Raw genomic sequence first — 115,343 nt, 5'->3', positions numbered from 1 at the left:
AATGTGATCGGCATTCAGGTGAATTTGTTCACTGCGTGATGCGCGAGACCCATCTGGGATCCCATGAAGATATTTATTAGTCAAAAAGCCTTGGGCTAATGGCGAAAACACCACTGAACCAACACCATGGTTTGTGAGTACATCGGTAAGGCCGTCTTCTATCCAGCGGTCGAACATATTGTAACGCGGCTGGTGGACCAATAATGGTGTGCCTAAATCTTGTAATATTGCGATAGCTTGCTCAGTTTGCTGTGCGCTGTAATTAGAAATCCCTACATACAAAGCACGCCCTGAGCGCACAATGTAGTCTAATGCTTGCATGGTTTCTTCAAGCGGCGTATCAGGGTCAAATCGATGGGAGTAAAACACATCAAAATAATCTAGTCCTGTGCGCTTTAGGCTTTGATCACAGCTTGCAATTAAGTACTTACGTGAACCACCTATACCAAACGGACCAGGCCACATGTCATAACCGGCCTTGCTTGAAATCAATAATTCATCGCGATAGGGCGCTAAGCTCTTTTGCATGATTTTGCCAAACGTCGACTCAGCGGAACCATAGGGAGGACCATAATTGTTGGCCAAATCAAAATGATTAATTCCTAAATCGAACGCTTTGTGCACCATAGCTTGTGCATTACTAAATGCGTCTACTTCACCGAAGTTTTGCCATAGCCCTAATGACAAACGAGGTAACTGAACGCCGCTTTTACCGCAGCGTTTATAAGGCATATTTTGGTAACGAGATCCACTTGGTGTGTAGCTAGGGTTTGGTTGGTGGGTGATCATAATCGCTCAGCTGACAAAATTTTCGTTAGCCTAAACGAAAGCCTTTGAATTCTCAATTTATGAATGAAAATTAAAGGCTTACAAGCACGCTGCTTTAAACCGAGTAGCACAGCGTAAAATAAGCCCTAGTGTCTATCCATAAATGAAAATTCTAGGGTTAAAAACCGTCCGCGTACCGGCTTATACTTTTACCACTTTATTGGCCCACACTTTTGAAGTATTGAACAACTGCGCTGCTTTGGCTCTCAATCTCAGTAGCAACACATAAGCAAGGGGAACAAGGACTAAACTGGTTACGGTGGAAAAAGCCAAACCACCAATTATGGCAATGGCCATAGGCGAATATGCTGGGCCATCTCCACCAATCGAGGTATTGCCCAAAGCCAGTGGTATCAAGCCGACTATGGTGGTCGCCACTGTCATTAAAATGGGTTTGACCCGGGTTAAACAGGCCTCGATGACGGCGGTATTGATCTCATGTCCTTGGTCAATGAGTTGATTTATTCTGTCTACCAACACAATCCCATTGTTGACGACTATGCCCATTAATATGAGCATGCCTATCATGCTCATAACCGACATAGCGGTACCTGTCACAAACAAAGCCCAAAACACACCCGTGAGGGAAAATAGCAAAGAAGTAATAACCGCTGTAGGCAGAAGCAATGATTCAAACAAAGCCGCCATGACGATGTAAATCATGCAAATCGCCAGCAACATATTGGTTTGCATGACCGATTCATTTTGATTTTGTCTGTCAATACTGCCATCAAACGTCCAGCTGTATCCATCGGGCAAAGTGAGGTATTGCATGACGTCTTCGATACGCTCTTTTGCTTGTTGTAGTGTTATATCATCCCCCATGTTGGCGCCTATGGTTATCGATGTTTGTCGATAGCTGCGGCGAATTTCGGCTAAACGCGGCACGATTTTACTTTCGCTTACCATATCAAGGGTAATCGTTTGCTGGCCTATGCGGGTAATGGTGAGGTTTTTTAGCTCGGCAATAGACTCTTGTAGTGCTTGATCGAACAGCATACGCACGCCAATCTCACCGCTTTCGCTATCTCGATAGGTGCGCAGGTTAGTACCGCGCAAGCCACTTGCCACAGTACGGGCGACATCGTTGGCTGACAGGCCATAACGAAAGGCTTTATTGCGATCAACGACTATCTGTAATTCGAACTTTTGGTTATTGCCTTCAATGCCGACGTCCGTTAGCCCGTCTATTTGCTTGATGATCGGCAGAACACGCTCCGCGACTTGACTCAAGGATGCCGATGAGTCGCCTAATAGTGTGAGTTGCAAGCCTCCGCCGTTGCCTTGCTCCCACTTGAATGAGGGACGAGCACGCGCAAATTTGGGCATATCCTCAAGAATGAGTGCTTTTAATTTGCTTTTAGAAATAGGCGTGTCTTTTTTCAGCGTAATCGCCGAAGTTGCTTCCCCGGCAGTAAAATAGGTGTAGACCTGTTCGATGTGAAATTTCTCTTGGTTGGCATATAAATAGCCCTCCATTTTATCAACTGACTTCTCCACCTCAGACAAACTATAGTTGCCTTGAATATCGTAGTTCAGCCACAACCGGTTATTGCTATCATCATCGTCGTCACCACTAACAAACTGCATAGGAATAGCGGTACTTACTAGTATAAGAACAGCGATCAGACAGGTCAGCCCTCGATGACACATAGACCACGTGAGAACGGCTTTATAACGACGGGCAAATTTGCCCAAGTTGTCAGGAGCTTGGCCGCTGTTTGCTACCGACGTTTTATTATCGCTTTTCGCACTGAGCGCGTTACTCGTTGAATTTGACGCCTTGCCTGATAAGCGGCTGGTCAACAGGGGGATCAAGGTTTGGGCAATCAGTAAAGAGGCAAACAAAGAAATACAAATAGCGATGGCTACATGTTCCAAAAATATCGTTAAATTAACTTTTACTCCGACAATATTAGGCAGAAAGACGATAGCCGTGGTAGTGGTGCCAGCAATTACCGCCAAGCTTACTTTACCTACTCCTGCCTTCGTGGCCTGTGCGGGGCAGGCATAGTGCTTGCGCTCTTGTTGAATGCTTTCTGTGACGACAACGGCATTATCCACCAGCATGCCTACCGCAAGCATTAGGCCCATCATCGATAATATATTAATGGTATAGCCCATAAAATACATGCACCCGAGGGTGATACAAATCGAGAAGGGCACTGATAACACCACTATTAAGGTGGTGGTTAGATTGCGTAAAAATGCGTAAAGCACCAAAATCGACAGTAAGGCACCGAGCAAACCTGCGTTAAGCAAATCTGCTAGGGATTCAGTCACACTCGCGGCTTCATCATCCATTACAAATAGGGTGATACCGGCAAACGCAGGGCTGTCGTTGGCTTGGTTAATCACTTCCATAACGGCTTGTGATACCGCCACTAAATTACTGTTAGATTCACGAAAAATATTAAAGCCCACCGCGTAGGTTCGATCTAAGTGCCTGCCTTCAGTTCGCTCGGGGCTTTCGAAACCTATGTGTGCAATATCACTTAACCGCACTCCTTTTTGAATTATCAGGTTACTGATGTCTTCAATTTGGGTAAATGCTCCTTGTGGGTTAATGCTGATCTTTTGTTCTAAGTCATAAAATGAGCCTGCTGTCATAGCGAAGTTTGCTTGGCGCAGTGCATTTACTAATGTGTCGCTAGGGATCCCTAAACTGGCTTGTTTTTGTGTATCGATACGGATCGCAATCTGCTTTTTGAGCACACCGTACAATTCGACTTTTGATACGCCGGGCACCCGCTCAATTGGCATTTTAAGGTTTCGTTCGAGTAAGTCATAGGCATCCGATAGATCCCGTTCGCTAGACACCCTAAGTTGAAAAATCGGTAAATCACTGGTGTTAAATTGATACACCAGTATTCGTTCTACATCATCAGGTAAGTCATTGCGGATCGCGTCAATTTTCTCTCTGGCTTCAATCCCTTTTGCTTTTAGGTTTTCATCCCAGGCAAATTGAAGTTGGATTTGTGCAGCGTTCTCAGTGGACTTAGAGCGTAAACGCTTTATACCTGACATGGTTGCCAATACTTCTTCTACTGGGCGGGTGATCATTTTCTCTATTTCCGCTGGGGTGGCGTTTTCATAGGGAATTTGTACCGTTATTTCGGGTATATCAATACTGGGGAATTTTTCTAGCGGCAACAATTGTGAGGCTAAAATGCCAAACAGCAACATAGAGAAAAACACCATGCCAATGGTGACGGGGCGGCGCATAGCGAAGGCTGCTAGGCCAGCGCCCAGCGCTGAAAACTTGTCTTCAGTTTGTCCTTGTTGGCCTGACTTATTCATAGCTAGGCTCCTCTTTTAAAAGACGACCATTAGGCCCCTCAAGCTGGCTTGATGTTGAGACTTCACGAGCAAACTTTTTGCTGTCAAATAAGGCATATAAGCAAGGGATAAAAAATAACGTCAGTAGGGTGGCAAACAGCAGACCAAAAATGACCGTAATCGCCATAGGTACGCGCATTTCAGCACCTTCTCCTAAGCCTAAAGCCATAGGTAATAACCCTAAAGAGGTCGTAAGGGTAGTCATTAAAATAGGGCGAAGACGGTTTTGCGCGGCATCAAGAATCGCTTGTGCTTTAGCGACGCCTTCAGTGCGCAGTTGATTAATCCGGTCGATAAGCACAATCGCATTGTTCACGACTATTCCGGCCAACATGATTAAACCAATAAAAACCACCACACTAATGTGCGTTTGGGTGATAAATAATCCAAAGATTGATCCTGCACAGGCTAATGGCACAGTAAGTAAAATCAATAATGGGTGTAACAATGATTCAAACTGCGATGCCATGACTAAATACACCAGAAATATCGCCAGTGCCAAGGCGAATTTCAGCGAGGCAAAGCTGGTTTTCATTTCTTCGCTTTGCCCGGCAACGCGTGCTTGTATGGATAGAGGCAATTGCATGTCACGGATATGCTGGTTTGCCGCGTCAACCGCTTGGGATAAGTCGCCATAGGCTAAATTGGCAGATATCACCGCGACCCGCTGTTGGCCGATGCGGGTAATTTCGCTTGGGCCAATTGACATGCTCAAGGTAGCAACGGCATTTAGGGCAATGGCGCGCTCAGCGCCAGGGTTTACGATGATGCGTCCTATATCCTCAATGGAGTCGCGCTGGGTATGAAGGCTACGTACTAAAATATCAATTTTACGATCGTCTTGATTAAATTGACTGGCGACTTCACCGCCCACTTTAGCGTTAATAAGAGTGGATACTCGCGGTGCGCTTAAGCCCAGTTGCGCCAGTTTAGCATGGTCGAAGGTGATCTTAAGTTCAGGCGTACCGCGAACTAAAGAGCTTGTTACATCACTAAAGCGCGAGTCTTGTTGCAGTGTTTCTACCAGGGCTGCGCTATGGCGCCCTAAACTTGCCAAATTATAGCCCATTAAATCGATAGAAAGAGGGGCAGAAAAACTAAACAACTCAGGTTGACCGAACTCGGCTTGTACACCGGCTTGTTTACTTAAATACGCTCGCATCTTGTCTTGTACGTGCAATAACTGCTGCTCGTTTGAATCGCTGTGCATGACAACGTTAAGTTTACCCCAGTTTTCGCCTCCTTGGCTGGCTGATGCGTTCATCAGGCTACCAGTACCGGCTAATGAGTAGGTGCGTTTCACACCGGCTTGCCCCGAGGTGAATAGCGACAAGTCTGATAGAGTCTTGTCGGTGTGAGTAAGCGGGCTGCCACTTGGAAGCGTAAGCTCCACATAAAACTCGCCTTGAGACATGCTGGGGATCAGTTCCATGCCTAATTTAGGTACCAGAAATAAGGCGCTAGCGGAGGTTGCTAGCATTGCCACAAGTAATAATACAGGCGTTTGTAAGGCTCGTTTGAGTAAAGATGAATAGCGTGCAGTCACAATACCCATAAGCCGTTCAAACAACCATAGAACAGGTTTAAAGATAAAACTGAGCGTTTTTGCTGCCGCCCTGAACACGACTAACACACTGGTAGATATAACCAACGGCAAGTAATAAAAAACGCCTCGTGCGAACCACAAAAAGGGCAGAGTAAGTAGCTGAAAAACGCGTTTTATTGGGCCGACTTTAGAAGCTTTTGTTGGGCTATCTTTATGTGGGGCTAGATCGGCGTTTACCTGCAGGCCTGTTTGAGATAAGCCATGAGGGATCGCCGAGTTATCGTCAATGGTTACCTGAGACTCGCCGGTTTTAGCGTTTGACGAGTTACGCTCACGCGCTGCCAACATAGGAATGACCGTCAGCGCGACAATCAAAGATGCGCCTAAAGCAAATGTCACCGTTAAGGCTTGATCAGCAAATAACTGGCCAGCGATACCTTTCACAAACACCAAGGGAAAGAACACGGCCATGGTAGTCAAGGTTGATGCGATGATCGCCATAGAGACTTGTTTTGTGCCCTTAGCGGCGGCTTGGTGAATATCAGCTTCGGTCTTTTTATGGCGCTCAATATTCTCAAGTACAACGATGGCGTTATCAACCAATAAGCCAATGGCTAACGCGATGCCGCCCAAGCTCATAATATTGAGGCTAATATTGTTGCCATACATCAGATTAAAGGTCGCAATAATTGATACAGGAATAGATATAGAGATGATCAACGTTGGCCAAATGTTGCGTAAAAATAAATACAAAACGAACATGGCTAATATGCCACCTATGATGCCGGCCGACTTTACATCGTCTATGGCATTGGCAATAAAAACAGACTGGTCGTAAATAAGCTGTATTGTATAGTTTTCAGGTAACGAGCGTTCTAGTTGACGTAACGCGTCATTCACGTTTTGCGCAACTTGTACCGTGTTGGCATCACCTTCTTTATAAACGGCAATTTCAACGCCTTCTAAACCATCAAAACGGGTAACAGAATCTCGCTCTTTGTAAGCGTCTTGGATAACAGCGATGTCTCCTAGACGAATATTTTTATTGTCACGACGGTCAATAAACACATCTTGCATGTCAGCAATACTAGTAAACTGATTTAAGGTGCGCACTGTGTATGCTTGGGAGCCATCTTCAACGCGACCACCCGCAGCGTTAACGTTTTCCTCTTTTAAGCGCTTGATGATTTCGCTCATGGGGATCGCTAATTGACTGGCTTTTTGTTGATCCACCAATACCTGAATTTCACTTTCTAGGCCGCCGCCAATTTTGATAGATGCGACACCGCTAATGGATTCAAGCTTACGTTTAATTTGCTGCTCAGCGTATTCTCGTAAGCGCTTCATACCATGTACGTCAAGGGCTGGTGCCTGAGACGCATCGTGACTAGTGGCATTGACAGTGTGATGTGCAAAGCCGAAACCAAGGCGCATAACAGGGTCTAAACTGGGGTTAAAGCGCAGTAACACGGGCTTTTCAACGTCCAGAGGCAAAATCAATATATCGAGTTTTTCGCGTACTTCTAAACTCGCCATGTCCATGTCAGTACCCCATTCAAATTCAAGCAGTACATCAGATTGGCCCGAAGTCGATGAGGACGTGACTTTGCGAACGCCTTTTACCACACCGATGCTTTCTTCAATCGGTTTGGAGACAAGCTGCTCGATTTCCCCTGGTGCAGCGCCCACATAATCAGTTCGGATTGTTAGGGTAGGGTAAGACAATTCCGGCAGTAGGTTTATCGCTAAGCGTGACAGAGACACCATGCCAAACAAAACCACAGCAAAGGTAAACATCCACACAGCGACAGGGCGCTTTACGGCAATATCAACAATATTCATGCTAGGTGTCCTTACTTAGCTGGTGTGGTTAGCATCGAGTGATGCGTTATCTTCGTTTTGCTGCGGGGTATTCGAAATCGCTTGCTCATGGGATTGCGCCTGTAACAACAGCGCTTCTGGGTTAACGATTTCGACTGGTGCTTGGTCTTTTAAGTTTTGATGGCCTGTGATCACAACGTGTTCATCACCGCTCAAACCACTTAATATCTCCACATAATCGCCTTCTTGATACCCAATGCGTATTTCTTGTTTGTGGGCGATGCCATCAGTGACCACGAACACATTGATTTTGTTATCTATGCTTAACATAGCTTTGCGGGGCATAAGGGTAGCTTGTTGATGAGTGTCGTAGTTTAAATTGACATGCGCGAACATACCTGCTTTCAGTAAATGTTCGTCATTAGGTACACGCAAGGTGACTTTAAAGGTGCCAGTTGCAGGGTCAATCACAGGGCTAATACGTTCAACAAATGCATCGACTTTGCTGTCTTGCAATGCACTTAACGTGAGAGTCGCGGCTTGATCCTTATGTACTCTTGAAAGTTCTTTTTCAGGTAGATACACCACACCATAAAGTTGGTTTTGCTCTACGATGTGAAACATTTGCGCACGTTGGAACGATTCGGTTAGGTTGCCTACTTTGGCATTACGGGTGGCAATATAACCGGATATGGGGGCGACAATGGTCGCTTCTTTTAGATCTAATTCGGCTAAGGAAAGGGTGGCTTTTGTGGACGCGTATTGCGCGCTAATTTTGTCATAGGTGTCATCACTGACTAACTTTTTATTGTACACCTTATCAATTTTTGCCAGCTCCTTTTCAATACCGACTAAATCTGCTTTAGCCCGAGCAAGGTTCAAGCGATAGCGCTCTGGCTCTAACTGAGCAAGCACTTGCCCTTTTTTAACGTAATCACCTTCTTCAACGTAGATGTGTTCGATAATGCCAGATGCGCGAGCGACCACGTAAGCTTCTTCTTTTGCTTCGAGTACGGCGGTGGTGGTGTAATTTGAGGAAATATCACCAATATGCAGAGCACCGGCTTCTACCGGCACTGAAATAACCAGCTCTTCATTTGACTCTTTGCTGGTGGCATCTGCACCACCGCATGCTGCAAGTAATGTGCTGGCGCTCAACAATGTGAGTACTGTCAGTGCGTTAAAACCGATAAGTGGTATCGTTTTAATCGTCATCTTATTCCCCTGTATCTTTGTTTTTATCATCGTAATTAGAATAGGTGTGCTGTTAGCCGCATTGGGCTAAATCATAGCGTCTTCTTGATTATGAGCAGAACTTATGCCATAGCTGGTTAACTGATTTTAATTCTTTAAAATCAAATGGTTACGTATGTTTTGTTTATTGAGCGAGTTATGCGCGAGGTCAAATAAACGATTGTTTGGTGTAATTTCCCACTTATTCGTCATAGAGCTACAAACTCCAGCGTTTATGATGCTCAGTTCGCTGCACATGAGATATCAAGCTAGGTTTTAAATACACTGCGGGTGAAGTGGAACATACAAAGAGGGAATGAATGACGGGTTAAATTTTAACCAGTAAAACTTGCTTAAGAGTTTGCATATTGTACATAGATGGATACTACCTACGCTGAACGTATGTGTGACCAAAATGCACTTAATATATTGATTAGTATGAGCTTTATACGTTTTTGGGGTGAGTGGCACAACACTTGTTTATGCTTAGTTCGGCAAGGTAAGTTGCTTTGCCATCTTTCTAACACTCTCGATTAAGAACTACGGAGATAACTATGAAAAAATTTACCCTTACTACACTAGCAGCGACCTCTTTACTTATGACTTCAGGTGCATCCTTAGCTGCGACCAATGACAGTGTAGATCATCATGGTATCTATGTTGGTGCTGGCTATGGACTAGTTGATGTGGACGGCGATGAAGATTTCGATCGTGACGATAATGCCGCAAGCGTGTATGTCGGTACACAATTTAACCAGTATTTGTCGGTTGAAGGTGGCTATATCGACTTCGGTGAATATGGTAATGACACATTTAATACTGAAGTTGACGGTTACACCCTCGGTTTAAAAGCAGGCTTACCGGTGAATGAATACATCACACTGTTCGCAAAAGGCGGTCAGTTATGGTGGGACGCTGATATTAACGCGGCCGGTGTTAACGACAGTACCGACGGTGATGATTTATTTTACGGTGTAGGCGCTTCTTTCGCTGTATCTGAAGGCTGGGATGTACGCGTAGAGTACACTCGCTTTGATTTAGAATTTGAGCGTGACGAAATCGGTATTTTGTCTGAAATTGACAGCTTCGACAGTGACGTAGATTACGCTAGCGTTGCCGTGCAATACACCTTTTAGGAGCTAGAGGGTGTACGTGAATGGTATAAGTATGGGCCTGCGCTGCAGGCCTTTGCCAAAACTATTGGGCTTAGCTTATACACTTTTTCTATTCAGTCCTGAACGTGTTTAATGAGAGCCCTGAACGTGTTTATTGAACAGTCCTGAACGTGTTCAATGAGAGCCCTGAACGAGTTTAATGAGAGCCCTGAACGAGTTTATTGAACAGTCCTGAACGTGTTTAATGAGCAGCCCTGAGCGAGTTTAATGAAAAGCCCTAGACCATCCGAATCAAGGCTCATCATGTCACTCGTTATTTTGACCCTTAATTACCTTTGCCTTGTGCCGTTGCCAAAATGATCTTAAAGGCTTCTTCCTTACTAAACCCAGCCTCTATTAGCGCTTCGTAGTATCTGCGTTGTAATTGTGCTTGTGCCTTTATTAAATCAGGATCGCTCATAGCACGAACTTGGTTTTTCATTTGCTCGGCTAATTGAGAGTTAACAAAATCAAGGGGATTACCCATTTGTTGCGCGTGAATACTTGATGTAGAGAAAACTGATAGCGCAATACCCGCCACAAGTGGCACGGCACCTCTTGATACTATGTGATATACGTTTTTAAGTCCCATGAAATGTTCCTTTTGCGTTAGATTGAAAGACGTAGCAAGCCTAGTGGCTTATATTCGATAATTCCAGAATGCGCTGTTATCCATAAAGAATATACCTGTTTATCGCGATACTACTAGAGACACGTACAGACTGATTTAGTTGCATCCCCATAGGCAGTGCTTATCTATGGCACATTGCCTGTTTAGGGTATAAATTTCGTTTCAATCGTACTTTTTCGCCGAATAAGTCCGCGACAGGTGGGCCTTTATGAGCCTATACTAGCCCCTTTAACGAGTCGCAGTAATACGCTTTATTGATAAGCAAGTATCTGAATAGTAAATCTATTTACGTAGTCATTTTATGCCCAGTCGCTAGCTTAGTGTTCGCGCTATCTCCGATTGTTGCCGATGCAGATGCAGTAACATAAAAATTGACGTCGATGGTGGCAATGCATATACGGCAATATCAGTAGATAATCTATGTGCTGAATTATAAATGTTGCAATGTAAGTAAGATGCACAGCCATTACACTCGTTGCCTTAAGGATGTAACGGTCAAAGTCGTTGCTCACACCAGCGTGTTCAAACGGATAATTAACCTAGTCAATTCAAGGAGAGAATAGTGGGGCTGATTTTGGGGCCATTAGTCATATTTTGGCTAGTCATGGCAATCTATGTTGTAACCATTGGCTATACGCTTTTTGCCGCATTACCTAGCCACGCGGCGGCAGTATCCGTGAGCATAACCAGCCTATTGTGTTTAGTTTGTTACCTTTATTGGGGATTTTCCCGATATAAAGCCAAAACCGCACTTTCGTGGTACGAAATTCCGTTAACCTTTGCAAGCCATAAACCCAGTCTGGGAGTCTGTATACTCGCAGTTGCTGTGCATTGGGTAGGGCCAAATCTATGGGTGAGTGAGTATGCAAACATACTGACAAGCAGTATCATGTTCGCTGCTCTGTTCTCTACCTCGTTTGGTGTGCTAGCGGGTATATTTGGTGCAGGTACCTATATGAAGCATCGAGGTATCCAGCAACGTCATTGAGCTTGCCCCTAATGTTGAGCGAGCAAACAAATGCTGGCCATCAGTATTATGCTTGTTGTTATATTCCCTGTTGTGGGCGCCGTTGTATTCGCCGTTATGTTGCTCATTATTATCATTATGTTTGGCGTACTAGCAGGACAATTGCTCAGATTAGGTTTGTTGTTAAATTAATAAAGGCTTTACAGACAGTATGGATGACCAAATAGGGCGCTTTACCCAGGTAATAACCGCACAATTAAAGCAAAGCGGCCATGGTAGCGCGCACGATAGCACCAAAAAAATAAAGCTAATCATTCATGTCGGCACACCCAAAACGGGCACCACAAGTATACAAACCTACCTGAGTAAAAAACAACGGAAACTGCGCACAAAGGGGATTCTATACCCGCATAACCTTGAGGTTTCCAATAACCCAGGAGCACCTACTCACCACTGGTTTGAGAAAAACCTAGTGTCTACTCACGTTGACAATTTCATCGCTAATGTTAGCAATGTCATAACACAGATAAAAAGTGAAACGCACACCGTGATTTTGTCCTCCGAAGGGATTTACAATTACTGGTGGGACTTTCCAGAGGCATCAAAAGATTTGTTGGGCGAACTCGCTAAGTTGTTCGATGTAAAGCTGTGGGTATGGTTTCGTGAGCCTATCAGTTTTATGCAAAGCTATTACAAGCAATGTATTCGCAACCCAAAAGTGGCCAGTAATCCCTGTTATGGCAAAGACTTATCTTTTAACGAAATGTTAGATATTCCTTGGTTTGCTCAGCACCTTGATTATCAAGGGTTTGTAACACAAGCCCGAATGATATTTGGTGAAAACAGCGTATCTGCCTTTGAGTATAAAGGCGATATAGTGAAGCAAGTAAGTACCTTGCTGGGGCTAGCGACAGCTCACGACAACCCCACACCAAGGCAAAATACCAGTTTAAATCAGGCTTCAATTACGCTGCTGCGCGCGATTAATCACTATGATGTTAAAGCCAAGGATAAAGAGTTATTGATACCTCTGATCAAAGACATTAACAGCATTATGGATCGTTATACCAACCAATGCGTGACGGATGAAACTGCGAAACAAAGGGTGTTGAGCTTGGTGAATCCCGTGACATTTAGCCGCACTCATCCTTAACGCGTACTCACTTGAAAAGTGCCCATTAATTGCTGAAGACGACTGGCGTTAGTATTCACCTGTTCTGAACTCATACTCAATTGCTGAATAGAGGAGGCCATGGCTTCTGTTACTTCTGTGACCTGTTGGGCGGTCTCACCGTTGCGAGCACTATTTTGCTCTATGACATTTATGCTCTCAAACATTTTCTCTACAATGGCATGTAGCTCAATGTTTTCACCCGATGCGGCCTCTGTTAATTTTAAGCTTTGATCTACATCTTTAACCCCAGATTCCATAAAGTTTACCGCATGTAAGGTTTCTTGCTGCAAGCACCTCTTATCGCTGATAGGTAAATTTCATACGGGTTATATTTGAAACGTTGGTGCAGCTCAGGGATAAACTGTGAGAAAAGGATTTATTTTAGCGTGTATCGCGTCATTCATATTGCTTTATGAAGACTTCAACCATTTATTGGTGCTTTTGATAGTCGGTGGTTTTGAATTTGAACAGGCTGCGCAAAAAGCGTTTGGTCATTCAAGTTTTACTGGGGCAATACTGATTGGTTCTATACGGTTAATTCCGTTTGTAAGCCTTATTGCGTGTGCTACTTGCACTAAGCTTCTTGATTCACTCAAGGGCAGGCTCTCTTTATGTGTAAGTTTGCTCGTCGCCGTAGGGGTTATCTTCTCTGGTTATTGGTCAATAACCAGCCCGCTGTATACGGCTGAGTATGCATCTTCTACTTCTGCAATAGCTTACATTTTTGTACCCATAACGGCTTATATGTTTTCGTTTGCTGCCGGCGTTAGCGCTTATCTTTTGTGTAAAGTGTATGAGGTGGTTATTAAAGGTAAATAATAAAGCAGTGAATACGCTCACTTCGTTAACCGGCGTTTTCAATTTTCGGCCTTGTCTGTCACGAGGTGAGATAACCATTTACGCTTGTGAATTAGCTAATTAAGCCGTTTTTTCTCATGCATTATGTCTCACGCATCAGATCTTACGCATCAGGTCTCACGCATCTCATTCCATGTATTAGGGGCAAAGAGATTAGTGTTTGTCTTTAAACTTCAGGGTGAAGAAAAACAATAAAAAGTAGCAACCAAACGCAAACCAGTAGGGCAGTGTGCCATCGATAGAATACAGATAGGTGCCCAGTATCGGGCCCACAGTAAACCCTAAAGGAGGACAGGCGCCTGCCACACCTGCTACTGCACCTTGTTCATCAGCAGATACTGCAATTGAGGCCCCAGCCATAAAACCTGGGCCAGCGAACCCCATCCCAAGACCTAAAATACTCATGGCGATAATGTACATAGTTTGCGTATCGGCTATGGCCATAATAGCAAAGGCAACCATCATCATCGGCATCGACATTCGTAACAAAACGAAAGGACGAACAGACAGCCTAGGGATCACGAGTAACTGCACTATAAGCGCTGCTGCGGCAGAGAGCATAAGACTAACGCCTACTATTTTAGCGGTTTGCGTACCGTCTAATGCCAATACATCTTGAAAGCGAAAGGCGATGGTTTGCTGCACGATAGCAAACCCCATGAAGAGCAATACCCCTGCAACCACCAAAGGAAAAATTCTTGGGTCGGTGTACTTTAATTTAGGTAATACTTTTATTTCTTTAGGCTTAGGCAATACAGGTAATGCGTAAACCGCGAGAACGGCGGCGCCTAAGGTGAGTATGACTGAAAAATACAAGGGTGTTAGCAAGCTAATGCTGGCCAGTAAACCACCCACTGCGGGGCCAAGAATAGAGCCAATATTGGTTGCTGCGCCAATAGCCCCCATGCCTTTTATGCGATCTTTTACTGTGGTGATATCCGCCATATAAGCATTGGCTGACGGGGTGACTGCAGCCATCACGACAGCATTAGCGACACGGGTAGCGATCAAAAGCGCAAGCGCGATAAGCGGGATAAGATAACCCAGTAGCGCGGCTTGAAACACACCAGCAAATAAAATGGTACCCGCTGAATAACCAAACAAACCTATCAATAACACTTTTCGTCGGCCCCACATATCGCTGGCTCGCCCCCACAAGGGACTGACCAAAAATATGGTTAACGACGAACAAGAGATAATCGCGCCAATTTGCACTTCAATTAAGCCGATTTCTCGCCCTAACGGTGCAAGAATGGCAAACAACACAGTTTGGGCAAACCCCATAGCGGCCGCAGCTAATAATAAAGTGCGTTTGGCTAACGCATTGGCAGCAGTTGGCTGGCTCATAGGGCTCACTTTTCTCTATTTAATCTGATTTCTGGATAAAAAGTATCGTTCAAGCTAAAATTTAACGATATAATTCAATAGCTTAATCATATTCGTCCAACTACCCAGGCTGAATGCTCACTCGGTGACGAAATGTTTTGTGTTCACATAATTCATACGTTTTGAATCGACTAAGCAGAGCTAACTACTTAGGCGATTCACCCATAATGAGGCTAAGACAAAGTTGTCAGTGCTTCGCCCGAGTACTGCTCAAGTTCTTCTAACTTACCGTGGCGAATCTTATCTGCCCAGTTAGGATCTTGCAGTAGGGCACGTCCTACCGCGATCAAATCGAATTCACCTTTGTCCATGCGCTCAATGAGATCGTCGATTGAGCGGGTATTTGAGCCTTGCCCAGCAAATGCGCTGAAGAAGTCTTCGTTTAAGCCCACTGAGCCCACAGAAATAGTTGGCTTGCCCGTTAGTTTTTTTGTCCAACCGGCTAGGTTTAAATCGCTTCCTTCGAACTCGTTTTCCCAATAACGGCGCTGTGAACAATGAAACACGTCTACTCCGGCGTCACTGAGCGGGGCCAAGAACTCTTCAAGTAATTGCGGGGTTTCGGCTAATCTTGCTGTGTAATCTTGTTGTTTCCACTGTGAATAACGCAACACAATAGGGAAGTCGGGTGATGTGGTAGCGCGGATCGCTTTAATAATCTCCACTGCCAAACGACCACGATTCGCCATGCTGCCACCCCATGCATCGCTGCGCTGATTGGTACCGCTCCAGAAGAATTGGTCAATCAAATATCCGTGTGCGCCGTGGATCTCAACGCCGTCAAAGCCGATACGCTGGGCATCTGCGGCAGCGTTTGCAAAGCCTTCAATCACAGACTCAATTTGTGCTTGAGTCATCGGCTCTGATACTTGCTTGCCAGGTTTAAACAAACCCGATGGGCCAACACTAGGTAGGTCAGGGAAGGGGGCCTTCGACTGAGGACGAGCCATGCCCACATGCCATAGCTGAGGCATAATTTTACCCCCTGCACCGTGCACTGCTTTAACGGTTTCTTCCCATCCGGCGAGGGCGGCATCGCCATGAAACTGAGGAATACGCTCACTCATGGTCGCCACAGGATCGTTTATGGTCGTGCCTTCGGTGATGATCAAGCCGGTGCCACCTTGTGCACGGCGACGATAATAATCGGCCACGTCAGACGATGGCACACCACCGGGAGAAAATTCCCGTGTCATTGGGGCCATTACCACACGGTTATCAAGTGATAGGCCTTTGTGTTTAAATGGGGCGAATAGCGCATCTACTTTGTTACTCATATTGTTGTCCTTGATATTCATTTAATGTCGTTTACTTGTTGGATACAGATAAAGCGGGTTACTCACTAACACTGCGTATTAGGGAGTCAATCATAACGGTTGCAAGTTGTGTTACGTCTCGCTGTTCCCCCAACATGTGGGACAGGTGCAGCGATATCAAGCCATGTAGACCAGCCCAAACCACATAACATATATCGACCGGGTCACCTTTTAAAATCCCCGCGTTTACAGCGGCTCTCACTACGTGTCGCATTGGCATACTGCTGCGTGCTATTTCGCTCTCAAGAGCGGTATATTTGCTCAAATCAGGCTGGGACACGCTATACATGACACCGTATGAATCGGGAAATGCCAATGCAAATTCAAAGTATGCATGGCAAAGGGCGCTTAATTGCTTACTTAGCGTTGGTTCTTTTCCGAGCGCAGTCTCTAGGGTATCAGCAATGCGTGCGAACTCTCGCTGGCGCAGTGCGGCAAGAATATCTGCTTTGTTTTTAAAGTAGCGATACGGCGTAGTGCGACTGCAGCGTAAATCAGCGGCTAAGGCGCGAAGTGAAATCCCTTCGACGCCGCTTTTGGCAAATGACGCTAGCGCATGGTCGCACATGCGATCACGAAAACAGGCTATCTCTTCTTCTGACAGTACTTTTGGCATCTTTACCCTTTAACTTGTTAACTTTAAGGGCATTGCCTTAACGCTGCTGTGAGCAACAGAATAAACCATAATATATTTTATATTGACACTGTCAATTTTAAAAAGCGTTATTCACCTCGGGTATTTTGAAATAGGACTTCAGCTAGGCGTAGCAGCGTCATTCCGCGATGTCATTTATCCAAAGGAATTTAGTTTAAAGCGTCTGTAAACAGCGTAACGGAATGGTTGAATTTACTAAGCCGCTATGGCTTTTGGAGTACGCAACATCAAGCTAGAACCGATATGGTGATGTTTTTCAGTTTACTTTATCTAATGTATGCAGGGCAGGTAAGTATTCAATTGACAATTATCTACAGCGTAAAAAAGCCCATCTTTAACGGTTGCATTTGAAAAGCAGTGGCCGTTCTTAATAGCAAAAAAGGGCTAACAGACATTGATTCTGTTAGCCCTTTTTCGGTTTTTACCCTTTCGGCGCTAGTCGTTTTCCCTCATTCCAATTCGAATAATTGACCACTCAGCGAAAATTTACAAGGGCTTATTCGTTTGGCTTTTCTGTGCTTTCGATTTTGTCGTCCGCTTTTTTCACGCGAATTTTATTTGCTCCTAATGTGTGGCCATTTAAGTTAATTGTCGCGGCCTTTGCGTCGCCTACTTTTGGCATTTCAATAAAGCCAAACCCTTTAGAGCTCTGCGTAGCTGGGTCCATCACAATTGTGCATGATTGTACAATCCCATAACCCTCGAAAAGGGTACGCAGTTCGTCTTGTGTAGTGGTGCGGTCTAAATTGCGGATCAATAATTTCATGGTAACGCCTTTCAATAAAATAATGAGCTTATGATAACAGCGTTTGTGTTGTATCAATACGAGTTAATGGCCATAAGTGGATAGCTTGGTCTCGTTGGAAAATAATAATGCGCTTAGCTTTAGCCGATTAAGTAAAAAAATTTGCTTAATTTTTCCTCGCTGAAAATACTTTGTTCGTAAAAAAACGCACACCTTTTTAGGCTTTTAATAAAAAGATACTAAATTGAACATGCCGCTAAAAGTCGTTAACGTGCAACGCGATAAACTCATAACCAGTTGTTAGATATTGATGGGATTGCGAGCATATAGCGCATTATAGCGTCAATTTTAAGCTATTTTATGAGTTTTTAGGTTTTACCTGTTTTTTGCTTATTTCGTTAAACGTTCACCTTTATGTTTATTTTAAGATGCTGGTTAGGCGGTGATTTGGGCTAAAAAACAGCGCAAAAATTAGGGGCTAGTATTTTTAAATTTGTTGTCCTATTATCCGCATTCGCTCTCGGGGCGCCTCTTTTGGCTGAGATGTTTAATACAAACCCGTAGAACCTGATCCGACTAGTATCGGCGTAGGAATGAGCAGCACATCCTCTCACGGGATGTTTGTTTTCGTTTTCCGCGCGCCTGTATTTTTTAAGGAACACAAAAGGAAAACAAAATGAATACGATCCTTTCGTCCAGTGAGGCAACTGCTAATTTAGCTAGCGCTTCTGACACCCAAAAAATTACACGCACCCCCCTTCCTGCCAGTAAAAAAGTCTATCTGCCATCGCCCAATGACCCGAGTATTCGCGTGCCTATGCGTGAAATCAGTCTTACCGACGGTACTGCGGTTACTTTGTATGATACATCTGGCCCTTACACCGATGAAACGGTAGAGATAGACGTTAACAAAGGCATTGCCGACGTGCGAAGCCAGTGGGTGCTTGAACGTAAAGACACTGAGCAATATCAAGGGCGAGAAGTACAACCCCAAGACAATGGTCACTTTGATCAAGACCGAGGTTTTCAGTATTACAACGACGATTTACAACGCACACCAAGGCGCGCGATAGCGGGTAAAAATGTCAGTCAAATGCACTATGCTCGCAAGGGCATTATCACCAAAGAGATGGAGTACATTGCGGTACGCGAAAATCAAGCGCGAGAAGCGTTAAGCAATGAATTCACTACAGACGAGCGCAATATGCGCTTAAAAGGTAACCCGTTAGGGGCGAACTTGCAGCCGATTACGCCGGAATTTGTGCGTAAAGAAGTGGCTGAGGGTCGAGCGATTATTCCCGCAAACATCAACCATACCGAACTTGAGCCAATGATAATCGGGCGCAACTTTCTGGTTAAAATCAATGGCAACATAGGTAACTCTGCGTTGCGCTCGTCCATTGAAGAAGAAGTTGAGAAACTGGTCTGGTCAATACGCTGGGGCGGTGACACCATCATGGATTTGTCTACCGGTAAAAACATTCACTCAACCCGGGATTACATCGTGCGCAACTCCCCTGTACCAGTAGGAACTGTGCCGATTTACCAAGCGCTTGAAAAGGTCAAAGGGGTGGCTGAGGATCTTACGTGGGAGATCTTTCGTGACACCCTAATAGAGCAAGCAGAGCAGGGCGTAGACTACTTTACGATCCATGCTGGAGTGCGCTTACATCATATTCCGATGACGGTAGATAGAGTCACAGGCATTGTATCTCGTGGCGGGTCTATTATGGCTAAGTGGTGCATAGCCCATCACCAAGAAAGCTTTTTGTATACCCACTTTGAAGAGATTTGCCACATCATGAAGGCATACGATGTGAGCTTTTCTCTGGGTGATGGTTTACGCCCAGGCTCATTGGCTGATGCCAACGACGAAGCACAATTTGCTGAGCTGATTACCCTAGGTGAGTTAACCAAGATAGCGTGGAAACACGACGTGCAAACCATGATCGAAGGCCCAGGCCACGTACCCATGCACATGATCAAAGAAAACATGGATATGCAGTTGGAGCATTGCCACGAAGCGCCGTTTTATACGTTGGGGCCATTGACCACTGACATCGCTCCTGGATATGACCACATTACTAGCGGCATTGGCGCAGCGATTATCGGTTGGTACGGCTGCGCTATGTTGTGTTATGTCACGCCTAAAGAGCACTTAGGCCTGCCGAACAAAGATGATGTAAAACAAGGGATCATGGCATATAAAATTGCAGCTCATGCAGCAGATATCGCTAAAGGTCACCCTGGAGCGCGTTATCGGGATGATCTATTGTCAAAGGCGCGTTTCGAGTTTCGCTGGGTGGATCAGTTCAATCTTGGTTTAGACCCCGATACGGCAAGAGAGTACCACGATGAAACCTTGCCTAAAGACGCGGCGAAAGTGGCGCATTTTTGCTCTATGTGTGGGCCTAAATTCTGCTCGATGAAAATATCCCAAGAAGTACGCGACTATTCTGCCGATCTGAAAAGCGCAGAAATTGAAGCGGGCATGGCAAAAAAATCAGCCGAGTTTGCTGCGGCTGGGGCGCAGATCTACGTAGCACAATCGGAGTAACGCGCCCATGACGCATGCTAGTAGTAACAGACAGATTGCAATTGTTGGTGCTGGTATTATGGGGCGGTTGTTAGCTTGGCAGCTAATAAATCGCCCCGAATCTGTGACGGTTACATTGTTCGATAAAGACCCCATTGACAATGGCGGGGCTGCAGCTTACACAGCGGCAGGTATGTTAGCGCCATACAGCGAATTGGAAAGCGCAGAATTCGATGTATTTGAAATGGGAATGGCGTCACTTGCTCGCTGGCCTGCTGTGCTCAGTAGCATAAATGCTACCGTGCACCCGCCACTTACATTATTCAGTGGCGGCACATTGGTGGTAGCGCATCAGCAAGATATGGCAGATTTTCAGCGTTTTTACCAGCATTTGGTTACCAAGTTGCCGAGTGTTTTGCTTGATGACAGCGCTGCGCATATGCAAGTCCTCCAGCAAACTCAACTTCAACTATATGCCCCGCAACTAGCAACTCGATTCAACAATGCTTTGTATTTACCAAATGAAGCGTGGCTTGACACTAACCAAGTCATGCAGGGGTTAGCGACCTATTTGCAGGCCAATGGTGTTCGTTGGCAGGCGAATTGTCATGTTTCTAAGATCGAAAATATTACCAAAGGGAAACACGCAGGCCGCGCGGCAGTGCATTTACCATCGGCAAAGCAGGTTTTCGATCATGTCATAGACTGTCGTGGGTTAGGCGCAAAGAGAGATTTTACGACGCAAAAATCTCAGCAACTGCGAGGAGTGCGCGGCGAAGTAATCACCTTACATGCGCCTGATGTTACGTTGAAACACGCTGTGCGCCTGATACACCCAAGGTACAAACTTTATATTGCGCCCAGAGATGCACACCACTTCGTGATTGGTGCAAGTCAAATTGAAAGTGAAGACCAGGGGCCCATAAGTGTTCGTTCTACCCTCGAATTATTATCAGCCGCTTATTCAATCGATGCGGGCTTTGCCGAGGCAAAAATACTCAATTGCGCGAGCAATTGTCGCCCTGCATTTACGGATAATTTACCTAAAATCAGCTGCAATAAGCGGGTTATGCAGATAAATGGCTTGTTTCGACACGGGTATTTACTCGCTCCTTATTTAGCGCAACAAGCTTGTGAACGCCTGTTTTCTAGGGCGCAGGCATTACCTTTTTCTGAACTTATACAGGAGGTTTCATGATAACGATTCAATTTAATGGTGAGCCCCACCAATTGAAAGCCCATGCCTTACCTGAGGTACTGCTTGAATTAGGCGCGCCTAAGATGTGTGCTGTGGCGATTAACGGCCAATTTGTGCCTAAAAATGAACATGACAGTGTGATTTTACAAGACGCTGATGCGCTTGATGCATTCACACCTATGCAAGGTGGCTGATATGAGCTGGCAATTAGCAGGAGTGGCGCTCAATAGCCGTTTTTTAATTGGCTCCTCTTTGTACCCATCGCCCCATATTATGCAGGGGGCCATAGCCGAATCTGAAGCTGAGGTGGTCACGGTTTCTTTGCGCAGACAGTCACCAAAACAGCAAGGTGGCGACGCGTTTTGGCAGCACATACAAGGGCTTGAACGGCATATTTTGCCCAATACAGCAGGTTGTTACAGTGCGAAAGATGCAGTAATGACCGCCAATATGGCCCGTGAAGTATTTAATACCCACTGGATAAAACTAGAAGTATTAGGGGATGAGTATAATTTACAGCCAGATCCGTTTGCGCTGCTTGAGGCCACTAAAGAGCTGATCGCCCAGGGTTTTGAAGTCTTTCCTTATGCCACAGATGACCTAGTGTTAGCGGAGCGTTTAGTCAATGCCGGTTGCAATATCGTGATGCCGTGGGGTGCACCGATTGGCACAGGAAGAGGATTAATGAACCCTTATGCGCTCAAGATACTCAGAGCGCGATTACCGGATACCACTTTAATTATTGATGCGGGGTTGGGCGCGCCGTCTCATGCTGCTCAGGCTATGGAGTTTGGCTTTGATGGTGTTTTACTTAATACCGCAGTGGCTGAGGCGAACGATCCAGTGTTGATGGCGAGAGCATTTCGAGATGGCATTCGCGCGGGGCGAAATGGCTTTGAAGCAGGCGTAATGCAACAGCGAGATTTAGCCAAGCCCAGCACACCGGTATTGGGTACGCCGTTTTGGCACCAAGATAAAAACCATCGCGGTAATGCATCATGATAGATCGTGATGCCTTTGTCAGTGACCCACAGTCAACGGATCACGGCATTAAGCCCACAGTTTTGACCTTCTCTGGTAGTGATAGTGCGGGCCTAGCAGGCATGCAAATGGACATAAAAGTGCAGCACGCATTTAACATTCATTGCTTAAGTGTACTCACGGCGGTGACGGCGCAAAATAATCAACAAGTTTTGGCGGTGCATGCGGTAGAACAAACAATGTTTGACGCACAAATAAAAGCCGTTAGCGCATTTAAGCCTGGTGCCATCAAAACAGGGTTAATTGCGCATCATGCACAGGCAAAAAGTATTATTGATGCTAAACAAGCATTAGGTATTCCTCTTATTTGTGACCCAGTTGGCGCTGCAACCAGTGGTAATCCCTTAATAGCCAAGGGAAGTGAAGATAGCGATGGGCATTACACAGACGTTTTACTGCCTCATTGCACGTTAATCACCCCGAATATCCCTGAAGCCGAACGGTTAGTAGGATTTAGCATTCTTAGCAGCCAAGACATAAAAAATGCAGCAAAAATACTGCTCGATAAAGGAGCCAGTTCAGTGCTGATAAAAGGGGGCCACGGCCCTTGTGCTAAGCGGTTTAGTCAAGATTATTACTGCAACCCAACAGAGCAGTTTTGGCTGGAAAGTCAATGGATAGACACCCAGCATACCAGAGGAACTGGCTGTGCACTCGCCTCAGCGATAGCCAGTTGTATTGCAATCGGTTATTGCTTAAAAGATGCCGTGGTCATTGCAAAAATGGCCATCACTCAAGGTTTAATAGACGCCAAAGGCTTACTCTCTAACCCCCAAGGTTACTTAAAAAGTTACATGGACACCCATGATAAGGGCGTAAAGAATTGCGAGGACACCCACGCTAAGCAAAGTTACATGGACACCCACGATAAAGGCGCAGAGAATTGCAAAGACACCCATGCTAAGCAAAGTTATATGGACACCCATGATAAAGGTGCTGTTGATATTCGATCTTTTCCTTCGGCGCAGCAGAGTTTACCTAGTTTACGAGATGACGACGGCGGAGCGGGTTGTGTTGAGCCACATCCTTTTTTGACGCCAGTCGGGGCATTTCCTGATATCGGCGATTCACCGCTAGGCTTATATCCCATTGTTGATCGTGCTGATTGGCTTGAGACGCTGTTGCCCCTTGGGGTAACAACCATTCAACTTAGGATCAAGGATTCATCAGATCGATGTCTTGAAGAGGAGATAAGCCGAGCTGTACAAATTGCCCGCCGTTACAGCTGTCGATTGTTTATCAATGACCATTGGCAACTGGCCATTAAACACCGAGCTTATGGGGTGCATTTAGGTCAAGAAGATTTAATTGCAACACAAAGTGATGCATCGAATCCCATTCAACAATTACGCAGCGCTGGTTTGCGATTAGGGATCAGTACCCATTGTCATTACGAAGTGGCGCGAGCCCATTCTTTTAAGCCTTCTTATATTGCATACGGACCCGTTTTTGCCACATCGAGCAAAGACATGCCGTGGGTTCCGCAAGGTCTTACTGGCCTTGACTACTGGCAAAACTTATTAGCGTATCCTTTGGTGGCAATTGGCGGTATTAACCTTGAACGTGCGCAAGCTATTCACGCGCTTGGGGTGTCTGGTATTGCGATGATAAGTGAGATCACGCAGGCAGATTCGCCGCTTGAGAAAACTCGCGCTTTATTGGCTGCATTACGGACATGAGTTTGTTTACTGCAGGAGAATGGCTGCAATATCAGCGTCACGTGCAGCTAAACGAAATGGGCGTGACCGGCCAACTTCGTCTTAAACATGCCAAAGTCGTCATTGTTGGGGCGGGGGGATTGGGTTGTCCTGTTGCTATGTATTTAGGTGCGGCAGGAGTGGGGCATATCACTATTGTTGATGGTGACTGTATTTCTCAAACAAATTTACATCGCCAAGTATTGTTTTCGTTTGCGGATATCGGCAAGTCAAAAGCTCGGGTTGTCGCCAAGCGCCTAAATGATAATAACCCATTTATTACTGTTCTTGGTGTCAACGAGCCGCTGGTTGCTGCAAATATGCACCGTTTACTTAATAAAGCAGATATTGTGCTGGATTGTACGGATAATTTCGCTGCACGCATGCTGATCAATGACCATTGCTTAGTGCAGGCAATACCATGGATTTACGCCAGTGTGTTAGGTACCAATGGTCAGATGGCGTTGTTTACGCCAGACGGACCATGTTTTCGATGTGTCTTTCCTGAGATCCCCGTCGATGTACCCGATTGCAATGCCGCTGGTGTTTTAAGCACCTTGCCCGGGATGTTAGGTTTGCTACAAGCCAATAGCTGTTTACAGTATTTAATATCTGAGCAGTGTGAAATTACCGGTAAACTGTATTTATTTTCTGGAAGTGCAAATCAATTACGCACGATTAATCTTAGTAAGAATACACAGTGTGTTTGCACTCAGCCCAAGGCAGAGAGCCCTGTGGGCTTTAGGGTGCGCGCAACGCCAGCTAAATTGAAAGAAGGCGAGCAAGCGAGCATCGATTCAACAGCTGCATGTCATCAAAACATAAAACTACCCCCACAGACCTTCGTAAATCTTCTTCTGGGCCACAAAACCCCTTTTCTACTTGATGTTCGAAGTGAGCAAGAGCACAGAGGTTTTAATATAGGGGGAGTCTGCATCAGTTTAAGTGAAGATTTGCTGCAGCAGGTTACGGCCGAATGTGCTGACCGAACGGGCGCTATTTTTGTGTATTGCCAATCTGGTAAACGCAGCGACCAAGCTGTCGGTCTGTTACGTGAAGCAGGTTATTCAGAGTTATACAGTTTAGAAGGCGGCTTAAGTGCGTTACTCGAAGAGCGGCAACTGACCAAAATATTAAGTGAATTTTTAGCAAGCCGTGCTTGATAAAGCGGAACTTGAGGTCAAGACTAATGGCTCACACTGAGTGAATTCACTAGGTAAATTAATAAGGAGCGAGTATGAGTAATCCAGTTGGGTGGTTTGAAATATATGTCGAGGACATGGACAGAGCAACAGCGTTTTATCAAACAGTGTTAGCCGTTGAATTAACGTTACTAACTGACCCCACAGAAGAGCAAGTACATATGATGGCATTTCCTTCTGATATGGAAAAGTACGGTGCCAGTGGCGCGCTGGTAAAAATGGCGGGTATGGCACCTGGTGGCAATAGCACATTGGTGTATTTTTCTTGTGAGGACTGCGCTGTAGAAGCAGAGCGCGTATCTCAAGCTGGCGGAGCAGTAGAGCAGGCAAAAATGTCGATTGGTGAATACGGTTTTATTAGTCTAATTAAGGATACAGAAGGCAACATGGTGGGGTTACACTCACAGGCATAACAAACTTGGCTATGACGTAACTCGGGCCATTTTCAGGCACACTGCACTCTGCAATACCAACACGCTATTGATGTAACCAGAAGGCGCAACACCGTGTATGTTGCGCCTTTATTCGTATTACATTTGCTAAAACGGCGTTAGCTAAAAGCACGTTAGCCAAAAGTGCGTTAGCGAAATAAGGCGTAAGGCGCACTAGCCAAAAAGAGCGCCAGCCAAAGAGTGCGTCAGCCAAAGAGTGCGCCAGCCAAAAAGAACAAAATAGCCCATTAACGAGCTATTTTGTGCTTTAACCAGGTGTGCACTTTGTTGATCACGCTTTGATTTCTGTTTCCTAGAACCCCGCGCAGAGCCGGAGGAATGTGCTCCCACCGGGTATCATCATGGCTAATATAATGTTTGAGCATGTGTTGCCAGGCGGTTTGCTGATCTTCCGGCAAATGTTTCAAGGCCTGAATAGCATGTAGCAACATGGGAAAAGGCAACGCACTAGACACATAATTGCCGCTCCACCAATAGTTTACCAATACATTTATATTGCTTTGTGACTCCACACTGTGCCACCAAGGTGATGGGATATAAATCGCATCACCAGGGTGTAATTCTACTGACAAAGCGTGTTTAAACGCTTCGGCATACTTGGGATAACGCGTTAAATCAGGGGAATTCAAATCGACTAAGCTAACCGGTTGGCCCGCGGGCGTGTGCTCTAAGGGCCCTATATATAGATTGTCAATCTGTTCAGGGGGAAATAGCGTAAATCGGCGTACACCGGCCGCGACGATGGCAATATTATGTGCTTCATCAAAATGTGGCGCCACCGTAACAGGGTTACCCAACCATATAAAAGGGTGGTTATCAGGCAGTAAGGGATTGCATAGCTCTTTTTCCAGTTTAGGCATCACGTCTTTAATACGAGCACTTTGCACGCACACTCTGTCAACGGCTAGCGCTTGGTTAGCCTGTGCAAAATGCATCATGTGGGCCAATGCTTGTTGCAATGTTGCCTGCGCCCTTTGAAAATTCATAGAGCGCATATCTTCACTGTAAAACATCCGTCCTTTTGTCTTTTGTGGCAACAGAACAAGTGGCAATGGGGTGTTCGTCGAAACATTGACGAGATAATCACATAACGCTTGATCAGATCTATTCGCGGCGTTAACCAAAGGCCACTGTTTGGCGAATCCTTTAAACACGGCGGGTGAATACACATCGGTTACACGTTGTTTAAAGTTATCTGCCGTCACTCCTTCAACCCGTCGAGGTTCAGGAAGGTTCTGAATATTGTATGTGCGATCCTGCATGTTATTAATGACTTTAAATGTATCTATCTGTTCAATATATGCAGGTAGGCTAGCACCGAAAATCATACAAGAATAGCCAAACAGGCTAAGCTTGTTTCGTTTGAGTGTTAACAAACGATTTTCGAAATCGTCTGGTCTTTATTTTTATTATTTAATAAAAACAATCGCTTAAGCTCGAATTCTGCCAATAAAGTGAAAAGCGCCTGTTAATAAATTGTTGTGTATTTTTACTGAATACGTATGCAAGACATTGAGGCATCACTAGGTGTAACGATACTATCTCGGCAACTAGAACAAAGATGTAACATTTGACTACAAGTTGTTAACCGATATCTAGGTTTCCATTTTAGTCTCGAACCGGGATAGACACACATGAAAAATTTTAAACCTAATTTAATAAAGGCCGCGTTAATTTCTAGCGGTTTCGCCTTTGGGATTGCACCAAGTGCATTCGCCCAAGAAGCAACAGCAGATGCAGCGGGTGACGACACAGAAGTGATTCAAGTCACGGGTATTCGTGGCAGCCTTATGCGTGCACAAGCAATTAAAATGGATAACACATCAATTGTTGAAGTGCTCTCTGCTGAAGATATCGGTAAATTGCCTGATACCAGTGTCGCTGAATCATTAGCTCGTTTACCTGGCCTTGCCGGTGAGCGCAGAAATGGCCGTACAAGTGGTTTGTCCGTTCGTGGCTTCAATGAGAACTACGTGGGTACTTCACTAAATGGCCGCGAATTACTAGGAATGGGTGATAACCGCGGGGTAGAATTCGATTTATATCCTACTGAAATCGTATCAAATATTTTGGTTTACAAAACCCCAGAAGCAGGGCTAATCAACCAAGGTATCGGCGGCACCGTTGATTTACAAACGGTTAAGCCTTTAGGCATGGAGCAAAGCATTACGCTTAATGGCTCATTTGAAAAGAATGCTGAAGACTCAGCTAACCCTGATTTTGACAACGAAGGCCATCGCTTATCTTTCAACTATGTTGATTCATTTGCAGACGATACCCTTGGCGTCGCATTAACGCTTGCCACTATGGAATCGCCACGTCAGGAAGAGCAATTTGGTGGTTGGGGATACGCAACAGCAAACCCAGATAACGCTGCGCCTGGTGTTGACGTGCCAGAAGGTACGCTTATTTTGGGTGGCCATGACTCACTTGCACGTTCAGCCATGTTAGAACGTGACTCAATTGCAGCCGTTATTCAGTGGGCACCGTCAGACAAGCTTACCGTACAACTTGACGCCCTTTATATCGATTTTGTCGAAAACGATGTCAAACGCGGACTCGAAGAAGGTGGCCCTGAGTGGGGCGGTGTAGATTACACTATTACTAAAGTAGAAGACGGATTAGTAACTGAAGGTTACCACGACGGGTTTTATTCGGTCGTGCGAAACGATGCCAAAGAACAAAATGCTGAACTGACGACCTTAGGCTTAAACGTAGCCTATGAGCTAGATGAAAACTGGACGGTGTCAGCGGATTTGTCCAGCGGTAAAGTTGATAAAACGATCACTGACATAGAAAGCTACTCAGGTGTTGGCCGCGCCGGCGTTGATGGGCGTCCGATTTCACCGCGCTCGTGGACAATGACATCAACCGGTGCTGTTTATGGCGATCACCCCACATTGCCGGGTGTTGATTTAACCGATCCAAGTTTGATTAGCCTAGCAGGGCCACAAGCATGGGGCGCTCCGATCATTGGTTCAGATGCCCAAGATGGCTTCGTGAATAAGCCGGTATTTGAAGAGAAACTCGACAGTGTTCGTTTCGAAGTTGACGGATACGTAGAGTGGGGGATTTTCACTAACCTCAATGTGGGGATCAACTACTCTGATCGCTCTAAGTCTAAAATAAATAACGGTGCATACCTAACCGCACCTGAATACCCGGGCCAAGGTCCTATCCCAGACCCGGTAGGCGCAATCAATCTTGATTTCATTGGTATTAACGGCGTACTTGGCTACGACAGTTTAGGTCTGTTTAACAGTGGTTATTACACAGCTACGGATGCAGGACTTGTGCAAAATGATCGCTTAGGGGATACCTATGAAGTTGAAGAACAACTGACGACCATTTTTGCCAAACTGGATATTAATACCGAGCTAGGCGACGTGTTTATCAAGGGTAATATTGGCTTACAAGTGGTTAATGCCGATCAGTCATCCACTGGGTTTAGCACGACAAGTGATGTGGATGGAATGACGGTCGCTGTGCCTGTTACAGGCGGGGCCGACTACACAGATGTACTACCCACGTTGAATTTAAGCGCTGAAATTTACGAAGGTCAGTTCATTCGTACGGCATTATCTAAAGTCATTAGTCGTCCTCGTATGGATGATATGCGCCCGAACACGCAAGCTACTTTTGCCTTTAACGATAACCAAATTGCCAACCCTGATCCTGCGAATGGTCCTTGGGGCGGTAGTTCAGGTAACCCAGAACTCAAGCCATTAGAAGCTGATCAGTTTGATTTGTCTTACGAGAACTATTTTGCAGACGACGGATATTTTGCTGTGTCGTTCTTCTTTAAAGACATTAAAAACTGGCACCGTGACACCAGTGTACTAGCTGATTTCTCTGACGTGTATATTCCAACATTACACCAAGCGTCTGATGGTTCCGCACCGGTAACCTTCTTGGGTGGCGTGTCATCAGTACTGGATGGTTTTGAAGGATTTGTACGTGGTTACGAGTTTCAGGCAAGCTTTCCGTTTAGCATGATCCACGACAATTTAGAGGGCTTTGGTATGTATGCTAGCGCCACCTTTATGGATGGTAAGTTAGACCCGGCTCCTGGTCAGACTGAAACCCGTATTCCTGGTTTATCTGAAGAGTCATACAGCCTGACCGCTTATTATGAAATGAACGGGTTTGAAATTCGCATCTCTGGTACTAAACGTGACCCATTCTTAACGGAGCAGCGCGGTTTAAGCTTGTCGTTAGTTGATGCAACCGATCAAGGTGGCGAACTTTGGGATGCGCAGATTGGCTATGACTTTAGTGAGTCAGGTATTGAATCTTTGTACGGCTTACGCGTTACACTTCAAGCGCAAAACCTAACAGATGAGGATACCGTGCAGGCTGCGCCAAACGATGGACGTCAAATAACGCGTTATCAATCATTTGGTGCTAACTACTTGCTCGGGTTTAATTACTCTTTCTAATCTGAGTTGTAAGGGTATTACGTAGGCTAACGCTACATTAGGTTAACCTAGTAGCACAGGAGTCACTCACCTGTGCATAGACTAAAGCACGATGTGCTGTGCTTTCAATTTCAAACCCCATCTGGTTATATACAAATTAGATGGGGTTTTTCTGTTTAAAGTGATGTGATGAACACAGCAATTAAAAATGTAGTCATTGTAGGAGGAGGCACCGCCGGTTGGTTAACTGCTGCGTTACTTCAAAAGGTCGTTGGTGCATCCATCAATATAACCTTGGTGGAATCCGAGGCTATCGGCACTGTTGGGGTAGGTGAAGCAACTATTCCTCCCATTCGGCTGGTGAACCAAGTATTGGGTATTAACGAGGCAGAATTTTTAAGGGAAACAAAAGCCACAATTAAACTGGCGATTAAATTCGAAAATTGGCGCAGACCTAACGAAAGCTATTTTCATACCTTTGGGTCGCCCGGTAAAAGCATGGCATTTTGCCATTTTCACCACTTTGTTAATCGCGCTAAAGCATTTGGTGCGAAGGCGAGCATTTGGGATTACGACCTAAATTACCTGTGCGCCACGCAAGGCAAGTTCGCTCATATTAAAGCACAAGATACGGTATTAGATTTACCCTATGCCTATCATTTTGATGCGACGTTATACGCTCAGTTTCTACGCCGCTATTGTACCAAGCTCGGTGTAACTCGAATTGAAGGTATGATTGAGTCTGTTCAGCAGCATCCCTCAGGGAATATTGCTGCAGTGACGTTACAGGATGGGCAGCGCATAGACGGTGATCTGTTCATTGATTGCTCAGGGTTTCGAGGATTGCTCATTCAACAAACATTGGGGGTGGGCTACGATGATTGGACCCACTTATTACCCTGTAACAGAGCCGTCGCGGTACCCTCGGAGCGTTTTGAAACCACAGTACCTTATACTCGTGCTATTGCACACACCGCTGGCTGGCAATGGCGCATTCCCTTGCAACACCGAAATGGCAATGGCTTGGTGTATTGCAGTAGTCATATGAGTGATGATGAAGCAACGCATACGCTATTAAACAACCTTGATTCAGCGCCATTGGGCGATCCTAAGGTCATCCATTTCACCACGGGTCGCAGGCGCAAACAGTGGTACAAAAATGTGGTTGCAGTAGGCCTAGCGAGTGGATTTTTAGAGCCACTAGAGTCCACCAGTATTCATTTGATTCAATCTGCCATTGTGCGTTTAATTCATTTATTCCCCCACGCAGGTATAGACAGCGCAGCGGTGGATGAATACAACCAACAATCAGAGTTAGAGTATCTTCAAATACGCGATTTTTTAGTGTTGCACTATCACTTAACCGAGCGTGACGACAGTCAGTTTTGGCGCAATATGCAACAGATGGATATACCCGCCTCGCTACGCCATAAAATGACGTTATTTAAGCAAAACGGTAAGTTATTCAGAGAACAAAACGATTTATTTTTAGAAAGTTCTTGGCTACAGGTGATGACCGGTCAAGGTATCGAGCCTGAAGACTATCACCCCATCGCCAATACACTATCTGAACAACAATTGATGAATATGCTTGAGCAAATGCGCAGTGTTAAGCACGAACCTTTGGCTAATTTGCCTAGCCACGATGCGTTTTTATCGCATTATTGCCAGGCGAAGTGAAGCATGTCTCAACCGTTTAATATCGTTATTCTCGGTGGCGGCACAGCAGGATGGATGGCCGCTAATTTGTTTGCTCATAAATGGGCTGATAGATTAGCGAATAACCAACTGACAGTCACTTTGGTGGAATCACCCGATATCGGTATAGTGGGTGTGGGGGAAGGGTCTACTCCTACCTTGAAACGCTTTTTCAGTATGCTAGGCATTGCTGATGCAGATTGGATGCGCCAATGTAACGCCACATACAAGATGAATATTGCCTTTAAAGGCTTCAGCCCTGCCTCAGGAATCGACTGTTATAGCCATCCCTTTGTTTCACAAATTGATACCTTTACCCAAAGAGCGTTTTTGGTTAACGCCAGAACGCGGCGATTGGGGCTTGATACCCACACAGAGCCAGCGGATTTTTTACTAAACGGCGTGTTGGCAAAGCAAAATAAAGGGCCGCAAACCCCTGCTAATTTCCCTTTTCGTATGGAATACGGTTACCACTTTGACTCCCATCTGTTAGGGGTGTTTCTACAACAGCATGCGATAAGCCTGGGTACTGAGCATATTCAAGCCAATGTAGACCAGGTAAAGCAGCACGAAAATGGTGATATTGCCGCTTTGTGTTGTAAAGATGGTCGAGAACTTAAAGGCGATTTGTTTGTAGATTGCAGCGGGTTTTCTAGCGTACTTATGCAAAAAACCTTAGGGGTTAAATTTAACTGCTACCAAGAAAACCTATTTAATGATTCCGCTGTGGTTGTGCCAACACCTATAGGCAAGCATATTCCGGTAGAAACGACATCTACTGCGTTATCAGCAGGGTGGTGCTGGAAAATACCCCTGACTAACCGTTTTGGTAATGGTTATGTTTACAGCTCAGACTTTATCAGCGCTAATCACGCTGAGCGTGAATTGAAGCAACACTTACAGCTGGGCGAAGACATTGAATGTCGCCACTTATCCATGCAGGTCGGGTCGCTTGCCAAGCAATGGCAAAACAATTGTTTAGGCATTGGTTTATCAGCGGGTTTTATTGAGCCTCTAGAAGCCACAGCTTTGCACCTCGCGCAGATATCTGTTGAGCAGTTCATACTAGAGTTTGAAGAGGGCGGTTTTACCAATCGCTTGCAGGGGCAATACAATACTAAAATGCACCACAGAACTGAGCGGACACGGGACTATATCGTCGCTCACTACAAGCTCAATACACGAAATGACAGTGAGTATTGGCGCGCAAACCGCAATAATATGCATTTGTCAGAGTCACTGTTACAAATATTAGATGTTTGGTACAAGCGCGGGGATTTAGAAGCGGAAATCAACCGACAAAACCTATCAAGCCACTTCAACGCCGTATCATGGAATTGCTTGTTATCTGGTTATGGTGCGTTTCCGCCGCTGGCCGCAAAACAACCGGGCACAGGGGATCTATACAAAGAACAGAATATTGAATCTTTTCTTCAGGGTTGCGCGTTGAATTTCAGTAATCACGCTGAGAACCTACGTTAAGATAGTACGTTAAGATAGTACGTTAAGGTAATACGTTAAAATAATTCACCCACTTCCTATCATTATAAAATGCCATCTCGTTTTTATGATTCATTCGTAAAAGCGGTTTGCTTCCCGATTGCATTGTTAACAGTTTGTTTCGTTTATTAGGCTTTGTCGCTGTTATTTTGCATGAGTATGCACCTGTCAGTACGAGATGTCGCGATAATGGAACTGTGGAGGTTGATTATTAAACTCCTGTAATTGTGGTCTTAAAGTTTGCTAAATGCAGTGATGATGCTGCTAAGGTGCTTTTAAATTTCGTCAAGAGCTATATCTTAATTTGTGTTTGTTAATAATTTGTTGAATACGTATGCAGTGCGTTGTTTTGGCTGTTAACTAGGCGTTAACATCTTCAGCTGGAAACAACAAGACGCACTTCGTTTCAAAATATAACGCTTATCTTGAGTTGAAAATTAACCTAGAAAGTGTGAAGCGAACGTTCGTCATACGTAATGGGACACACGCATGAAAAGGTTCAAACCGAATTTAATTACCGCTGCGTTACTGGCAAGTTGCTCAACCCTAATAGCGGGGGGAGCATTCGCACAGCAATCAATAGAAGAAGTCACTAAAACGAGTACCGAACAAACACAAAGAGCTGATAAACCGGTTGAAAATGAGCAAGGGGAAAATGCCCAAGGACTAGAACGCATTGAAGTCAGGGGGTTTGCAACCAGTCTCATACAATCCCTGAATCAAAAACGCTTTAGTGACACCGTATCAGAGCAGATCTCTGCCGATGATTTAGGTGGTTTGCCTGATGTGTCTATGGCGGATGCGCTAACACGTCTTCCAGGTATTTCAGCCGTTAGAACCGGCGGTCAAGCTGCGGAGATAAACATCCGCGGTATGTCTGGCGATTTTGTGTTCTCAACGCTCAATGGCCGGGAGCAAGTATCTACAAGCGGGTCGCGCTCTATCGAGTTTGATCAGTACCCATCAGAATTAATTTCTTCAGCTGCAGTCTATAAATCACCCAAGGCATCGCTTATCGAAGGCGGCGTTGCAGGTAGCGTCGAGCTACAAACGGCAAGTCCTCTTAGCAACGATAAGCAACACACGTTTAATGTAAACGCACGAGGTATGTTCAACGACCGAGCAGGAGAAGTCTCTGACGCAGAAGAGTTTGGTCATCGCTTGAGTTTGTCTTATCAAGGTAAATATCTCGACGATACGCTCGGTGTTGCACTGGGTTATGCACGGCTGTTTCAGCCTAGTGTGTCTACCCAGTTTGTGGGGCTTGCGTACAACGCGACAAAAGATGTAAATAACGACGGGGATGACGAATTTTTAAGTGAGGGGTTTGAGCTACAACACAAAGGCGGCGAAGAAACACGCGACGGCTATATGGCGGCCATTGAATGGACCCCAGTTGACACATTTACCTTAACAGCAGATGCCTTCTTGTCTAAATTTGATTCCGAAGAATTCGCTCGCGGTTTTCGGGTGAAACTTGGTGGTGCTTCAGCGGCAGTGGCTAACCCCATCTTGAATGATAACGCGGTGATCGGCGGCACCTTCAACCGCACTTCACAAAGTTTTACGCGTGTGGAGTTGGTTAATGATGATAATCAAGATTACGATCAAGTATCCAGTTTCGGTATTAATGCTGATTGGCAAGCAACCGATAATCTAACCCTAGCGTTTGACGTGTCACAGTCGATTGCCAAAAGTGACTTTAGAAACGGCTTGTTATGGGCGCTCGTAGGGGAAGATGCCAACGCCGATTTGCCTGTGTTTGACAGTGATATTTCCATTAGTTACTTACTGCATAGTCTAGATTTACCTGATGTAGGTTTCAGTCAAGCTGAAGCATTCACCGATCTTGACCGTGTTATGGTCACAAAATACGGCATTTACCCCTATGAAAACGAGGATGAGTTAAACGCGTATCGTTTTGACATGACCTACGAGTTTGATGACAACGCCTTTTTATCGTCAATAGAATTTGGCGCGCGTTACTCAGATCGTGAATACAGTAATGATCGCTCGGTGTTTGAATATGGCAGTGATTCTAGCTTTTCAGCCAGTCAGCCTCCACTTCGCTTAACCGATGACATGGTAGAAGTCGTGGATTGGGAAGGTGATTTCAGCTATTTGCCTAGTTACCTTTCAATTGACTTAAATTCTGCACTCAATGCGTGGTTCCCAGCAGGTATACCTCAGCCAGTGAAGACCTGGGGCACGGGCAGCCCAGGTGTCATAAACGGGCCAGGTGAAGGGCCAAACACCAGTTGGACCATGCTTGAAAGTGGCAAGGTGTTTGAAAAGGTACAAGCAGCGTACATTATGGCCAATATAGATACAGAGCTGTTTGGTGTACCTGTTACTGGTAATGTGGGTGTGCGTATGGTTGATACTGAACAGTCATCCACCGTACTGCAAGATGTGTCAGCGGACATCATTGACCCAGAAACGGGTGAAGTCATTGATACCCGAGGCAACCCAGAAAATGGTGCCCAGTACATTACCGATGATGCCGGCTTGGTAAATGACTTTTATCGACCAGCCTTATTAACAGATAAATATCGTGATTATCTGCCGTCAATTAACCTGAATTTCAAATTAACAGACAGCGACCAACTGCGATTTGCTGCGGCTAAGGTGCTCGGCCGCGCACCAATAAATCGGCTATTTGCCAACGCCACCTTGCGAGTAGAAGACGTGCAAGCGTTTCGCGACCAAGACACTGGGGAGATTGTTCTGTCAAAACCGACAGCAATCATTTCTGGTAGCGCAACCAACAGCCCTTATCTTCGTCCGTTTTATGCTGATCAATACGATATTTCCTATGAGAAGTATTTTGAAGATACCGACGGTGCGTTCATTGCGGCACTTTTTTACAAAGACATTAAGTCCTTCATTAACACCTTCAAAGAAGATCCCTTCGACTTTACAGGCAATGGCTTCACCATTCCCACTGAAATAACGGTGCTCGTTACTGACGAAGAAGGTGAGCCATTATTTAATGACGATGGTTCGCGTTTGTCTGTGCAGGTGCCCACTGAAAACGGCGGTTATGAAACTGCGGTGAACAATGATAAAGGGGGTTACATTCGCGGAGCTGAGCTGTCGTATACGCAGATATATTCATTCCTTCCTGATTTATGGTCAGGCTTGGGCATGAGCGCCAGTTATTCCTACACCGAAAGTGAAATACAAACGCAAACTACGCTAGGCGGTGCCTCTGTCGAGCAAACCTTGCCAGGCCTATCTGAAAACGTCGTCGCGGCAACTTTATTTTGGGAATACGAAGACTTTGAAACACGGCTTAGTGTGCGTTGGCGTGATGCATTTGTATCGAAGCAAGTGGCCGTAAATGAGCAAGTGGTTAATTTCGACTCAGAAACAGTGATTGACTACCAAGCGTCATACAACATTAACGAGAACCTCGGCATGTTGTTTCAAGTGAATAATCTCACCGATGAACCCACCAAAAGTTACTTTGGCAGTGAGGCCCAAACAGGGACCATTCAATACTTTGGGCGCCAGATATTTCTTGGTGTGACGTACTCACTCTAGTCGTTAACGCATTTTTATACACTGGCATAAACCTGCACGGTGTTTGATAACATTTTTATGGAGTATAAACGTATGTTTACTCGCACAAATAGCCTGCCATTAATGGCAATTTCAATCAGTTTGTTTAGCCTCTCAGGTTGTGGCGGTTCAGGCTCTGAGCCCGGAACAACCTTACTCACGTGTAGTGTGCCCAATGTACCCGATGCCTCAGGTACAAGTTGCGTTGCACCTGAACCTATCAGCTGCGCGCCGCCTACTGTGCCTGATGCCCTAAATGAGTCTTGTGTGGTCGGTGCCGACCCTAGCGCACCTGCACCTATGGCAAGCGCCGCGATGGACGAAGCAGTACTGTACTTTAATTTAGCCGAGAAAGGGGCCGACAATAGCCCAAATGACGAGACATACACTAGGTATCGATTGCATACGTGGAACAACGACACATGCGACGCTTACGCTGATGCCGATACCGATTGGGCAAATGGCCGAGAGCACACAGGTATCGATCCTAACTATGGTGCTTACTGGGTTGTTGATTTAAAGCCCGGATATGCGGGCACACCTGGGGCTTGTGGTAACTTTATTATTCATATAGGGACCGATGATGCAGGCAAGGAACTTGGCGGTGGCGATTTTAAGATGCCTTTGTCGCAAGACGATCCTGATTTCGCCAGAATGAATTTCACCTTTACGGGTGTCGCGTCTATTTTTGAATTCCCGATTGTGTCTTTAGGGCCGCAACCGGTGAAGATTGATGGCGCTTCGGCCCACTGGATAGATAGTAATACCTTGCTGTGGGATATTGATCCCACGACTGTGAGCCAAGTGAAGCTACATTATTCACCTACGGCTGACCTTACCGTTGATGTAGACACGGGCCTAAATGGCACGGCCTTTGAGCTTGAGGAAATAGAACTGACCGATGAGCAAAAAGCACGTGTACCGCATTTGGCCGATATGCTGGCCTTTGAGGGAGATTGGAGCATTGATGAGGCGAAAGAGGTGCTTAAAACCCAAGCGGTTTTAGCCTCATATGATGCACAAGGCGAACTTAACGGTGCGACGCAGATTCAATTGGCGAACGGGATTGATGCACTTTATACCTCTGGCGAAAATGACGCTGACGAAGCCACGTTGGGGCCTGTGTACACAGATGCAGGTATTCAGGTTAACGTATGGGCGCCCACTGCACAGGCTGTGAGCTTGAAACTGTTTAACGAGGCAAAAATCGAAACAGCCAGCTATCCCATGGTGCTTGATGCCAACAGCGGTGTTTGGCGCTACGAAGGGGGCGACGAACTAGACCGTCAGTTGTATCGCTTCGAAATAACAGCGTATCACCCGGTCAGCATGGCGCTTGAAACCATGCTGACCACCGACCCATATTCATTAAGCTTGTCAACCAATAGCCGATTTTCACAGTTCGTGAATTTAAATGATGATGATTTAAAACCTGAGGGCTGGGAAACGCATGTTATTCCGACTGTTACCAACCCAGAAGACGCCGTTATCTATGAAGGACATATTCGTGATTTTAGTGTACGGGATGAAAGCACCAGCGCAGAAAATCGCGGTAAATACCTGGCGTTCACCGAACAGGGCAGTGTACCGAATCAGCATTTGGCTAAGTTAGTTGAAAATGGCTTAACGCATTTTCATGTATTGCCAGCAAATGATATGGCTACCGTCAATGAGGACGAAAGCCAAAGTGTTGATTTAACCAGTACAGTGGGGGATTTATGTCGACTAAATCGCCAAGCTCAAGTGTGCGACGAGCAAAACGCTGATGCCACGTTGCAATCCGTATTTGACAGTTACGATGCTATTGCTGAGCCGCAAAAAGCCCAAGCATTAACGGAACAAATGCGCAGTGATGACAGATTCAACTGGGGATATGATCCTTATCATTTTAACGTACCTGAAGGTAGTTATGCATCTAATGCTGACGGGGTAACGCGTATAAAAGAAATGCGCGCTATGAACCAGTCGTTACATGAAATGGGCCTGCGCGTAGCGCTTGATGTGGTGTACAACCATACCAACGCCTCAGGCCTAAACGGCAAGTCAGTGCTGGATAAAGTCGTGCCTGGTTATTATCACAGATATGACACGCTTACTGGTGGAATCGTGCGTGAAACCTGCTGTGACGATACCGAACCACGTAATCGCATGATGGAAAAGTTCATGCAAGATTCTTTGGTCATGTGGGCCACGCAGTATAAGTTTGACTCGTTCCGCTTTGACATAATGAGCCAAGCTACTAAAGACACCATGCTGCGCTTAGAAGCAGCTGTTAAAGCCGTTGATGAAGATAATTACTTGTATGGTGAAGGTTGGATAAAAGAAGACAGAGGTTACGAGCAAGCCACGCAAATTAACATGGCAGGTACGCAAATCGGCACCTACAACGACCGCATTCGCGAAGCGGTGCGTCAAGGGCAAATATTCAGCCGCGAGCCAAGTGATAGCGCATTAGCTGCCCAAGACAAAGTCAAAATGAGCCTTGCTGGCACCCTGACTGACTACATCTTAGAAGACTACAAAGGCACAGCGTCTCAAACGAGTAACATAGGGGGGTATGCGTTGGACCCGGCTGACATCATTAATTATGTATCTAAGCATGATAATGAAACCTTGTGGGATCAACTGCAGTACACATTACCTAGCGACATGACACTCGCTGAGCGTGTTCGAGCGCAGAATATCGCCGCGACGATTCCATTGATCTCGCAAGGTATTCCGTTCTTTCAATTAGGCGGTGACTTCTTGCGCTCAAAATCTATGGATCGCAACACCTATGATGCAGGTGATTGGTTCAATTACGTCGATTTCACGATGAACAGCAATAACTGGCTGGTGGGATTACCGTTAGCGCAAGATAACGAAAGCCGCTGGGCTGAAATGGCTAACTTTATCTATAGTCCTGAGCGCGCTGCTAGCATGACAGAAATAGAGTTCGCCTCAAATGTATTCAATGAACTGCTTAAAATACGCAGTTCATCACCTTTATTTCGCTTAACTAGCGCCGAAGACATTATCGACCGCATTGGCTTTCACAATATCGGATCACGACAAACCCAAGGGCTGATAGTGATGAGCATAGACGATGGCGTGGGTAGCAGTGATGCACAAGGTGAAGGTGACGAAAACCCAAGAGCCGATCTCGACCCAATGCTTGATGCTCTTGTCGTTGTAGTAAATAGCAGTAACGAGGAGCAAACCCATGGCATACCCACAGCACAAGGCTTCGAATTACATTCGGTGCTGATGAACTCAGTTGATAGCCAAGTGCGCGGGGCGCATTTCGCTCAAGGGGAAGGTGATAACGAAGGTAAAGGGTTGTTCACCGTACCTGCACTGACAACGGCCGTTTTTGTTAAGCCGCAAATGGGTGCACAAGGTACAGGTTTATCTGCTTACGCCACCTCTGGCGCGCCTGATGTGGTGCCCTTTGGCAGCACGTCGGTATTCGTGCGCGGTGCAATGAATGATTGGGGCGAAGCAGATGAAATGACCTATCAAGGTGACGGTGTATATTCTGCTGTTATCAGTGTCGAGCCGGGTGATTATGAGTTTAAAGTCGCCTCAGCTGACTGGTCTACGGTAGATTTTGGAGCAAGTAGCACCCAAGAGTCTGTCACACTGGGTAGTGATAAAACCTTAGTGGTTAGCGGTGCGAACTTGCAGTTATCGCTTAGCCAAGCGCGGGTTCTTAAGTTTACCCTAGATGCCAGTGATAAAGCTGCGCCAGTGTTAACGGTTGATAATGAAGAGCCGTTCTTTGGCACTACCGTGTTTGTTCGCGGGTCGCTTAATGGGTGGGGGGAAGATGACCCGATGGATTACACCATTGGTGGCCAGTATAGCCGTACGATTGACGTGACGGCTGGGAGTTATGAGTTCAAAGTCGCCTCGGCTGATTGGTCAACAGTGGACTTTGGTTCAGCGGATGCTGACGTCAATGTCACAGTTGGTCAGAGTAAAGCCCTTGCAGCAGGTGGTTCGAATATGACAGTCACCTTTGCTGATGATGGTCAATACACCTTCGTATTCGATGCCAGTGACAAAGCGGCCCCGACGCTGAGCATATTCGATGCCCAGATGTTTGGTGAAAACACGGTATTTATTCGCGGTGCAATGAACGGGTGGGGAGAAGTCGATGGGCTGGTTTTCAATGCAGATGGCAGTTATTCGGTGGATATTGCTATTGACGCGGGTAGCTATGAATTCAAGATTGCCACCGGGGATTGGTCAACTGTGGATCTCGGCGGCGTAGGGGAGGATACCCAAGTTACAATCGGCGATGCGAAGCAGTTAACATACGCAGGGGCAAACTTGATGATTGATATACCCACTAGCGCTACGTATCGCTTTACAGTAACAGGCCCTGATCCATCGGCCCCGAAAGTAACCGTCACGCAGTTATAGTAAAGTTGAGTTTTGCGCTTAAGGCTTAAGCGCGGCTCACTGTATTGTGAGCCGCGCCCCTTGCATCATGCTCTATGCACACATCGTATAGAGTGCACAGCGTGTGAAGTGCATAGCGTGTGGCATAGCTGATGACGGCAAGCCTCTTGCGAAACATAACTAAACAAAACGCGATATAGACTATCGCGTTTTTTGTTTTTATAGATTTGAACTATTGGTTTTCGCTATGCGTGCTATTGATATAGCGCGGTTCTCATATTTTCTTATTTCATCGATATGGCGCTGAAATTGCAGCATCTTTTGTACATGTTGTAACACCTAGTATTAACAACAATTTATACATAGAACCTTTGATCGAAGGAGTGAAAAACGATGATAGTGACTAGTTTTGAGTACGAGAAATGGCAACAGGAATACGCAAATAGAGCCAGCGGCACCACTCGACAAGCCGGGAGTGCTAATGAGCAAAATCCTTCCTCCAGTGGGCAAGCCTTTGCCGCTCAATTAGCTGTTCAACAATCGTCACAACAGGACAGTATTACCGATTCAAAAAATGCCGCTGACACCAAACAAAGCGCACAAGAAAATGATCAAGCCAAGCCTTCTTTCGGTGAAGAGGCTTTTGAATATTTATTAGCGAACAGGTTAGGTGTGGATAAGCGCACGCTAGACGAACTGAAGGCAGAGCTTGAAGCACTAGAGGCCGAGCGTGACAGCCTGATTGAAAAAGAAACATTAAACGAGGCACAACAGCAGAGACTTGAAGTCATCAATGAGCGTATTGATGCGCTTTCGCAATTGATGCAAGATTTAGTTGAGCAGGCAAGTGAGCGAGCGGCCGAGAAAGAAGCGCAACAGGCGTTGTTATCAGGTGCTGCTATCGATAGTAAAGATACTCAGCGACCATTTGGGGTTTGACAATAAACCGCTGAAGAATATAAGCACCTTGCGTTGACGTGCAGCGAGCGCGCACAACGCTTGGAAAACGGAATGATTTAAAAGGCGAGACTAAATACCGTACATAGCATCAACCAAGGGGCCGACTTTTACATCGCTGACAATACTCTGACCTGATAGAAAGCTTTCAATAGCGCTTTTATCTTCTTCAGTGGCGTTGCCATAGCGATCAGCAGAGGTCACGAAGCCTTCTAGGGTTTCGCTCTCATCGTTAAGTGTTATATAAAGGTGCTGCTCGATTACAACATCAGCAAAGGTGTTAAAAAACGACTCGTATTCTTGTTCTGACGCCTCAGCAAGATTGCAGCTAAACTCAAAGCCGAGAATGGCCCACTCGTCTAAGTGGAGCTTTTTACGAATGCGTCTGTTTCTGCTGGTTTTTTCTGACATGGTATACCTATAAAGTGGGAAAAAATGAATGACGTCAACGCTACCTCACAGGTGCTAAACGCGTGGTAAACAGCTCGATACGTCGTTAACGCGCGCATACTAACAGCTTTTAATGGCTTATATAGAAAGAAACACATAAACAAAGCACTCAACGAAGAAAAATCCATCTCGAAAGAAAAACACCAGTGCACAACGGATGGGGTATAATGTGCCAATTGAAGCGTTTAGCTTATTGATTACATACTGACTCAGGCGTTTGAGCATGATATTTGAGTGCGACGACTGAAAATCAAAAAAGTAGATAGATAAAACATGAATAGAAAGAAAAAACTCACCCAGATACATAAGAAACGAGTGAAAGCGGTTGCGGCTAAAAATAGCGGCAAGAAGAAATCGGGCTATGTATCAAAAGCGGAGCGGGCTAAGCTTGAAGCTGCTGCAGAAGCAGAGCATTCAACGCAAGCACCAGAGCAAAACCAAAATCAAAACCAAGACCAAAATTGAGAGCAAGCTCAAGAGAATAGCCAAGCCCTAGTTGGCGCGAAATAGCTTTTTTAATGAATTGGAGCTTACTCTAGGAGCTTACTCTAGGAGCTTACTCTGTGAGCGTCGCTTTGAAATACTGCTTAGTATGAGGCAATTAGTATGGGGGCAAAAAGCCCCTGAGCGACTAGAGCGAATCAACCTTGGTGCGCGGTTTATCATGAATTACTCCGTCATTAAGTAGTCCATCATGAATTGCTGATACCGCTTTATCCGCTGAATGTAACGCACCTTCTAAATAGCCTGCATCTTGCTCGGCAAATTCGCTACCGGCCAAATACAAACCAAGCGCTGTCAGCTCATCTTCTAGCCCGTGATGATTAAATTCAGGGTGTTTAGAGGGCTCATTGATATCTTGCTCAGTGGTGCAAAAAGGATCAATTGCCCAATCTTTAACATAACAATCTGTCACGTTATAGGCATCTTCACCATAGAAGAACGCAAGCTGATCTAGGCAAGCTTGTTTTAACTGGTTTGCGCTTAGTTGATTACGTTGGCCTGGGGGAATTCCAATAAAGCCAAATAGCCCATAACTGCTATTTTCCCCGGCGCTTGCATCGTGCATTTCTATCATGGGGCCGACTTGGCTAAATGCCTGACCTGAAAGACCTTTGTCACGCCAAAATGGGTAAGGATAGGTTGCCACAAATTTAGCCTGGGCGGCCATCCAGGTTTGTACCTCTGTTAAGCGCTGATTTAACAAAGGAGAACCCCAAGTCCTCGAGGCCAGATCGCGCTCGATTACCCGCGGGGGCAACGCAAGCACTAGATGCTGTGCGCTGTAGTTGAAACGGCTAAGTTCGGCTTGATATTTGTAGGGAGATGATTGGCTTTTAACCCTATTTTGCGTTTGGTGGTGCCCGCAGATAGTCCAGGTTCCAGTTGTTTTATCGCGCCTGATATTACTCACACAGTGGTCGAGTTTAATTTGGCATTGTGATTCTGGGTTATCTAATTCTTTGCTGATCGAATTGACCAACTGATACATGCCGCCTGATAGGCGAAACAATTGCATCGCACCCGCACCAGCAATTTGCCTAGGCTGTGCAGCGTTTGGGGCTTGAAAAAGTACATCACCCGCAGCGTATTGCTCGAACAATTTAAGCCCTAATTCCTTTACCAAAGCTTGAATTTTGTATTGGTGAGGGAAAATCCACGTCGGGCCCATATCATGGCTATGATCAAATTGACTAGCAAACTCACTAGGCTCTTGCTCAATATTGCTGGCAGAAACAGAATCTATTCGCCCGCCAAGATGGTCTTTAGCTTCAAGCAATATACAAGGGATGTTTAAAGCCTTAAGCCTGTTGGCTGTATGCAAACCTGCTAAACCGCCACCGATGATTATCACATTTGTGTGTTGCACGCTGATTTCCCTTTTTACTAAATCGCTATACTATAACGCTTATAAATCACTATATCTATTGATAGGTAGATTTAAATGCTGTCAGGCTGCCTATGAATGGGTTACGTTCATTTAAGTTATAAAAAGGAACTTGTTAGCGAGTTAATGACAACGTGAAGCTGCTATTACCCCAAATTAGAATGAGATGCGAATTGCCCTTAATTTCAATAAATTCAGTGGCTAAGCAAAATGTTCTCAATGTCATGCTCAACGAACCTGTGGCATCATAAAGAGCGCATGCCAATTTTAGGCAACCCTAAAAAAACGGAGCAAGAACAAACATGGAAAAAGAATACATTTCAGGGATGGGTAAGACGTCAGTGATACCTGAGGAAATAAAAGGCTGGAACTGGGGGGCATTTTTACTTAATTGGATATGGGGAATCGGTAATAGTACGTTTATTGCACTGTTGATGTTTGTTCCTATTGTTAATGTCGTGATGATGTTTGTTTTAGGCGCTAAGGGAAACCAGTGGGCATGGCAAAATCGTACTTGGCGTGATGTTGCGCATTTTAAATCGACCCAAAGGAAATGGCGTAATGCCGGTCTAATTCTTATTTTTGTGATATGCCCCGCAATGCTTATGTCTATGCTCAGCATGATGAAAGGTGATGCATACGAATTATCCGTTGAGGCCGTTAAAGCACATCCGCAAGTGATATCGATGGTAGGGGAAAACCCTGAACCTGGATTTTTTGTCTTAGGAGAAATAACCTATTCAGGGGAAGGCGGCAAGGCGAATTTGAACTACTCAATCACAGGCGATAAGTCCACAGCTGAGGTGTATGTGTACGCAACTGACTTAGCAGGGCAATGGTTGCTACAAGAGGTTGTTGTGATGAATAGGGAACAGGGCGAACTGGTTTATGTGGTATCGCCCTCGGGGTAAAAACAGCTGACAAAGGCTGTACTTTAATGAGCTTAAATTGAGGTGTATTCACAAAGTGGAACTATCTTTTTCGTCTGGTTTTCAGTAGGCTAGCGGCCGCTTTAATCGAGGTAAGGCCTCTTTACTTTTTACATCGGGTTTTTCACATTGCATACACTCAATCAGCTTAAAAGTGGCCAGCTTGCTGGCGTAACAAAACTTACCTTATCTGAAAATCTCACGGAATTTCCCTTAGCGATTTTAACCCTAGCCGATACTTTAGAGGTGCTTGATTTATCGAACAATAAATTAAGCTCCTTACCTCAAGAGCTCGCCGCGCTTAAAAAGCTACGCATCATCTTTGCCTCAAATAACGCGTTTGAAGTCTTGCCTGAAGTATTAGGTGTTTGTGAAAACCTTGAAATGGTTGGCTTTAAAGCTAACAAGATTAAACAGGTACCTGAGAGTGCATTGCCTGCAAAGTTGCGCTGGTTGATCTTAACGGACAATCAAATAGAGACGCTTCCTAAGGCCTTAGGCGAACGCCCCCTAATGCAAAAACTGGCGTTAGCAGGCAATAAATTGACAACCTTGCCTGACAATATGAGCCAGCTGCACAACTTAGAGTTATTGCGCATATCGGCGAACAATTTAACCCATTGTCCAGATCAACTGTTGGATTTACCCAAACTCGCTTGGTTTGCATTTGCAGGTAATCCATTTTCAGCAGCTGATTTGCATATTGAAAATGTACCCCATGTTTCATCTTCAAGTTACACCTTGCACGAAGTGCTTGGTCAGGGGGCCTCTGGGGTAATTTCAAAAGCAACATGGACTGAACAATCTGACTTCCCTCAAGAGGTTGCTGTTAAGGTATTCAAGGGACAGGTAACAAGCGACGGTTACCCAAAAGACGAACTTCAGGTGTGTTTGAAAGTCGGCCAGCATATTAATTTAGTAAAACCCTTGGCACAGGTCACAGAGCCTAATTGTTTGGCTTTGGTGATGGCGTTAATTCCTCCTCACTATCGTAATCTTGGCTTACCGCCTTCACTGAAAAGTTGTACCCGAGATACCTTCCCTGAAGGCTTTACCTTATCCGCTGAATTAATCGCTAAGATCATAAAACAAATGCAAGGCGTATTTGAGCATTTGCATCAAAACCAAGTGTGTCACGGGGATTTATACGCCCACAACACCTTGTTTGATGATGAAGGAAATATCATTTTCGGCGATTTCGGTGCGGCGAGCATGTATCACATGTTAAACGCGCAACAACAAGAGAAAATCAAACAAATTGAAGCCAGAGCGCTAGCGCATTTTATGGATGATATACGCGGTTTAGCGGCTGGCTACAATGAAACTGAGAAAATGAAAAACTGACAAGGTAGGATTCGGTTTAGTCTTTCTTCTCTATGGTTATACTGATGTTTTTCGACGTACCGGCGTACCACTTCTGCACATATATTGAGCCTAAAATAGGCGCTTTGCCTTCTTCAGGGACTTCTTTGTAACGTACGCTGTTTTTGGTTTCTTTTTCTAGCGTGAAGTGAAGTTCTACTGCAGACATTTTCTAACTCTTATTATATGAATGGTCGGTATGATTGCGCATCACAAGATTTAACGCAATGCTATATTTTGAGACTGTCTTTGGTAAATAACTTCGCCCTGCGAATGTTACGCTTAGGCAACAATTGATTAACATTTTAGATTGATGCAATCTGTTTTTTCGACTGCAATATATCTGCGCTAACTCCTATAGTCATTATGCAAAGTGACTAATGTAAGGGACATGAGCATGTTAACTAGAGTAAATAAACATTCAACCAGCGTTTCAACGGATCCATCAACCCGTCTTATAACTGCAGTATCTTTGGCGATAGCCTCAATCTGTATCAGCCAGAGCGCATTAGCCGATGGTATGCCAAAGACCAACTCATTTTGGTGGCCAGAGCAGCTGAACTTGCAGCCGCTTAGGCAGAATGATGCGAAATCGAATCCATTGGGCGAGGACTTTAATTACGCAGAGGCATTTAAATCGTTAAATTTGGCGAACGTGAAAAGCGATATTGAATCACTATTAACCTCTTCTCAAGATTGGTGGCCAGCAGATTATGGCCACTACGGACCTTTCTTTGTGCGAATGGCGTGGCACAGTACTGGTACCTATCGCATGTCAGATGGACGTGGGGGCGGGGCAGGTGGTCAGCAGCGATTCGAACCTCTCAATAGTTGGCCTGACAATGTTAGTCTTGATAAGGCTAGGCGTTTGCTGTGGCCAATTAAACAAAAATACGGTCGCAGTTTATCGTGGGCTGATTTGATGGTACTTACTGGAAATGTGGCGATGGAGTCAATGGGCTTTACTATTTATGGCTTTGCCGGTGGGCGAGAAGATGACTTTGAACCAGATTTGGTCTATTGGGGGCCAGAAAAAGAATGGCTGGGGGGGAATGAACGTTATTCCGCAGAGCGAAAATTGGAAGAGCCTCTAGCAGCGGTGCAAATGGGCTTAATTTACGTAAACCCTGAAGGGCCCAATGGTAATCACGACCCTCTTTCAGCTGCTGCCGATATTCGTGACGTATTTGCGCGTATGGCCATGAATGACGAAGAAACGGTGGCTCTCATCGCTGGGGGCCACACCTTTGGCAAAGCCCACGGTGCGCATAAACCAAATGAATGTTTAGATCCCGCGCCAGCTGGCGCAGCAATTGAAGAGCAAGGCTTAGGTTGGAAAAACAATTGCGGAAAAGGCAATGCAGAAGACACAATCTCTAGCGGCCTTGAAGGGGCATGGTCCGTTAGCCCAACTCAATGGACTATGCAGTACCTAGACAATCTATTTGGGTTTGAGTGGGTTAAAACTGAAAGTCCGGCAGGTGCGACTCAGTGGATACCTAAAGATGGCGCTGGGGCGAATTTGGTACCAGATGCACATGTTAAATCGAAACGTCATGCTCCTATTATGTTTACTACCGATTTAGCGCTGAAAGAGGATCCTGAGTACAGAAAAATCGCTGAGCGCTTTCATGCCAATCCGAAAGAATTTGAATTAGCGTTTTCAAAAGCATGGTTTAAATTAACTCATAGAGATATGGGCCCGCGAGCGCGTTACGTAGGCGGTGAAGCTCCAACGGATGACTTTCTATGGCAAGATCCTATTCCTACCGTGGACTATTCACTAATTGATAAAAGTGACATCAAACAACTTAAGAAGAAATTACTTGATGGCAACATTACGCCTGCTCAATTAGTCAAGACGGCTTGGGCGGCTGCAGCTAGTTTCAGAGCGACGGATATGCGGGGCGGTGTCAACGGCGCTCGTATTCAACTCACTCCACAAAAAGACTGGGAGGTTAATAACCCCGAGGAATTGAACAAGGTTTTAACGTACTTTAACAAGGTGAAAAAAGACTTCAACGACAGGCAAAGCGGTAACAAACAAGTATCGTTAGCGGATTTAATTGTACTTGGCGGTGCTGCGGCTATTGAACAAGCCGCTAGTAAAAATGATTTCGAGATTGAGGTGCCCTTTATACCGGGGCGCAGCGATGCAACCCAGGCTCAAACAGAAGTGGCAGCTTTCGCGGTACTAGAGCCAAAAGCGGATGGGTTTAGAAATTACTACGCTCAAGGCAATACGTTATCACCGGTTGAGATGTTGGTGGATAAGGCGAATACCTTGGATTTATCCGTTCCCGAAATGAGTGTGTTAGTGGCAGGTTTGAGGGTTATCAATACTAATGTTGATGGTAGCGACCTGGGAGTATTAACGGATAAACCAGGCGCATTGAGTAATGATTTTTTCGTAAATCTTTTAGACATGTCGACCCGCTGGCGTAAAGCCGAAGACAAAAATGACCTGTATATAGGATACGAAAGAAAGACCGACCAACAAAAGTGGCGAGCTACTTCAGTTGACTTGATATTTGGCTCTAACTCAGAGCTAAGAGCGGTTGCTGAAGTATATGCTTCTGATGATGCTCACCAGCAATTTGTGGAAGACTTCGTTAAAGCATGGACCAAAGTCATGACCTTGGATCGTTTTGATTTACAGTAAAAGGACTTAAGCCCGACATAGGCCGAAAAACAGGCCAGATACCCGATGTTAGGGGGTATCTGGCCTTTTCCGTTTAGGTACAATGGAAGTATTAGAGTTAACTTCTAGACGGAAAGGTCCCTTGCAGCGCTATACATGCAGTCAACACTTGGTAAGGCTGCATATTGTCAATGGTGGCACTTCCTGCAGGGCCAATAGAGGTGGTTGAGGTGAGTGCATCGTCAGCCATTGAGACGTTGGGTACCTCATTGTTATATACTCGATCGCTACCGTCATCTGCTAATACAGCCATATCTGGTGAGGCCAGTCGCCCACGGGCGCTAGAAGCATGCAAAGTGGAGACAGTTGATGCTACATGAGTGTGAGCTGGCAGATTTTCTGTGGTCAGCGTGATGCTTTCAGAGCCATTTTTTTGGCCAAGATTATTGTTATTCGATATCCCTATAGGTGTTCTACCTCGGTAATCAGGTAACCCAAATGACGTTCTACCATCGCCGCCGTAGGCAGTGCCAAGCAGTGAAAAGAGTGCTTGATTTTGGTTTATTGGCAAAATTTGCCCACTGGCCTGAGCCCACCCTCGAGGACAAAAGTTAAAGCCAACATATTGGATTTCGCCTAGCATAGGATCAGCGTTTGCCTGACTCTTGCTTGACCACAACGTCGTCGTAAGAGCCATCAAGGTTATTAGACTAACGGCGGCGAATCGTTCTGTACTTGCATGTATGTAGCAGTTCATTGTTTATCCTTAGCTTCTGCTTGGGTACACGCCGACTAAGGCGATGCAATAACGCATTGCGATATTGGGCTGTGCTCTGTTAATCGGGAAGGGTGAGTTACTTCCTGCGGCATCTAATTGCGTCACGGATACCACTGCTTGCTCGCTTAGCTGTACATCTGGGGTTTCAGCGTTGTAAATTCGGTCGCGGCCATCATCCGCAAAATGCACTCCATCAGGTGATGGTGAATTGCCATCAGCAGTGGAAACATTGACTAACGTTTCGGTACTGGCACTGTGACTATGGCTTGGTAGCGTATTTAAGGTGAATGTACCTGCTCCCCCAGTTTGTCCCTGTGTCGCTTGACCAATACCAGGGCCGTTGCCAGTGTGCTTTGCCACTCGACTCTGCAAGTTAGGTAGCCCCATAGTTGTTCGCCCATCTCCACCATATATGGTACCGATAAGTGAAAAAAGGGCGGTGTTTTGTGCGATTGGCAACAGCTGGCCGTTCGTCTCTGCCCAGCCGCGGGGGCAAAAGTTGTAGGGAAATTGACGAATTTCAGCAACAAAGGGTTCATTCGCCATTACGTTGCTTGCAACACTCATATTAATCGCCACCGCAGTGGTTAACCCAAGTGATACCTTGTATATATTTTGTTTAATTGTCATTTTACAGTCCTTTTTTGGCGGTCCTGCTAAAAACTTGATGGGTATATGCCCAATAGCGCGACACAATAGCGAATGGTGATATACGGTTGTTGAGCATCGACCGTGATGGATGAATTACCAAGTGATGCTTCTACTGTGGTCTGCGAGGTAATAGCTGATGTCGCCATGATCGCATCAGGTGTTTCGTTCGCTATATAGACGTCGTCTCCTCCATCGTTTGCCATAACGGTACCGACTGGGTCAGATGATGTGCCGGGTAAATTACTGCTCATCAGCGTGCTAGTCGTGGTAGCAATGTGACTGTGCCCAGCTAAGTTATTCTCGTTTAGCGTAATAGAATAACTCCCTCCTTTTTGGCCAATATTTCGTTGGCTTAAGCCCGGGCCTGTGCCAGACCCGACGGGAATGCGATTTCTTAAATCAGGCAAGGCAAATGTCGTGCGGCCATCTCCACCGTAAGTTGTGCCATAAAGTGAAAATAACGCATCATTATCGCTAATAGCCAATAGCTGTCCATCTGCATTGGCCCAGCCTCTGGGACAAAAGTTACTAGCGAACATCATTATGTCGCCAACGTACGGATTTGCACTAGCGTGTACTTTGGGTAGGTGCAGAGTGGCGGATAATACGACTCCGCCTAAAACACATGCGCCCAAGTTTCTGTTTCGTTTTTTAGACATGGGTTGTCCTTTTATATTTGCGTTTTTATGGGCAGTTACGGCTGTTCAAATTGGACATCAAATGATTTGAGCAAATCTGCTTAGGTGTGGAGCACAGCGGTCAAACAAAGGTTAGGCCGCCGTTATAAATTAAGAATTTGAGGAAGGCTTTCGTTTTTTGTTAAAAGCGAGTAGTGAGATACCAAACACCATTAACAGGAAGTTACCTGTGGTGGGCACGGGCTCTGGCTCGGGATCAGTCGGAAGCGCTTGAACGGTTAAATTGAGACTAAAATCAAATAGCGACAGACTACCTGGCTCAAAAGTGCCTGCTTGCACATTAGAGGTTAACGTTAGATCTGCAAGTCCTGTGGCAAACGTGTCACTGTCTGATTCTACGGTATCAAAATCCGGATCGATAAACTCGTCATACACCTGTAAATTAAGCCCAGTGCTTGAATCTAGATTTACTTCAACGAAGGCGTCGTCAGATTCAAGGACTCTATTGCCGAGCAATAATTCGGCGGCGGTGATCAATGCGCCATTTGATGCGGTTACATCATAGTCTACATCAAGCTCTAGTTCGGCCTCTTGAATATCGTTACTTTGTTGGGGCAACGTAAACGCTGTTTCAGAGCTAAATTGCAATCCCAAAATATATTCATCTGGGTTAGCGGTCGCTACCGCGTCGATGCCAAATACAAATATTTCAGATAGATTAATAAAGTCTTCTACTTCGTCGTCGTTTGCGTCTAACTCATACAAAAAATTCTCTATTTCTTGCCAATTGTTAAACGCAATATCGTCAATGTTTATACTGCCGCCGTCGACTAATTCCTGCAACGTGCAACTGTTGCTATTGATACATCCAGACGTCACGACTGAAGCGTAACTTACATGGGCGGGGAAGCTTATAACAAATGTGGAAGCTACTGCATACATCAAGCCTTTTACATATTTTACTAAGGTGTTCGTAGATCTACTCATCGCGTGTTCCTTTAAATTAAGCTAAAAACTTACTTCATAACGCTGTTCGATTACTGGTGTGGGTGCTGAATTTACAAGTCAGCAACAAGTGGGCCAATAATAAGAAGATATTTGAAATCAATGTATTAGGTGGATACTAAAAACATTTCACCTTTCATTGTAAAATTTATGTAAATTTTTCTGACGGCTAATGTATCAGGACACCGACACCTAGAGCTGATAGTTTCACGCTCATAAGACTAAAAAACACGATATGAATTAAGGAATGAATCAAGGAATAAACTAGGGAGTAAACCGGATAGAAAAAGAGCCATGAATATACCTTCGGTTATATATTTAGATAACGGTGAGATAAACCTGGCTCTTTTTTTAACAAATTAGCGGGCTGTCCAGCCTCCGTCGATAACGATAGTTTGTCCGGTAATATTACGGGCGCTGTTGTCCAATAAAAATGCAGCGCTACTGGCGAGTTCGTCAATGTCGATGAATGATTTCTTCGGCATGGGTTCAAGCATTATTTTATTGATTACGTCTTCTTCACTCATACCATGCTCTTTAGCTTGTGCGGCTATCTGTTTCTCAACTAAGGGGGTTTTTACATAGGCCGGGCACAGGGTATTAATTGTAACGTCGCAATCTCCTGTTTCTAGTGCGATAGTTTTAGAAAAGCCTAATAAGCCATGTTTCGCGGCCACGTAGGCCGATTTAAATGGTGAGGCAATGACCGAGTGCACCGAGCCAATGTTGATAATACGGCCATAGTTCTTTACGCGCATTGAAGGCAATAAAGCTTGGGTCAGCATAGCGGGTGCCACGAGCATGATATTGATTAGCTGTTGCCATTTATCCGCCGGAAAGTCTTCGAGTTTAGACACATGTTGTATACCCGCATTGTTAATGAGTACATCGACTGTGTCCGGTAGCAAGGTATCTGGCAGGCTTGCTACCTGTTGAGGATTCGTTACATCAAGCAATAGCGCGCGAGCACTTATGCCTTGTGCCCCTAGTTCAGCTGCGGCATGTTCAGCTGCGTCCATATTCATATCTGCAACGATAATCTTGTGGCCACTTGCCCCTAATTGTTGGGCGATCCCTAAGCCGATACCGCTGGCACCACCTGTGATAAGGATGGTTTTATTTTTAGAATGGGTTGAATTACTCATTGGTACTCTCTTGTTTGGCTAATGCGCGAATAATATTGCTAACAGCTTGAATTTGCTTACCGTCACTATTGGCGTAATCTTCCCCCGTATACCCCCACCAATCCCAGCAACCCTGAGGGTTTAATGGCATCATCATGGAGTTTTTCGTTTGCGGGTATAGCACCAGCATATGATTTGTGTCAGCCCAATTGTTTAGACCTGTTTGCTTAGCGTACACGTCTCCTACCACATCAGTATTTTGATTACAGCCATGAAAGCTGACATGCACAGTACATGTTTCACCTTGCTGACAGGCCATTGGCACGTATACATAACCCTGACTTGCTAACGTTTGCGCTGGTTCACCGCCAAGTTTATGTTGGTCAATTTGGCGCAGCGTACCTTTAGGCTCTAGGCTACGAGCATGCATATCAGGCAGGATGAAATTCAGCAATTCTCCTGCCGCATCATAGTCACAGCTACCGATAAAGGGCGATTGTGACTCGCTGCATTGATTGCCAGAGCCTAATGTTGGAAAGAGATGTGCAAAGGGTTTATCTTGCACGTATTTGATATTTTGCGGCTCAACCCACTGTTGATACTGAGTAACAAGCGCGTCACTGATTTCAGGCAGTACTTTAGTGTCCAAAGTACCACTGAGTAACCATACTTTGTGCTGTTTTAGGTTGGCTAAACTTGGCAGCTTGCCTTGCTTGTTCCATTGATTGATTTGCGCCGTGAGGGGAGCTAAATCTAACGGTGTTTTCACTTGATTAACGCACTGACTTAAGGCAGTTTGAATGCTGTTTTGCGCGCAATAATAAGGGCCCGCAGCGATGATACCGACGCCTGATACCCAATCTGAATGGGCAAGTTCAAACTGGGTCGCCATATACCCGCCGCTTGATAAGCCTGAAAGACTTATTTTCTTTAAATCTAGGGTAAATTGCCCTTCACCCAACAATTCTGTTTGCGGTTTATCCGCAGGCTGGGCGTTTAACGGGGCATTTACTGACAATGCCATAAAGCCAGCGAGTAGGGGCAAAGCCAAGGGGTGTGCATGACGACTGCGGGCTTTGGCTAATTTGGTTAATGAGAAAATCATAACATTCCTTTAAATCAACATTGTTTGATTAGTTGTCTGCTAAAAACGCACTAATTTTGTTTGCCGCTTGCTCAATACCCACTACGCCATTGAGGTGGCCTAAGTCACCTGACAGCGTTTCATAGTGTGTGTTTTTGCCTTGTTGGGCTAACGCCGAGGAAGCATTTTTAGCCAAATACGGCATGAGTAATAAATCATTGAAAGAGGGTAAAAACAGGGTTTTTGCTTTGACTTGAGATAGCGCTTCTTCCAGGTTGCCGCTGTGGCCCGCGGTATAAAGTTGCGATGCACGAACCAAGTACAACAAATGATTGGCATCCATTAACTTGGCGCGTTCTTCAGCTCGGCTTTTTAGCCACTTTACTATGCTATGTTGTTGCCGAATGTCATTTAAGGGGCCTTTTTCTAGGGCGGAATACGCTAGGTTTTTACCTGTTTTATTGAAAAAAGTGGGGGTGAGGGCATCTTGGGTAATGAACATCAAGGCTGCCGTTAAACCTTGGGTGGGCGGGGATGCGTTATAATAATCGCCATTTGCCCAGTGCTTATCGAGTTGAATAGGAATAGCCCATTTTTCAAGTAAGGCAGTTGTCCACGCGTCACTTTGCCCGGAGCCAATCACAGAGATCATTCGTTCCACCCAGTCAGGGTAGCCTGTTGCCCAGTCTAAGGCTTGCATTGAGCCCATTGACGCGCCGACTACCGCGTGTAGTTTTTTAATGCCGAGGGATTCAAGCAAGGCTTTTTGTACATTGACGAAATCACGAATGGTTACCACTGGAAATGTTAACCCGTAATGTTTACCTGTATCTGGGTTGATAGACGCAGGGCCCGTGGTGATCACATTCGGGTCATAGGCGTTTAAGTTCGCTAAGGTATCAACACTAATGACAAAGTACTTGTCGGTATCAATTGCTTTGCCAGGCCCGATGATGTTATCCCAGTACCCTGGGCTTGCATCATCTGGTTTATATTTACCTGCTGCATGGGACGTAGCGCTGAAATAGTGGGTGATTAGCACCACGTTATCTTTGGTCTCATTTAATGTGCCATAGCTTTCCCAGCCTACATGCAACTGTTTTATGGTTTTGCCAGTAAAGGTGGTAAAGCGCTCTAATTCAAAGCGCTTTTTCTCAACCAGTTGCCCAGTTTGCGAATAGCTCTGCTCCGCGTTTAGGGGAGCTGATAAGAGTAGGGCGACAGCGGCCAATAGCCCGTTTTGAAATAGCTGTGTTAAAGACATGAAATGCATTCTCTAGTGAATAATGTGTACATTAAAATAAATTAAATAAAGCGATGGCTAAAATAAGACCACTCAATGGCACCACGACTGTTAAAGCGCCAACGGACCAATATGACCTTTGATGCGTCTCATTACAAATTGCTCGGATTAATGTGACCACATAACCGTTGTGCGGTAAGGAGTCCAACGCGCCGGACGAAATAGACACCACGCGGTGTAACTCTTCAGGGTTAACACCTTGTTCAACGTAATGGGGAGCAAGTAATGGCAGGGCGATGACTTGACCCCCAGATGCTGACCCGGTTAAACCAGCGATAACACTTATTGCAATGGCTGCACCGATTAACTCATTGCCTGGGATGTGGGTCATTACCTCAACGGCAACTTGAAACGCCTCAGTGGCTTTAGCGATACTGCCAAAACCTACAACCGCGGCAGTATTGCCGATGGCAACTAAAGCCCCTGTGGTACCCGCGGTAATAGCGTTTTGCATATTAATGAAATAACGATAATTGATGATCATCAAGGTTAAAACACCGCCGCCTAATGCGATGATTAAGGCTAAGTGACCAAGACTATCATGTAGCAGAAAAGATAAAACAAGCACCACCAATAAGGGGATTAAACCTGTAATAGGGCTAGGAAGCGCACGTTCAGTTAGTTGTGGATCTTGCTCCCAGTGCTCGAAAGTCTCACCATTGGCCAGCGCCTTGTTTATCATGCGCCGTAGCCACCAAAAGCCAAACACGGCCATAAAAATTGCCACCACTAGGCTGACTTCCCAAGCGGCAAAGGGCGAGGTACCTAAATATTTAATGGGGATCCAGTTTTGGATCTCCGGCGAACCTGCGGATGTCATGGTAAATGTGACAGAGCCAAACGCTAAGGCGGCAGGAATAAATCGACGGGGCAAATTAGCGTCTTTAAATAAACTTAAGGCCATAGGGTAAACAGAGAACGCCACCACAAAGAGGCTCACGCCACCGTATGTTAAAATAGCGCATGCGAGGACCACTGCCACCACTGCTTGGCTTCGGCCTAGTTTTGAAACGATAAATTGAGCCACGGCATCCGCAGCGCCTGTGTCTTCCATAAACTTGCCGAAAAGTGAACCAAGCAAGAACATAAAAAACCAAGATGCAATAAACCCAGAAAAGCCTTGCATATAGTTGTTAACAAAATTTACTTCACCGATAAATATCGGTATACCACTGGTGAGTGCCACTATCAGTGCGCACAAAGGGGCGGCTATAAACAAGTTCATGCCACGAATAGTTAATACTATTAGCAACAATAACCCGCCTATTAAGCCAATTAAACTGAGCATATTATCTTCCTTTAAATGAATACTTGTGACCGCAAGCAAACATGAAAAGTGATGGCATTAGTGTGTCTTAGCCCAATGAAATTGCCCATAGTACTATGGTACTAAGGACGGCCAGCTAAAACTCAATTAAGGTATTTACGACCGCAGCAAGCAGACAACAAAAAATAACGATAACTGCTAATCAAGGACACATTATGAACATACAAGGTTTCACCCAATCCGTTATCGCCGGTGCCGTAGCGTCGGTACTTTTCTATCAACCAGCGCTTCATGCGCAAGAATCTGCCAATAACGCTCAAGCTGAAAAGAAAGGTTTAGAGCGTATTGAAGTGACCGCCCGTAAAACGGTTGAAAGTCTGCAAGAAGTGCCGATTTCAGTTACGTCGTTAGGCGCTGTCGAACTTGACGAAAAAGGGATTTCAGTGCTGACCGAAATTCAGCAGTTCTCGCCAAACACCACATTGCAAAACAGCCGCGGCACTAACTCAACATTAACGGCTTTCATACGCGGTGTGGGCCAACAAGATCCGCTTTGGGGTTATGAACCTGGGGTAGGGATATACATTGATGATGTTTATGTGGCGAGGCCGCAAGGTGCAGTATTAGACTTGCTTGATGTGGAACGTATTGAAGTGCTACGTGGCCCGCAAGGTACGCTATACGGTAAAAATACCATTGGCGGGGCGATAAAATACGTGACTAAACCCATGAGCGGTGACCCGACATTGAATATTCAGGGCACAGTGGGCAGTTATTCACAACGTGATATTAAGCTTACAGGCCAATTACCGTTAATTGAAGACAAGCTGTATATTGGCTTTGGTATAGCGGATCTTACGCGCGATGGTTACGGTGAATACCTAGAATCAGCACTTGAAGGGCAAGATTTAGAAAACTACAACAAAGACTTAACCGCTGCCCGTGTCACCGTGGAGTTTACCCCGTCAGACGATTTGTTTTTCCGCTTTGCTTGGGATAAAACCGAAGATGATTCAAACGCCAAAGGGGGATATCGCTTATTGCCAAGTCGTTTGACTGATGCCCCCGTACCGGACAGCGTATTTGATTCTTATACCAGCTTACCGACAGAAAATAACGTTGAACTTGAAGGGTATAGCTTAACGGCTAATTGGGATGTGAATGACGCTATTAGCCTTAAATACATAGGCGCACATCGTGAAAGTTACTCACCAACCAATATCGATTTTGACAATACCGCGGTTGATATCTTTGATGTACCCGCTATTTACGAAGACGAAAATGACACCCACGAATTGCAGCTTGCCTATACCGGCAATGGCTTCAACGCTGTGGGCGGTATTTATTACTATGACGGTGAATCATGTGGGCAGTTCGAAGCCATTCTTGGATTTCTAGGTCGCGCTGCATTCGCTACGCCAGGTTTAACCCGTGAAGTATCGGGTTGTAATAACAGTGAAAGTATCGCCGCGTATGTGCAATCGTCGATTGATGTTACTGAGCAACTATCATTAACACTTGGCGCACGATATACAGATGAAGAAAAGCAAGCCACAGTGCGCAACGGTTTAGTGTTTGACAACGTATACCCTGAATCGAACTGGATCCCTGGATATGTGCGCCCAGAAGGCGAAATTGTGCCGCAAGTTTTAGGCACTGACTCAGATGGTGACGGCATTCTAGATGCGCCTGCAAAAGAAAGTTGGTCACGCTTTACCCCGCGAGTGGGTGTTGAGTACCAAATGAACAGCGACATGATGTTTTTCGCCAGTTATTCACAAGGCTTTAAATCAGGTACTTACAACCCACGTGCGACCATCAATGAACCTGCGGTTGACCCAGAAGTCGTAGATTCATTTGAACTGGGTATGAAAAGCGATTGGAACGATAATTTACGTACTAACGTGACCTTGTTCGCATTAGAGCATAATGACCGTCAGTATATATCTGTATTACCGGTTACTTCCCCTGAAGATTTACAGCAAATTTTGGGTAACGTTGGTCAATCAACTGCTAAAGGCGTTGAAGCGGAGATTACCTTTGCCGCAACAGACAACTTAACGTTCGATGTCGCCTTAGGTTATATCGACGCTGAATTCGAAGAAGTATTTCAAGAAACCTTAGAAGGGCGCGTGGACGTAGCAGATTCGTTTGCCATTGCTAATACACCAGAATATACCGCAAACTTCGCTGCTAATTATGTGTTGGGCACAGACATAGGTGACTTTGTCTTTAACGCTAATTATTACTACCGCGATGATTATACCATCACCGAAACAGCGAACAGCTTAATTACTCAAGACGGTTACGGTTTGGTGAACCTAAGCGTATCTTGGCAAAGTGAGGACGGCAGCTGGTATGGTGGTATTCATGCTAAAAACCTCACAGATGAAGAATACGTTGTGGGTGGCTACCAGTTTGTGGTTGAAAACCCAGATGATCCGACTGGATACACAGCAGGTACTGGCGGTGATAATACCTTGATAGGGTATTATGGTGACCCACGTACGGTTAGTTTAACCCTAGGTTATCGGTTTTAAATAACCAACTGCAGTAGGCGCAGCGTAAGCATTTATGTTTACTTGTGCCTACTGCGTTTGAAAAGAACACGCGCAATAAATATAAGCATAATGCGTGGCTCGGTAATGACGTTTGGCAGTGAAAACTGCCTTTTTTCGTTTAAGACTATCCCCGATAACCAACTTCACACCAAGCGCTTGACAGAAAATTAGATATATCTGATAGTGACAGGTAATAATTACATAAAAATCATACATCTAGCCTTAGTTATTTTAACTCCCCCATGAAAACGAGAATCCATAATGCACGCTAAAGCCATTGTAGCTGATGACCACCCGCTGTTTCGCAGTGCAATGAAACAAGCTATTCAAGGTGTGCTGGGCAACAATATTTTAGAATCTGCGTCTTACCAACAAACGTTTGATTTATTAAAACAACATCAAGACGTTGAGTTACTATTTTTAGACGTAAACATGCCAGGTAACGACGGGTTAACGGGGCTAACTATGATCCGTAGCCATTTCCCTGATGTGTTAGTCGCGATAGTGTCTGGTGACGAAAGCCCGGCGATGGTGAGAAAGGCCATGGACTTTGGTGCCTGTGGCTACATTCCAAAATCAACGCCTTTGCCGGTTATCTCTGATGCGGTGCAGCAGTTATTAGATGGGGAGCAATGGTTGCCCAGCGAGTTATTCGAACAAGTACAAAAGATTGAAGATAGTCAAGAACAAGCATTTGCCGCGAAGCTAGCGCAATTAACCCCTCATCAGCTTAAAGTACTGCAATTAATGGCTGACGGGCTGCTAAACAAGCAGATTGCCTATGAACTGGGTGTCAGTGAATCAACCATCAAACAACATGTATCCGCAGTGTTACATAAACTTGGCTTTAATAATCGCACCCAAGCAGGGGTGTTGTTCAAGCAAATGTTACAGGTTGAATAAGCTAAGGCGGTTGCATAAAAAAGCCGGTGTATTTACCGGCTTTCTACATAGGATCTTACATGCCATTGGTTTGCGCTAACTTGGCAGCTTAGATTCATCATTGCCATTTTCAGCAGTGATTTCCGCTTTAGCAATGGCTTTCTCCATCGGTTTTTCTGGATTCACCAAACTGACAATCTTCCACTCTGCTTTTGGCTTAACATTGTTTGACGTGGTGAACATATGCACATGATTTTGCGTATCTAATGCACATAGTTTAATGGCGCGTTCGCTGTATTGCGCTTTATAATCCTCATACGTAAACGAGTCTGATAAGCGCGTGGTTTTAATCGTTGAACCCTTTGCCACTAGGCCTGCTAACTTGCCATATGTTGCCTCGTCACTAAATAATCCTAGCTTCTTAACATAAGATTCAGACACCTGATGGCTTGGGCGTTGCTGTTGTTCGTTATTGTTTAAACCGAGCACAGTACCTTTACCCATTTCGTGCTCAAAATGGTAAGTAACCATAGGGTTCAATTGCCGATAAGGCGACATCACCAGTACCTTGCCGAACATTGATAGGTCAAGCGTACGGGCAGCGTGCTCAGACATCGGGTTGCCAAAATAGGTAGGAATGTTCTCCATACGGGCTAAGCGCATATTATTCCAGTTCGTATCGGTAATGCGCACTTGTACATCGTGCTGCATTAATTCTTTGGCAAACAAGCGACTGAATAAACCTCCGCCAAAAATTAAAAATCCGTGGGGAGCAGGGGCGCGCATCTTGAGTTTTTTCGCTACGGTAACCGACGTTAAACTCTGTAGCACAACTGTGGTAATAATCACTAAAAAGACCATAGGAACAAGCAGCTCAGCTTGTTCGTAATCAAGGGCTTCTAACTTGAGTGAAAATAACGCTGATACCGCAGCCGCTACAATGCCCCGCGGCGCTATCCAGCTGAGTAGGGCGATTTCGCGCCAATTTAAGCCAGTGCCTAATGACGACAGAATTACGCCAACCGGACGAGCGACAAACATGATAGCAACAAGCACTAAAATGGAGCCCCAACCAACACTTAACACCGAGTGCAAGTCAATACGCGAAGCGAGAAGAATAAACAGCCCAGAGATAAGTAGCACGCTTAAGGTTTCTTTAAATTCTAAAATGTCTTCAACGTCGACGTTTTTCATATTGGCCAGCCACATGCCAATAACAGTCACCGTTAATAATCCAGATTCATGGGCAATGACATTCGAACCGGCAAATGCGCCTAACATGAGCGTCAATACGGCGGTATTTTGAAGATAATGAGGGATCCAATTATTTCTAAGTGCAAGGCCTAGTAAATAACCTGTTGCTGCGCCAATCCCTAAGCCTACGCTGATGGTTAGGCCAAAGGCATACAAGGTATGGCTTAAGGCATCTTGGGTAGAAATAATGTATTCAAAAACGAGCACGGCTAACAAAGCACCAATAGGGTCGATAACGATGCCTTCCCAGCGCAATATATTGGCTACCTTACTGCTTGGCCTAACGGTACGTAACATAGGCACAATCACTGTAGGGCCGGTAACAGTAACAATAGCACCGAATAAAAACGCTAACTGCCAAGAAACACCAAGCGCATAATGCGCAACGGGGGCAGTGACCAGCCATGTGACTAATGTACCGATTGTACAAAGGTTTCGCACCATAGAGCCATGGCCGGCCAAATCACCAAAGCGCAGTGTTAGCGAGCCTTCAAACAGAATAATCGCCACTGACAAAGATACAATTGGAAAGAGCAAGTCGCCAAATAGCGCATCGGCGTTGATCACGCCATAAACAGGGCCAACTAAAATACCGACAACCAATAACGGCAAAATGGCGGGTAATTTAATACGATATGCAAAATACTGACAGGCAATAGAGATAAGGCCGACAGCCACTAGGGGAATGATAGGGTCGCTCACGTGAAATCCTTGTAGCAACGAACAGAAATATTTTACGCGATCTGACCACAAGTTTGTTTATAAAAGCAATAAGACCTTTGATTATTTGAACGAGTGCTTAAGGTAAATTAGTCATGTGCCGGTGTGACATGTTCGGTTGTGCGGTACTGCGTCATTGAGTTGATATTAAATCGTTAGGTTACAGCCTAGATAAAGGGCTGACGACAGAGTTACCCCCTCGTTGCAATATGTGCGTATATATCTGAGTGGTGCGCAAATCGCTATGGCCTAACTGGTCTTGTACGGTGCGAATATCTGCACCTGATTGTAAAAGATGGGTCGCACAAATTTGTCTGGAACTAAATTTGAACATCCGAAGGATGGCCCGAAGGGAAAAATGCAAGGACGCATTTTTTAAAAAGTGGCGTAACGTATGGGGGGTAACGGTTTTAGGGATGCTGGCTTTTTTAGCGGCATGCCGTATTGCTTTTTGCACCGTAGACCCATCAATATGATGACGTCTTAATGATTGGTCTTCAGGATCTTTTGATAATTGACGAGAAGCAAACACATATTGCCATTGTATCGAGCGATTGGCGTTCTTAAACTTAAGCCTTAGACGATGAGGTAGATAAACGCCACTGTATTCTGGGTTTAACAGGTCTGCATCCAGATATTGTTTTACGACAGTGATCTGTTGTTGCAAAGTAGGTATAAGCTCATCGGCTAATGTAACAACCCGATGTTTACCGCCTTTACCATGCCAAACCCGTATGGATTTGAAATCAAAATCTATATCTTGGACTCTCAATCTCATACATTCCATTAAACGCAAACCACTTGCATATAAAATTGATACCGCTAACTTATTTTGAGCATTTACAACTGCGAGTAAATTCCGCACTTCATCAGTAGTGAGAACGATTGGCAGTTTTTGTTGGCGAGTACTTTTAATAAAACTAAGTTTAAAATTTAACGGTTGACGAATTATATCGCGATATAGAAATACCAAGGCATTTAATGCTGATTTTTGGGTTGATGCAGCCACATCCAATTCTAAAACTAAGTGTGAAAGGAAGGCTTCTACCTCTTTATCATGCATTAAATTAGGGTGTTTTTTCTGATGAAAATGAATATAGCTACTGATCCACTTAAGATAAGCTTCAATAGAGCGTTTCGAATAACGTAATTGATACATTTCATCTTTTATCATATTCAAGAACATTGATTTAGGCATAAGGTAACTCTTCTTAAGTTAATGTATGTTTATACAGTTGTAGTAAATAATCCGTATAACAGCAAGATTTAGGAATTTTTCCGTGTTTCCACAGGTGAAAAACATAAATCTGGGAAAAATTTAACCTGTACAATAAGTTACCCTGTATGCTAAAAAAGACAGATGTAGAAAGGTGGAAAACTCCCGTGTTTAAATGCGGAACTTTTCCAGCTATTAATATTGTTATATTTGTCCGGAAAAATATGCATAAGCACACTTTTAAAGAAGATGAATGGCCTTTCAGTTGCCCAATAGACTCTGCTGCAGTAACTACCAAATTTGTCTATGAAAGATTGGAGCCAATAATCCAAGTTAATCATTACATAGATGATGGGTGGCAGTTTATGTGTAACACTACGGATGACCCCGATGACGGCATGGTAATTTGTATGGGGTGTTTTATTAGCAAATTTCCAGAAATTATTGAGCTTGCAGATCTACCTAAAGGCTGGGACGCATTCAGAGAAGACAAAAATCAACCGTGGGACAAACAGCCGTTTGAATAAACCACAAATATAACAAACACATTAAGTTGCTTCGCTGGGACGCTAACACATGGGCTGCGTCACTTCGTTCCTAATTTTAGCCCATGTGTTATCGCCCCTTATGCGGGTGTTATGTGTATATGTTAACTGACGGAGAGGTTTTTGCTATTTGCAATTTATGTAAATAATCTTGAGCAAGCTCTAAGTTGTCATTTGATATACCACGTTGCTGATTAAATTCCATTTGCCCTTTTATCGACTCGAACATATCAAATTTTTCATTCATGATTGCGTCTGATTTAGTTGCATTCCGTAGTGTACCATTATCATTTACTAGTATAAGGGCTTGTGCACCAAAAGTCGCACTAGGTTCATCGGGAAATAATGCACCAGATAATATGGCAGCTTCATTTCGAGACATATTACTTGGGTCTATATATTGGGCTAATTCATGTATAGAGGATACTTCTTGCGCAACCATAGCACTTTGGGTTTTATTGTCCGGCAAAGAATTGCCGGTTTTATATGCTTCTTTTGCCGGAGTCATATAAGTAGTACTGGTAATTTGCATTTTAGCCTCTAAAATAATAAGTTTTCAATTATCAAGCGAAATTTGTGCCAACAGTGTTGTGAGTGTTCTGCTAGACACACATAACAAGAAAATAAACTAGGAAAAATAGAGTTTGCCGATTTTTTGCAAAGAACCGCAAAAAAGCGTCCAACTCAATTTTCCTGTTATTTAGGCGTTAGTTGCCTTATGAATATCGTGCCATTGATCGGATTGAAGAGTATTGAATTTGGTGACTCTAAAGAAAAAGCTAATGAGCTATTTGGAATCCCTGAATTAATTGAAAATGAGTTAGGCCAAGACGGAGTTAGTTCCGAAATTTGGGATTATCAATCCAAAGGAATACAATTGTATTTCGATCCTGATTTAGAGTTTAGGTTATGGGAAATATCCGTAACCTCTGAAACTGCAAAACTAAATAGCATTAAACCAATTGGGTTTAATGAGTCAGAATTATTAGAACACTTTCCAAATTTAGTGTTGGAAGTAAATGACGATATATTTAAAGAGTATGTAGATCCATCTAACGAATTAGTGTTTTTCTTACGTAACAACGTAGTTAAACGCATAGATATATCACCTAATATAGATGACTATTTTAATAGGTTTAGTGGTATTGGCACCTAACAAACGCCTAAACTCCGACAATGTCACGTTGTCATGGTTTTGGCAAACAACGCAAAAAGCCACGCCAACACATTGCGTGTTAGGCGGGCGTTATATGCCTAAAATAGGCATTAGTATAATATCTAACATGGTGCACCTTTTGCATTAATATCAAATATCTATTAATACATGAGGAATTAATATGAATATTTTAAATGTAGGGCAAAACTATTCCATTACGACAGCAGCTAGCGGCAATAAAATGCCGACTGAATCTATTGCTGTAGAAAAAAACATAAACCAAAATAATTCACAACCTACAAAGATTGATATGAGAAACATATCAATTGATGAAATTAATACATTAATTAAATCAGGGGAAAGTGCTTTACTTGATGTAGTGCCATTTATACCATTAAATGTACTTGAACAATATAATAATGATCCCGAAAAAATAGGTAAAATCAAAGTAGACTTAATTGGGCAAGTTGAAAAATCTATAGATTTTAAAAAAAGCATTGGTGAGAATACTGACTTTTTATCAGGTGTTTTAAGTAAATTTAAAGATCTTGACGGTAAACAGTTAAATGGGAAGGTTGATATCTTAGCATAATACGGCATATAACAAGACCTTCAAACGGACAAAAAATAGTTTGCTGTTTTCACTTCGTTCAACATTTTAGCAAACAATTTTTTGCCGCTTAAGGTGGCGTTAGGTACACCTATGAGTTTAGGCTCCCAAATTAGTGCATTTTGTAAAGATGTTAAGAAGCATCAAGAAGTTTGGTTGATTGAGTTTGAAGAGGACCAGTTTTTGGAATGGATAGAGGAAGACGGAACAAGGGTATTGCCTATTTGGTCAACCGAATCTCGAGTCGAACGAACTTTACAGCGCTTAGATCAATTTGGAAACGGAACACCTTGTGGCTTTACTTTCGATAGTTTCGTTGAGGAATGGCTTCCAGAGTTAAAAGAGGCGGGCATTAAATTGGGGCCAAATTGGGCCGGTGATAATTTAACGGGGACAACATTATTTCCGGATGAACTTATTGGTAGGATTGAGAGATGTTAGGTCTTTTGGGAGAAAGTGTACCTAACAAGTTCGTTAAGATCGGGTTGCAAGCAACCCTGGGACGCGCAAACAACGCGCGCCCCTTACAAAAGCGTTAGAGCTACATGGAAATTTATCGGATGTTTCGCTTTCTGTTAATTGGGATATCAACAATATTAGCTGGCTGTACTTTCGAGTCATCTCCAGAACGACTAGATCTTGAATGGAATTTCGAATATTCATCTCATGTTCTTCATGCAAGACTTGTTGAATCGAAAACGTCTGTTACAAACGACAACAGGTGCAACGTGGATTATTCGGTGTTTGAAGTTTTAGAACCTTTTAAGGGTGATGTTGAGAGAGGAGATCTACTAAATATTACTGGAATTAATGCTCATGAAACTAGAGAATTAGGTTCAGAACACCTGCTACTACTCATACCTTTCGTAGCTGAGGACTTTACAGGATATGGAGATTGCGCTAATCAAAGATACAATAGCTTTTTTTCCATTCATAATTGGTGCTGCTCCATAGATACCACAAACGAACACTCACTAGTTGTTTACAATATGATTAATTCTGAACAAAAAAGTGAAAATTACTTATTACCAACAGAACCAGTATTCAACTTTTTACGTCAACAGGGTAAGTAGCTCTAACAAACGCATTAACACTCGCTTCGCTCGCTAGGGACAAATACACGTAGGCTCCCTACGCTTCGCTTGGTATTTTAGCCTACTTATATTTGCCCGTTATGCGGGAAGTTAGGTACACATGAAAGTTCAAGGAAGTTTATTGACATTCACAAGGAGTCTAGGAGCATTTGCAATAGCATTCTTTTGCTTGTGGCTTTTTCCTAGTCCTGCTTTCGACGCTTGCTCCCACAGCAACAACACTAGTATTGTTGGCTGTGGTACATGGCCAGATTTACTTATGGGCTTTTTGTTCGTGACTGTAAGTTACTTATTGGGGCCAAGTTCTAGAATCCATTATTTAGTATTAATATTGTTTTTTACTTTTCTTGGTAGCGCCGAAAATATTCGGTTTGGGAGTTTTTATGACGCATTATATCAAGCTCCTTTCCAAGAGTTTTATTATGGTGGTCTTGTCGCTGCATTCATTTTTGTTTCTTTTTATTTATTCACAAGAATACGGAAAAGTGTACCTAACAAATGAATTATGTTGTTCGTAAACTCACTGGGACAAATACTCGCTGGCCTTCGGCCAAAACGCTCATATTTGCCCCATATTCAAAGCGTTAGGTATACCTTTGGATATTGCGGAAATTTTAAACTTTGTAGCTATTGAATCAGGCACAAAGATCGAAAAAGTTCATCCTAATATCAATATAACTGATGAACTTGGTGTTGCAGGTGATGATTTTCACGAGTTAATAGAAGCGTATTCAAACAAGTACAACGTAAACATGGATGAATATCTTTGGTATTTTCACTCAGGAGATGAGGGAGTAAATATCTGGTCTTTTATTTTTAAACCACCATGGGCAAAAGTAAGTAGAATTCCAGTAACACCTCAAATGCTCTTAAACTTTGCTACTAAAGGTAAGTGGAAGATGGTTTATCCAGAGCATAAAGTACCAACTAATCGAAATGACATTACATACAGTAATTGCCTTTGGTTAGTTTTAATCATCGGTTTGTTTTTGGTAGCATGGTATACCTAACAAGCTAATTAATAAGGACAAAAAACAGTTGGCTGTTTTCGTTCCTCAACATTTTAGCCAACAATTTTTTGCCCATTATTAGGGCGTTATATGCCACCAGGAAAACCTAACTCATGGTTTACTTATTAGCTGGGATTGTGTGTGTTCATTTGGCTTGGGCATTTTTTAATACTCTAGCTGTTAACAGCACATTGTTTATCAATAATAGCTCTCGAGCTATTACCTTACTTGTTAATTGGCTTATTCCAATAGGTGGCCCTGCTATTACTTTGGTTGTCCTTCGCTCAATAAACCCTAAAGTAAAAGGTCGCAATCCTGTTGCGGACGGTTCTGGTAGTAGCAATCTATATTCGGGGAATGAGGGTTCAGATTCTGGTGGTGGCTGTGGTGATTAACGTAGCTAAACTAGGTTGTGTTTAAAATGGCTTATAACAAAAAAATTAAGCACGCCCGCTGCGCGGGCTGGGACGCAAACACGCAGGGCGGCTGCGCCATTATGCCCTACGTGCCTGCGCCCCTTATTTAAAAGTTAGCTGCCAAGAGGATTCATGGAAGATTACTCTCCGAACAAAATCCCTAATTCGACACGAATTTTTAATATCATTTGGGCTCTTTTTTTAATCGGTATATGTTTCTACGCTGGCATTAACGATGTATTGGTCTACCCTGGCGTAAGAGGCTCTGGTTCTGTTGAATTAACTGGCATGCCGTTACTATTTTTCTGCGTAGCATTAGTCTCCAGTGCTATAAACGCGGCGTTAACCGTAATTGACCACTACGACAAAAGAGACAATGAAAAAAGCTATAAGCAAATGTCATTTTATCTAAATATTCTTAGTATATTTGCAATTATCTTAGCTTTTGGATATCAGTTCATTATCAACCAAGAATCGGTGGTAGTTATTGGCAATGTCAGCTAACAAGCCAATAAACTCACTCACTACGTTCGCTGGGACGCATACACGCGGGGCGGCTTCGCCATTATGCCCCACATGTCTGCGCCCGTTATTGGAAAGTTAGCTCTCTCTACTTTATTCGTAGCTTACTCAAAGAAGATGTTCATGAAAGTTTTTCTAGACACAAATGCATTGTACAACAACTGGTTCGTCGATAATGCAAATTTCAAACTATTGTTTCATTATTTAAATAATGAAGAATTTGACCTTTTATTATCAAATTTAGTCGCTCAGGAAGTGAATAATATTCGTGAGCGAGAGTTGGTAGAAACAACAACTGAGATTGATAGGTTGATTAACAGAGTTAATAAGCTCAACAAGCGAGATGTCGATTTTTCGATTGAAAGCTTGGGGATAGCTCGGTATGACGTTCAATCGATATTAAAAAACAAGGTTAATTGTATTGAAAATATTTCATACGATGAGGTGCCACATAGACAAGTTGTTGAAAGAGCGTTGAAATTAGTAAAACCATTTACTGGTGAAGAGAAAGGTTACCGAGACACTTTGATCTGGCTTTCATTTTTACGTTATTTGAAAGCACATAATGTTGAAGGTGAAATTGCATTCATTACAAACAATAAGCATGATTTCTTTGAAAAGAAAAATAAGCTTCTATCTTTTAATGACGATTTGCAAAAAGACATTGACGAAACTGGCATTACGGCAACAGTCAAGCCGTACTTAAATATTTTCGATTTTATAAAAGAGAATGTTGATAAAATTGAACACGCCTTTAATCGTGAAGAAATACTTGATGACTTAGAAGATTTTCTGATTGAAGAAACAGAAAGTTATCTTAAAAATATGAAAAACAATGATATTAGCGATTTATTAGGTACACAGGTGTTTTCTGATAAGTTAACTGATGTAATAGAGATTGTTCCTGATATTTTTGAGGGGGTAGAAGATCATGAAGTTCATTACGTTAGCCGCCTTCCAGAGAAAAGTGTTTATATTAGTTGCTTCTACGAGATGCGCAGAGTTGATTTGGTCGTAACAATTGATTTAATAGAATTCAAGCAACATGTAGATGAAATAGAATCGATTAAATCAATATATAACATTGAAATAGATGGCGATGTTGTGAAACTATCATTTATCTTCCGCTTATATATAGATGCAAGTTTAGAATATGATACAGAATCTGAGCTGGGTTCAAGTTTGACCATTGAGCAAATATCCGCAAAGAGCTAACAAGGCAATTAAACTGAACTAAAACAGTGGGTTACGTTTCGCTTCGCTACACAGTATAACCCACAATTTTAATCCGCTTATTGCGGCGTTATGTTTTCAGGTAAGCATGTTTAGCATTTATCAAAGGGCTACATTTTGGCGATTCGTGATGGGCATCGTTTTGGTCGGTGGGTTTGTTGCAGGTAATGTGATAATCCAGGCTAGTAACGGTAGAATTATATTTAGTATTTTGTGGTTTGGTATTGGACCAATTTTAGCCATGATAATTTATGCATTTTCAAGTTATCAAAAATGTAATCATTGTGGTCACAAAATCGCAATTGGTATTAATAATATAGGGTTTACAGAAACACCAAATGTTTGTCCTAAGTGCAACAAGAAAACATAACAAAAACATCATGGTGGGAATTTTACTCGCTGAAAAAGCGCTCCTAAAATCCCCATATGTTAAGCGTTAGGTGCAATGCAGTTAGCAGTTGGATTAATTTAACAAAATACTCTCATAATTATTTGCTAAGGATTAACTTTTAATGGATTCTCACTTTTTAGCTGGTGTCGTAATTAATCTTATTTTGGTCTGTTTGGGTGGCTATTTGGTTATGCGTGGTAAAGCGTTAAAATCTAACTTAACTAATCAGAAAACAATGGTTTCACCAAATGCTTTAATAATAATTGGTGTGTTGCTCATCATAATCAATGTACTTCAAATTATTGGTTTTGCGCAGTGAGTGCACCTAACAAAAACATCATGGTGGGAATTTTACTCGCTGAAAAAGCGCTCCTAAAATCCCCATATGTTAAGCGTTAGGTATACAAGGAAGGTTCAGTGCCAATTTATGTCAAAGTAGATGGTTCAGGTGAAAAATTAGCTCACCTTGCAGAAGGTGATTGGGAATTACCATCTCAGATAGAAGCACTAGAATTCTGGCTTCTCACAAATCCTCTCAATCTTGCACCAGCAAAGTACATAGCAGATCTTGGTTTTACTGTAAGAGAGAATGCATGTGGTGGCGGGGCAATATTGTCACCAGAAGCAATGTCTATAATGGGGCGTCTAGGTATCAAGCTGTACTTATCAGAGTACGGTGAGTAATGTATACCTAACAAACGCATTAACACTCGCTGCGCTCGCTAGGGACAAAAACACGTAGGCTCCCTGCGCTTCGCTTGGTATTGTAGCCTACGTATTTTTGCCCGTTATGCGGGCCGTTAGGTACAACGGAGGATTTGGTGTTTAAGGAAGAGCTAGCTGATCTATTTAACGAAGTAAAAGCGTCATTAATTGATGAAGGTGAAAAGAATTTTGCTAAGCAACTAGATACATGTGAAATTCTATCCTGTAGTTCATTTGCTTCGGACGACTCTGCATTTACAATTGAGTTTATGGGGTATAACTCCGAAGAAATCGAAGATACGTTTCCCACAGGCAATGCTGAATATACAGTTATGTTAACTTACTCAACTAAAAACAAAGTTATCGGGTTAGAAGTTATTGGTTGTGAAAATACAAAGTTACAACAGCAATTATTGGCAAGTTGTACCTAACAAGCCGTTTAAGGCATGGACGTCTAACGCGTGGTTGACGTTCGTTCCTCACGATTATAACCACGCATTATGCGCCCCTTAACGGAGCGTTATGTTTAAGAAGGAAACCAATGAGAACCCTTGTATTATTGGCAATTACAATTTTTAGCTTGCTCGCATGTAAATCGACCGAAAAGGGATTCACAAAGCAAGAATTAGACTTTTTTGAGTCACAGAAAATCATGTCTACTTGGGGGCACCTTACTGAAGATGAGTTGGCCTTGACGATTCTCGGCACCACTTGTTATAAGCAGTATTTAGTTTTGAAAAAATACAATTACAAAATAGAGTCAGTGTCCAAAAACCAAATTATCTACTACCAACCAAATAACGCGAAAGTAACAAGTAATTTTGATACGACGTGCCCAGATAGTGTTCATTTTGGAACGTAGGATGTTTTTAGCTTTCAAACATAACAAACCAAGCCAGCAGGAATTTTACTCGCTGAACAACGCTCATAAAATCCCCTGCTTGGGGCGTTATATGGAAAGTTAAACATGTGGGACTCATTCAAACCTGACAATTGGAATACCTTACCTCACATATCAGGGCGAGTTGCCTCTGAAATGGATGTAAAAAACGGCTTAGCTGTTTTCTATATACCAGAGGGTAGTTTTGTACTGGATGCCAAATTACCTACATGTGTTATTCAGATTAATGAAGAAACAGGAGAACGAACTCCTGCCGTCGTAATTCAGGCAGAACAAATCGGAGAACAAGTTTATCTTGGTCTGCGTTATCTTGACGGTGGTAATGGTATTTGCGGGCTCGAAGAAGTGGAACAACTAGAAGAACCAAACGAAGAGTTTGCCATATAACAAAACACTAAAGGCGCTCGCGCTGCTCGCTGGGACGCTAACGCATGGGCTGCGTCACTTCGTTCCTAATTTTAGCCCATGTGTTATCGCCCCTTAGTGGGGTGTTACATTGCAAGGAAAGTCTGGTGCTAAATTTCGATAATTTAACCGAGCGGCTGGTTGAAGAATTAAAAGCTGCTGCCATGCATTTTGATCTTTATCGCTCAATAAAGGCATCAATTCCTTCGCATAAAAAAGGAATAAATAAATCACCTAATTTCTGGTCGTTAACTTTAAATGCACACCTTGAAGCGACTAGGTGTTCACTCTGTAAAATATATGATCAAACCAACAATAACAATTTAACTCTTAATAGTTGGCTTAAAGAATTCAAAAAACACCATTGTAAACAGGAGTTCTTTGAGACTAATGAGATGGATAAATTTAACAGAGTTCCTTTGGTCGAGGGCGAAATAGAGCAAGATATTGCTTTGGTTTCACTAAAAGATTCGTTAGTAAATACCCTATATACAAAACATAGAAATAATGAAGTGGCTCATATTTCCAATAAGCTCGTATCAAGAGGATAATCATTCTGGGAAACATATCCGCTTACTGTAAATGATATTGAAGCTTTAATATTAAGATCAAAAACTATTGTTAATAAATACACAGCTCATTACAACGGTGTTCATTATGAGTTGCTCTCAATTTACCAGAAAGATGATTTTAAGTATGTTGTCGATAGTGTTGAGAAATTTGCAATATAACAAGAAATTAAACAAGGACAAAAAACAGTTGGCTTTTGCTCCTTCGTCGCTAATTTTAGCCAACAATTTTTTGCCTGTTAATTAGGCGTTAGAACTCATATAGGAAAATTATGTCCGGGCTGATAAGAAACTTGATTACCATAATCTCAGCATTTTTTAGTGGCAAACGATATGGCGTATCTTCCACCGTGCCATGCCACTTCCGTATAACTCCGTTCGATTGCGGGATTAGCGTGTTGAAAAGTGATAAATATTTCCAACTAGCTGAATCAGCTCAGTTGGACTATCTAATAAAAACCGGCCTTATATCGAGCTTGAGGTCTGATGGAATTAGCTTCGTAAACGCATCCCAGCTAATCAAGCTCATGAAGCCCGTTGGCGTCTTTAAGCGTGTCCGCGTTGAAACCAGCATTTGCTGCGCAGACGAGAAATTCGCTTATTTTTCGCACGTAATTTTCTTGGGTAATCAAAAGTGCAGCGAAGTCCTTGTGAAAATGAAATTTAAAAAGCGTTCTCTGACGATCCCACCATCAGAGATAATTGGTAAGTTCGAGTCGGATACACCAGAGCACCTCAAAACATGGATCGAAGCGATGTGCTAAGTTCTATCAATTCGCTTTTGTCGGACAATTTTTCCACCGCTTCACGGATACAAAATTGCCGCAAAGCTCTACGTTAGAAGTGCCAGAAGGATCTGCAAATGTCTTATTACAACTCAACTATTTTAAAGACCGCTGCAAAAGTTTCTTTTCTACATATTTCGTGGCTTGTTGCCTTAATTGGAATTCCGATTGTATTTTTTAGAGATGGCCTAGATTTAGTAGAGAAAGCAATATTGTTTAGTGGGTTATTGTTCTTTTTCTGGTTTGTATATTTACTTTTTTGCATTACATTTCATAGGCTAAGCATGCGAAATGAGCATAACAAGTTTGGCTATCTGGCAAAGGATGACCTCGAAAAAGGTAAAGAAGTTGGTACACATTTGGAGGGTTGGTAGCATGGCACTTCTAACAAAACGCTTAAGTACACTCCCTCCGGTCACTGGGACGCAGATACGCGGGGCGGCTTCGCCATTATGCCCCACGTATCTGCGCCCCTTAGCTTAAAGTTAGGTAACCACGGATGTTTTACCGAGAACTAATAATTGGCTTCACAACCATATTTGCTTGGTTGCCTGCTCTTATACTTACTTTTCTAGCCGCATTTGTTTTTCTTATGGGTTTCGCTGCAATAAGCGAAGGCGACTATCTTATAGCTACTACTTGTATACTGCTAAGTAGTGGTGGTGTTCTGGGCTTTATTGCTCTTACGTCTCTCTGCTGGGGCCTTCATATTTCGTTTCTTAAACGATTGATTTTTCTCCTTGCAGGCGTGTTGTCTTTGGCAACAGTCATTTATCTTGGAACACTAGACCCAACATCAGCACTTTACCTGAGCTATCATCCTTTGGTTGTTTATTTATTCTACTCACCATTCGTTATTGGTCTTTTCCACATTGTGCTTCACTGCTATTTTTGGGTAAGGTTACCTAACAAAAGCATTAACACTCGCTGCGCTCGCTAGGGACAAAAATACGTAGGCTCCCTGTGCTTCGCTTGGTATTGTAGCCTACGTATTTTTGCCCGTTATGCGGAAGTTATATTTTTTGGAGAACTCATTTGAAAACATTAGGATTTCTATTTCTGTTAATTATAAATTTTAGCTTATTTGCTTCACCGACTAACAGAGACAGCCATCTTTAGAATCATATAAAAAACTCTGCTGCTTAGGGGAAAATACCCATCAATAAGCGTCAAAGTACTTTTGATCTATACGATTGGGGATTTTTACTGGAATATTAAGCGTTGAGGGAGAAAACGGCGCGTACTAACAAAGACAGCCATCTTTAGAATCGTATAAAAAACTCTGCAATAATACTAACAAAGACAGCTATCTTTAGAATCGTATAAAAAACTCTGCTGCTTAGGGGAAAATACCTGCTCAATAAGCGTCAAAGTACTTTTGAACTGAATGATTGGGGATTTTTACGGGAATATTAAGCGATGAGGGAGAAAACGGCGCACAAGGTTAATTTTTACGCAAACGCCTAGGTTACAAGAGATGCATTAGATGTGTTAGTTGCAATGTCTTATGCACGTTTTAACAACGCTTTCGCTTTGGTCATTCCTCGCAGCCGTTGATGATGGGTGTGGCGTTTGAACGCATTCATCATTTGCTCGGCACCTGCGGCGTAGCAGAAGTGTTTCTCAAACTCAGTAGTTAAGGTTAACCATTGAGCAGAATCTAAGCCGAGTCGTTCTAAAATTGAGCTTTGAGTATTGTCGATATGACCTGCCTTATCATCACGAATACAGCGGCCTGTTGTATCTACCAGCTCACAATAGTCTTTGAGGGAGTAGGGGATACCTTGGGGCATATTCTCACGAGGATTGCCCACAAAGGGTGTTAAAACGCTCGGTTGAGGTTGTTTGTTTTTAGCGGCGTGAATGCGTTTTTTGATACTGGTGTGCTTTGATGTTTCTGGTGTTTTTTCCATTTTTGCACGAATGGGATTCAAGTCCACATAGACCATACACGCTAGCACTGCGCTCTCATCTAGTAGTGCTTGCGACTTAAATCGTCCTTCCCAGAAACGGCCAGTGCAGCCGTCTTCTTTATTGGCTTCGCGAGCAATATACTCATTCAAGTCACGCATAAACCAGCTTATTTCATACAAACGTTGCCGATAGGTTTCAACGGTCTCATCAAACGTGATTAGCTCTCCTTGGCTCAGCGTATCGCCATTCATGAATTTCTGAGTCAGCAATGTGCCTCTGTGCAGCTTGTGATAGCGCCTCAACACTTCATCGCTATCCCAATTATCAGCCAAGGCTTTATCCACACAAAGCACCACATGCGTGTGATTATTCATAATCGCATAAGCACAAATGTCGATGGCAAATACTGTAGATAAAAACGACAAACGTTCTTCTACCCACCCTCGGCGGTGCTCGTAGCTCTGGCCAGAATATTTATCTTTCCTACACAAGAAAGAACGCCGCACACACCGGGAAACACAATGGTAATAAGGGGTATCGATTAAACTAATTTGGCTTTTTCGAGGTTGAGGCATACATAACCTACCTGACAGAATAAAACACAAATCAAGTGTAGTTCAGCCCTGAAAATTGACCATTATTATCATGGGTGTCTTTATTTTTTATTCTGTGAATAATCAAAACCGGCTTTTTCTACAGCCTCGTTAAGTGCCAAGGAGTAATCTATACATGGATTCGAAAATTGACTTTTCACAGTATTCTCTCAATGACCTTTATTCTTCAGTAAAGTCGATTGACCGTGATATGTACCCAGAAAGAGCAAAAGAAATTGATGCTCTAATTCAAGAAAAAGAGAAAGGAATAGAAGACCATCAACAATTAGATGAATCAAGAAATGTAGGTGAAAAAGCTGCACGTCTAGACCGTCTGTGGGCAGGACTAATTGATGCTGTTATTCACATGATAGCTTCAATCCCTTTATTTATGTATTTCGGTATGGAAGCTTTAAAAGATCCAACTTTGTTAGTCACAGTAGTTGCTTTAGTCTACGGGCTAGTAATGATTCTAATATTGCAAGGTTATTTGCTCTACCACTTTGGACAAACGATCGGTAAGAACATGATGTCTATACGAATAGAAAATTTAGATGGAAGTAAGGCTAGCCTTCAAAAAATACTACTGTTGAGAATTCTACCTATGAGTTTATGTTCAGTCATACCTTTAGTAGGACAATTTTTTGTTGGCTTTGTAAACCCTGCTTTTATTTTTGGCAAAGAGAGACGTTGTTTACATGATTATATTGCTAAAACGTAGGTATCTTACACAGGCACTTAACAAGTTGCCTAAGTTCGCCCAAACAACGGGCGGGACAAATACTCACTGGGCTTTGCCCAACAACGTTCGCATTTGCCCCTTGGCAAAGCGTTAAACCCTTATTCAGCATCAAGTCTCTTTAATGCTTTCTTGTAAGCCTCATTTCTCTCACGTTTTCCCACTGCAAGCACTGTAACTACAACTACGTCATCAAGTACCTGATACACCAACCTATATCCTGATTGACGTAATTTTATTTTATAAACATTATCGGCACCTAACACTCTATCTGGGGCTACGTGTGGTGTTTTTAATCTCTCTGCTAACTTCTTTTTCAGTTGCTGCTGCAAAGTGCTACCTAGCTTATTCCATTCTTTTAGGGCGCTTCTCTTAAACTCTAATTTATAGGTCATCCAAATTCACCGAAACGCTTTCTTCATCTTGCCTTTCTTTAACAAGCTGTAGTAGTTCCAGATCCTCCAAACGATCCATCATTTTTTCGTAAATCTCAGCCGGGACACAATAGAATGCGGGTTCATTCCTATTCAATATAGCGACAGGGTCGCCATATGCACTGCTCGCAACTTTCATAGGGTTTGCTTTTAGTTCAGTAATACTTGCAGCAACTTCTGCCAAAATTCTCGCCGCCATAACGGTCTCCTAAAAGGTCTTTAATTAGGTCATTTTAGGCTATCATTGTCGGTTTAACAAGCGCATAAACTCGCTCACTACGTTCGCTGGGACTACTAACAGAGATACCAACAGAGACAGCCATCCTTAGAATCGTATAAAAAACTATTCTGCTTAGGGGAAAATACCCATCAATAAGCGCCGAAGTACTTTTGATCTGAATGATTAGGGGTTTTTACTGGAATATTAAGCGTTGAGGGAGAAAACGGCGCGCAAGGTCAATTTTCAGGCAAACGCCTACGTTACAAGAGATGCATTAGATGTGTTAGTTACAATGTCTTATGCGCGCTTTAACAACGCTTTCGCTTTGGTCATTCCTCGCAGCCGTTGATGATGGGTGTGGCGTTTGAACGCATACATCATTTGCTCCGCACCTGCGGCGTAGCAGAAGTGTTTTTCAAACTCAGTGGTTAACGTTAGCTACTCTGCTCAAGGGTGCTAATGCATAAACTACTATTTTTCAGCAAGTAGTTGTTTAATCAGCCTTTTCAAAGCGAGTGGCTTAAGAGGTTTAGGCAAATAATGCATTTGCTCGTTAATGGCTAACTGGCGTATGTCTTCATCTTGACGTGCGGAGTTTAAAATCCCTGGTAAGTTTGCGTTGCTGGCAGTGGCAAGCGATTGTCTAATTGCTCGAGCCACATCTATTCCTGTTTCACCATTATCTAACTGATAATCTAGGATCATTAAATCAATAGGTTGGCTGAGTGCGTTTAACGCATCTTGGGTATTTTTGGCAGCAACAACATCTGCTCCCCAATCAACCAATAAACGGTGCAAGGCATCGAGAATATGTGGCTCATTGTCGACGATCAATACACGTTTGTGTTTAAGCGGTAAGCTTGCATCATTGCCTGCTTTTTTGATGGTGTTGTCTTTAACAATCTGCTTGGCCCCCATAGGGACTGTTATCTCAAAAGAAGTGCCTTTGTTTAAAGTGGAGTGCAGGGTAACAGGGTGATTTAACAGTGCGCTAATGCGCTCGACTATGGTTAATCCTAAGCCTAAACCTTGGGCGCTTGGGTTGTTGTCTAGCTGGTGAAATTCTAAAAATATTTCTTGCTGTTTGTCTTTCGCAATACCTGCGCCTGTATCGATAACGCAGATCCGCGCCGTGCCAGCTTGGCGTTTAACACCGACTAAAATACGCCCTTCATGGGTGTAGCGAATCGCATTAGAGAGCAAATTCTGGATAATACGCCTAAGTAGTTTAGGATCAGACTTTACTGAAATGCTGGTACTTACATAGGTTATGCGTAACCTTTTTTGCTGTGCGAGTACAGAAAACTCAGTGACCATGGGTCGTAATATACTGTCCAAGGGGAAGGTTTGTATATGCGTGCTCAATACACCAGACTCTAATCGTGTCATATCGAGTAACATCGATAAAAGCGACTCGGCGTTACTTAGAGAGTCAACTAGGTTGGCACTCATTTCAGCCATTTCCCCTGCAGGCGCTTTTTGCTTTAGCATGGCTGCAAATAATGATGCGGCATTAAACGGTTGCATTAAGTCATGCCCAGCAGCGGCCAAAAATTTGGTTTTACTTTCATTGGCGCTTTCTGCATCTCGGCGGGCTTTTTCAAGATTAATATTTGCTATTTGTAGTTGCTCAGTGCGTTCTTGCACACGCGTTTCTAGGCCTGTTTTTGCTTGTTCTAGTTGTTGCTGTATGTTGATGTATTCTGTGATGTCACTGTACGTTGTTACAAAGCCGCCTCCGGGTAAGGGGCGTCCATTTAATTCAATTACTTGGCCGTTTTCTTGGTGGCGTACATATTTATAAGCACTGCCTGATTGCATAAATGCAACGCGCTTCTCAATCTCCATTTCAATATTGCTTTGCCCGGTAATAGCGTTATGTCCAAATAGTCCTCGTTTGGCATTGAACTCTAATAATTGGTGAATCGACATGCCAACCTGAACAAAGCCACGCGGGTAGTTAAAAAGCTCAATATAACGCTGATTCCAGGCCAGCAAATTAAGATCTCTGTCGAGTACGACTATGCCTTGCTGAATATTTTCTACTGATGATTGCAACAGCTCATGATTGAATTGAAACGTTTGACTGGCTTCTTCGACCAACTCAACTAATTCTGATAGTTCTACATCCCGTTTCTCGCCGATAGCAGACAGTAAAATACGCGCACTGGCGCTGCCAACTTGCCCTGCAAGTTCACTTTCAATCGTCGTTAAAAGCTTGGGGCTGGCATAACCGCTAAGTTGTTCTGGGCTTAATTTGTCGAGTAGCGCTTGGTGTCGTTCTGAGCCCCACACTTTTTCAGTGATAGCGAGTAAGTTTGCGACTTTTACCGCATGACCAAAGGGTTGACTATTGTGGGTGATAGGGTCTTGCGTTGATGGTTTGCTACGTTTGTTTTGAATAAGAGACACCAACACGAAACACAGAATATTTACCCCTAAGCTATACACAAATCCCTGAGCCAGTTGTATATCGGTCGGAGTATCGTTGAAATAATAGCTGGCTGTAATGCTTGGCCATAACAACCAGTAAACCCAACATAGTGCGCCACTTGCTAGGGCCAATTGCGCGGCTAAGGTGGTGCCACGTTTCCAGTATAAACCCAGTAAAAGAATCGGGAATGTCTGAGACAAGAGGGCTATCGCAATGACGCCGCTTTGCACCAAAGACGTAGATTGGCTGATATTGACGTGATAAAAATAGGCGACCCCGAGCACCACTAGCACGGTTGCTCGTCTAATTAACAAAATGCTGGCAGGCTTTAGGCGATGGCGCTGCTGTGTGCGTAATTGCAGTGTTAACCATAACGGTGTCGCGATGTTATTGGATATCATTATGCCCATGGCGAGCGTCGCCACTATGATCATGCTGGTTGCGGCAGCCAAGCCACCGATAAAGGCAATGATGGTAATCCAGGTATTTCCTGATGCCACAGGGAGGGCTAGGGCATAGGTGTCTGTGCTTATGTTGCCACCTGGAAATAGCATATGCCCAGCCAGCGCTATCGGTAAAACGAACAGCGTCATGCCCAGCAGATAAAGGGGAAAGAGCCAACGGGCGGTGGTGATTTCTTTGTCACCGTTGTTTTCGATAAAGTTGATATGAAACTGCCGAGGCAGGCAAAACATCGAGCAAACGCCTAATAACATTTGACTCGCGTAAACCCACACGCCTGAATCAGCACTAATCGTTTGATTTGCTCTCGGGTCTAATTGCGCTTTTCCTAATAAGTCAAATACACCGTCGAATAAACTGTAACAAACAAACAGGCCCACTATTATTAAACCGACCAGCTTAACGATAGATTCAAAGGCGACCGTAAGCATCAGCCCTGGGTGTTTATCAGTTAAGTTTAAAGACCGAGTTCCAAATAATATCGCGAACAAGGCCATTAGAATTGCCACGTAAAAGCCCACACTATTAGGCCATATATTATCAGCCCCCGTCACAACCCGAATACCACCCGTAACGGCGTCTAATTGCAGTGCAATGTAGGGCACGACGCCAATAAAGCACAGTAACGTCACCAGGGCAGCGAGAAAGTGTGATTTGTCGTAACGTAAACTAATAAAGTCGGCGAGGGAGCTAATGTTGTGTTGATGACATACATTAGCGACGCGGCGCAGCATAGAATGAGCAAATAAAAATACGCAGATTATACCCATGTAAGTAGGAATAAATGCCCACCCATAATGTGCAGCCTGTGTAGTCGTGCCGAAAAATGCCCAAGAAGTACAGTGCACACCTAGAGCAAGACTGTAGATATAAGGGTGCTGTTGATTGGCTTTTGCTCGCTTATCTCCCCAAAACGCGAGCAAAAATAAAATCAGTAGATAGCCAACAACAATCGCCATTAAGCTTAAAACGCTAAACATAGACACCTAATATTATTTTTATATCAGTACTTTAGCTTGAAGCAAGCAAAGGTAAAAGTGTCTTTTACCTCGTTTTTGTTCATCAGCGACGCAAAATTTAGACACAATTTTTTTAAAACAATAAAAAATACCCTTGAAGAGCTTTAAAGCAACCCCATTAATAGCTGCAATCGAATTTAGCTTTAACGTGACACCTAAGAACGGAGTAAGAGATGAGTAACGAAGAACAAGCTCAAAAAGATGAGGCGCAGCCAATAAATGAAGAAGCCACTGAAACCCATGCTGAAGAAGTGGAAGAGGTGGTTGAAGAGTTAAGCGCTGAACAAACACGCATTCTTGAGCTTGAAGCAGCATTAGCGGCATCAGAAGCCACATTAGCTGCACAAAAAGACTCTGTTATGCGTGCCATCGCCGATGCCGATAATGTGCGTAAGCGTGCTGAAGGCGAAGTAGATAAGGCGCGTAAATTTGCTCTTGAAAAATTTGCCTCTGAGCTACTGCCTGTAGCAGACAACTTAGAACGTGCTCTACAAGTAGCAGACAAAGAAAATGAAGCGATTAAACCTGTGATTGAAGGGGTAGAAATCACTCTTAAATCATTCGTTAGCAGCATTGAAAAATTCGGAATGAAAGTTATCGATCCACAGGGCGAATCTTTTAATCCAGAACAGCATCAGGCTATGTCGATGCAAGAAAACGCAGAATTGCCAGCCAATACAGTCATGGCAGTGATGCAAAAAGGTTACGAATTGAATGGTCGTCTATTACGCCCAGCTATGGTTATGGTATCCCGCGCCCCTGAAGGCGGTGTCGATACACAAGCATAACTCGTAATCAATTAAAAAAAATATTCACAAAATGGGGAATATTTTCATTCAGCTAATTGAAAACTGACGAAATAACCCCACAAAGTGTACAGGCATTATTAAACAAATTTTTGGAGAAAAACTAATGGGTAGAATCATTGGAATCGATTTGGGTACAACTAACTCATGTGTTGCTGTACTTGATGGTGAAAAAGCAAAAGTAATCGAAAACGCTGAAGGCGATCGCACAACTCCCTCGATCATTGCATACAGCCAAGACGGCGAAACATTGGTTGGTCAGCCGGCTAAACGTCAGGCGATTACTAACCCTAATAATACGTTGTTCGCAATTAAACGTCTTATCGGTCGTCGTTTTGAAGATAAAGAAGTTCAGCGTGATATTGACATCATGCCTTTTAGCATCATCAAAGCCGACAATGGCGATGCTTGGGTTCAAGCAAAAGATGAAAAATTAGCGCCACCGCAAATTTCAGCTGAAGTTTTGAAAAAAATGAAGAAAACAGCTGAAGATTACCTTGGTGAAGAAGTAACTGCAGCGGTTATTACCGTACCTGCATACTTTAACGATTCACAGCGTCAAGCAACTAAAGATGCTGGTCGTATCGCTGGTCTTGAAGTAAAACGTATTATCAATGAGCCAACTGCCGCTGCACTTGCATACGGCATGGACAAGAAAAAAGGTGATAGCGTTGTTGCGGTATACGATTTAGGTGGTGGTACGTTTGATATCTCTATCATTGAAATCGATGAAGCTGACGGCGAGCATACCTTTGAAGTACTTGCGACCAATGGTGACACGCACCTTGGTGGTGAAGATTTCGATAACCAAGTTATCAACTACTTGGTAGAAGAATTCAAGAAAGATTCAGGCATGGATTTACGCAAAGATCCATTAGCGATGCAACGTCTTAAAGAAGCGGGCGAAAAAGCGAAGATTGAATTGTCTTCAGCTCAGCAAACTGAAGTGAACTTGCCGTACATTACAGCTGATGCGTCTGGTCCTAAGCACTTAACCATCAAGCTTACTCGTGCAAAACTTGAATCACTTGTTGAGAAAATGGTTAAAGCGACCCTTGAGCCACTAAAACAAGCGCTTGCAGATGCTGACTTATCAGTAGGTGATATCAACGATATTATTCTTGTTGGTGGTCAAACGCGTATGCCGCTAGTACAAAAATACGTAACTGAATTCTTTGGCAAAGAGCCAAGAAAAGACGTAAACCCTGATGAAGCAGTTGCCGTTGGTGCAGCGATTCAAGGCGGTGTATTGTCTGGTGACGTTAAAGATGTATTGCTACTTGACGTGACGCCTTTGTCATTAGGTATCGAAACAATGGGCGGCGTTATGACTGCCTTGATCGAGAAGAACACGACTGTACCTACTAAGAAGTCTCAAACCTTCTCAACAGCTGAAGACAACCAGTCAGCGGTAACAGTACATGTACTTCAAGGTGAGCGTAAGCAAGCTGCAGGTAACAAGTCTCTTGGTCAATTTAACCTTGAAGGTATTCGTCCTGCACAGCGCGGTGCTCCTCAAATTGAGGTGACGTTCGACATCGATGCTGATGGTATCTTACATGTATCTGCTAAAGATAAAGACACCAACAAAGAGCAAAAAATCACTATTAAAGCTTCTTCTGGCTTGAGTGATGACGAAGTCGAAAAAATGGTACAAGACGCAGAAGCGAACAAAGAAGCTGATAAGCAGTTCGAAGAAATGGTTCAAGCACGTAACCAAGCTGACGGCCTAATTCACGGTACGCGTAAGCAAGTAGAAGAAGCCGGTGACGCGCTATCTGATGAAGATAAAGCGGAAATCGAAGCTGCTGTTGTCGCATTAGAAGAAGCGGTTAAAGCTGGTGAGAAAGAAGCTATTGAAGCCAAAACGCAAGAGCTCATTCAAGCCTCTGCGAAGTTGATGGAAGTGGCACAAGCACAACAGGCTGCAGCCGGTGGTGCTGAAGGTCAACCAGAAGACGCTTCTGCTAAGCAAGACGACGACGTTGTTGATGCCGAGTTTGAAGAAGTAAAAGACGACAAAAAATAATTTTTGTTGACTACATCAGCCCGAGCGTCTTGATGGCGTAAGGGCAAGCTCGGGCGCATGGAGTTTTTTTCATAGCGCCCGCGTTTGTTTCAAAACCTGGTATGGTCTAGGTCATTGTGCCTAAGACTAAAGGTAGTGAGATTGTAAGAGAAGAATAGGTGGTCAGCATCATTGACCACAAATATCAGGATAAACAAGCTATATGTCGAAGCGAGATTATTATGAAGTGTTGGGAGTCGATAAGTCGGCGTCCGAGCGCGATATAAAAAAGGCTTACAAACGCCTTGCCATGAAATATCACCCGGATAGAACCCAGGGTGACAAAGCTATGGAAGAGAAATTCAAAGAGGTTCAAGAAGCCTATGAAATTCTAACCGACTCGCAGAAACGTGCGGCGTATGACCAGTATGGCCACGCAGGCGTTGACCCGAATCGTGGACATGGCGGAGGTCATGGCGCTGGTGATTTTGGCGACATTTTTGGTGATGTATTTGGTGATATTTTCGGCGGTGGCCGTGGTGGCGGTCGTCAATCTCGTGCAGCCCGCGGTTCAGACTTACGTTATAACCTTGAACTTAGTTTAGAAGAGGCTGTACGTGGTAAAAGCGTTGAAATACGTGTACCAACTTTAGCTGAGTGTGAAACCTGTGACGGCTCTGGTGCCAAAAAAGGCTCAAGTGTTAAGACCTGTACTACATGTCATGGACAAGGCCAGGTACAGATGCGTCAGGGCTTCTTTGCTGTACAGCAAGCGTGTCCAACGTGTTCTGGCAAAGGTAAAATCATCACAGATCCTTGCCGTGAGTGTCATGGTCAGGGACGTGTTGAAAAAACCAAGACCTTGTCAGTTAAAGTACCAGCAGGCGTAGACACCGGTGATCGTATTCGTCTTTCAAATGAAGGCGAAGCAGGAGGGAACGGTGCACCAGCAGGTGATTTGTATGTGCAAGTGCATGTTAAACAACATAAAATCTTTGAGCGCGATGGCAATAATTTATATTGCGAAGTGCCTCTTAGTTTCACACGTGCCGCTATCGGTGGGGAAATTGAAGTTCCTACTTTAGAAGGTAAAGTAAAACTTAAAGTCACACCTGAAACCCAGACTGGCAAGATGTTCCGTCTGCGTAATAAGGGTGTGAAATCGGTTCGTAGTGGTAGCGTAGGTGATTTGATCTGTAAAGTGGTTATTGAAACACCGGTTAACTTGAATAGCCGCCAGAAAGAATTACTTGAAGAGCTTGAAGAGTCGATGGGTACAGGTAAAGACACCGCCAAAAACCGCCCGAAAGAAAGTGGTTTTTTTGATGGTGTTAAAAAGTTTTTCGATGATTTAACTAACTAATCATCTGTCGAAAATCAAAAGAAGCCGCTGAAAAGCGGCTTTTTTGTGTAACTTTGAAACACAACTACCATTCGAACTTGGCATAACTCAAAATTTAGATGTATGTAAGCTTGGCTTTTTGGTAGCCTAGTTCAGTTGCCTGTATTGTATTAACACGCTGTATTTCAAAGACCTAGGGAACAGCATGTGGCTAGCAACAGATAAACGTAAACAGTGTTGTATCAAACAGGCAGGTTTATTGCTTTATCACTGTCAATGGCATAGACGTAGTTCTAAAACATTATGAATAAACCACAACATCAATCACGCGAGGGACTATGAAAAAATTACTAATAAGTGCAATAGCCAGTACCGTTTTGCTAACTGCGGGTGTATCAGCACAAGAAGCGCAATCGGAGAAGCAGGCCAAGAGCGCAGCACAATTTCGTCAGGCTTTACTGCAACTAGTACGTAGTAATGTAGGCGCACTTGGGGCGATGGCGAAAGGGGCTATTCCTATGGATGCAGACACCATAGAAACGAATGCAACTCGCCTAGAGCAATTGTCATTAATGATGGACGATTACTTTGCGTTAGACACCACCAAATTTGATATTGAAACCGCTGCATTACCTAAAATTTGGAAAAACCGTGCTGACTTCGCAACGAAAGTTGATGCGTTAACTGATGCGTCTCAAACCCTTAAAGCAGCGGCTATGAACGGCGAAGAAAGTGCTTATAAAGGCGCGATTGGCAATGTTTTAAAAAGCTGTAAAGGTTGTCACGACAGCTATAAAGCAGAATAAAGCGCTGCTAGTTTGAAGAGTAAAGGGCGCTTAGGCGCCTTTTTTATTGCTCAACTGCTCGCAGATAGTATCTATTAACAGACAATCAACGCACTATAGCAAGACGCAAATCGGTGGAGATTGCACTATAAATAACCAATTACTGGTGTTTTGCAGATAATCTGAAAAAATTAAGTAATTTTCTTTATATTTGAACTTGATCCAGTTAACTTGAGCGCCATATCGAGCCCTTAGTTATTATTTTTATTTATTTGGTGTATTAGCCGTGACGTTAAGTAAGACAGACCTATATCATGAGGTCGCCCAGCAAGCACAGGCATTAATGGCTGGTGAAAAAGATGTAATCGCAAACTTGGCAAACTTAAGTGCACTTATGTTCATGCGCTTACCTCAGCTAAATTGGGCAGGCTTTTACCTGCTTAAAGGGCAAGAATTGGTGTTAGGCCCATTTCAAGGCAAACCCGCCTGTATTCGTATCCCTGTGGGCCGTGGTGTGTGTGGTAAAGCAGCTGAAACAGGTTTGGCACAATGTATTCACGATGTGCACGAGTTTGAAGGGCACATTGCCTGTGATGCTGATTCTAACGCCGAAGCCGTCGTTCCAATTTACCAAAATGGCCAATTGCTTGGCGTGTTAGATTTAGACAGCCCTTATGTAGGGCGTTTTGATCAAGACGACATGAATGGTTTGCAAAACTTGGTCAATATATTGCAGGATGCAATTGCATGAAAAGTTCCATAGATATTCATGTTGCACTAGCAACCCTAGACGATATGGAGTTTTGGGACGATAATGCTGAAGAGGCGATGGACCGTTTCAACGCGCTGTTACACATGTTGTATGACAACGCTGATGAAGATATTGACACCACCAGTTTAGAAAATATGATCCAATATATTTGGGAAAACTGGCGTAATGACAGTCATTTACTTGACATAGACGATGATGATTTATTTGACTGGGTTGACCAACTATTGTCAACTTGGGATGATGAGCATCAAGAACCCCGCTAACTACACACAACTAGAATATTTAATGGATAATCCTCAAAAGTTTTCAAACAGTAAAGAAGTCATCAATTTTTTAAGTGAGTCGTTTCCCGCATGCTTTAGTGTGACAGGTGAAGCAAAACCGTTAAAAATTGGTATTTTCCAAGATTTAGCTGAGCGCCTTAAAGAAGAAGAGCGCGTAAGTAAAACCTTATTGCGTTCATCGCTTAGGCACTACACAAATAGCTGGCGTTATTTGCATAGTGTTAAAGAAGGGGCATTCAGAGTGGACTTAGACGGACAACATTCTGCCCCAATTGAAAAAGAGCACGCTGATCATGCTCAAACTCAATTAGAAGAGAGCAAAGCAAAGGTCGCAGAGAAGCGCAAAGCGCAGAATGCAGCTAAACCTGGTGCAAAGAAAAATCCAAAATCTAAGTCTGTTCCTGCATTTAAATCTTCGTCTAAGGGAACTAATCAGGATAATGTGAAGCCAAAGGCTAAGTTACCACCTCCAGAAAAGCTATCGGTAGAGCAAATCGTTGCGGGAACTTCCGTTACCGTAAAAATAGGCAAATCTCCTATGCCTGCTACAATCACTGATGTCAGCAAAGATGGTGTTCAAGTTCAACTTGATACAGGTATGGTGGTAAAAGTTCAAGTAGATAACTTGAGGTTGGCCCGTTCTAAGAGGTAGTTTAATGATAAATTCAATTCGCGTTTCCGCTGTTTCAGCACTTTTCGCCTTTAGTACAGTGGCACTTGCGGTCACGCATTCAGAAAGTGTCGATGAAATTCCTGTACTCAAGCAGGAATCACAACATGCAGTGTCGGTTAAACGTATCTCATCTAATTTTTTGCGCTCGCACTACAAGCCAATTACATTAGATGATGCGTTATCAGAGAAAGTGTTTGATCGCTATATGCGCTCTCTTGATATCAACCGAAACGTGTTTTTGAATGCTGATGTTGAGAAATTTAAAGCAGAGCAAGATCATTTCGATGAAGCCATCGAAATGGGTGATCTTGATGTGGCTTATCAAATTTATCAGTTGAATATGCAACGTCGTATTGAGCGCTACGAGTACGCGTTGACGTTACTTGATAAAGAGTTCGATTTTGAAAAAGCGGGGGATACCTTTACCTTTGACCGTGAAGATGCTCCTTGGCCCAAAGATGAAGCTGAACTAGATGAACTGTGGCGTGAACGCGTTAAGTACGATGCCTTGAATTTGAAACTTGCCGACAAAGAATGGCCAAAAATTCAAGAGCTATTAACGAAACGTTACGAGCGAGCGATAAAACGTCTAAAACAAACCACCAGTGAAGATGTATTTCAAACTTTGATGAACTCGTTTGCGCGCAGTATTGAAGCGCACACCAGTTACTTGTCGCCGCGTAACGCTGAGCGATTCCAAATGGAAATGAACCTATCGTTTGAAGGCATTGGTGCAGTTTTGCTTAGCGAAGATGATTTCACTGTGATCCGCAGCGTTGTGCCGGGCGGTCCTGCAGATTTATCGAAAAAAATTAAACCCGAAGACAAAATTGTTGGCGTTGCCCAAGACGATGAAGAATTCATTGACGTTATCGGTTGGCGTTTAGACGAAGTGGTCGAGTTAATCAAAGGACCAAAGGGCAGTGTGGTTCGCCTACAAATTGAAAAAGGCGACTCAGAAAGCACGGTACCTGAAGTGGTGAGTTTGACCAGAGATAAAATTAAATTAGAAGACCGAGCGGCTAAATCTGAAGTGTATGTTCCTGAAACTGGGCCGCACCAAGGTGAGAAGCTTGGGGTTATTACCATTCCATCTTTCTACAATAAACTCAGTGTCGATGTTCGCAAAGAGTTAGAAAGCTTAAAAGAGCAAAAAGTAGAAGGTGTCATCGTCGATTTACGCGGTAATGGTGGAGGCTCTTTAACAGAAGCAACCTTGTTAACCGGTTTGTTTATCGACAAAGGGCCTGTGGTTCAAATTCGCGATGGAGCAGGGCGCATTCGCGTTGAGCAAGATGTAGATGGCAAAACTTATTACGACGGACCCTTAACGGTTCTGGTTGATAGATACAGTGCATCAGCCTCAGAAATTTTTGCCGCAGCGATGCAAGATTACAGCCGAGCGCTCATTTTAGGCGAACAGACTTTCGGTAAAGGAACCGTGCAACAGCATCGTGGTTTAGGGCGTATTTACGATCTATATGAAAACCCACTAGGCAGTGTGCAGTTTACCATTGCTAAGTTTTATCGTATCGATGGTGGCAGTACCCAGCATCAAGGTGTGGTGCCAGATGTCTTGTTCCCTTCAGCGATCGATCCACAAGACTGGGGCGAAAGCCAAGAAGAGAACGCGCTACCTTGGGATAGCATAAAACGTGCAACGTACTCAACATTTGGCGATACCTCACAAGCCGCAAAACAGCTTAGTGAAATGCATGAAAAACGTGTGAAAGCCGATCCTGAATTTGCTTATATCTTTGAGGATATTGCTCAATATAAAAGTAAAGAAGATGACAAAACGTTATCGTTGGTTGAATCAGAGCGTGTTAAAGAGCGTGAAGAGCGTAATGCAAAACGACTTAAGCGTGCTAACGAGCGTCTTGCACGTCAAGGGCTTGAGCCAGTTAAGAGCCTAGATGACTTGCCAGAAGATCAACCTGAAATTGATCCCTTCTTAGATGAAGCAGCAAATATCACTTACGATTTACTGGGTACAGGAAAGTACGCCATTCACGCACAATAAGCGTTAACCTATGTTGAGGGGCTAGAAATTCTAGCCCCTTTTTTGTTTGTGGTACTTTTCTAATAGCATGGTGCTGTTCAAACCGATAAACTAGCGACAAATATAATAAATACATCGGCTGCCAAATAATGCGTTCTCAATCGCAAGCGCTGATGAACATAATAAACCTCATAAAAACTACAATAATGATAAAGGTGATTGATGAGTGCACGCGGAGAATTTTCATCTCGAATAGGTTTTGTCTTAGCAGCTGCAGGGTCTGCTGTTGGTTTAGGTAATATTTGGGGGTTTCCTACTCAAGTCGCCAGTAATGGTGGAGCAGCATTCGTGTTGGTTTACGTATTATTGGCCTTCGTATTGGCTTATCCCGTTTTAATGGCAGAACTGATCATTGGCAGAGCAACCCGCTCAAATATGGTCGACGCCTTAGGTAAAATATCCAATAGTAATTTAGGGCGGGCTACCGGTGTATGGGGCTTCGTTACTGTTTCTATGATCTTGGCGTTTTACGCTATTGTTGCCGGTTGGATGATCAGCTATTTCTTGGAATCATTTACCCAAATTATCGGGTTACAAGACGCCTCTCAATGGCTAACCGGTTCGTCTACCGCTCGAAGTTTACTATTTTGTGGTTTATTTATTGCGCTTACCGCGTCTATCGTGGTCGGGGGAGTAAGTGATGGGATAGAGCGTTGGTCTGTGCGCTTAATGCCTACCTTAATACTGATTATTTTACTGTTAATCGGGTATGTGGCCACATTAGACGGTGCAATGGATGGATGGAAAGCCTACATAGTGCCTGACTTTAGCGCCATATTAAACGCTGACTTGTTGATCAGTGCCATGGGGCAAGCCTTCTTCTCAATGTCTTTAGGTGTAGGCACCATGCTGGTGTATGGCTCGTATGTAAGTAAGAACGAGAATCTACCTGTACTCGGTGCATCTGTAGCGTTAGTCGATATCGGCGTCGCTATTTTGGCCGGTATGTTAATTATTCCGGCTATGTACGTTGCACTTAATAATGGTGTACAGATATTTTCTGAAAGCGGCCAATTAATCGCAGGGGATTCGCTGATTTTCACCGTGCTTCCCGCACTTTTTAACACTATGGGAATGGTGGGCTATTTCGTCGCATTCGCCTTTTTCGCCTTGATGGTCATTGCGGCGCTCACTTCTTCGATTTCGATGCTTGAAGTGCCCGTAGCCTATGTGGTGGAAAGTAAAGGCTTAGCCCGTAAAAAAGCGGTCTGGCTACTTGGGGCAATCATCTTCGTGATGAGCAGTACCATAATACTTAACTTTGAAGATTTGTTTGGCTTGGTTATCTCCATTACCACTGAGTACAGTCAACCATTACTTGGTTTAGCACTCAGTATCTTTGTTGGCTGGGTATGGAAGCGTGACCAAATTCTCGCTGAAATTAAACAGGGTAACGAGCAAGCAGAACATAGCTTTTTCTGGAAAATATGGCCTTGGTATCTGAAGTTTGTGTGTCCGGTTATCATCCTTTTCATGTTCATCCGTTCACTTAATATTTTGGATTTCTAACGATGGAAAATACAGTTATCAAACAAAAAAAAGAGCCCAGTTTATTAGATGCTCTTATCCCGTTAGTGGTTCTAGTGGCTTTATTAAGCACCTCAGTTTACCTCTTTTCTGACGACTCATCGTTTGGCCCTAATCAAATCGCCTTGTTGTTTTCTATGGGAGTGGCGGCGGTTATTGGTCTTAAAAATGGCTACACATGGGCCGAAATAGAGAAAGGCATAGTAAAAGGCATTTCGTTATCTCTAGGTGCAATATTAATTTTATTAGCAGTAGGGGCGTTGATTGGAACCTGGATGTTATCAGGTACGGTGCCCACCTTGATTTACTTTGGTTTAGAACTTTTAAACCCGTCATTTTTTTACGCTGCTACCTGCTTGATTTGTGCCATTGTTGCTATGAGTATTGGCAGCTCATGGACAACCGCAGCCACAGTAGGTGTTGCCTTGATGGGGGTCGCATCAGGTATGGGCATGTCTGATGCGGTAACTGCAGGTGCTGTTATTTCGGGCGCCTATTTCGGGGATAAAATATCGCCTCTGTCAGAAACAACCAACCTTGCACCTGCCGTAGCAGGGACTGAACTATTCGAACATATCCGTTATATGCTATGGACGACGGTTCCCAGTTTTGTCATTGCTCTGATTTTATTTACGATTATTGGTTTTTCAGGGGAAGCACAAAACACAGCCAGTAATATAGAGCAGATGCAAACTTTACTGGCGCAAGAGTTTAATATCAGTTGGGTGATGCTAGTGCCGCTGGCAGTATTGTTAACGTTAGCGATAAAGAAAATGCCTGCCTTTCCAGCGGTGGCCATTGGCGCGTTGCTGGGTGGCGTATGGGCAGTAATATTTCAACCTGACGTGATACAAAGTATGCTGGATGACAGTCAGCAAAGTGTATTGGGTGTAGCTGCCGTGGTGTGGACATCACTGTTTGACGGTGTGTCATTTACGACTTCAGATGAGAATTTAAATGCGTTGCTCAGTCGAGGGGGAATGTCGAGTATGCTCAATACGATTTGGCTGATTATTTGCGCCATGAGTTTTGGTGCAGTACTTGAGCGCACTGGTTTACTTAAAGCCGTTGTCGCATTATTTTTACGCGGCGCTAAGTCAGCAGGCAGCATGATAAGTCGTACTATTTTAACCTGCTTAGGAACCAATATTATTACCGCAGATCAGTACATTTCTATCGTGATGCCTGGTCGTATGTACAAAGAAGAGTATGCTAAGCGCGGTCTACATCAATTAAACCTGTCTCGTAGTTTAGAAGATGGTGGCACTATTACTTCACCATTGATACCGTGGAACACCTGCGGAGCTTACATGCAAGGCGTGCTGTTAGTTCACCCATTCGATTATATTATGTATACTTTTTTCAATCTCATTAACCCTGTTTTAGCTATTATTTACGCTTATTTGGGGGTTAAAATATTACGCATTCCTATGCCTGATGTAGCAGTAGAAGTGGGTAATGAAAAAATCCCAATGAATGAGCCTACACAGACTAAAATCTAGAAGATAATACTAGGTGTCGTTGCGTTTTTTTGATGGGCACATGCTCCCAGAAGGCTCAACGGCACCTTAGATTACTCGCATATTTCAAGAGGACTCTATGACGGTTTCATCTCCTGTCGCGAAAAAACGCAGCGACTATCAAACACCGGATTTTTTAATTAGCCATGTAGACATGGTATTTCATTTAGACGTTGTAAAAACTCGTGTCATAACAACCAGCCAAATTACCCGAAACGGCCAACACGACCGCCCGTTAGTGTTAGATGGTGAAAGTATTAAATTGGTTAGCGTTGCGCTAAATGAAGATGCAATTCACGATTACAGCTTAAATGACGAACAGCTGTCGATTCAAACCACTGAAAGTACTTTTACTTTGTGCGTGGAAACCGAAATTAACCCAAGCGAAAATAAAACCTTAGAAGGTCTGTATTTTTCTGCTGGGGCGTATTGCACTCAGTGTGAAGCCGAAGGGTTTCGTAAAATTACATATTTTCTAGACAGACCAGATGTGTTGGCGAAGTACGACGTTACTATCTTTGCCGATAAAGAGCGTTACCCTCACTTGCTTTCAAACGGTAATCAGATTGGCAAAGGGCAATTAGACGACGGCCGCCATTGGGTAAAATGGCAAGACCCGTTCAATAAACCCAGCTATTTATTTGCCTTAGTGGCGGGCGATTTCGATTTACTCACTGATAACTTTATCACCCAAAGTGGCCGGAATGTGCTGTTAGAGTTGTACGTGGATAAAGGGGCGCTTGATAAAGGTCATCATGCTATTGCTTCGCTAAAAAAAGCCATGGCGTGGGACGAAGAAGTATTCGGATTGGAGTATGACTTAGACATCTACATGGTAGTCGCTGTGGACTTCTTCAACATGGGTGCCATGGAGAATAAAGGACTTAATGTCTTTAATAGTAAGTTTGTGCTTGCCGATGCGCAATCTGCTACCGATGATGACTTTTTTAATATTGAAGCCGTTATTGGCCACGAATATTTTCATAACTGGACGGGAAATCGTGTCACATGTAGAGACTGGTTTCAGTTGAGTTTAAAAGAAGGTTTGACGGTATTTCGTGATCAGCAGTTCAGTGCGGATATGTCTTCACCTGTGTTTAATCGTATTAAAAATGTACAGATTATTCGTGAGCAGCAGTTTGCTGAAGATGCCAGCGCGATGGCACATCCGATCCGTCCTGAAGAAGTGATTGAAATGAATAATTTCTATACCGTCACTGTTTACGACAAAGGCGCAGAAGTGATCCGTATGATGCACACTTTATTAGGTGTAGACGGATTTCGAAAGGGCGTAGATTTATATTTTGAGCGCTTTGACGGTCAAGCCGTGACCTGTGATGATTTTGTGCAAGCGATGCAAGATGCAACTGACATTGATCTTACGCATTTCAGACTTTGGTACAGTCAATCAGGTACTCCTAAAGTAACGGTAACTGATACCTTTGAACAGAGTTCGGGGCGCTATACGCTTACGTTTACGCAAAGTACACCGCCAACTGCAGATCAAGCGCAGAAGCACGCACTGCATATTCCGTTCAAGTTTGAATTGCTTGATCAGCAGGGGATGAGTATCAGTGATGATTCTGTGCCTGAACTTAAGGCGAAAATGATCGAATTAACCCAAGCTAAGCATGAAATCACTGTCAGTGGTTTGAGTGAAAGGCCGACGCCATCTTTGCTACTTAATTTTAGTGCCCCCGTTAAAGTGGACTACCCGTATAGTCATCAGCAACTTAGCCATATTATCTTGCATAGTTCGGATGAGTTTTCACGTTGGGATGCGAGCCAAAGTCTGTACAGTCGTTGTATTCATTCGCTCGCTACTGCGCCTGACAGCCCTGATGAAGAGTTGTTCGATAGTATGCTTGTTGCCGTTAGCGGAATGTTTGAGCTGGCTGACTCTAACCCTGCGTTGGCCGCAGCTATGTTAAGCGTGCCTAGCTTTGAAACACTAAGTCAACAAGTTGAGGAGATCCAAGTCGAAGCCTTGTATCACGCTCAGCGAAGTATTCGTAATTTAATCGCTACGTCGTTATCTGAAAAATGGTTGGCACTTTATAACAAGCAAATTACTGGTCCTTATCAGTATGACGCTGATGATGTGGATAAACGTCGTTTACGTAATTTGAGTTTGAGTTATTTAGTGCAAGGCGATTCGCCCCAAGCCAGTGAATTATTATCAGCTCAATTTGCCAGTGCCGATAACATGACTGACAGCCTTGGCGTGCTTAAAGCTGCACAGTATGGGCCTGTGGATCAGTTTGATCACCTAATGTTTCAATTTGAAGAGCGATGGCGACATGACCCTCTAGTACTTGATAAATGGTTTGCCTTACATGCGAATATGGAACGCAGCGATATACTTGCTAGGCTACCTTTGTTACTTAGCCATGAAAAATTCAGCTTAGATAACCCTAATAGGGTGCGCTCTGTATTAGGCAGTTTCGCTTCTTACAATGTATTAGGGTTTCATGCTATCGACGGTAGCGGGTATCAATTCCTAGCCGATTATATTTTAAAGCTTAACAGCGTAAATCCACAGGTTGCCGCCCGGATCATTACACCATTAACCCAGTGGCAAAAGTTTGATCCTAAACGACAAGAGTTAATGCGCTATCAATTGGCGCGAATTGCCGATTGCAAAACACTCAGTAAAGACTTAATAGAAAAAGTCAGTAAGAGTCTAAATTATACAGCACACTAATAATGCAGACATTGTATTTTCGATTAGCGCTCAGTTATGAGCGCTGTGAACCACTTTACCTCACTAGTACGCAAAATGTGATCGTGCTTGCCGACAATGGTAAGCGTGTTCAACTACCCGCAAAAAATCTACGTCCTTTTATTCAACATAATGGAATACATGGCCGTTTCCGCCTAATCATCACTGATACTAATAAGATAAGTAGTCTAGAAAAAATAGTCTGAACGGGTTGTTTTTTATACAGCTGCAATTGCAACGTACTGAAAATAAAGAATTTATAAGACTAATTACTGGTACGATTAGTACTTGCTATCCAAGCTGTTTGGTGTAATCATTTTGTTAAATTTTAGTGGTTATATTGAATGTAATGTTAGTACCTAGTGCTAACAACAAGGGAGGTAAGGATGAATCGAGAATTCTTCGGGTTTAAAAAGTCGCCTATAGCGTTAGGCATGATGGGGCTTATGAGTGCAGCATTGATGCCAGCACAAGCCGCCAGTTGGAGTGATGGCGATTGGTCAGTTACCTTTGACTCGAACTTTTCTTTGGGTACCAGTATACGCGTTGAAGAACGTGATTTCTCACGGGTTGGCAACAGTAACGGGGTACAATTTGATTGGACTGGTTACAATCCTGCAACGAATCCAATTTACAGCTCGGCCGATGTTTGGGAACTGGGTACAGGTGGCTATTCGACTAACGGCGACCTGAGTACACTTAACTACGAAAAAGGTAATCCTTTTTCGACCTTGTTTAAAGGTGTACACGAATTAGATATTCAGTACAAAAACATGGGCGTATTTTTACGCGGCATGTATTTCTACGATTTTGAAATGAAAGACAGCTCTCGCGATTGGCAAAACCCAATTACCGGTAAAACTCAAGATCCTTGTGCAACTTCCACGGCAAGTGAAGAATTGTGTTCTGATGTGCGTTTCCTTGACGCTTATTTCTACACAGATTTTTACTTAGGTGATATGCCGGTTACCTTTCGCGTAGGTAACCAGGTCGTTAGCTGGGGTGAAAGTACTTTCATACAACACGGTATTAATTCGACAAATCCAGTGGATGTTTCTCGTGCTCAAGCACCAGGTGCTGAATTAAAAGAAGTATTTATTCCTGTGGGCATGGTGTTCGCCCAGTTCGGATTAACCGAAAACCTCAGTTTGTCTATGTACTACCAGTATGAGTGGGAGCGTAGCCGTTTGCCTCAAGCCGGTAGCTATTTTTCGACCAACGACTTTGCGGGTGAGGGCGGTCAAGCCCAGAATATACAATTGGGCTTTAGCGGTAACCCAGATATCGACTTAGATTTTTTACTTAGTAGCTTAAATGGATTAGGTGCAGCGTTGGCTGCCGGTGCAGATTCTGGGCAAATAGGTCAAGCTTATCTTGCGTACCCCACTAAAGTGGCTGTGCGTGGCTACAGTGATAGAGCCCATGAAGATGCAGACGACCAAGGTCAGTACGGGATTAAAATCGGCTATTACGCAGAAGAGTTGAACGAAACTGAGTTCAATTTCTATATGCTTAATTACCATAGTCAGCGCCCATTAATATCAGGTTTAACATCTGATTTTACCTCTGAAGCAATTGCAGCTGATTTGGCTATGTTGGCCACCACTGAGATTACTAAAGAGAATGTGACGGATCTGCGAGCATTTACCAAAACAGGTTTTGTGTATCCTGAAGATCTAAAATTGTACGGTTTTAGTTTCAATACTAATGTGGGCACCACAGCGGTAGCAGGTGAAATTGCTTATCGTGTTGATGAGCCGTTACAAATAGATGATGTCGAACTGTTATATGCAGCGATGCCACAACAATTAGCAATCGCGGGTATTCGTCCAGATTTAGCCGGTATTTCCCAGTTAGACGGTTTCCAAGGCTTCACAACAGGCCCAGGTGAAACAGCGACTGGTTATATCGAGTCTGATACGTTACAAATGCAAGTGACAGCGACGCATATTTTTGGTCCTGCACTGGGTACAGATAATTTAGTGGTGCTCGGTGAAGTAGGGTACGTTAATGTTCAAGACTTCCCAGACCCTAATGTTATTCGCTTGAATGGCCCAGGCTCTGTACGTACACCTTCATTGGCACCAACCGCTGACGGTAGTTCGCGGGAAGGGCTACATGTAGGCTTGTCTGATGGCCCTGAAACAAACCCGTTCCCAACGTCTAGCGCTTGGGGATACCGTTTGCTTGCTAACGCATCGTTTAATAACGTTTTTTCTGGTATCAATTTACAGGCACGGGGAACATTCGCTCATGATGTAAATGGTATTACGCCAGATCCAATGTTTTTGTTTGTAGAAGATAGAAAGTCAGCCAGTGTTGCTTTGACCTTTGATTACCTAAGCAGATGGTCAGCCACTGCATCTTATAATACGTTCTGGGGTGGGCAAGGAACAACAAATGCCCTATCGGACCGTGATTATGTTTCTTTTAATATCAAGTATTCTATCTAAGGAGCCATATTATGATTAGAAAATTTGCTCTCATCGCGTCTGCAATGGCGCTAACGTTCAATTCGGGCTTGATTCAAGCCAAGGTATCGGAAACTGAAGCGGCAAAATTAGGTGCCGAATTAACGCCTGTTGGTGCAGTTAAAGCTGGTAATGCAGACGGTAGCATTCCAGCGTGGACAGGCGGTATTACTGAACCACCTGCAGGCTACAGCAAAGGTGATCACCATCCGGATCCATTTGCCGATGATAAAGTGTTATTTACCATCACCGCTAAAAACTATCAGGAATATGCAGAGTTTCTAAGTGATGGGCAAAAAGAATTGTTTAAAGCCTACCCTGACACTTACAAAATGCCGATTTACCAATCTCGCCGTTCAGCGTCGTTACCTAAGTTTGTGTACGACGAAACCGCGAAAAATGCGGTTATGGCTGAGTTAATTCAAGGTGGAAATGGCGTTAAGAATGCCGCTATCGGTATTCCATTTCCTATTCCACAAAATGGTGTAGAAACTATTTGGAATCACATTCTACGTTACCGCGGAGAGAGCGTTAAACGTTTTGCTGGTCAAGCGGCACCAACTGCTTCTGGTGACTATAACGTCATCGGTTTTGAAGAAGAGCTGATGCAAAAATATTCGGCTACTGATGCGACCCGAGAAAAGCTACTTGAAGAAAACGTGATTTCGAAGTTCAAGCAAAGCGTTACCTCGCCAGCGCGTTTAGCAGGTACGGCATTGCTAGTACATGAAACCATGGATCAAATCCGCGAGCCGCGCCAAGCATGGACATACAATACCGGTCAGCGCCGTGTTCGCCGTGCACCAAACGTAGCGTATGATGCACCAGGTACAGGGTCAGATGGCTTACGTACCTCTGATGATTTTGATATGTTCAACGGTGCTCCTGACCGTTACAACTGGGAGCTCAAAGGCAAACAAGAGTTGTATGTCGCGTACAATAACTACCATTTGCACAGCGATAAGGTCTCTTATGAAGATATTCTTCAGCCGGGCCATATCAACCCTGACTTAACGCGCTTCGAAAAGCACCGTGTATGGGTGGTTGAAGCCACACTTAAGCCTGAATTTCGCCATATTTATCAAAAGCGCGTGTTCTTTATTGATGAAGACAGCTGGCAAATTCAAGTAGCTGATATGTACGATAACCGTAACGAATTGTATCGTGTAGGTATATCTCATGGTATCAACTATTATGAAGTGCCCACGCAATGGTCAACATTGGATGTGTATCACGACTTAAACTCTCGTCGTTATTTAGCGCTAGGTTTAGATAACGAGGAAAAAATGTATGAATTTGATGCTGACTTAAGAGATCGCGAATTTACTCCTGAGGCCATGCGCCGAGCCGGTAGACGCTAATCGAGTACAAAAAACGGTTGGCCTTTGCCAACCGTTTTCATTTTGATGGAACCCTTTTACTATGAAATTATCCCTTGCAAGTGCAGTGATTGCCGTTTTACTTGCACCTTTACCTTCTATTCACGCGGCGCAAACCAGCTTTCAAGCACCTCTGGTTGATCAATCTTTATTACTTGATATTACCCAAAGTGGTGACCAGCTCGTTGCTGTCGGTGAACGAGGCCATATTATCCGCTCAACAGACGGACAGAATTGGCAACAAGTTGAGGTACCTTCTACTTCAACGTTAACGGGAGTGTATTTCATTGGCCAGCAAGGCTGGGCCGTAGGCCATGACTTCGTTATTTTACATACGCAAAACAATGGTTTGAACTGGGATGTACAACACTTTGCTCCTGAGCAAGAGCGCCCTTTATTAGACGTGGTGTTTTTTAACGAAAACCATGGCATAGCAATTGGCGCCTATGGTGCCTTTTTACGCACCCAAGACGGCGGTAAAACATGGCAAAGTGAATTGCACGCTGAGTTCGTTAATCAATACGATCAAGATTATCTAAATGAAATTCGCCTTGAAGATGAAGCGTTTTATAAAGAAGAGCTTGCTGCTATTTTGCCGCATTTAAACAGTATTTCTGTTTCCGGTGAAAACGTTTATATCGCGGGTGAGGCAGGTTTACTCGCCATGAGCACAGATAAAGGCCAAACGTGGAAACGAATGGATATCGATTATCAGGGTTCATTTTTTAATATCGAGCAAGCCAAATCTGGTCAGCTAATCGCTACCGGTTTGCGCGGTAACGTATTTGTTTTCGATAAAGAGGCACAGCAATGGCGCGCGATCGACGCTGGCAGCAAAGCGTCTATGAATGCAGTTGTGTCGGTTGATACATCACGAACCGTGCTACTTGGCAACAATGGTGCAGTAGTGACGATGCAGGGGGATGATGTCAGCTACAAGCAACAAAGTGACGGGCAAGCGCTTGTAAATGGTGTGTTTTACAACAATCAAATTATCGCAGTGTCGGTTGACGGCATTAAACATTTGCAGCAAGCACGGTAACCGTCCATGAGTAATATAATAAAATTTTTAGAATCCTTGATTTTCAAGAACCGTATCGCTGTTTTATTGGTATTTTTTGCAGCTACCCTTTTCTTAGGTTATCAGTCATCTCAACTGCGTTTAGACGCAGGTTTTACCAAAAACATACCGCTTAATCATGAGTACATGCAGAATTATATGAAGCATGTGAATGATTTTGGCGGGGCCAACAGCATATTGGTTTCTGTGTGTGATACCGATGGTGACATTTTTAATCAAAACTTTTTTGATACCTTAAAAGACGTTCACGATCAGTTATTTTTCATTAACGGTGTTGACCGTTCTTTGGTTAAATCGCTGTTTTCTTCTTCAACCCGTTTTACGGAAATTGTTGAAGGTGGTTTCGCCGGCGGCCCGGTGATCCCAGCTGATTTTAACTCGTCTGAACAAAGAGGCTTAGATAAAGTATCTTCTAATATCGAAAAAGCGGGCATAGTGGGCAGTTTGGTATCTGACGATTATCAATGTGCCATGGTCAATGCCAAATTGCTGGACTTAGACCCTGATACAGGTGAGAAGCTCGATACCCTTGCGCTTGCTGAAGAACTAGAAACCCAACTTCGTGGTAAATTCGAAACAGACGATATTAGTATTCATATTATCGGTTTCGCCAAGATGATTGGCGATGTAGCAGATGGTGCGAAAGACGTATTAGTGTTCTTTGCTATAGCCATCGCCATTACGGCTATATTGGTTTACTTCTTCTGTAAGTCATTGATGCTGACAGTGTTGCCACTTGTGTGTTCGGTTATCGCGGTTATTTGGCAAATGGGTTTGTTGACCTTACTTGGTTTTGGTCTTGATCCTATGTCAATTTTAGTTCCGTTTCTTGTCTTTGCCATTGGTATCAGTCATGGCGTACAGATGATCAACTCAGTTGGTAAAGAAGTGACCAAAGGAAGCACTTCATTTGATGCGGCGAAACTCGCATTTACCACTTTATTAATTCCAGGTGGGGTAGCATTACTGTCTGACACAATTGGCTTTATGACCTTGTTGGTTATTGATATTGGTATCATTCGCGAGCTTGCGATTACAGCAAGTATGGGTGTCGCAGTGATCATTTTAACCAACCTGTTGTTGCTCCCTGTGCTTATGTCATTCGTTAAATTTAGTGATAAATACAAGCAGAAATTTGCTGGTAAAGAAAACCGAGCCGATAAGTTTTGGGATGGAATTGCAGCTTGCTCTAGTCCAAAAGTTGCTATCGTTATTCTTGTCATCACTGCAGGGTTGTTTGGTTTTGGCTGGATGCAAGCCCAGAAAATGAAAATAGGTGATTTACATGCGGGGGCTCCGGCACTGCACGAGTCATCACGTTATAACCAAGACACGTTTTTGATTACCGATAAATATGAAATCAGCACGGATTACATGTCTATCTTGGTAGAAGCTTCGAAAGATGCCTGCACTTCTTATGAAGTGATGAATGCGATTGATGAGCTACAATGGCGCATGTCTAATGTTGAAGGCGTGCAATCTGCGGTCAGTTTAGCCTCTGTCGCCAAAATCATTAACGCAGGCTACAACGAAGGGAATGCTAAATGGCGAGTTCTACCTCGTAATCAGCAAACGTTAGTGCAAGATATCGCCCGTGTGGATACCTCATCAGGCTTGTTAAATGGTGACTGCTCTGTGATGCCTATCATTTTGTTTATGGAAGACCACAAAGCCGAAACGATTAATAGAGTGGTTGATGCGGTAAAAGCGTATCGCGGCGATTTTGAAACGCCTGATTTGCAGTTTAAGCTGGCATCAGGGCCAATTGGTGTAATGGCTGCTCAAAATGAAGCCGTTGAAGCCGCACAAGACCCAATGATGTTGTATGTGTTTGGTGCGGTAATTCTGTTATGCCTACTGAGCTTTAAATCATTACGCGCCACTTTAGCTGTGGTGATCCCTTTGTATGTGGTGTCTGTTTTAGCGCAAGCCTTAATGACGTACTTGCAAATTGGTTTAACGGTTTCCACGTTGCCTGTTATCGCGCTAGGTGTGGGTATCGGTGTTGATTATGGTATTTATATTCTATCAACCATGAATGCCAAGTTAAAAGCGGGTATGGCAGTGCGCCAAGCCTACTTCGAAGCGCTTAAAGAGCGAGGCAGTGCAGTATTATTTACCGGCGCTACTTTAGCGGTAGGCGTGAGCACTTGGGTTTTCTCATCACTTAAATTCCAGATGGACATGGGCATTTTGCTGACGTTTATGTTTGTGGTGAATATGATGGGTGCCATTATTGTGTTACCCGCATTAGCCAGTGTATTTTGGCGAAAGCAAAAATAATTCCGCATAATTATTTAAAATTTTGCATAAAAAAGGCCGTAAGGCCTTTTTTTATGTGCGAAATTCAGATAACTATTTCAATTGTAAATACGGCGTAAATTTAGGGCTTTTAATGGCTCGATATTTTAGCGAGAATAGCGCCATAGAGACGAAAAACTGTATATATGTCAGTCTATTGTCTAGTCTAGTTATTTGTCGTCGACGGTAATGATTCTGTAACAAATTGTTAATCGTCGGTTCAGTACCACTGTTACTTCCATAAAAGTAAGGAATAGGTAAACTCATGACGGTTGCAACACACCAGCATTCAGTTCTGTTAGATAACGTAATTCAGCTTATTGAGAAGAAAGTAGACAAGGGGCAAGTCGACCTTGTTAAGAACTTTTCGCGTATTTTGTTCAATAATATTTCCGCAGAAGATTTAGATAATCGCAATGACAGCGATTTATACGGCGCAACGCTAAGTCTGTGGAATAAGTTTTTAAATTTCGATGCCAGTAAACAAGTTATCCGTGTGTTTAACCCAGAAGTCGGTAAGCACGGTTGGCAATCAACCCACACCATTGTTGAGATACTCGTTCAGGACATGCCATTTTTAGTGGACTCTGTGCGCATGGCGCTCAACCGTGTAGGGGTTACCGCGCATTTATTACTGCACAGCCCGATTACATTACAACGCGATGAAGAGCATAAGTTTTCCGGTTTCGTTGATGGTAAAAAGAACGTCAAAAACGCCACTAAAGAGACGATATTCCTAATAGAAGTTGATCGCCAAACGACCAAAAAAGCGTTAGATGCTCTAGCAACTGAATTGATGTCAGTGGTTAATGAAGTATCGTTGGCGGTTCAAGATTGGCGCGCCATGAGCGACAAGCTTGATTCAATCATCAAAGAGTTTCCAAGCAGACCATCGCCTGCATCAGATGAACAAAAAGCACAAACTGCTAAATTTTTGGCGTGGTTAAACGATCATAACTTCACCATTATGGGTTATCGCTCATACAGCGCTAAGGCAGTAAAAGGCGACTACCGCTGGCTGGCTGATAATGAATCAAGCTTGGGGTTAATGAAAAACTCGGCCAGTGATCGCGAAAGGGTGTTATCAAATATCCCAGGTTCAGCTCGTGAAGAAGCATTGAGTAATCATCCGTTGTTACTGACCAAAACGAATAGTCGCTCTCGGGTGCACCGCCCAGCTTATATGGATTATATCGGTATAAAACGCTTTGATGAGCAGGGCAACGTAGTGGGAGAAGATCGCTTTATCGGGCTTTACTCCGCGTCTTTCTATAATAGTAGTGCCACTCAAATACCTGTTTTGAAGAGTAAAATTGATAGTATTTGCCAAAAGTCTGGGTTTGAAAAAGATTCCCACGGATACAAAGCATTTTTAAATATTCTCGAAACGTATCCTCGTGATGAATTGTTGCAAGGCAGTGAAGATGAACTCGCACAAATCGCGTTAGGCATTTTCCAAATGCAAGAGCGTGGTATTTCACGTTTGTTCGTACGCAAAGACGTATTTGGTCGTTTTATTTCTTGTATGGTCTATGTACCAAGAGAGCGTTACAACACACAGTTACGTAAAGACACCCAAGCATTGCTGCAAAAATCGTTCGATAGCCAAGAAGACGTGGAATTTACCACCTACTTCTCAGAATCTGTATATGCCAGAACGCAATACATTGTCAGAGTGAAAGACAACAATTCGGAATATAACGTGAAGGAAATTGAAAAGAATATCATCGAGCTCACAAAAAGCTGGAACGATAAACTGACCGCTACAATCCGCTCAACTTATGGTGAAGCGGCCGGTAAGGTGCTTGAAAAGAAATATGACGATGCGTTCCCGCCAAGTTATAAAGAGCATAATTTACCCAGCGCAGCCTTAGTTGATTTAGAAAAAATCGAATTGCTCAGTGCTGAACACACACTAGATATGTTGTTTTATCGCCCGCAGGAAGAAGCCAATGACAGTGAAGTGGTTAAGTTAAAACTATTTCACAAGAATGAGCCAATCCATTTATCTGCGGTTTTGCCTATGTTGGAAAACTTCGGACTTCGCGTGATTGACGAGAGTCCTTATCGGGTGAAATCCAGTGATGGGGAAGTCAACTGGATCATGGAATTTTCCATGTTGCACAGCACCAGTAATCGCATGGACTTAGAACGGGCACAGGCACTATTTCAAAACGCATTCGCCAAAGTTTGGTCAAACGAATTGGAAGACGATGCCTTTAACCGCCTAGTGCTTGGCGCTGGATTACCTGGACGAAACGTCACTATTCTTCGAGCTTATGCAAAGTATATGCGCCAAATAGGCAGCTCGTTCAGTAAAGATTATATTGCCAATACGCTTGCGCATTATCCTGATATAGCCAAGATTTTGGTTTCTTTGTTTAATCAACGTTACAACCCGAAAGTACGTCGCTCTAAAAAGCGTGAAGAAACCCTGTTAAGCGAAGTGAAGAAGCACTTAGATAATGTCTCGAACCTGGACGACGATCGGATTATTCGTCGTTATTTGGATTTGATTTTGGCGACTACGCGTACCAATTTCTATCAAAGCGACGCCCAAGGGAATGAAAAGTCTTATGCCTCATTTAAAATGTTGCCTGAGCTTATCCCTGACATGCCGCTGCCTCGTCCGAAATTTGAAATATTTGTGTATTCACCGCGGATTGAAGGTGTGCATCTACGTGGCGGAAAAGTTGCTCGCGGCGGATTGCGTTGGTCTGATCGCCAAGAAGATTTCCGTACTGAAATTTTAGGCTTGGTAAAAGCCCAGCAAGTTAAAAATACCGTGATTGTGCCAGTTGGCGCAAAAGGCGGTTTTGTTTGCAAGAACTTGCCGGTCAACCAAGGTCGTGAAGCGTTCCAAAAAGAAGGTCAGGCCTGCTACAAAATTTTTATTCGTAGTTTATTAGACATCACAGACAATATCGTTGACGGGAAAATTGTTCATCCAAAAGAGGTCGTACGTTTGGATGAAGACGATGCTTACCTTGTAGTGGCCGCGGATAAAGGCACAGCAACCTTTTCTGATATCGCTAACGGCATTTCAGAAGAATTCAATTTCTGGCTAGGTGATGCGTTTGCATCGGGCGGAAGTATAGGTTATGACCATAAGAAAATGGGAATAACGGCGCGCGGTGGCTGGGAGTCTGTTAAACGCCACTTCCGCGAAATGGGCGTGGATTGTCAAACCACTGATTTTACCTGTGTCGCGGTAGGTGATATGGCTGGGGATGTGTTTGGTAATGGTATGCTTTTATCTGAGCACACCAAACTAATCTGTGCGTTTAACCATTTGCACATTTTCTTTGACCCATCGCCTGATATTAAAACGAGTTACGCAGAACGTAAACGCCTATTTGAAAACCCATCTTTAGGTTGGAACGACTACGATAAGTCTTTGATTTCAAAAGGTGGCGATGTATTTAGTCGTGCGTCTAAATCGATTAAATTAACACCTGAGATGAAAAAATGGTTGGGCACTAAGCAACAGTCAATGACGCCTAATGAACTTATTCATAACGTGCTGCAAATGGAAGTCGATTTATTATGGAACGGCGGCATAGGGACGTACGTTAAAAGTAGTAAAGAAAGCCATTCACAAGTGGGTGACAGAGCAAACGATGATACTCGCGTTAATGGCTCGCAAGTGAAAGCAAAAATTATTGGTGAGGGTGGCAACCTTGGGTTAACTCAGCTAGGGCGAATTGAATTCGCTCGTTCTGGCGGCCGAGTGAATACCGACTTTATTGATAATGTGGGTGGTGTAGATTGCTCAGATAATGAAGTAAATATTAAAATTCTACTGAACGCCCTGGTCAGTTCAGGGGATTTAACGCTTAAGCAGCGCAACAACTTACTGTTTGAGATGACAGACGATGTCGGGGATTTGGTGATCCAAGATTGCTACCGTCAGACCGAGTCGATTTCGATAACGCAGTTAAGTGGTGGCAGTCAGCTTAAAGAGCAATTGCGTTTTATTCATAATTTGGAAAAAGAGGGCAACCTTAATCGCGAGATTGAGTTTATCCCAACAGATGATGAAATATCAGACCGCTTAGCGGTATCACAAGGTCTTACTCGCCCTGAATTATCCGTGCTTATCGCGTATGGCAAGATGATGTTGAAGGAAAGATTCAACATTCCTGAGATCACTGATAATCCGTATCACCGTAAATTGCTAATCAGTGCATTCCCTGACGTATTACAAAAACGCTATGCGGAGCAAATGGAGCAGCATCCGCTGCGCAGCGAAATTATTGCCACTAAGTTAACGAACAATCTCATTAACGACATGGGTATGAATTTCGTGTTCCGTATGCAAGAAGAAACTGGCGCCACTATCTGTGAAATTGCAAATGCTTACTGTGTGGTAAAAGGTATTTTCGATATGGATAGTTTGTGGGACGAAGTTGAAGAACTTGACAATAAAGTTTCAGCGCAAACCCAACTCGCTATGTTAGAAAGTATGCGCAGAACGCTCAGACGCGCTTCTCGCTGGTATCTGCGCCATGGCGATAAAACGATGGACATTCAAGAGGCGATTGATAGCTACACATCGACGTTTGCCGATTTATTTAAAAACTTAAACGACTATCTAGTCGCCGAAGAATACAAAGAGCTAGAAGAAAACTGTACTCGTTTGGTCAAAGAGGGCGTACCAAAAGAAATTGCCTATAAGGTGGCAAGTTTAAGCAACTTGTTTCCTTGTTTGGATTTGGCGCAAATTGCTAAAGCCGAAAACCGCAGTATTAAACTGGTGGCCAGTTTGTATTTCCGTTTAGGTTCACGCTTAGAGTTACATTGGTTCCTCGAACAGATCAACAATCAGACTGTATCAAACCACTGGCAGGCGCTTGCTCGAGCATCTTATCGAGAAGAGTTAGATTGGCAACAACGGGCGTTAGCGATTGTTTTACTAACAGGTGCGCCTGAGTGCGATGACGCTCAAGTCATTTTGGGCACATGGATGGAGCATAATCAGGCGTTATTAGAGCGCTGGTATAGTATGATGTCTGAATTCAAAACCAGTAGCACCCACGAATTTGCGAAGTTTTCGGTCGCATTACGTGAATTAATGTTGCTTAGCATTAACGCTAACGCTTAATATTAAACGTAAGGTCTTAATGCCCTGGTACTAACCGGGGCTTTTTTTTGTCTGAGGAAGCCACACGCCATGTATGCCGTTTTACAAAAATTTTTATTCACCCAAGATGCCGAATGGAGCCATGACTTTACGATCAACTGGCTTAAGCGCACCCAACACAACGTATTGAATATGGCGTACAAACAACATATTGAAGACAAGCCAGTGGAGTTTCTTGGCATAACGTTTAAAAACCCCGTGGGATTAGCAGCAGGTTTAGACAAAAACGCAGAGTGTATCGACGCGTTTGCTGCCATGGGCTTTGGCTTTATTGAAGTAGGTACCGTCACGCCTAAACCGCAAGCGGGTAATGATAAACCCCGCATGTTTCGCTTGCCAGCAGGGAAGGCGATCATCAACCGAATGGGATTTAATAACAAAGGCGTTGATTATCTTGTTGAGCAAGTTAAAAAAGCAAAATACACAGGCGTGCTGGGTATTAATATTGGTAAGAACAAAACGACACCAGAAGAAGACGCACTTAACGATTACTTAATTTGTTTGCGTAAGGTCTATGCACACGCAAGTTACGTTACCGTGAACATTTCATCTCCTAATACGCCAGGCTTAAGAAACCTACAATACGGCGAAGCGTTATCTCAGTTGTTAGCAGGTTTGAAGGAAGAGCAGGGTAAGCTTGAACGAGAGCATAACAAGCATGTACCGATATTAATTAAGATCGCACCCGATCTGGAAGATGCAGAACTGAGTTCAATGGTTGATTCATTTTTAAGCATTGGGATCGATGGGGTGATCGCGACTAACACTACCCTCGATCGCGACAGTGTAAAAGGTCAACAGTATGCTGATGAGGCAGGCGGCTTGAGCGGTTCAGTGTTAACACAGAAAAGCCAACGGATCGTAAGCGAATTGTGTCAACAACTCGCAGGTAACGTGCCAGTGATAGGGGTCGGCGGGATTGATTCCCCTGAAGCGGCTAAAGCGCGGATCGAAGCAGGATCACCTCTGATTCAAGTTTATTCTGCGCTGATCTACCAAGGCCCAAAATTGATAAAAGAGATCGTTGACGCGTTATAAGGATCAAAGTGTGATCGTTACTCTTTAGCACAATTAATTATGACGAAAGTGCATGATTTCTAAGCTTTTTATGCTAGTTTCTTTGTAGGATTAGAAATGAATAGGCTACGGAATTATGCTACTTCCGAATACAAATTGGTTTTGGTATACGCACGAAAATGAGTTGCGCCTCGACTTGGGCGATATCCTTACATTTATTGTGCCTTTTGCATTAAAGAACCTTGTTAATCTGCCTACGGAAAAACAATTGTTTAGCCTTGAAGACACAGAGCACTACGTTGCTTTAGCGGAAAGCCTAGATAATAACGGTATCCCATTGACGGAAGGGCAGTTAGTTCAAATCCTATTAAACGCCACTGCCGCCCTAAAATTTCATAAGCCTGTGTGCATGAAAAGCTGGTTGTACAAAGCGCAAAATACCAGCGGGGCGCATTTTCAGCTTGCGATGCTTGAGGCCAGTTTTGACGACAACGCTGAGCTAGGTCAAGTGGTCGTATTAGAACAAGACGATAGCTGCGCCACCTGTATGCTAATTTCAGATGATTTCATGATTAGCGATAGGAAAGCGCTGGCAAAGTTTGAGATTATAAAAGTGATGAACGACCGTCTTATTCCATTTCTAGCGGATATTCCCGAGTACAAACGAGCCTAGTTTTCTTTCTTTCACAATTTCCTGCCGGTTCAGTATCTTATATTAATCAATTGATTTTACGCATTTAATGCGGCATGTCTTTATTTCCCGTATAATCGCGCCCGAAGAATTAACTGAGTTGGTATATGTTTGAATTTTTAGTCACTACGTCCAAAGGGCTCGACGAGTTGCTCGCCCAAGAAATAAAAAAGTTGTGTCCGCAACTGTCGGTAAAAACCAAACCTGGCCAAGTGCTATTTAGCGGTGATATTGAACAAGCATATCGAATTTGCTTGTGGTCACGCCTTGCTAACAGAGTAATGTTAAAGGTTGCCGAAGGGCATGTGGACAGCGCTGATGACGTATATCAAATCACCAGCAGCGTTAACTGGACTTCGCATTTTAAAATCGATAATACCTTTGTTGTTGATTTTGTAGGGGCGAGCCACTGTATCAATAATAGCCAGTTCGGTGCGTTGAAAATCAAAGACGCGGTAGTCGACCAATTCAACGAGTTATTTGAATCACGCCCCTCTGTTAGCAAAATCGAACCGGATATTCGCATACAGGGCAGAATGTGGAGTGACAAGCTGACTGTGTATCTTGATTTGTCAGGTCATAGTTTACATCAGCGTCATTATCGCACCAAAACAGGCTTAGCGCCGGTAAAAGAACACATTGCTTGCGCCATGTTGTATCGCAGTGGCTGGGCGCAAGATACCACTCAACCTTTGCTTGACCCTATGTGCGGCGCTGGCACTATTGCTATCGAAGCAGCATTGATGGCGGCGAATACTGCCCCTGGACTTAAGCGTGAACGCTGGGGCTTCAGCCAATGGTTGCAGCACGATCCCAGTGTGTGGCAAGACCTGATAGCACAAGCCGAGTCCAGTATTGTTCAAGCAAATTGTACTATTTTGGCCAGTGACATTGACCACGGTGTGGTTTCAATCGCCAAAGAAAACGCCGATGCGGCGGGTATCTTCTCAGCAATTACCTTTAATACCATTGACGCGTGCAAAGTCATTCCACCAAAAGGCACCTCAACAGGTTACTTGGTAAGTAATCCCCCTTATGGTGAAAGGCTCAGTGAAATCACCGCTTTGCTCCCATTATTTCAAACTTGGGGCGCAAGCTTGAAAGTCCATTTTAAAGGGTGGAACCTGTCTTTATTGACCTCTAATCGTGATTTATTACGCAGTATGAAAATGTTTGCTAATAAAGAATATAAATTAATGAATGGCAAGCTTGAGTGCCAATTGGTTAATTTCGTGTTAGATGAAAAGAACTGCATTACAAAGGAGGCATCACTTAGTAATAATGACTTTGCTAACCGTTTAACGAAAAACCTTAAACGTCTAAACAAGTGGCTTAAGACCGAGAATACAAATTGTTACCGTATTTATGACGCAGATTTGCCAGAATACAACGTGGCAATCGACCGCTATGGCGATTGGTTAGTGGTTCAAGAATATGCTGCCCCTAAAAACGTGCCTGAAGCTAAAGCCAAAAGACGTTTACATGAAGTCATTGTTGCTTTGCCCCAGGTACTTGATGTTCCTTCCGAAAATATAGTGATGAAGGTTAGAGCGCAACAAAAAGGCAAAAGTCAGTACGAAAAGGTAGCGCAAAAGCAGAAGATGCTAGAAGTATTTGAAAACGGCGCAAAATTCAAATTGAACTTGACGGATTATTTAGACACGGGGCTATTTTTAGATCACCGCATTACCCGTCAGCTTGTTCAACAACGTGCCAAAGACAAAGATGTGTTAAACCTTTTCGCTTATACCGGCAGTGTTTCAGTGCACGCTGCATTAGGTAAAGCGAAATCGGTGACTACAGTTGATATGTCAAACACGTACATTGATTGGGCAAAAGAAAATTTTGCGTTGAATAACCTGAAGGGCGCCTATGAGTTTATTCAAGCGGATTGTTTAACTTGGCTTGAGCGTCATAACAATCAGTATGATTTCATTTTTATTGATCCACCGTCGTTTTCTAATTCAAAACGAATGGATACCACATGGGACGTACAGCGGGATCATTTAACATTGCTAAGCAATGCCGTTAAGTGTTTGCGCCCAGGTGGTGAAATAATGTTTTCGAATAATCTGCGCCAATTTAAATTGGACGAAGAGGGGGTCAGCAAGCTGGGTCTACGTATTCAAAATATCACGCAAAAAACACTGCCTGAAGATTTCAAACGTAACCCTAAAATTCACGGCTGCTGGGTGTTAACGCTTGATGTCTAATGTCGCGTTACTTTTCTATACAGGTAAGAATTGCTGCTTGTGTGACGATGCTCAGGCAATCCTAGATCATGTCGCCCCAGAGGTGGGATACACTAAACTCGACGTTAGAAGTTCAACCGAGTTGTACCACCTTTACGGCGCACGTATTCCAGTACTGAAACGCCAAGACACAGAGCAAGAGCTCGGCTGGCCTTTCGGTGAACAACAATTAAGAGAGTTTTTGTCTTGAGTTTATTACAGCTAAAAAATGCCAGTATTATTTTTGGTCATCCGCCTTTATTAAGTGGCGTTGAGTTAGTGATTCAGCCCGGTGAACGTGTTTGTCTTGTCGGTCGTAATGGATGCGGAAAGTCTACATTACTTAAAATTATTGCCGGCGAATTAAAATTAGATGATGGCCAACGTTTAGTCGGCAACCAGGTGAAAATTTCCCGCCTGCCTCAAGATCCACCGCAAAGTGTGGAATGCAGCTTATTCGATTATGTCGCTGAAGGTATGGCCGAAGTCGGGGAGTTACTCAAAGCTTATTTCCACCAGACTCATGTGATTGCAACGGATTACAGCGAAGCACAAATGGACAAGCTAGAAAAGCTTCAGCAACAACTCGACCATCATAATGCTTGGCAGTTTGAGCAAAAAATCATGCAGGTGTTAACACAACTAAAACTCGACCCTGATCAGCAGTTATCTTCGCTGTCAGGGGGGTGGCGCCGTAAAGCTGCGTTAGCGCGAGCGCTGGCGAATCAGCCTGATATATTATTGCTCGATGAGCCTACCAACCACCTTGATATCAGTATGATCAAATGGCTGGAAAATACGGTTCTTGATTATCAAGGTGCCGTGGTGTTTGTTAGTCACGATAGGGCGTTTATTCGTAACGTTGCCACACGCATTGTAGACCTAGATCGCGGACAATTGGTCAGCTACCCGGGTAACTACCAAGAATATTTAGATAAAAAGGCCCACGATTTAGAAGTGGAAGAAACCCAAAATGCTTTATTTGACAAAAAACTCAGTCAAGAGGAAGCCTGGATACGCCAAGGGGTGAAAGCACGCCGTACGCGTAATGAGGGCCGGGTAAGAGCATTAAAAGCGTTGCGTAACGAGCGCAGTGAACGTCGCGATGTACAAGGCAGAGCGATTGTTACACTTGGGCAAGGGCAGAGTTCAGGCAAAATTATTTTTGAAGCTGAAAATCTGCAATATCAAATTGATGAAAAGAATATCGTCGATAATTTAGATTTAACCGTTTTCAGAGGCGATAAAATAGCGCTGATTGGTCCTAATGGTTGTGGTAAAAGCACCCTAATTAAACTTTTACTTGAGCAACTTGAACCCACTTCGGGCTCAGTGCGCTGTGGTACTAAAATAGATTTAGCCTACTTTGACCAACATCGATCTCAGCTTGATGTATCGCTCAAGGTTATTGATGCTATTGCTGATGGTAAACGTGAAGTTGATATCAACGGTAACAGCAAGCACGTCATAAGCTATCTGCAAGACTATTTGTTCACGCCTGAAAGAGTAAATGTCCCTGTCAGTTCTTTATCTGGGGGAGAAAAAAATCGTCTGTTGTTGGCTAAGCTCATGCTTAAACCGAATAACTTGCTGATTCTCGATGAGCCAACCAATGATTTGGACGTCGAAACCTTAGAGTTACTAGAAGACATTTTAGGAAACTACAAAGGCACACTTATTCTCGTGAGCCATGATAGAGAGTTTGTGGACAATGTCGTGACTTCAAGTTTGTTCTTCGAAGGGGAAGGCCAGATTAAAGAATTCGTGGGCGGTTATGCGGATATTTATCAATGGTACGCGGCAAATGCGGTATCTAAACAAGCGAATAAAACGAAGTCTGAAACTTCTAAGCAAAGTGATAGTCCTAAGACCAAGCCAAAAACTAACTCGACTAAAAAGTTATCTTATAAACAGCAACTTGAACTCGAAAAGTTGCCCATTTCTATCGACAAATTAGAGCAAGAGATAGCTAAGTTACAGTCGCTGATCAGTGATGGAGACTTTTTTAAGCAAGAGAACGACGTAACATCTAAGACATTGGCGCAACTAGCTGATGCCGAGAGCAGCCTTAGTGAGGCATACGCCAGATGGGACGAACTTGAAGCATTAACTGAATAAAACACATAAAAGTAATCAGGATTTTAAATGAATAAAACTAGACTGGCAGTATTCACCCTTTCAGCGTTGACGCTTTCGATAGCCAATGCCGCTCAATACACAGTAGTTGAGCTTGATAGCAATGATAAAGGTTTGAATGTCTTTCCAACGGATATCAATGCTGGCGGCCAAATCGCCCTTAATGTGGCCTCGCCTTAT

At 43.8% G+C, this 115,343-nt stretch carries 91 protein-coding genes and 1 riboswitch (2 of these 92 cut by a window edge); of the genes, 62 read left to right on the top strand and 29 right to left on the bottom strand.

Annotated elements, in window-relative coordinates; all coding sequences use genetic code 11:
• From GCHA_RS19430 to GCHA_RS19415, 4 genes are all read right to left on the bottom strand, one after another.
• Window positions 1–789, bottom strand: partial view of an aldo/keto reductase gene (locus GCHA_RS19430; protein ID WP_007991391.1) — the 5' portion only. The gene continues 228 nt to the left of window position 1, outside the view; only the first 789 of its 1,017 coding nucleotides appear in the window; the start codon lies at window positions 787–789; the stop codon falls past the left edge of the window.
• 180 nt (window positions 790–969) lie between these two features.
• Entirely contained in the window at window positions 970–4,128 is a 3,159-nt protein-coding gene (locus tag GCHA_RS19425) for an efflux RND transporter permease subunit (RefSeq protein ID WP_007991389.1), read from the bottom strand.
• The gene (locus tag GCHA_RS19420; RefSeq protein WP_007991387.1) at window positions 4,121–7,555 is read right to left on the bottom strand and encodes an efflux RND transporter permease subunit; all 3,435 of its coding nucleotides are present in this window, start codon (window positions 7,553–7,555) and stop codon (window positions 4,121–4,123) included. The genes GCHA_RS19425 and GCHA_RS19420 overlap by 8 nt, the downstream gene beginning before the upstream one ends.
• A 15-nt stretch (window positions 7,556–7,570) precedes the next feature.
• Window positions 7,571–8,749 (bottom strand): efflux RND transporter periplasmic adaptor subunit, encoded by a 1,179-nt coding sequence (locus tag GCHA_RS19415; RefSeq protein ID WP_007991385.1) that lies wholly within the window; start codon window positions 8,747–8,749, stop codon window positions 7,571–7,573.
• A gap of 572 nt (window positions 8,750–9,321) precedes the next feature.
• Between GCHA_RS19415 and GCHA_RS19410 the strand changes: the two genes are divergently transcribed.
• Entirely contained in the window at window positions 9,322–9,903 is a 582-nt protein-coding gene (locus GCHA_RS19410; protein WP_007991383.1) for a porin family protein, read from the top strand.
• Between the two features lie 304 nt (window positions 9,904–10,207).
• Here GCHA_RS19410 and GCHA_RS19405 read toward each other — a convergent pair whose 3' ends face one another.
• Window positions 10,208–10,513: a hypothetical protein gene (locus GCHA_RS19405; protein WP_007991381.1), complete on the bottom strand. Its 306-nt coding sequence runs from the start codon at window positions 10,511–10,513 to the stop codon at window positions 10,208–10,210.
• Between the two features lie 601 nt (window positions 10,514–11,114).
• On the opposite strand from GCHA_RS19405, the gene GCHA_RS19400 reads away from it, so the two are divergent.
• Together GCHA_RS19400 and GCHA_RS19395 are read left to right on the top strand one after the other, a co-directional pair.
• A complete protein-coding gene (locus GCHA_RS19400; RefSeq protein WP_007991379.1) occupies window positions 11,115–11,540 on the top strand; it encodes a hypothetical protein in 426 nt (141 codons plus the stop codon).
• Between the two features lie 190 nt (window positions 11,541–11,730).
• Window positions 11,731–12,672 carry a hypothetical protein gene (locus GCHA_RS19395; RefSeq protein ID WP_007991375.1) on the top strand — a complete coding sequence of 314 codons (942 nt, stop codon included), beginning with the start codon at window positions 11,731–11,733 and terminating at the stop codon, window positions 12,670–12,672.
• Here GCHA_RS19395 and GCHA_RS19390 read toward each other — a convergent pair.
• The gene (locus GCHA_RS19390) at window positions 12,669–12,983 is read right to left on the bottom strand and encodes a hypothetical protein (protein ID WP_007991373.1); all 315 of its coding nucleotides are present in this window, start codon (window positions 12,981–12,983) and stop codon (window positions 12,669–12,671) included. The two genes, GCHA_RS19395 and GCHA_RS19390, sit on opposite strands and share 4 nt — an antisense overlap.
• A 73-nt stretch (window positions 12,984–13,056) precedes the next feature.
• Here GCHA_RS19390 and GCHA_RS19385 point away from each other — a divergent pair, with 73 nt between their 5' ends.
• Window positions 13,057–13,512, top strand: a complete 456-nt coding sequence (locus GCHA_RS19385) for a hypothetical protein (RefSeq protein WP_007991371.1) — start codon at window positions 13,057–13,059, stop codon at window positions 13,510–13,512.
• A gap of 192 nt (window positions 13,513–13,704) precedes the next feature.
• Here the strand turns inward: GCHA_RS19385 and GCHA_RS19380 are convergent, their stop codons facing one another.
• The 4 genes from GCHA_RS19380 to GCHA_RS19365 all read right to left on the bottom strand — a co-directional run bounded on the left by GCHA_RS19380 (window position 13,705) and on the right by GCHA_RS19365 (window position 17,674).
• Complete coding sequence (locus tag GCHA_RS19380) at window positions 13,705–14,898, bottom strand: MFS transporter (protein ID WP_007991369.1); 1,194 nt, start codon at window positions 14,896–14,898, stop codon at window positions 13,705–13,707.
• A gap of 212 nt (window positions 14,899–15,110) precedes the next feature.
• Complete coding sequence (locus GCHA_RS19375; protein ID WP_007991368.1) at window positions 15,111–16,214, bottom strand: NADH:flavin oxidoreductase; 1,104 nt, start codon at window positions 16,212–16,214, stop codon at window positions 15,111–15,113.
• A 58-nt stretch (window positions 16,215–16,272) separates the two neighbouring features.
• Window positions 16,273–16,869 carry a TetR/AcrR family transcriptional regulator gene (locus GCHA_RS19370; protein WP_007991367.1) on the bottom strand — a complete coding sequence of 199 codons (597 nt, stop codon included), beginning with the start codon at window positions 16,867–16,869 and terminating at the stop codon, window positions 16,273–16,275.
• Window positions 16,870–17,404: 535 nt separating this feature from the next.
• Window positions 17,405–17,674: an RNA recognition motif domain-containing protein gene (locus tag GCHA_RS19365; protein WP_007991364.1), complete on the bottom strand. Its 270-nt coding sequence runs from the start codon at window positions 17,672–17,674 to the stop codon at window positions 17,405–17,407.
• A 490-nt stretch (window positions 17,675–18,164) separates the two neighbouring features.
• Window positions 18,165–18,264: riboswitch (TPP riboswitch) on the top strand.
• 65 nt (window positions 18,265–18,329) lie between these two features.
• Between GCHA_RS19365 and thiC the strand changes: the two genes are divergently transcribed.
• The 7 genes from thiC (at window position 18,330) to GCHA_RS19330 (ending at window position 25,740) form a co-directional block, all read left to right on the top strand.
• Window positions 18,330–20,210, top strand: coding sequence for a phosphomethylpyrimidine synthase ThiC (gene thiC / locus GCHA_RS19360; protein ID WP_007991363.1), 1,881 nt, complete (start codon window positions 18,330–18,332; stop codon window positions 20,208–20,210).
• 7 nt (window positions 20,211–20,217) lie between these two features.
• Window positions 20,218–21,387 (top strand): glycine oxidase ThiO, encoded by a 1,170-nt coding sequence (gene thiO, locus GCHA_RS19355; RefSeq protein ID WP_039992853.1) that lies wholly within the window; start codon window positions 20,218–20,220, stop codon window positions 21,385–21,387.
• Complete coding sequence (thiS, locus tag GCHA_RS19350; RefSeq protein WP_007991361.1) at window positions 21,384–21,581, top strand: sulfur carrier protein ThiS; 198 nt, start codon at window positions 21,384–21,386, stop codon at window positions 21,579–21,581. The genes thiO and thiS overlap by 4 nt, the downstream gene beginning before the upstream one ends.
• Window position 21,582: 1 nt before the next feature.
• On the top strand, window positions 21,583–22,389 hold the full coding sequence (locus tag GCHA_RS19345) for a thiazole synthase (protein WP_007991360.1): 807 nt from the start codon (window positions 21,583–21,585) through the stop codon (window positions 22,387–22,389).
• Window positions 22,386–24,107, top strand: coding sequence for a thiamine phosphate synthase (thiE, locus tag GCHA_RS19340; RefSeq protein ID WP_007991359.1), 1,722 nt, complete (start codon window positions 22,386–22,388; stop codon window positions 24,105–24,107). The genes GCHA_RS19345 and thiE overlap by 4 nt, the downstream gene beginning before the upstream one ends.
• The gene (locus tag GCHA_RS19335) at window positions 24,104–25,288 is read left to right on the top strand and encodes a HesA/MoeB/ThiF family protein (RefSeq protein ID WP_007991356.1); all 1,185 of its coding nucleotides are present in this window, start codon (window positions 24,104–24,106) and stop codon (window positions 25,286–25,288) included. The genes thiE and GCHA_RS19335 overlap by 4 nt, the downstream gene beginning before the upstream one ends.
• A 74-nt stretch (window positions 25,289–25,362) precedes the next feature.
• A complete protein-coding gene (locus GCHA_RS19330) occupies window positions 25,363–25,740 on the top strand; it encodes a VOC family protein (RefSeq protein WP_007991354.1) in 378 nt (125 codons plus the stop codon).
• A gap of 266 nt (window positions 25,741–26,006) precedes the next feature.
• Here the strand turns inward: GCHA_RS19330 and GCHA_RS19325 are convergent, their stop codons facing one another.
• Window positions 26,007–27,107, bottom strand: coding sequence for a cupin-like domain-containing protein (locus GCHA_RS19325; protein ID WP_007991351.1), 1,101 nt, complete (start codon window positions 27,105–27,107; stop codon window positions 26,007–26,009).
• Window positions 27,108–27,413: 306 nt separating this feature from the next.
• On the opposite strand from GCHA_RS19325, the gene GCHA_RS19320 reads away from it, so the two are divergent.
• The 6 genes from GCHA_RS19320 to GCHA_RS19295 all read left to right on the top strand — a co-directional run bounded on the left by GCHA_RS19320 (window position 27,414) and on the right by GCHA_RS19295 (window position 42,284).
• Window positions 27,414–30,218 (top strand): TonB-dependent receptor, encoded by a 2,805-nt coding sequence (locus tag GCHA_RS19320; protein ID WP_007991349.1) that lies wholly within the window; start codon window positions 27,414–27,416, stop codon window positions 30,216–30,218.
• A gap of 168 nt (window positions 30,219–30,386) precedes the next feature.
• Entirely contained in the window at window positions 30,387–31,877 is a 1,491-nt protein-coding gene (locus GCHA_RS19315) for a tryptophan halogenase family protein (protein WP_007991347.1), read from the top strand.
• Between the two features lie 3 nt (window positions 31,878–31,880).
• Entirely contained in the window at window positions 31,881–33,377 is a 1,497-nt protein-coding gene (locus tag GCHA_RS19310) for a tryptophan halogenase family protein (RefSeq protein ID WP_007991346.1), read from the top strand.
• 507 nt (window positions 33,378–33,884) lie between these two features.
• Window positions 33,885–36,941, top strand: a complete 3,057-nt coding sequence (locus tag GCHA_RS19305; protein ID WP_007991343.1) for a TonB-dependent receptor — start codon at window positions 33,885–33,887, stop codon at window positions 36,939–36,941.
• A 72-nt stretch (window positions 36,942–37,013) separates the two neighbouring features.
• Window positions 37,014–41,366 (top strand): alpha-1,6-glucosidase domain-containing protein, encoded by a 4,353-nt coding sequence (locus GCHA_RS19300; protein ID WP_007991341.1) that lies wholly within the window; start codon window positions 37,014–37,016, stop codon window positions 41,364–41,366.
• A gap of 372 nt (window positions 41,367–41,738) precedes the next feature.
• Window positions 41,739–42,284: a hypothetical protein gene (locus GCHA_RS19295; protein WP_007991338.1), complete on the top strand. Its 546-nt coding sequence runs from the start codon at window positions 41,739–41,741 to the stop codon at window positions 42,282–42,284.
• A 90-nt stretch (window positions 42,285–42,374) separates the two neighbouring features.
• Here the strand turns inward: GCHA_RS19295 and GCHA_RS19290 are convergent, their stop codons facing one another.
• The gene (locus GCHA_RS19290) at window positions 42,375–42,713 is read right to left on the bottom strand and encodes a YggL 50S ribosome-binding family protein (protein ID WP_007991336.1); all 339 of its coding nucleotides are present in this window, start codon (window positions 42,711–42,713) and stop codon (window positions 42,375–42,377) included.
• A gap of 312 nt (window positions 42,714–43,025) precedes the next feature.
• On the opposite strand from GCHA_RS19290, the gene GCHA_RS19285 reads away from it, so the two are divergent.
• Window positions 43,026–43,217 carry a DUF2986 domain-containing protein gene (locus tag GCHA_RS19285; protein ID WP_039992852.1) on the top strand — a complete coding sequence of 64 codons (192 nt, stop codon included), beginning with the start codon at window positions 43,026–43,028 and terminating at the stop codon, window positions 43,215–43,217.
• A 166-nt stretch (window positions 43,218–43,383) separates the two neighbouring features.
• Here GCHA_RS19285 and GCHA_RS19280 read toward each other — a convergent pair whose 3' ends face one another.
• Window positions 43,384–44,622 (bottom strand): flavin monoamine oxidase family protein, encoded by a 1,239-nt coding sequence (locus GCHA_RS19280; RefSeq protein WP_007991331.1) that lies wholly within the window; start codon window positions 44,620–44,622, stop codon window positions 43,384–43,386.
• Window positions 44,623–44,942: 320 nt separating this feature from the next.
• Here GCHA_RS19280 and GCHA_RS19275 point away from each other — a divergent pair, with 320 nt between their 5' ends.
• Together GCHA_RS19275 and GCHA_RS19270 are read left to right on the top strand one after the other, a co-directional pair.
• Window positions 44,943–45,551, top strand: coding sequence for a cytochrome c oxidase assembly factor Coa1 family protein (locus tag GCHA_RS19275; RefSeq protein WP_007991327.1), 609 nt, complete (start codon window positions 44,943–44,945; stop codon window positions 45,549–45,551).
• A 147-nt stretch (window positions 45,552–45,698) separates the two neighbouring features.
• A complete protein-coding gene (locus GCHA_RS19270; protein WP_007991326.1) occupies window positions 45,699–46,913 on the top strand; it encodes a leucine-rich repeat-containing protein kinase family protein in 1,215 nt (404 codons plus the stop codon).
• A gap of 16 nt (window positions 46,914–46,929) precedes the next feature.
• Here GCHA_RS19270 and GCHA_RS23085 read toward each other — a convergent pair whose 3' ends face one another.
• Window positions 46,930–47,100 carry a hypothetical protein gene (locus GCHA_RS23085; protein WP_007991324.1) on the bottom strand — a complete coding sequence of 57 codons (171 nt, stop codon included), beginning with the start codon at window positions 47,098–47,100 and terminating at the stop codon, window positions 46,930–46,932.
• A 228-nt stretch (window positions 47,101–47,328) separates the two neighbouring features.
• On the opposite strand from GCHA_RS23085, the gene katG reads away from it, so the two are divergent.
• Window positions 47,329–49,593, top strand: a complete 2,265-nt coding sequence (katG, locus tag GCHA_RS19265) for a catalase/peroxidase HPI (RefSeq protein WP_007991322.1) — start codon at window positions 47,329–47,331, stop codon at window positions 49,591–49,593.
• 97 nt (window positions 49,594–49,690) lie between these two features.
• Here the strand turns inward: katG and GCHA_RS19260 are convergent, their stop codons facing one another.
• From GCHA_RS19260 to GCHA_RS19225, 8 genes are all read right to left on the bottom strand, one after another.
• Window positions 49,691–50,329: a phage tail protein gene (locus tag GCHA_RS19260; protein ID WP_007991320.1), complete on the bottom strand. Its 639-nt coding sequence runs from the start codon at window positions 50,327–50,329 to the stop codon at window positions 49,691–49,693.
• A gap of 9 nt (window positions 50,330–50,338) precedes the next feature.
• Window positions 50,339–50,980 carry a phage tail protein gene (locus tag GCHA_RS19255; protein WP_007991317.1) on the bottom strand — a complete coding sequence of 214 codons (642 nt, stop codon included), beginning with the start codon at window positions 50,978–50,980 and terminating at the stop codon, window positions 50,339–50,341.
• A gap of 26 nt (window positions 50,981–51,006) precedes the next feature.
• Window positions 51,007–51,660 carry a phage tail protein gene (locus GCHA_RS19250; RefSeq protein WP_039992851.1) on the bottom strand — a complete coding sequence of 218 codons (654 nt, stop codon included), beginning with the start codon at window positions 51,658–51,660 and terminating at the stop codon, window positions 51,007–51,009.
• Between the two features lie 129 nt (window positions 51,661–51,789).
• The gene (locus GCHA_RS19245) at window positions 51,790–52,626 is read right to left on the bottom strand and encodes a hypothetical protein (protein WP_007991312.1); all 837 of its coding nucleotides are present in this window, start codon (window positions 52,624–52,626) and stop codon (window positions 51,790–51,792) included.
• A gap of 377 nt (window positions 52,627–53,003) precedes the next feature.
• Window positions 53,004–53,789 carry a 3-hydroxybutyrate dehydrogenase gene (locus GCHA_RS19240; RefSeq protein ID WP_007991310.1) on the bottom strand — a complete coding sequence of 262 codons (786 nt, stop codon included), beginning with the start codon at window positions 53,787–53,789 and terminating at the stop codon, window positions 53,004–53,006.
• Window positions 53,782–54,873 carry an extracellular catalytic domain type 2 short-chain-length polyhydroxyalkanoate depolymerase gene (locus GCHA_RS19235; protein ID WP_007991308.1) on the bottom strand — a complete coding sequence of 364 codons (1,092 nt, stop codon included), beginning with the start codon at window positions 54,871–54,873 and terminating at the stop codon, window positions 53,782–53,784. The genes GCHA_RS19240 and GCHA_RS19235 overlap by 8 nt, the downstream gene beginning before the upstream one ends.
• A gap of 28 nt (window positions 54,874–54,901) precedes the next feature.
• Window positions 54,902–56,116 carry an E22 family MetX-like putative esterase gene (locus tag GCHA_RS19230; RefSeq protein WP_007991306.1) on the bottom strand — a complete coding sequence of 405 codons (1,215 nt, stop codon included), beginning with the start codon at window positions 56,114–56,116 and terminating at the stop codon, window positions 54,902–54,904.
• A 31-nt stretch (window positions 56,117–56,147) separates the two neighbouring features.
• Window positions 56,148–57,443: a GntP family permease gene (locus GCHA_RS19225; protein ID WP_007991304.1), complete on the bottom strand. Its 1,296-nt coding sequence runs from the start codon at window positions 57,441–57,443 to the stop codon at window positions 56,148–56,150.
• 194 nt (window positions 57,444–57,637) lie between these two features.
• Here GCHA_RS19225 and GCHA_RS19220 point away from each other — a divergent pair, with 194 nt between their 5' ends.
• The gene (locus GCHA_RS19220) at window positions 57,638–59,962 is read left to right on the top strand and encodes a TonB-dependent receptor (protein WP_007991303.1); all 2,325 of its coding nucleotides are present in this window, start codon (window positions 57,638–57,640) and stop codon (window positions 59,960–59,962) included.
• 282 nt (window positions 59,963–60,244) lie between these two features.
• The gene (locus GCHA_RS19215) at window positions 60,245–60,886 is read left to right on the top strand and encodes a response regulator (RefSeq protein WP_007991301.1); all 642 of its coding nucleotides are present in this window, start codon (window positions 60,245–60,247) and stop codon (window positions 60,884–60,886) included.
• A 75-nt stretch (window positions 60,887–60,961) separates the two neighbouring features.
• Here the strand turns inward: GCHA_RS19215 and GCHA_RS19210 are convergent, their stop codons facing one another.
• Window positions 60,962–62,821: a cation:proton antiporter gene (locus GCHA_RS19210; RefSeq protein WP_007991299.1), complete on the bottom strand. Its 1,860-nt coding sequence runs from the start codon at window positions 62,819–62,821 to the stop codon at window positions 60,962–60,964.
• Window positions 62,822–62,999: 178 nt separating this feature from the next.
• Window positions 63,000–64,037, bottom strand: a complete 1,038-nt coding sequence (locus GCHA_RS19205; RefSeq protein WP_007991297.1) for an integron integrase — start codon at window positions 64,035–64,037, stop codon at window positions 63,000–63,002.
• Between the two features lie 242 nt (window positions 64,038–64,279).
• Between GCHA_RS19205 and GCHA_RS19200 the strand changes: the two genes are divergently transcribed.
• The gene (locus GCHA_RS19200) at window positions 64,280–64,582 is read left to right on the top strand and encodes a hypothetical protein (protein WP_039992856.1); all 303 of its coding nucleotides are present in this window, start codon (window positions 64,280–64,282) and stop codon (window positions 64,580–64,582) included.
• 109 nt (window positions 64,583–64,691) lie between these two features.
• On the opposite strand, the gene GCHA_RS19195 is transcribed toward GCHA_RS19200, so the two are convergent.
• A complete protein-coding gene (locus GCHA_RS19195) occupies window positions 64,692–65,132 on the bottom strand; it encodes a hypothetical protein (protein WP_007991293.1) in 441 nt (146 codons plus the stop codon).
• Window positions 65,133–65,318: 186 nt separating this feature from the next.
• Between GCHA_RS19195 and GCHA_RS19190 the strand changes: the two genes are divergently transcribed.
• From GCHA_RS19190 to GCHA_RS19105, 14 genes are all read left to right on the top strand, one after another.
• Window positions 65,319–65,756, top strand: coding sequence for a hypothetical protein (locus GCHA_RS19190; RefSeq protein ID WP_007991291.1), 438 nt, complete (start codon window positions 65,319–65,321; stop codon window positions 65,754–65,756).
• Between the two features lie 181 nt (window positions 65,757–65,937).
• Complete coding sequence (locus tag GCHA_RS19185) at window positions 65,938–66,348, top strand: hypothetical protein (RefSeq protein ID WP_007991288.1); 411 nt, start codon at window positions 65,938–65,940, stop codon at window positions 66,346–66,348.
• 111 nt (window positions 66,349–66,459) lie between these two features.
• Complete coding sequence (locus GCHA_RS19180; protein ID WP_007991286.1) at window positions 66,460–66,807, top strand: DUF2750 domain-containing protein; 348 nt, start codon at window positions 66,460–66,462, stop codon at window positions 66,805–66,807.
• A gap of 299 nt (window positions 66,808–67,106) precedes the next feature.
• Window positions 67,107–67,439 (top strand): hypothetical protein, encoded by a 333-nt coding sequence (locus GCHA_RS22930; protein ID WP_153810725.1) that lies wholly within the window; start codon window positions 67,107–67,109, stop codon window positions 67,437–67,439.
• Window positions 67,440–68,056: 617 nt separating this feature from the next.
• Window positions 68,057–68,470: a DUF1493 family protein gene (locus GCHA_RS19165; RefSeq protein WP_007991284.1), complete on the top strand. Its 414-nt coding sequence runs from the start codon at window positions 68,057–68,059 to the stop codon at window positions 68,468–68,470.
• A gap of 113 nt (window positions 68,471–68,583) precedes the next feature.
• Window positions 68,584–68,865 carry a hypothetical protein gene (locus tag GCHA_RS19160; protein ID WP_007991282.1) on the top strand — a complete coding sequence of 94 codons (282 nt, stop codon included), beginning with the start codon at window positions 68,584–68,586 and terminating at the stop codon, window positions 68,863–68,865.
• Between the two features lie 153 nt (window positions 68,866–69,018).
• Complete coding sequence (locus GCHA_RS23080; protein WP_039992848.1) at window positions 69,019–69,390, top strand: hypothetical protein; 372 nt, start codon at window positions 69,019–69,021, stop codon at window positions 69,388–69,390.
• 141 nt (window positions 69,391–69,531) lie between these two features.
• Window positions 69,532–70,623, top strand: a complete 1,092-nt coding sequence (locus GCHA_RS19150; RefSeq protein ID WP_007991276.1) for a PIN domain-containing protein — start codon at window positions 69,532–69,534, stop codon at window positions 70,621–70,623.
• Between the two features lie 530 nt (window positions 70,624–71,153).
• Window positions 71,154–71,351: a hypothetical protein gene (locus tag GCHA_RS19140; RefSeq protein WP_007991274.1), complete on the top strand. Its 198-nt coding sequence runs from the start codon at window positions 71,154–71,156 to the stop codon at window positions 71,349–71,351.
• A gap of 98 nt (window positions 71,352–71,449) precedes the next feature.
• Window positions 71,450–71,716, top strand: coding sequence for a hypothetical protein (locus tag GCHA_RS19135; protein ID WP_007991272.1), 267 nt, complete (start codon window positions 71,450–71,452; stop codon window positions 71,714–71,716).
• Window positions 71,717–71,853: 137 nt separating this feature from the next.
• Window positions 71,854–72,168, top strand: coding sequence for a hypothetical protein (locus tag GCHA_RS19130; RefSeq protein ID WP_007991271.1), 315 nt, complete (start codon window positions 71,854–71,856; stop codon window positions 72,166–72,168).
• Between the two features lie 536 nt (window positions 72,169–72,704).
• A complete protein-coding gene (locus GCHA_RS19120) occupies window positions 72,705–73,025 on the top strand; it encodes a hypothetical protein (RefSeq protein WP_007991267.1) in 321 nt (106 codons plus the stop codon).
• Between the two features lie 125 nt (window positions 73,026–73,150).
• Entirely contained in the window at window positions 73,151–73,594 is a 444-nt protein-coding gene (locus GCHA_RS19115) for an AbiU2 domain-containing protein (RefSeq protein ID WP_007991265.1), read from the top strand.
• An 880-nt stretch (window positions 73,595–74,474) separates the two neighbouring features.
• On the top strand, window positions 74,475–74,771 hold the full coding sequence (locus GCHA_RS19105) for a hypothetical protein (protein WP_039992841.1): 297 nt from the start codon (window positions 74,475–74,477) through the stop codon (window positions 74,769–74,771).
• 1,131 nt (window positions 74,772–75,902) lie between these two features.
• Here GCHA_RS19105 and GCHA_RS19095 read toward each other — a convergent pair.
• On the bottom strand, window positions 75,903–76,886 hold the full coding sequence (locus tag GCHA_RS19095) for a hypothetical protein (protein ID WP_007991258.1): 984 nt from the start codon (window positions 76,884–76,886) through the stop codon (window positions 75,903–75,905).
• A gap of 154 nt (window positions 76,887–77,040) precedes the next feature.
• On the opposite strand from GCHA_RS19095, the gene GCHA_RS19090 reads away from it, so the two are divergent.
• Window positions 77,041–77,625 (top strand): RDD family protein, encoded by a 585-nt coding sequence (locus GCHA_RS19090; RefSeq protein WP_007991256.1) that lies wholly within the window; start codon window positions 77,041–77,043, stop codon window positions 77,623–77,625.
• 119 nt (window positions 77,626–77,744) lie between these two features.
• On the opposite strand, the gene GCHA_RS19085 is transcribed toward GCHA_RS19090, so the two are convergent.
• The 3 genes from GCHA_RS19085 to GCHA_RS19075 form a co-directional block, all read right to left on the bottom strand.
• Window positions 77,745–78,038, bottom strand: a complete 294-nt coding sequence (locus tag GCHA_RS19085) for a type II toxin-antitoxin system RelE family toxin (protein ID WP_007991254.1) — start codon at window positions 78,036–78,038, stop codon at window positions 77,745–77,747.
• Window positions 78,028–78,276, bottom strand: coding sequence for a type II toxin-antitoxin system Phd/YefM family antitoxin (locus GCHA_RS19080; RefSeq protein WP_007991252.1), 249 nt, complete (start codon window positions 78,274–78,276; stop codon window positions 78,028–78,030). Before GCHA_RS19080 ends, GCHA_RS19085 begins: the two co-directional genes overlap by 11 nt.
• 492 nt (window positions 78,277–78,768) lie before the next feature.
• Window positions 78,769–82,173, bottom strand: a complete 3,405-nt coding sequence (locus GCHA_RS19075; RefSeq protein ID WP_007991248.1) for a PAS domain-containing hybrid sensor histidine kinase/response regulator — start codon at window positions 82,171–82,173, stop codon at window positions 78,769–78,771.
• Window positions 82,174–82,385: 212 nt separating this feature from the next.
• Between GCHA_RS19075 and grpE the strand changes: the two genes are divergently transcribed.
• From grpE to GCHA_RS18960, 23 genes are all read left to right on the top strand, one after another.
• The gene (gene grpE, locus GCHA_RS19070; RefSeq protein WP_007991245.1) at window positions 82,386–83,000 is read left to right on the top strand and encodes a nucleotide exchange factor GrpE; all 615 of its coding nucleotides are present in this window, start codon (window positions 82,386–82,388) and stop codon (window positions 82,998–83,000) included.
• A 124-nt stretch (window positions 83,001–83,124) separates the two neighbouring features.
• On the top strand, window positions 83,125–85,047 hold the full coding sequence (dnaK, locus tag GCHA_RS19065; protein WP_007991242.1) for a molecular chaperone DnaK: 1,923 nt from the start codon (window positions 83,125–83,127) through the stop codon (window positions 85,045–85,047).
• A gap of 202 nt (window positions 85,048–85,249) precedes the next feature.
• A complete protein-coding gene (dnaJ, locus tag GCHA_RS19060) occupies window positions 85,250–86,389 on the top strand; it encodes a molecular chaperone DnaJ (protein ID WP_039992838.1) in 1,140 nt (379 codons plus the stop codon).
• Window positions 86,390–86,706: 317 nt separating this feature from the next.
• Window positions 86,707–87,174, top strand: a complete 468-nt coding sequence (locus GCHA_RS19055; RefSeq protein ID WP_007991237.1) for a c-type cytochrome — start codon at window positions 86,707–86,709, stop codon at window positions 87,172–87,174.
• Window positions 87,175–87,439: 265 nt separating this feature from the next.
• Complete coding sequence (locus GCHA_RS19050) at window positions 87,440–87,904, top strand: GAF domain-containing protein (protein ID WP_007991236.1); 465 nt, start codon at window positions 87,440–87,442, stop codon at window positions 87,902–87,904.
• Window positions 87,901–88,188 (top strand): hypothetical protein, encoded by a 288-nt coding sequence (locus GCHA_RS19045; RefSeq protein WP_007991234.1) that lies wholly within the window; start codon window positions 87,901–87,903, stop codon window positions 88,186–88,188. Before GCHA_RS19050 ends, GCHA_RS19045 begins: the two co-directional genes overlap by 4 nt.
• Before the next feature lie 22 nt (window positions 88,189–88,210).
• The gene (gene proQ, locus GCHA_RS19040) at window positions 88,211–88,861 is read left to right on the top strand and encodes an RNA chaperone ProQ (RefSeq protein WP_039992835.1); all 651 of its coding nucleotides are present in this window, start codon (window positions 88,211–88,213) and stop codon (window positions 88,859–88,861) included.
• A 4-nt stretch (window positions 88,862–88,865) separates the two neighbouring features.
• Window positions 88,866–90,905 carry a carboxy terminal-processing peptidase gene (gene prc, locus GCHA_RS19035; protein WP_007991229.1) on the top strand — a complete coding sequence of 680 codons (2,040 nt, stop codon included), beginning with the start codon at window positions 88,866–88,868 and terminating at the stop codon, window positions 90,903–90,905.
• 201 nt (window positions 90,906–91,106) lie between these two features.
• Window positions 91,107–92,453, top strand: coding sequence for a sodium-dependent transporter (locus tag GCHA_RS19030; protein ID WP_007991228.1), 1,347 nt, complete (start codon window positions 91,107–91,109; stop codon window positions 92,451–92,453).
• A 2-nt stretch (window positions 92,454–92,455) separates the two neighbouring features.
• Complete coding sequence (gene nhaC, locus GCHA_RS19025; RefSeq protein ID WP_007991227.1) at window positions 92,456–93,973, top strand: Na+/H+ antiporter NhaC; 1,518 nt, start codon at window positions 92,456–92,458, stop codon at window positions 93,971–93,973.
• Window positions 93,974–94,070: 97 nt separating this feature from the next.
• Entirely contained in the window at window positions 94,071–96,695 is a 2,625-nt protein-coding gene (gene pepN / locus GCHA_RS19020) for an aminopeptidase N (RefSeq protein WP_007991226.1), read from the top strand.
• A gap of 2 nt (window positions 96,696–96,697) precedes the next feature.
• Window positions 96,698–96,919, top strand: coding sequence for a DUF2835 family protein (locus tag GCHA_RS19015; RefSeq protein ID WP_006993987.1), 222 nt, complete (start codon window positions 96,698–96,700; stop codon window positions 96,917–96,919).
• Between the two features lie 180 nt (window positions 96,920–97,099).
• On the top strand, window positions 97,100–99,166 hold the full coding sequence (locus GCHA_RS19010) for a DUF1302 domain-containing protein (RefSeq protein WP_007991225.1): 2,067 nt from the start codon (window positions 97,100–97,102) through the stop codon (window positions 99,164–99,166).
• Between the two features lie 11 nt (window positions 99,167–99,177).
• Entirely contained in the window at window positions 99,178–100,545 is a 1,368-nt protein-coding gene (locus tag GCHA_RS19005) for a DUF1329 domain-containing protein (protein ID WP_007991224.1), read from the top strand.
• A gap of 61 nt (window positions 100,546–100,606) precedes the next feature.
• A complete protein-coding gene (locus GCHA_RS19000; protein ID WP_007991223.1) occupies window positions 100,607–101,605 on the top strand; it encodes a YCF48-related protein in 999 nt (332 codons plus the stop codon).
• A 6-nt stretch (window positions 101,606–101,611) separates the two neighbouring features.
• Window positions 101,612–103,927, top strand: coding sequence for an efflux RND transporter permease subunit (locus GCHA_RS18995; protein WP_007991222.1), 2,316 nt, complete (start codon window positions 101,612–101,614; stop codon window positions 103,925–103,927).
• Window positions 103,928–104,210: 283 nt separating this feature from the next.
• A complete protein-coding gene (locus tag GCHA_RS18990; protein ID WP_007991221.1) occupies window positions 104,211–109,049 on the top strand; it encodes an NAD-glutamate dehydrogenase in 4,839 nt (1,612 codons plus the stop codon).
• 69 nt (window positions 109,050–109,118) lie between these two features.
• Complete coding sequence (gene pyrD / locus GCHA_RS18985) at window positions 109,119–110,126, top strand: quinone-dependent dihydroorotate dehydrogenase (protein WP_007991220.1); 1,008 nt, start codon at window positions 109,119–109,121, stop codon at window positions 110,124–110,126.
• A gap of 115 nt (window positions 110,127–110,241) precedes the next feature.
• Window positions 110,242–110,778, top strand: a complete 537-nt coding sequence (locus GCHA_RS18980; RefSeq protein WP_039992832.1) for a cell division protein ZapC domain-containing protein — start codon at window positions 110,242–110,244, stop codon at window positions 110,776–110,778.
• 125 nt (window positions 110,779–110,903) lie between these two features.
• Window positions 110,904–113,009, top strand: a complete 2,106-nt coding sequence (gene rlmKL, locus GCHA_RS18975) for a bifunctional 23S rRNA (guanine(2069)-N(7))-methyltransferase RlmK/23S rRNA (guanine(2445)-N(2))-methyltransferase RlmL (RefSeq protein ID WP_007991218.1) — start codon at window positions 110,904–110,906, stop codon at window positions 113,007–113,009.
• Entirely contained in the window at window positions 113,002–113,238 is a 237-nt protein-coding gene (locus GCHA_RS18970) for a glutaredoxin family protein (protein WP_007991217.1), read from the top strand. The genes rlmKL and GCHA_RS18970 overlap by 8 nt, the downstream gene beginning before the upstream one ends.
• Window positions 113,235–115,145, top strand: coding sequence for an ATP-binding cassette ATPase Uup (uup, locus tag GCHA_RS18965; RefSeq protein WP_007991216.1), 1,911 nt, complete (start codon window positions 113,235–113,237; stop codon window positions 115,143–115,145). The genes GCHA_RS18970 and uup overlap by 4 nt, the downstream gene beginning before the upstream one ends.
• 27 nt (window positions 115,146–115,172) lie before the next feature.
• On the top strand, window positions 115,173–115,343 hold the 5' portion of the coding sequence (locus tag GCHA_RS18960; RefSeq protein ID WP_007991215.1) for a DUF3466 family protein. It continues 1,533 nt past the right edge of the window; only the first 171 of its 1,704 coding nucleotides appear in the window; the start codon lies at window positions 115,173–115,175; the stop codon falls past the right edge of the window.

Source organism: Paraglaciecola chathamensis S18K6, assembly GCA_000314955.1.
Lineage (GTDB): Bacteria > Pseudomonadota > Gammaproteobacteria > Enterobacterales > Alteromonadaceae > Paraglaciecola > Paraglaciecola chathamensis.
This window is presented reverse-complemented; position numbering and strand designations above follow the sequence as displayed.

Excerpts from the sequence above, each read along its gene's own strand:
- GCHA_RS19425 (WP_007991389.1), bottom strand. The coding sequence starts at position 4,128 with ATGAATAAGTCAGGCCAACAAGGACAAACTGAAGACAAGTTTTCAGCG.
- GCHA_RS19420 (WP_007991387.1), bottom strand. The coding sequence starts at position 7,555 with ATGAATATTGTTGATATTGCCGTAAAGCGCCCTGTCGCTGTGTGGATG.
- GCHA_RS19415 (WP_007991385.1), bottom strand. The coding sequence starts at position 8,749 with ATGACGATTAAAACGATACCACTTATCGGTTTTAACGCACTGACAGTA.
- GCHA_RS19410 (WP_007991383.1), top strand. The coding sequence starts at position 9,322 with ATGAAAAAATTTACCCTTACTACACTAGCAGCGACCTCTTTACTTATG.
- GCHA_RS19405 (WP_007991381.1), bottom strand. The coding sequence starts at position 10,513 with ATGGGACTTAAAAACGTATATCACATAGTATCAAGAGGTGCCGTGCCA.
- GCHA_RS19395 (WP_007991375.1), top strand. The coding sequence starts at position 11,731 with ATGGATGACCAAATAGGGCGCTTTACCCAGGTAATAACCGCACAATTA.
- GCHA_RS19380 (WP_007991369.1), bottom strand. The coding sequence starts at position 14,898 with ATGAGCCAGCCAACTGCTGCCAATGCGTTAGCCAAACGCACTTTATTA.
- GCHA_RS19375 (WP_007991368.1), bottom strand. The coding sequence starts at position 16,214 with ATGAGTAACAAAGTAGATGCGCTATTCGCCCCATTTAAACACAAAGGC.
- GCHA_RS19370 (WP_007991367.1), bottom strand. The coding sequence starts at position 16,869 with ATGCCAAAAGTACTGTCAGAAGAAGAGATAGCCTGTTTTCGTGATCGC.
- GCHA_RS19365 (WP_007991364.1), bottom strand. The coding sequence starts at position 17,674 with ATGAAATTATTGATCCGCAATTTAGACCGCACCACTACACAAGACGAA.
- thiC (WP_007991363.1), top strand. The coding sequence starts at position 18,330 with ATGAATACGATCCTTTCGTCCAGTGAGGCAACTGCTAATTTAGCTAGC.
- thiO (WP_039992853.1), top strand. The coding sequence starts at position 20,218 with ATGACGCATGCTAGTAGTAACAGACAGATTGCAATTGTTGGTGCTGGT.
- thiS (WP_007991361.1), top strand. The coding sequence starts at position 21,384 with ATGATAACGATTCAATTTAATGGTGAGCCCCACCAATTGAAAGCCCAT.
- GCHA_RS19345 (WP_007991360.1), top strand. The coding sequence starts at position 21,583 with ATGAGCTGGCAATTAGCAGGAGTGGCGCTCAATAGCCGTTTTTTAATT.
- thiE (WP_007991359.1), top strand. The coding sequence starts at position 22,386 with ATGATAGATCGTGATGCCTTTGTCAGTGACCCACAGTCAACGGATCAC.
- GCHA_RS19335 (WP_007991356.1), top strand. The coding sequence starts at position 24,104 with ATGAGTTTGTTTACTGCAGGAGAATGGCTGCAATATCAGCGTCACGTG.
- GCHA_RS19330 (WP_007991354.1), top strand. The coding sequence starts at position 25,363 with ATGAGTAATCCAGTTGGGTGGTTTGAAATATATGTCGAGGACATGGAC.
- GCHA_RS19325 (WP_007991351.1), bottom strand. The coding sequence starts at position 27,107 with ATGATTTTCGGTGCTAGCCTACCTGCATATATTGAACAGATAGATACA.
- GCHA_RS19320 (WP_007991349.1), top strand. The coding sequence starts at position 27,414 with ATGAAAAATTTTAAACCTAATTTAATAAAGGCCGCGTTAATTTCTAGC.
- GCHA_RS19315 (WP_007991347.1), top strand. The coding sequence starts at position 30,387 with ATGAACACAGCAATTAAAAATGTAGTCATTGTAGGAGGAGGCACCGCC.
- GCHA_RS19310 (WP_007991346.1), top strand. The coding sequence starts at position 31,881 with ATGTCTCAACCGTTTAATATCGTTATTCTCGGTGGCGGCACAGCAGGA.
- GCHA_RS19305 (WP_007991343.1), top strand. The coding sequence starts at position 33,885 with ATGAAAAGGTTCAAACCGAATTTAATTACCGCTGCGTTACTGGCAAGT.
- GCHA_RS19300 (WP_007991341.1), top strand. The coding sequence starts at position 37,014 with ATGTTTACTCGCACAAATAGCCTGCCATTAATGGCAATTTCAATCAGT.
- GCHA_RS19295 (WP_007991338.1), top strand. The coding sequence starts at position 41,739 with ATGATAGTGACTAGTTTTGAGTACGAGAAATGGCAACAGGAATACGCA.
- GCHA_RS19290 (WP_007991336.1), bottom strand. The coding sequence starts at position 42,713 with ATGTCAGAAAAAACCAGCAGAAACAGACGCATTCGTAAAAAGCTCCAC.
- GCHA_RS19285 (WP_039992852.1), top strand. The coding sequence starts at position 43,026 with ATGAATAGAAAGAAAAAACTCACCCAGATACATAAGAAACGAGTGAAA.
- GCHA_RS19275 (WP_007991327.1), top strand. The coding sequence starts at position 44,943 with ATGGAAAAAGAATACATTTCAGGGATGGGTAAGACGTCAGTGATACCT.
- GCHA_RS23085 (WP_007991324.1), bottom strand. The coding sequence starts at position 47,100 with ATGTCTGCAGTAGAACTTCACTTCACGCTAGAAAAAGAAACCAAAAAC.
- katG (WP_007991322.1), top strand. The coding sequence starts at position 47,329 with ATGTTAACTAGAGTAAATAAACATTCAACCAGCGTTTCAACGGATCCA.
- GCHA_RS19260 (WP_007991320.1), bottom strand. The coding sequence starts at position 50,329 with ATGAACTGCTACATACATGCAAGTACAGAACGATTCGCCGCCGTTAGT.
- GCHA_RS19255 (WP_007991317.1), bottom strand. The coding sequence starts at position 50,980 with ATGACAATTAAACAAAATATATACAAGGTATCACTTGGGTTAACCACT.
- GCHA_RS19250 (WP_039992851.1), bottom strand. The coding sequence starts at position 51,660 with ATGTCTAAAAAACGAAACAGAAACTTGGGCGCATGTGTTTTAGGCGGA.
- GCHA_RS19245 (WP_007991312.1), bottom strand. The coding sequence starts at position 52,626 with ATGAGTAGATCTACGAACACCTTAGTAAAATATGTAAAAGGCTTGATG.
- GCHA_RS19240 (WP_007991310.1), bottom strand. The coding sequence starts at position 53,789 with ATGAGTAATTCAACCCATTCTAAAAATAAAACCATCCTTATCACAGGT.
- GCHA_RS19235 (WP_007991308.1), bottom strand. The coding sequence starts at position 54,873 with ATGATTTTCTCATTAACCAAATTAGCCAAAGCCCGCAGTCGTCATGCA.
- GCHA_RS19230 (WP_007991306.1), bottom strand. The coding sequence starts at position 56,116 with ATGTCTTTAACACAGCTATTTCAAAACGGGCTATTGGCCGCTGTCGCC.
- GCHA_RS19225 (WP_007991304.1), bottom strand. The coding sequence starts at position 57,443 with ATGCTCAGTTTAATTGGCTTAATAGGCGGGTTATTGTTGCTAATAGTA.
- GCHA_RS19220 (WP_007991303.1), top strand. The coding sequence starts at position 57,638 with ATGAACATACAAGGTTTCACCCAATCCGTTATCGCCGGTGCCGTAGCG.
- GCHA_RS19215 (WP_007991301.1), top strand. The coding sequence starts at position 60,245 with ATGCACGCTAAAGCCATTGTAGCTGATGACCACCCGCTGTTTCGCAGT.
- GCHA_RS19205 (WP_007991297.1), bottom strand. The coding sequence starts at position 64,037 with ATGCCTAAATCAATGTTCTTGAATATGATAAAAGATGAAATGTATCAA.
- GCHA_RS19200 (WP_039992856.1), top strand. The coding sequence starts at position 64,280 with ATGCATAAGCACACTTTTAAAGAAGATGAATGGCCTTTCAGTTGCCCA.
- GCHA_RS19195 (WP_007991293.1), bottom strand. The coding sequence starts at position 65,132 with ATGCAAATTACCAGTACTACTTATATGACTCCGGCAAAAGAAGCATAT.
- GCHA_RS19190 (WP_007991291.1), top strand. The coding sequence starts at position 65,319 with ATGAATATCGTGCCATTGATCGGATTGAAGAGTATTGAATTTGGTGAC.
- GCHA_RS19185 (WP_007991288.1), top strand. The coding sequence starts at position 65,938 with ATGAATATTTTAAATGTAGGGCAAAACTATTCCATTACGACAGCAGCT.
- GCHA_RS19180 (WP_007991286.1), top strand. The coding sequence starts at position 66,460 with ATGAGTTTAGGCTCCCAAATTAGTGCATTTTGTAAAGATGTTAAGAAG.
- GCHA_RS19160 (WP_007991282.1), top strand. The coding sequence starts at position 68,584 with ATGGTTTACTTATTAGCTGGGATTGTGTGTGTTCATTTGGCTTGGGCA.
- GCHA_RS23080 (WP_039992848.1), top strand. The coding sequence starts at position 69,019 with ATGGAAGATTACTCTCCGAACAAAATCCCTAATTCGACACGAATTTTT.
- GCHA_RS19150 (WP_007991276.1), top strand. The coding sequence starts at position 69,532 with ATGAAAGTTTTTCTAGACACAAATGCATTGTACAACAACTGGTTCGTC.
- GCHA_RS19140 (WP_007991274.1), top strand. The coding sequence starts at position 71,154 with ATGGATTCTCACTTTTTAGCTGGTGTCGTAATTAATCTTATTTTGGTC.
- GCHA_RS19120 (WP_007991267.1), top strand. The coding sequence starts at position 72,705 with ATGTGGGACTCATTCAAACCTGACAATTGGAATACCTTACCTCACATA.
- GCHA_RS19105 (WP_039992841.1), top strand. The coding sequence starts at position 74,475 with ATGTCTTATTACAACTCAACTATTTTAAAGACCGCTGCAAAAGTTTCT.
- GCHA_RS19095 (WP_007991258.1), bottom strand. The coding sequence starts at position 76,886 with ATGCCTCAACCTCGAAAAAGCCAAATTAGTTTAATCGATACCCCTTAT.
- GCHA_RS19090 (WP_007991256.1), top strand. The coding sequence starts at position 77,041 with ATGGATTCGAAAATTGACTTTTCACAGTATTCTCTCAATGACCTTTAT.
- GCHA_RS19085 (WP_007991254.1), bottom strand. The coding sequence starts at position 78,038 with ATGACCTATAAATTAGAGTTTAAGAGAAGCGCCCTAAAAGAATGGAAT.
- GCHA_RS19080 (WP_007991252.1), bottom strand. The coding sequence starts at position 78,276 with ATGGCGGCGAGAATTTTGGCAGAAGTTGCTGCAAGTATTACTGAACTA.
- GCHA_RS19075 (WP_007991248.1), bottom strand. The coding sequence starts at position 82,173 with ATGTTTAGCGTTTTAAGCTTAATGGCGATTGTTGTTGGCTATCTACTG.
- grpE (WP_007991245.1), top strand. The coding sequence starts at position 82,386 with ATGAGTAACGAAGAACAAGCTCAAAAAGATGAGGCGCAGCCAATAAAT.
- dnaK (WP_007991242.1), top strand. The coding sequence starts at position 83,125 with ATGGGTAGAATCATTGGAATCGATTTGGGTACAACTAACTCATGTGTT.
- dnaJ (WP_039992838.1), top strand. The coding sequence starts at position 85,250 with ATGTCGAAGCGAGATTATTATGAAGTGTTGGGAGTCGATAAGTCGGCG.
- GCHA_RS19055 (WP_007991237.1), top strand. The coding sequence starts at position 86,707 with ATGAAAAAATTACTAATAAGTGCAATAGCCAGTACCGTTTTGCTAACT.
- GCHA_RS19045 (WP_007991234.1), top strand. The coding sequence starts at position 87,901 with ATGAAAAGTTCCATAGATATTCATGTTGCACTAGCAACCCTAGACGAT.
- proQ (WP_039992835.1), top strand. The coding sequence starts at position 88,211 with ATGGATAATCCTCAAAAGTTTTCAAACAGTAAAGAAGTCATCAATTTT.
- prc (WP_007991229.1), top strand. The coding sequence starts at position 88,866 with ATGATAAATTCAATTCGCGTTTCCGCTGTTTCAGCACTTTTCGCCTTT.
- GCHA_RS19030 (WP_007991228.1), top strand. The coding sequence starts at position 91,107 with ATGAGTGCACGCGGAGAATTTTCATCTCGAATAGGTTTTGTCTTAGCA.
- nhaC (WP_007991227.1), top strand. The coding sequence starts at position 92,456 with ATGGAAAATACAGTTATCAAACAAAAAAAAGAGCCCAGTTTATTAGAT.
- pepN (WP_007991226.1), top strand. The coding sequence starts at position 94,071 with ATGACGGTTTCATCTCCTGTCGCGAAAAAACGCAGCGACTATCAAACA.
- GCHA_RS19015 (WP_006993987.1), top strand. The coding sequence starts at position 96,698 with ATGCAGACATTGTATTTTCGATTAGCGCTCAGTTATGAGCGCTGTGAA.
- GCHA_RS19010 (WP_007991225.1), top strand. The coding sequence starts at position 97,100 with ATGAATCGAGAATTCTTCGGGTTTAAAAAGTCGCCTATAGCGTTAGGC.
- GCHA_RS19005 (WP_007991224.1), top strand. The coding sequence starts at position 99,178 with ATGATTAGAAAATTTGCTCTCATCGCGTCTGCAATGGCGCTAACGTTC.
- GCHA_RS19000 (WP_007991223.1), top strand. The coding sequence starts at position 100,607 with ATGAAATTATCCCTTGCAAGTGCAGTGATTGCCGTTTTACTTGCACCT.
- GCHA_RS18995 (WP_007991222.1), top strand. The coding sequence starts at position 101,612 with ATGAGTAATATAATAAAATTTTTAGAATCCTTGATTTTCAAGAACCGT.
- GCHA_RS18990 (WP_007991221.1), top strand. The coding sequence starts at position 104,211 with ATGACGGTTGCAACACACCAGCATTCAGTTCTGTTAGATAACGTAATT.
- pyrD (WP_007991220.1), top strand. The coding sequence starts at position 109,119 with ATGTATGCCGTTTTACAAAAATTTTTATTCACCCAAGATGCCGAATGG.
- GCHA_RS18980 (WP_039992832.1), top strand. The coding sequence starts at position 110,242 with ATGCTACTTCCGAATACAAATTGGTTTTGGTATACGCACGAAAATGAG.
- rlmKL (WP_007991218.1), top strand. The coding sequence starts at position 110,904 with ATGTTTGAATTTTTAGTCACTACGTCCAAAGGGCTCGACGAGTTGCTC.
- GCHA_RS18970 (WP_007991217.1), top strand. The coding sequence starts at position 113,002 with ATGTCTAATGTCGCGTTACTTTTCTATACAGGTAAGAATTGCTGCTTG.